84 protein-coding genes and 1 pseudogene (2 of these 85 running past the window's edge) are annotated in these 115,343 nt (G+C 69.3%); 40 read left to right on the plus strand and 45 right to left on the minus strand.

Annotation, left to right across the window (positions count from 1 at the left end):
* The 4 genes in view from MNO14_RS06755 to MNO14_RS06770 are tightly spaced (at most 4 nt apart) and all read right to left on the minus strand, a layout consistent with a single transcriptional unit that may run on beyond the window.
* On the minus strand, window positions 1-76 hold the beginning of the coding sequence (locus MNO14_RS06755; protein ID WP_183426417.1) for a Slp family lipoprotein. Its footprint begins 416 nt before the window's first position; 76 of the gene's 492 nt are visible here — the first part of the coding sequence; it begins with the start codon at window positions 74-76; the stop codon falls past the left edge of the window.
* Window positions 73-2,028: a DUF3488 and transglutaminase-like domain-containing protein gene (locus tag MNO14_RS06760; RefSeq protein ID WP_241945935.1), complete on the minus strand. Its 1,956-nt coding sequence runs from the start codon at window positions 2,026-2,028 to the stop codon at window positions 73-75. Before MNO14_RS06760 ends, MNO14_RS06755 begins: the two co-directional genes overlap by 4 nt.
* Entirely contained in the window at window positions 2,025-2,978 is a 954-nt protein-coding gene (locus MNO14_RS06765) for a DUF58 domain-containing protein (RefSeq protein ID WP_241945936.1), read from the minus strand. Before MNO14_RS06765 ends, MNO14_RS06760 begins: the two co-directional genes overlap by 4 nt.
* 4 nt (window positions 2,979-2,982) lie before the next feature.
* Entirely contained in the window at window positions 2,983-3,933 is a 951-nt protein-coding gene (locus MNO14_RS06770; RefSeq protein ID WP_241945937.1) for an AAA family ATPase, read from the minus strand.
* 51 nt (window positions 3,934-3,984) lie between these two features.
* Here MNO14_RS06770 and MNO14_RS06775 point away from each other — a divergent pair, with 51 nt between their 5' ends.
* Window positions 3,985-5,835 (plus strand): glycosyltransferase family 39 protein, encoded by a 1,851-nt coding sequence (locus MNO14_RS06775; RefSeq protein ID WP_241945938.1) that lies wholly within the window; start codon window positions 3,985-3,987, stop codon window positions 5,833-5,835.
* Window positions 5,836-5,929: 94 nt separating this feature from the next.
* Entirely contained in the window at window positions 5,930-6,733 is an 804-nt protein-coding gene (locus tag MNO14_RS06780; RefSeq protein ID WP_241945939.1) for an amidohydrolase, read from the plus strand.
* A gap of 300 nt (window positions 6,734-7,033) precedes the next feature.
* Here MNO14_RS06780 and MNO14_RS06785 read toward each other — a convergent pair whose 3' ends face one another.
* The 3 genes and pseudogenes from MNO14_RS06785 to MNO14_RS06795 all read right to left on the minus strand — a co-directional run bounded on the left by MNO14_RS06785 (window position 7,034) and on the right by MNO14_RS06795 (window position 10,397).
* Window positions 7,034-8,626 carry a pseudouridine synthase gene (locus MNO14_RS06785; protein WP_241945940.1) on the minus strand — a complete coding sequence of 531 codons (1,593 nt, stop codon included), beginning with the start codon at window positions 8,624-8,626 and terminating at the stop codon, window positions 7,034-7,036.
* A 293-nt stretch (window positions 8,627-8,919) separates the two neighbouring features.
* Window positions 8,920-9,465, minus strand: a pseudogene (scpB, locus tag MNO14_RS06790) (SMC-Scp complex subunit ScpB); the annotation flags it as partial.
* Between the two features lie 32 nt (window positions 9,466-9,497).
* Window positions 9,498-10,397 carry a ScpA family protein gene (locus MNO14_RS06795; RefSeq protein WP_241945941.1) on the minus strand — a complete coding sequence of 300 codons (900 nt, stop codon included), beginning with the start codon at window positions 10,395-10,397 and terminating at the stop codon, window positions 9,498-9,500.
* 529 nt (window positions 10,398-10,926) lie between these two features.
* Here MNO14_RS06795 and MNO14_RS06800 point away from each other — a divergent pair.
* From MNO14_RS06800 to MNO14_RS06840, 9 genes are all read left to right on the plus strand, one after another.
* Window positions 10,927-11,934: a LacI family DNA-binding transcriptional regulator gene (locus MNO14_RS06800; RefSeq protein WP_241945942.1), complete on the plus strand. Its 1,008-nt coding sequence runs from the start codon at window positions 10,927-10,929 to the stop codon at window positions 11,932-11,934.
* A 191-nt stretch (window positions 11,935-12,125) separates the two neighbouring features.
* A complete protein-coding gene (locus MNO14_RS06805; protein ID WP_241945943.1) occupies window positions 12,126-15,164 on the plus strand; it encodes a TonB-dependent receptor in 3,039 nt (1,012 codons plus the stop codon).
* An 86-nt stretch (window positions 15,165-15,250) separates the two neighbouring features.
* The gene (locus MNO14_RS06810) at window positions 15,251-16,912 is read left to right on the plus strand and encodes a glucoamylase family protein (RefSeq protein WP_241945944.1); all 1,662 of its coding nucleotides are present in this window, start codon (window positions 15,251-15,253) and stop codon (window positions 16,910-16,912) included.
* Window positions 16,913-16,955: 43 nt separating this feature from the next.
* A complete protein-coding gene (locus tag MNO14_RS06815) occupies window positions 16,956-18,272 on the plus strand; it encodes a sugar ABC transporter substrate-binding protein (protein ID WP_241945945.1) in 1,317 nt (438 codons plus the stop codon).
* On the plus strand, window positions 18,262-19,140 hold the full coding sequence (locus tag MNO14_RS06820) for a sugar ABC transporter permease (RefSeq protein ID WP_241945946.1): 879 nt from the start codon (window positions 18,262-18,264) through the stop codon (window positions 19,138-19,140). The genes MNO14_RS06815 and MNO14_RS06820 overlap by 11 nt, the downstream gene beginning before the upstream one ends.
* 5 nt (window positions 19,141-19,145) lie before the next feature.
* Entirely contained in the window at window positions 19,146-19,982 is an 837-nt protein-coding gene (locus MNO14_RS06825) for a carbohydrate ABC transporter permease (protein ID WP_241946282.1), read from the plus strand.
* 290 nt (window positions 19,983-20,272) lie between these two features.
* The gene (locus tag MNO14_RS06830) at window positions 20,273-23,548 is read left to right on the plus strand and encodes a discoidin domain-containing protein (RefSeq protein ID WP_241945947.1); all 3,276 of its coding nucleotides are present in this window, start codon (window positions 20,273-20,275) and stop codon (window positions 23,546-23,548) included.
* Between the two features lie 176 nt (window positions 23,549-23,724).
* Window positions 23,725-25,854, plus strand: a complete 2,130-nt coding sequence (locus tag MNO14_RS06835; RefSeq protein WP_241946283.1) for a glycoside hydrolase family 3 C-terminal domain-containing protein — start codon at window positions 23,725-23,727, stop codon at window positions 25,852-25,854.
* 290 nt (window positions 25,855-26,144) lie between these two features.
* Window positions 26,145-28,685, plus strand: a complete 2,541-nt coding sequence (locus tag MNO14_RS06840) for a hypothetical protein (protein WP_241945948.1) — start codon at window positions 26,145-26,147, stop codon at window positions 28,683-28,685.
* Between the two features lie 300 nt (window positions 28,686-28,985).
* On the opposite strand, the gene eda is transcribed toward MNO14_RS06840, so the two are convergent.
* The 5 genes from eda to zwf all read right to left on the minus strand — a co-directional run bounded on the left by eda (window position 28,986) and on the right by zwf (window position 34,814).
* Window positions 28,986-29,639 (minus strand): bifunctional 4-hydroxy-2-oxoglutarate aldolase/2-dehydro-3-deoxy-phosphogluconate aldolase, encoded by a 654-nt coding sequence (gene eda / locus MNO14_RS06845; protein WP_241946284.1) that lies wholly within the window; start codon window positions 29,637-29,639, stop codon window positions 28,986-28,988.
* 22 nt (window positions 29,640-29,661) lie between these two features.
* Window positions 29,662-31,578 (minus strand): phosphogluconate dehydratase, encoded by a 1,917-nt coding sequence (gene edd, locus MNO14_RS06850; RefSeq protein ID WP_241945949.1) that lies wholly within the window; start codon window positions 31,576-31,578, stop codon window positions 29,662-29,664.
* 73 nt (window positions 31,579-31,651) lie between these two features.
* Window positions 31,652-32,404: a 6-phosphogluconolactonase gene (gene pgl, locus MNO14_RS06855; protein ID WP_241945950.1), complete on the minus strand. Its 753-nt coding sequence runs from the start codon at window positions 32,402-32,404 to the stop codon at window positions 31,652-31,654.
* Window positions 32,401-33,402 (minus strand): glucokinase, encoded by a 1,002-nt coding sequence (gene glk / locus MNO14_RS06860; RefSeq protein WP_241945951.1) that lies wholly within the window; start codon window positions 33,400-33,402, stop codon window positions 32,401-32,403. The genes pgl and glk overlap by 4 nt, the downstream gene beginning before the upstream one ends.
* Window positions 33,399-34,814, minus strand: coding sequence for a glucose-6-phosphate dehydrogenase (zwf, locus tag MNO14_RS06865; RefSeq protein ID WP_241945952.1), 1,416 nt, complete (start codon window positions 34,812-34,814; stop codon window positions 33,399-33,401). Before zwf ends, glk begins: the two co-directional genes overlap by 4 nt.
* Window positions 34,815-35,082: 268 nt before the next feature.
* Between zwf and ugpC the strand changes: the two genes are divergently transcribed.
* The 9 genes from ugpC to pbpC all read left to right on the plus strand — a co-directional run bounded on the left by ugpC (window position 35,083) and on the right by pbpC (window position 56,617).
* Entirely contained in the window at window positions 35,083-36,171 is a 1,089-nt protein-coding gene (gene ugpC, locus MNO14_RS06870; protein ID WP_241945953.1) for a sn-glycerol-3-phosphate ABC transporter ATP-binding protein UgpC, read from the plus strand.
* A 205-nt stretch (window positions 36,172-36,376) separates the two neighbouring features.
* Window positions 36,377-39,889, plus strand: a complete 3,513-nt coding sequence (gene smc / locus MNO14_RS06875) for a chromosome segregation protein SMC (RefSeq protein ID WP_241945954.1) — start codon at window positions 36,377-36,379, stop codon at window positions 39,887-39,889.
* 13 nt (window positions 39,890-39,902) lie between these two features.
* The gene (zipA, locus tag MNO14_RS06880) at window positions 39,903-40,649 is read left to right on the plus strand and encodes a cell division protein ZipA (RefSeq protein ID WP_241945955.1); all 747 of its coding nucleotides are present in this window, start codon (window positions 39,903-39,905) and stop codon (window positions 40,647-40,649) included.
* A 150-nt stretch (window positions 40,650-40,799) separates the two neighbouring features.
* Complete coding sequence (gene ligA, locus MNO14_RS06885) at window positions 40,800-43,304, plus strand: NAD-dependent DNA ligase LigA (protein ID WP_241945956.1); 2,505 nt, start codon at window positions 40,800-40,802, stop codon at window positions 43,302-43,304.
* A 2-nt stretch (window positions 43,305-43,306) separates the two neighbouring features.
* Window positions 43,307-44,278, plus strand: coding sequence for an EF-P lysine aminoacylase EpmA (epmA, locus tag MNO14_RS06890; protein WP_241946285.1), 972 nt, complete (start codon window positions 43,307-43,309; stop codon window positions 44,276-44,278).
* Between the two features lie 696 nt (window positions 44,279-44,974).
* Window positions 44,975-46,033 (plus strand): S-methyl-5-thioribose-1-phosphate isomerase, encoded by a 1,059-nt coding sequence (gene mtnA, locus MNO14_RS06895; RefSeq protein ID WP_241945957.1) that lies wholly within the window; start codon window positions 44,975-44,977, stop codon window positions 46,031-46,033.
* A gap of 262 nt (window positions 46,034-46,295) precedes the next feature.
* On the plus strand, window positions 46,296-49,010 hold the full coding sequence (gene gyrA / locus MNO14_RS06900; RefSeq protein WP_241945958.1) for a DNA gyrase subunit A: 2,715 nt from the start codon (window positions 46,296-46,298) through the stop codon (window positions 49,008-49,010).
* A gap of 232 nt (window positions 49,011-49,242) precedes the next feature.
* Complete coding sequence (locus MNO14_RS06905; protein ID WP_241945959.1) at window positions 49,243-54,171, plus strand: alpha-2-macroglobulin; 4,929 nt, start codon at window positions 49,243-49,245, stop codon at window positions 54,169-54,171.
* Between the two features lie 61 nt (window positions 54,172-54,232).
* Window positions 54,233-56,617: a penicillin-binding protein 1C gene (pbpC, locus tag MNO14_RS06910; RefSeq protein ID WP_241945960.1), complete on the plus strand. Its 2,385-nt coding sequence runs from the start codon at window positions 54,233-54,235 to the stop codon at window positions 56,615-56,617.
* A 40-nt stretch (window positions 56,618-56,657) separates the two neighbouring features.
* Here the strand turns inward: pbpC and MNO14_RS06915 are convergent, their stop codons facing one another.
* Entirely contained in the window at window positions 56,658-57,137 is a 480-nt protein-coding gene (locus MNO14_RS06915) for a peroxiredoxin (protein ID WP_241945961.1), read from the minus strand.
* 214 nt (window positions 57,138-57,351) lie between these two features.
* Between MNO14_RS06915 and MNO14_RS06920 the strand changes: the two genes are divergently transcribed.
* The 5 genes from MNO14_RS06920 to MNO14_RS06940 all read left to right on the plus strand — a co-directional run bounded on the left by MNO14_RS06920 (window position 57,352) and on the right by MNO14_RS06940 (window position 66,617).
* On the plus strand, window positions 57,352-57,816 hold the full coding sequence (locus MNO14_RS06920) for an Hsp20/alpha crystallin family protein (protein ID WP_241946286.1): 465 nt from the start codon (window positions 57,352-57,354) through the stop codon (window positions 57,814-57,816).
* Window positions 57,817-57,969: 153 nt separating this feature from the next.
* The gene (locus MNO14_RS06925) at window positions 57,970-58,875 is read left to right on the plus strand and encodes a DnaJ C-terminal domain-containing protein (protein ID WP_241945962.1); all 906 of its coding nucleotides are present in this window, start codon (window positions 57,970-57,972) and stop codon (window positions 58,873-58,875) included.
* Between the two features lie 723 nt (window positions 58,876-59,598).
* The gene (locus tag MNO14_RS06930; protein ID WP_241945963.1) at window positions 59,599-62,217 is read left to right on the plus strand and encodes a TonB-dependent receptor; all 2,619 of its coding nucleotides are present in this window, start codon (window positions 59,599-59,601) and stop codon (window positions 62,215-62,217) included.
* A gap of 54 nt (window positions 62,218-62,271) precedes the next feature.
* Window positions 62,272-63,162, plus strand: coding sequence for an endonuclease/exonuclease/phosphatase family protein (locus MNO14_RS06935; RefSeq protein WP_241945964.1), 891 nt, complete (start codon window positions 62,272-62,274; stop codon window positions 63,160-63,162).
* 173 nt (window positions 63,163-63,335) lie between these two features.
* The gene (locus tag MNO14_RS06940) at window positions 63,336-66,617 is read left to right on the plus strand and encodes a GH92 family glycosyl hydrolase (protein WP_241946287.1); all 3,282 of its coding nucleotides are present in this window, start codon (window positions 63,336-63,338) and stop codon (window positions 66,615-66,617) included.
* Between the two features lie 303 nt (window positions 66,618-66,920).
* Here the strand turns inward: MNO14_RS06940 and MNO14_RS06945 are convergent, their stop codons facing one another.
* The 8 genes from MNO14_RS06945 to purB form a co-directional block, all read right to left on the minus strand.
* Entirely contained in the window at window positions 66,921-67,514 is a 594-nt protein-coding gene (locus MNO14_RS06945; protein ID WP_241946288.1) for a TIGR00730 family Rossman fold protein, read from the minus strand.
* Between the two features lie 109 nt (window positions 67,515-67,623).
* Window positions 67,624-69,066: a dihydrolipoyl dehydrogenase gene (gene lpdA, locus MNO14_RS06950; RefSeq protein ID WP_241945965.1), complete on the minus strand. Its 1,443-nt coding sequence runs from the start codon at window positions 69,064-69,066 to the stop codon at window positions 67,624-67,626.
* Between the two features lie 142 nt (window positions 69,067-69,208).
* On the minus strand, window positions 69,209-70,453 hold the full coding sequence (gene sucB / locus MNO14_RS06955) for a dihydrolipoyllysine-residue succinyltransferase (RefSeq protein WP_241945966.1): 1,245 nt from the start codon (window positions 70,451-70,453) through the stop codon (window positions 69,209-69,211).
* A gap of 45 nt (window positions 70,454-70,498) precedes the next feature.
* Window positions 70,499-73,339 (minus strand): 2-oxoglutarate dehydrogenase E1 component, encoded by a 2,841-nt coding sequence (locus MNO14_RS06960; RefSeq protein ID WP_241945967.1) that lies wholly within the window; start codon window positions 73,337-73,339, stop codon window positions 70,499-70,501.
* A gap of 204 nt (window positions 73,340-73,543) precedes the next feature.
* Entirely contained in the window at window positions 73,544-73,774 is a 231-nt protein-coding gene (locus tag MNO14_RS06965; RefSeq protein WP_241945968.1) for a hypothetical protein, read from the minus strand.
* Window positions 73,775-73,855: 81 nt separating this feature from the next.
* A complete protein-coding gene (locus MNO14_RS06970; RefSeq protein WP_241945969.1) occupies window positions 73,856-75,061 on the minus strand; it encodes a cupin domain-containing protein in 1,206 nt (401 codons plus the stop codon).
* A gap of 114 nt (window positions 75,062-75,175) precedes the next feature.
* A complete protein-coding gene (locus MNO14_RS06975) occupies window positions 75,176-75,688 on the minus strand; it encodes a DUF3060 domain-containing protein (protein WP_241945970.1) in 513 nt (170 codons plus the stop codon).
* 102 nt (window positions 75,689-75,790) lie between these two features.
* On the minus strand, window positions 75,791-77,173 hold the full coding sequence (gene purB / locus MNO14_RS06980) for an adenylosuccinate lyase (protein ID WP_241945971.1): 1,383 nt from the start codon (window positions 77,171-77,173) through the stop codon (window positions 75,791-75,793).
* Between the two features lie 127 nt (window positions 77,174-77,300).
* Between purB and MNO14_RS06985 the strand changes: the two genes are divergently transcribed.
* Window positions 77,301-78,716: a class II fumarate hydratase gene (locus MNO14_RS06985; protein WP_241945972.1), complete on the plus strand. Its 1,416-nt coding sequence runs from the start codon at window positions 77,301-77,303 to the stop codon at window positions 78,714-78,716.
* A 73-nt stretch (window positions 78,717-78,789) separates the two neighbouring features.
* On the opposite strand, the gene MNO14_RS06990 is transcribed toward MNO14_RS06985, so the two are convergent.
* The 8 genes from MNO14_RS06990 to MNO14_RS07025 all read right to left on the minus strand — a co-directional run bounded on the left by MNO14_RS06990 (window position 78,790) and on the right by MNO14_RS07025 (window position 84,490).
* A complete protein-coding gene (locus tag MNO14_RS06990) occupies window positions 78,790-79,464 on the minus strand; it encodes a hypothetical protein (RefSeq protein ID WP_241945973.1) in 675 nt (224 codons plus the stop codon).
* Between the two features lie 43 nt (window positions 79,465-79,507).
* A complete protein-coding gene (locus MNO14_RS06995) occupies window positions 79,508-80,227 on the minus strand; it encodes a YggN family protein (RefSeq protein WP_241945974.1) in 720 nt (239 codons plus the stop codon).
* A gap of 33 nt (window positions 80,228-80,260) precedes the next feature.
* Window positions 80,261-81,109, minus strand: a complete 849-nt coding sequence (locus MNO14_RS07000; protein ID WP_241945975.1) for a DUF2807 domain-containing protein — start codon at window positions 81,107-81,109, stop codon at window positions 80,261-80,263.
* 102 nt (window positions 81,110-81,211) lie between these two features.
* Window positions 81,212-81,874, minus strand: coding sequence for a YggN family protein (locus MNO14_RS07005; protein WP_241945976.1), 663 nt, complete (start codon window positions 81,872-81,874; stop codon window positions 81,212-81,214).
* Window positions 81,875-81,917: 43 nt separating this feature from the next.
* Window positions 81,918-82,967: a hypothetical protein gene (locus tag MNO14_RS07010; protein ID WP_241945977.1), complete on the minus strand. Its 1,050-nt coding sequence runs from the start codon at window positions 82,965-82,967 to the stop codon at window positions 81,918-81,920.
* Window positions 82,964-83,839 carry an ABC transporter ATP-binding protein gene (locus MNO14_RS07015; RefSeq protein WP_241945978.1) on the minus strand — a complete coding sequence of 292 codons (876 nt, stop codon included), beginning with the start codon at window positions 83,837-83,839 and terminating at the stop codon, window positions 82,964-82,966. Before MNO14_RS07015 ends, MNO14_RS07010 begins: the two co-directional genes overlap by 4 nt.
* Window positions 83,836-84,207, minus strand: a complete 372-nt coding sequence (locus tag MNO14_RS07020) for a GntR family transcriptional regulator (protein ID WP_241945979.1) — start codon at window positions 84,205-84,207, stop codon at window positions 83,836-83,838. The genes MNO14_RS07015 and MNO14_RS07020 overlap by 4 nt, the downstream gene beginning before the upstream one ends.
* A gap of 1 nt (window position 84,208) precedes the next feature.
* Window positions 84,209-84,490 (minus strand): hypothetical protein, encoded by a 282-nt coding sequence (locus MNO14_RS07025; RefSeq protein ID WP_241945980.1) that lies wholly within the window; start codon window positions 84,488-84,490, stop codon window positions 84,209-84,211.
* Between the two features lie 196 nt (window positions 84,491-84,686).
* Here MNO14_RS07025 and MNO14_RS07030 point away from each other — a divergent pair, with 196 nt between their 5' ends.
* The 6 genes from MNO14_RS07030 (at window position 84,687) to MNO14_RS07055 (ending at window position 88,875) form a co-directional block, all read left to right on the plus strand.
* Window positions 84,687-85,214: a glutathione peroxidase gene (locus tag MNO14_RS07030; protein ID WP_241946289.1), complete on the plus strand. Its 528-nt coding sequence runs from the start codon at window positions 84,687-84,689 to the stop codon at window positions 85,212-85,214.
* A gap of 96 nt (window positions 85,215-85,310) precedes the next feature.
* Entirely contained in the window at window positions 85,311-86,225 is a 915-nt protein-coding gene (locus MNO14_RS07035; RefSeq protein WP_241945981.1) for an FKBP-type peptidyl-prolyl cis-trans isomerase, read from the plus strand.
* Window positions 86,226-86,305: 80 nt separating this feature from the next.
* Window positions 86,306-87,076, plus strand: coding sequence for an FKBP-type peptidyl-prolyl cis-trans isomerase (locus MNO14_RS07040; protein ID WP_241945982.1), 771 nt, complete (start codon window positions 86,306-86,308; stop codon window positions 87,074-87,076).
* A gap of 55 nt (window positions 87,077-87,131) precedes the next feature.
* Window positions 87,132-87,374 carry a SlyX family protein gene (locus MNO14_RS07045; protein ID WP_241945983.1) on the plus strand — a complete coding sequence of 81 codons (243 nt, stop codon included), beginning with the start codon at window positions 87,132-87,134 and terminating at the stop codon, window positions 87,372-87,374.
* Window positions 87,375-87,490: 116 nt separating this feature from the next.
* Window positions 87,491-88,129: a DUF2058 family protein gene (locus MNO14_RS07050; RefSeq protein WP_241945984.1), complete on the plus strand. Its 639-nt coding sequence runs from the start codon at window positions 87,491-87,493 to the stop codon at window positions 88,127-88,129.
* A gap of 2 nt (window positions 88,130-88,131) precedes the next feature.
* Window positions 88,132-88,875 carry a transporter gene (locus MNO14_RS07055; RefSeq protein ID WP_241946290.1) on the plus strand — a complete coding sequence of 248 codons (744 nt, stop codon included), beginning with the start codon at window positions 88,132-88,134 and terminating at the stop codon, window positions 88,873-88,875.
* A 67-nt stretch (window positions 88,876-88,942) separates the two neighbouring features.
* Here MNO14_RS07055 and MNO14_RS07060 read toward each other — a convergent pair whose 3' ends face one another.
* The 4 genes from MNO14_RS07060 to MNO14_RS07075 form a co-directional block, all read right to left on the minus strand.
* Window positions 88,943-90,358 (minus strand): amidohydrolase family protein, encoded by a 1,416-nt coding sequence (locus tag MNO14_RS07060; RefSeq protein ID WP_241945985.1) that lies wholly within the window; start codon window positions 90,356-90,358, stop codon window positions 88,943-88,945.
* 72 nt (window positions 90,359-90,430) lie between these two features.
* The gene (metH, locus tag MNO14_RS07065) at window positions 90,431-93,139 is read right to left on the minus strand and encodes a methionine synthase (protein ID WP_241945986.1); all 2,709 of its coding nucleotides are present in this window, start codon (window positions 93,137-93,139) and stop codon (window positions 90,431-90,433) included.
* The gene (locus MNO14_RS07070; RefSeq protein WP_241945987.1) at window positions 93,136-94,230 is read right to left on the minus strand and encodes a homocysteine S-methyltransferase family protein; all 1,095 of its coding nucleotides are present in this window, start codon (window positions 94,228-94,230) and stop codon (window positions 93,136-93,138) included. The genes metH and MNO14_RS07070 overlap by 4 nt, the downstream gene beginning before the upstream one ends.
* A complete protein-coding gene (locus MNO14_RS07075; RefSeq protein ID WP_241945988.1) occupies window positions 94,227-95,156 on the minus strand; it encodes a metalloregulator ArsR/SmtB family transcription factor in 930 nt (309 codons plus the stop codon). Before MNO14_RS07075 ends, MNO14_RS07070 begins: the two co-directional genes overlap by 4 nt.
* 153 nt (window positions 95,157-95,309) lie before the next feature.
* Between MNO14_RS07075 and MNO14_RS07080 the strand changes: the two genes are divergently transcribed.
* Window positions 95,310-95,885 carry an NUDIX hydrolase gene (locus MNO14_RS07080; protein WP_241945989.1) on the plus strand — a complete coding sequence of 192 codons (576 nt, stop codon included), beginning with the start codon at window positions 95,310-95,312 and terminating at the stop codon, window positions 95,883-95,885.
* 43 nt (window positions 95,886-95,928) lie between these two features.
* Here the strand turns inward: MNO14_RS07080 and serA are convergent, their stop codons facing one another.
* Window positions 95,929-97,161 carry a phosphoglycerate dehydrogenase gene (gene serA, locus MNO14_RS07085; RefSeq protein ID WP_241945990.1) on the minus strand — a complete coding sequence of 411 codons (1,233 nt, stop codon included), beginning with the start codon at window positions 97,159-97,161 and terminating at the stop codon, window positions 95,929-95,931.
* A 190-nt stretch (window positions 97,162-97,351) separates the two neighbouring features.
* On the opposite strand from serA, the gene MNO14_RS07090 reads away from it, so the two are divergent.
* The 3 genes from MNO14_RS07090 to MNO14_RS07100 all read left to right on the plus strand — a co-directional run bounded on the left by MNO14_RS07090 (window position 97,352) and on the right by MNO14_RS07100 (window position 100,972).
* Window positions 97,352-98,740 (plus strand): FAD-binding oxidoreductase, encoded by a 1,389-nt coding sequence (locus tag MNO14_RS07090; RefSeq protein WP_241945991.1) that lies wholly within the window; start codon window positions 97,352-97,354, stop codon window positions 98,738-98,740.
* Between the two features lie 74 nt (window positions 98,741-98,814).
* A complete protein-coding gene (locus MNO14_RS07095) occupies window positions 98,815-99,114 on the plus strand; it encodes a DUF2388 domain-containing protein (protein ID WP_241945992.1) in 300 nt (99 codons plus the stop codon).
* 4 nt (window positions 99,115-99,118) lie between these two features.
* Window positions 99,119-100,972: a DUF4105 domain-containing protein gene (locus MNO14_RS07100; protein WP_241945993.1), complete on the plus strand. Its 1,854-nt coding sequence runs from the start codon at window positions 99,119-99,121 to the stop codon at window positions 100,970-100,972.
* Window positions 100,973-101,765: 793 nt separating this feature from the next.
* Here MNO14_RS07100 and yeiP read toward each other — a convergent pair.
* Genes yeiP through MNO14_RS07115 form a run of 3 tightly spaced genes read right to left on the minus strand, consistent with a single transcriptional unit; the run spans window position 101,766 to window position 103,693 of the window.
* Complete coding sequence (gene yeiP / locus MNO14_RS07105; RefSeq protein ID WP_241945994.1) at window positions 101,766-102,332, minus strand: elongation factor P-like protein YeiP; 567 nt, start codon at window positions 102,330-102,332, stop codon at window positions 101,766-101,768.
* Window positions 102,333-102,346: 14 nt separating this feature from the next.
* Window positions 102,347-102,919, minus strand: a complete 573-nt coding sequence (locus tag MNO14_RS07110) for a retropepsin-like aspartic protease (protein WP_241945995.1) — start codon at window positions 102,917-102,919, stop codon at window positions 102,347-102,349.
* A gap of 3 nt (window positions 102,920-102,922) precedes the next feature.
* A complete protein-coding gene (locus MNO14_RS07115) occupies window positions 102,923-103,693 on the minus strand; it encodes an SDR family oxidoreductase (RefSeq protein WP_241945996.1) in 771 nt (256 codons plus the stop codon).
* A gap of 247 nt (window positions 103,694-103,940) precedes the next feature.
* On the opposite strand from MNO14_RS07115, the gene MNO14_RS07120 reads away from it, so the two are divergent.
* The 3 genes from MNO14_RS07120 to MNO14_RS07130 are packed head-to-tail and all read left to right on the plus strand — an operon-like array spanning window position 103,941 to window position 106,269.
* On the plus strand, window positions 103,941-104,186 hold the full coding sequence (locus MNO14_RS07120) for a FeoA family protein (protein ID WP_241945997.1): 246 nt from the start codon (window positions 103,941-103,943) through the stop codon (window positions 104,184-104,186).
* Window positions 104,183-106,036 carry a ferrous iron transporter B gene (locus MNO14_RS07125; RefSeq protein WP_241945998.1) on the plus strand — a complete coding sequence of 618 codons (1,854 nt, stop codon included), beginning with the start codon at window positions 104,183-104,185 and terminating at the stop codon, window positions 106,034-106,036. Before MNO14_RS07120 ends, MNO14_RS07125 begins: the two co-directional genes overlap by 4 nt.
* 8 nt (window positions 106,037-106,044) lie before the next feature.
* Window positions 106,045-106,269 carry a DUF6587 family protein gene (locus tag MNO14_RS07130; RefSeq protein WP_241946291.1) on the plus strand — a complete coding sequence of 75 codons (225 nt, stop codon included), beginning with the start codon at window positions 106,045-106,047 and terminating at the stop codon, window positions 106,267-106,269.
* Between the two features lie 33 nt (window positions 106,270-106,302).
* On the opposite strand, the gene MNO14_RS07135 is transcribed toward MNO14_RS07130, so the two are convergent.
* The 6 genes from MNO14_RS07135 to MNO14_RS07160 all read right to left on the minus strand — a co-directional run bounded on the left by MNO14_RS07135 (window position 106,303) and on the right by MNO14_RS07160 (window position 110,320).
* Window positions 106,303-106,839 (minus strand): hypothetical protein, encoded by a 537-nt coding sequence (locus MNO14_RS07135; protein ID WP_241945999.1) that lies wholly within the window; start codon window positions 106,837-106,839, stop codon window positions 106,303-106,305.
* A gap of 25 nt (window positions 106,840-106,864) precedes the next feature.
* Window positions 106,865-107,242, minus strand: a complete 378-nt coding sequence (locus MNO14_RS07140; RefSeq protein ID WP_241946000.1) for a hypothetical protein — start codon at window positions 107,240-107,242, stop codon at window positions 106,865-106,867.
* 1 nt (window position 107,243) lies between these two features.
* A complete protein-coding gene (locus MNO14_RS07145; protein ID WP_241946001.1) occupies window positions 107,244-107,795 on the minus strand; it encodes a polymer-forming cytoskeletal protein in 552 nt (183 codons plus the stop codon).
* A gap of 368 nt (window positions 107,796-108,163) precedes the next feature.
* The gene (locus tag MNO14_RS07150) at window positions 108,164-108,523 is read right to left on the minus strand and encodes a hypothetical protein (RefSeq protein ID WP_241946002.1); all 360 of its coding nucleotides are present in this window, start codon (window positions 108,521-108,523) and stop codon (window positions 108,164-108,166) included.
* 160 nt (window positions 108,524-108,683) lie between these two features.
* Window positions 108,684-109,019 (minus strand): hypothetical protein, encoded by a 336-nt coding sequence (locus MNO14_RS07155; RefSeq protein WP_241946003.1) that lies wholly within the window; start codon window positions 109,017-109,019, stop codon window positions 108,684-108,686.
* 125 nt (window positions 109,020-109,144) lie between these two features.
* A complete protein-coding gene (locus MNO14_RS07160; RefSeq protein WP_241946004.1) occupies window positions 109,145-110,320 on the minus strand; it encodes an acetyl-CoA C-acyltransferase in 1,176 nt (391 codons plus the stop codon).
* A 187-nt stretch (window positions 110,321-110,507) separates the two neighbouring features.
* Between MNO14_RS07160 and MNO14_RS07165 the strand changes: the two genes are divergently transcribed.
* The gene (locus MNO14_RS07165; protein ID WP_241946005.1) at window positions 110,508-113,327 is read left to right on the plus strand and encodes an autotransporter serine protease; all 2,820 of its coding nucleotides are present in this window, start codon (window positions 110,508-110,510) and stop codon (window positions 113,325-113,327) included.
* A gap of 75 nt (window positions 113,328-113,402) precedes the next feature.
* Here MNO14_RS07165 and MNO14_RS07170 read toward each other — a convergent pair whose 3' ends face one another.
* Together MNO14_RS07170 and MNO14_RS07175 are read right to left on the minus strand one after the other, a co-directional pair.
* Window positions 113,403-114,503, minus strand: coding sequence for a Glu/Leu/Phe/Val dehydrogenase dimerization domain-containing protein (locus tag MNO14_RS07170; protein WP_241946006.1), 1,101 nt, complete (start codon window positions 114,501-114,503; stop codon window positions 113,403-113,405).
* 289 nt (window positions 114,504-114,792) lie between these two features.
* A protein-coding gene (locus MNO14_RS07175; RefSeq protein WP_241946007.1) for a phospholipase D family protein crosses the window boundary here: on the minus strand, window positions 114,793-115,343 show its 3' end. The gene runs 1,012 nt beyond the window's last position; only the last 551 of its 1,563 coding nucleotides appear in the window; the start codon falls outside the window, past its right edge — the gene reads right to left on this strand; it ends in the stop codon at window positions 114,793-114,795.

Raw genomic sequence — 115,343 nt, forward strand, 5'->3', positions numbered from 1 at the left:
GGGGCTTGGGCTGCGAGGCGCAGGCGCCGAGCAGCAGGGCCAGGGCGCTGATGGGCAACAGGCGGGCGGGGCTCATGGGGAGGTCTCCTTCGCAGCAGGCGTTGCGGTGGGGCGATGCGCGCGCAGGTCGTGCGCCAGCATGGGGTCGGCCGGGTCCGCAGCGTAGCGTGCGGCGACGAAACGGCGGGTGAGTGCGGTCAACTCGGCGGCGTCGCCGGTGGCCGGCGCAATGCGCGCCGCCCAGGCCGAGGCGGGCTCGTGCGGCAACCGGCCGAGGCCGCGACGGGCGTAGCGCCGGCCCATCCGGTGCCAGGCGCGGAGCAGGGGGTCGCGCTCGCGTTCGCTGCGCGCGATCAGCCACCCCATCGCGCCCAGCGCCAGCAGTGCGACGACCGTCAGCAGCGCGACCAGGCCGCTGGCGCCCAGCCCACCGAGTCCGAGCCGGTGCAGCATCGTCTGCTGGCGGTCGGCATCGAAGCCGAGTATGAAATCGTTCCAGCCGCGCCTGGCCCAGTCGCCGAGGTCGAAGATCGGCGCGAAGCGCGCGCCGCCCACGCGCCCGGCCGCGAGCCGGTCTTCGAGCGTGTCGTAGATGCGCTCGGGCGCGACTGCGGCGGTCGGGTCGACGCGAACCCAGCCGCGGCCCTCGAGCCAGACCTCGTTCCAGGCGTGCGCGTCCATGCGCCGCACCAGCCAGTAGTTGCCGTAGGCGTTGCGGCGGCCGCCGACGTAGCCGGTGACCACGCGCGCGGGAATCCCGGCCTCGCGCATCAGCACGGTGAAGGCCGAGCTGAAGTGCTCGCAGAAGCCGGCCTGCTGGTCGAACAGGAAGTCGTCGATCGCGTTGCGGCCGGGCAACGGCGTGTCCAGGGTGTAGGCGAAGTCGCGCTCGATCCAGGCCAGCGCGCGTGCGACCAGTGCGGCGTCGTCGCGAGTCTCCGCGCGCCATTGCCGGGCGAGCGCGCGGGTGCGCGGGTTCAGGCCGGCGGGCACGCGCAGGGCCTCGGCGCGGGCAAGCGCGGGCAGTTCGGCCTCGAACTGCCGCGGCGGCGCCGAGCGCAGGCGCCAGCGGCTGACGCTGTCGAGCCGGCGCGGGCTGCGCAACGTGTAGTCGCGCGTGCCGCGCACGCCGTCGGGCAACGCGGTCGGCAGGTCCAGCGCGACCAGCAGGTCGCGTCCGGTCGGTTCGATCACGACCTCGTAGTCCCAGGTCGGCGTGCCATGGGCGATCAGGTCCGGTCTGGCCGGTGGTTGCCGGCGCGAGCGTGTCCAGGTGCGGCCGTCGTAGTCGGTGAGCGTCGGCCCGCGCCAGTACATCTGCGAGACCGTCGGTTCTGGACCGGTGAACGCCGCGCGCAGCGCCGGCGAGTCGTCGGCCAGAAGATCCAGCCATTGGCCTGCGCCCATTTCGTCCGACAGCCCCGGCGTGGCCGAGGCGCGGTCCGGCACGCCCCACAGTGGCGTGGACAGCCGCGGGAACAACCAGAACACCGCCAGCGCCAGCGGCAGGCCGAGCGCGATCAGACGCAGCGCGGTCGCCCATCGGCGACGGTCGCTGTCCGGTGCCAGGCCCGATTCGGCATCCGACAGCGCGAGCAGGGCGACCACCACCAGCAACGTGCCGGCCAGGCCCAGCAGCAGCGACAGCGGGCCTTGGTCGAGCAGGAACGTGGCGAACGGCGCGAACAGCGCGAAGCCGAGCAGGCTGCGGGCATCGCGCAGTGTGCGCAGCTCGGACGGCTTGACCGCCAGCATCGCCGCGAGCAACGCGCATCCGGTCTCGCGTCCGACCGTGCCGCCGGCCTGGACGAGCACCCAGCCCAGCAGGGCGAGGGCGGCGGCGCCGCGCAGCCAGGCCGGCAGCTGGCGGCGGCCGGAGACGGACGTGACCAGCACCCCGACCGCGGCGACGACGATCGCCACCGGCAGCGCAAGCTGCAGCAGCAACGGCAGCAGACACACCGCCGCGGCCAGCAGCGTGCGGCGGCGTCCGCGTGCGTCCAGCGGCTGGCCGGCGGGGCGAGTCATGGGCCGTCGGGGAGCAGCGCGAGCGCGCGCAGGCAGGCCTGGCGGTGGTGCGCGCCGCGGTCGGGGCCGAGCGGTGCATGGCCGGGCACGCGCAGCAGCGAGCGCACGCCGTCGCGTTCGGCGATGTCGACCCAGCGCGCGAGCCGCCGGATGCGCGCCTCGTGACCGAGGCCGCCCAATGCCGCCCAGTCGAGCACGACGTCGGCCCCCTGCGGCCGCTCGAACTCGCGCACGACCAGGGCATCGCGCCGGGCCGAGGTTTTCCAGGCGATCGCGCGACGCGCGTCGCCCTGGCGCCATTCGCGCAAGTGGTGCAGGTCGTCGCCGGCCGGGTGCAGTCGCGCCTGCGCGTCCTCGCCGGCGCCCAGCGGCAGTGGCGGGCCGTGCGCTTCGGGCGCGGGATGCACCAGCAGCCGGAGATCGGGGCGCACCCAGGCCCAGGCGCGCGCCAGTCCCAACGGCCGGGTGCTGGAGATGCGGATGCGCGGCGCGGGCATCCAGCCGCGGCGCTGCGTCGGCAGCGCCAGCGTGGTCTCGCCGCCGGTCTCGTCCAGCGACAGCGGCGCGGCGACAGCGTCCTCGCAATCGACCCGCAGGCCGCGGCGCTCGCGCCCCGGCGGCGCGCCCACATGCACGTGCAGCGGCATCGACCGACCGGCGGGGACCGGCTCGCCGCGCACCGCGCGCACCTCCAAACCGCTGAGTTGCAGTTGCGTCCACAGCAGGCTGGCCAGCGTCGCGCCGCCCAGCAGCAGGCACAGCAGCAGTGCCGGATTGTTGTTGTAGTTCAGGGCGCCGGCCGCCATCGTCGCCAGCAGCGCGATGAGGAAACCGCCGAACGGCGTGGGCAGCACGTAGATACGTTGACGGTCGATGCGCACCGGCAGCGCCTCGGCGTGGCGCGGGCGCATCCAGCGTTCAAGGCGGCGGCGCAGGCCGGTGGCAGCCATTGCGTCAGTCGACCGGCACGGCCTGCAGGATCCCGGTGGCCAGCGCGTCGCCGTCGCCGGCATCGTCGGCGACCAGCCGGTGCGCGGCGATCAATGGAAACAGCCGCTGCACATCGTCGGGCAGCGCGTGCGCGCGGCCCTCGAGCAAGGCCAGTGCGCGTGCGGCGCGCAGCAGGGCCAGCCCCGCGCGTGGCGACAGGCCGACGCGGACGCCGGGGTGGTGGCGGCTGCGCGCGAGCAGCGCCTGCACATAGTCGATCAGCGCAGGGCTGGCGTGGACCGCGGTGGCCGCGGCGCGCATCTGCTGCAGATCGGCTTCGCCCAGTTGCGGCAACGTGCCGGCGATCAGGACGCGCCGGTCTTCGCCGGCAAGCAGCGCGCGCTCGGCGTCGCGGTCGGGATAGCCGAGGTTGAGCCGCATCAGGAAGCGGTCGAGTTGCGAGTCGGGCAGCGGATAGGTGCCCGACAGGTCCACCGGATTTTGCGTGGCGATGACGAAGAACGGGTCGGGCAGGGCGTGTGTGGTGCCGTCGACCGTGACCTGGTGCTCGGCCATCGCTTCGAGCAGTGCGCTTTGCGTGCGCGGAGGCGCGCGGTTGATCTCGTCGGCCAACAGCACGTTGGTGAACACCGGGCCGCCGTGGAATTCGAAGCGCCGCGCGGCGCCGTCGTAGACCGAGACGCCGACGACATCGGACGGCAACAGATCGGAGGTGAACTGCACGCGCTGAAAGCCGAGCCCGACAGTCGCGGCGATCGCGTGGGCGAGCGTGGTCTTGCCCAGGCCCGGCAGGTCCTCGATCAGCAGGTGGCCGTCGGCGAGCAGCGCGACGAAGGTCATGGTGACCGCGGTCTCCTTGCCGAGCACCAGGCGATTGACCTGTGCGCGCGCCGACGACAGGGCGTTGCGCTGCGCGTCGGTTAGCATGGCGCGGGTCGTGGACGGATCGGGCATGCGCGGTCTTTCCTGCGACGTTCTTTTCCGAGTGTAGCGAGGTCGGGTGCAATGCGGCGGATCGAAATGCGCACGGTGTTCATTGCGCTATGGGTGCTGGTCGTCGCGCTGAAACTGAGCATCGCGGTGCGCTTGCCGCTGTTTGTCGACGAGGCGTTCTATTGGCTCGAGGGGCAACGGTTGGCCTGGGCGTACTCGGATCTGCCGGGGCTGACCGCCTGGCTGATTCGGCTGGGCACCGAACTTTTCGGCGATGGACTGCTGGCGGTGCGCCTGCCGTTCGTCGCGATCTCGGCGCTGGTGCCGTGGCTGCTGGTGCGTCTGACCGCGCGCGAGTTCGACGCCGATGCGGCCTGGACCACCGGCTGCTTGGCGCTGTTGCTGCCGCTGTTGGGCTCACTCGGGGTGATGGCATTGCCCGATGCGGTGTTGGCGCTGGCGACGGTGCTGTGCCTGGACGCCGGCACGCGCTTGCTGCGCGGGGTGACCTACGGCGCGTCGCTGTTGCTCGCGCTGGGTCTGGCGCTGGGCGCGTTGAGCCATTACCGCTTCATCGCAGTGATCGCCGTGGGCATCGTCGCGCTGGCGTCGCTGCCCTCCGGTCGCCTGGCCTTGCGCGACCCGCGGGTGTGGATTGCGATCGCGTTCGGTGCGGCAGCCTGGGGGCCGCTGCTGGCGTGGAATCTCGCCAACGCCGAGGCCGGGCTGCGCTTCCAGATGGTCGACCGTCACCCGTGGGCGTTCCACCTCGACGGCTGGCAGTTCCTGGTGATCCAGGCGGGTTTGGTGACGCCGCTGGTGTTCGCGGTGCTCGCGCTCGCGGCCTGGCGCATGCGCCGCATGCCCGACGACGCCGCGCGGTTCCTCGCATTGTGCGGCGCGTTGATCGTCGTCGGGTTCTTCGCGCTGGGCTTCGTCGCCGATACCGAGCGCGTCAGCTTCCACTGGCCGCTGCCGGGCTATCTGGCACTGCTGCCATTAGCCGGCTTCGTGCTGGTCGGCTGGCCGCGCTGGTTGCAGGCGCTGACCTGGGCGTCGCTGGTTGCGGGCTTTTTGCTGGTCAACGGCTACTACGTCGCGGTGTCCTCGCCGCAGGTGCGCGAGCGCGCCACGGCGCTGAAGTGGTATCCCTCGAACTTCGCCGGCTGGGACCAGTTGGCCGATGCGGTGCGCGAGATGCGGGCCGACATGCCCGACGACACGGTGCTCGTCGCCGACAATTTCAAGATCGGTGCTGAACTGGGTTTCGCACTGGGTGATCCGGACATCCGCGTGCTCGATCACCCGATCAACCGCCATCACGGCCGCGCGCCGCAGCTCCAGCTCTGGGGGCTGCAGCTCGACGACCGTGCGGATCTCGCCGGCCGCCCGGCGTTGGTGGTGGTCGGCGCGACCGACGTGAAGTTCAGCGCGCTGCTCGAGCGCTATCAGCAGCTGTGCGCAACACTGGGCAGCCTGCCAGTGACGCGTGTGGTCAACGTCGATCGTGGTGGACAGCGCTTCCTGCTGTTGCGTCTGGATCGCGACGCCGCGCCGGATGCCGATTGCGTGACGCCGGTCTTGGCGCATGTCGATGCGCCGGCACCGAACGCGCGCGTGGCGGGGCAGGTCGAGGTCCGCGGTTGGGCGATCAAGGACGTGACCGGTGTCGAATCGGTCGTCGTGACGCTGGATGGCGCGCCCGTCGCCACCGCCCGCTATGGGCTGCCCAACGCGTTCGTGGGCGGCTTCCTGCAGGGACGCTCGCGCGATCCCGGGCAGCCGGATATCGCCTTCACCGCGACGCTCGATCTGCGCGACCGGCCGCCGGGCCTGTACTGGCTGGGGCTGGAGGTCGTCGGCCGCGACGGCTCGGTCGAGCGCTGGGCCGAGCAGCCGCTGCGCGTTGCCGCGCCTGAGTGATCGCATGCGTCGCCGGTGCCCGACTTGAGTCGGCAGGCGGCGCGGACGAGAATCGGGAGTCCGGCCGCGTCGCGGTCGTCGACCAGGCTGCAGCATGCACAACCTCCGCGTTTCCATCGTCCAGGGCGCCACGATCTGGCACGACCCGGAGGCCAATCGCGATTACTACGGCGGCCTGATCGCGCCGTTGCGCGGCCTCAGCGATCTGGTGGTGCTGCCCGAGACGTTCACCAGCGGCTTCAGCAACGACGCGATCGAACGCGCCGAGGACATGGACGGGCCCACCGTGACCTGGATTCGCGCGCAGGCGGCCGCGCTCGATGCGGCGGTGACCGGCAGCGTGCAACTGCGCGACGGCGACGGCGTCTACAACCGCATGCTCTGGGCCACGCCCGATGGCGCGCTGCAGTGGTACGACAAGCGGCACCTGTTCCGCTACGCCGGTGAGCACAAGCGTTACGCGCCGGGGCGGGCGCGGCTGACGGTCGAACTCAAGGGGTGGCGGATCAATCCGCAGGTCTGCTACGACCTGCGCTTTCCGGTGTTCTGCCGCAATCGCTTCGATGTCGAACGTCCGGGGCAGCTGGATTTCGACCTGCAGCTGTTCGTCGCCAACTGGCCGGCGGCGCGCGCTTACGCGTGGAAGACCCTGCTGCGCGCACGCGCGATCGAGAACCTGTGTTACGTGGTCGGCGTCAACCGCGTCGGTCGCGACGGCAACGGCCTCGACTACGTCGGCGACAGCGCCGTGCTCGATTTCCTCGGAACGCCGCTGAGCGAATGCACCGACGCCGAGGTCGTCTCGACCACGACGCTGCTGGCTTCGGAACTGGCGGGGCACCGCGAACGGTTCCCGGCGATGCTCGACGCCGACCGTTTCAAAATCCTCGACGCCTAGCGCGAACGCCCGATGCTCTTCGCCTCCCCCGTGTGCGGGGGAGGCCGGCGCGCAACGCGCGTCGGGTGGGGGCATGGGCTTTCCCGGGAAAGCGCCCCCACCCAACCCTCCACCCGTCAAGGGCGCAATGCCCCGCCAGGGGGGAGGGCAAGCACGGCCTCAGGCGGGTTGGTTGCGGGCGAAAACGATGGCGCTGTCAGCGCGACACCAGCTGGCTGTGTCGGCTCGTTCGAGGTGCGAAGTCCGGACACGACACGGGGCCCGAAGGCCCCGTGTTTGACGCACTCCTGGCAACTGTCCTCAGCGACCGCCACCGCGCGGACCGCGGTTGCCGCCGCCGGGCGGACGACCGCCGGGGCCACGGCCGCCCGGTCCACCCGGTCCGCGATTGCCTCCACCCGGACCTCGGGCGCCTGCCCCCTTCGGGCCGCGGTTGCCGCCAGGACGTGGTCCGCGCGGGCCGGCGTTGGGGTTGAAGCTGCCGGGGTTGGCGTGGTCGGACGGGAACGTCGGGGCGCTGTCGGGATGGCCATACGGGGCGCGCGGACGGCCTGCGCCGGCGCCGGCCGGCTTCGAGGACCAGGGGCCCTGGCCGCCGCCGCGCGGACCTTGTCCGCCCGGACCGCCGGGGCCGCGCTTCTTCGCTCCGGCGCCGCCGTAGGGCTTCTTGGGGCCGCGGCCGTCGGCGTTGCGATGGCCGCTGGGGCCGGTCTCCACGCCATCGGGCACGTACCAGGTGCGGAAGGCGGCCGGGTTGCCCTCGGGCAGCGCGCGCGCGCCCTTGTCGGCCCGCTGCTTGAACGGCTTGTGCGACTGCTTGGCGGCGGCGTCGCCGCTCACCGTCAGGCCGCCGTGCGGCTTGCGCGGACCGCCGCGGCCGCGACCGCGGTCCTCGCGCACGTGGTCGAAGCGGCGCAGCTCGCGCCCTTCGTCGGCGCCGCTGTTGTGCCCGTTGACATAGGCCTTGCCGGCGCCGCCCTTGCCCAGGTGCACGGTCGACTTGGCGGCCTTGCGCTGGCCGATCACCGGCTGCAGCGTCAGTGCCGGCGGTGGGCCTTCCTCGAGTTTGAGCTCCTTGCGCAGTGCCTCGACCTGTGCATCGGGCAGTTCCTGCGACTGGCCGCGCAGCAGCGGCTGCGGCAGCACCACCTGGCCGTAGCGCACGCGCTTGAGCCGGCTGACCTGGCAGCCCTGCGATTCCCACAGCCGGCGGACTTCGCGGTTGCGGCCTTCCTTGAGCAGCACCTGGAACCAGTCGTGCGATTCGGTGCCGCCGATGCGCTCGATCTCGTCGAACTTCGCCGGCCCGTCCTCGAGCGCGACGCCGCGCCGCAGCCGGTCGACGATCTTTTCCGAGACCGTGTCTTCGCCCTCGGGGGCGCGCACGCGGCACACGTACTCGCGTTCGACCTCGTAGGACGGGTGCATCATCGCGTTGGCGAGTTCGCCGTCGGTGGTGAGCAGCAGCAGGCCGGTGGTGTTGATGTCCAGGCGGCCGATTGCGATCCAGCGCGCGCCTTTGAGCGCAGGCAGGGCGTCGAAGATCGTCGGCCGGCCTTCGGGGTCTTCACGCGTGGTGACTTCGCCCTCGGGCTTGTTATAGATCAGCACGCGCGCCGGCTCGGTCAGCGCACTGGCGACGAAGACCTTGCCGTCGAGCTCGATGCGGTCGCCGCCTTTGATCGACATGCCGGTCTGCGCGACCTCGCCGTTGACCTTGACCAGGCCGTCGGCGATGCGCTGCTCGAGCGCGCGGCGCGAGCCCAGCCCGGCCTGCGCGAGCACCTTGTGCAGGCGTTCTTCCAGGCGCGGCGCGGCTTCGGCGGCAGGCGTTTCGCCGCGCTTGAGCGACAGGGTGCGTGCGGGTTTTTCGGTGTTGCGTTGCTGCGTCATGTGGGGCTCCGGTCGCTGTCGCCGTCGGCGGCGAGGGCGGGGTCTTCGTCGTGAATCGGGGAAGGTTCGGGGTCGGACGGTGCGTCCGGGGAAAGGTCTTGCGGTGTGGCCTGCGAGGAGGCCGGGGCCTCGTCCGATGGGCCGGGTGTGGCGTCCGATGCCTCGGACGGTGGGATGCCGTCGGCGTCGGCGTCGGCGTCTGCATCAGCGGTTGGATCGACATCGTCGTGTCCGGCGATGCCACCGATATCGCGCGTGCCTTCGTCGCTGCCGCCCTCGGCGCCGGCCAGGCGCAGTTGCGGGTCGAGCTCGGCGAAATCCTTGAGCTCGGACAGCGGCGGCAGCTCGTCGAGCCGCTTGAGGCCGAAGTAATCGAGGAATGCCTTGGTGGTGCCCAGCAGTTCCGGGCGGCCGGGCATGTCGCGGTGGCCGACGACGCGGATCCACTCGCGCTCTTCGAGTGCCTTGATGATGTTGCTGTTGGTCGCCACACCGCGGACCTGCTCGATCTCGCCGCGGGTGATTGGCTGGCGGTAGGCGATCAGCGCCAGTGTCTCGAGCGTGGCGCGGGTGTACTTGGTCTGCCGCTCGCTCCACAGCCGCGCCACCCAGCCGTGGACGTCGCTCTTGACCTGGTAGCGCCAGCCCGAGGCCAGCTCCACCAACTCGACGCCGCGTTCGGCGCAGCCCGCCTGCAGTTCGTTCAAGGCCTGCTTCAGGCGGTCGTCGGGCGGGGCCTCGTCGAGCGTGAACAGCGCACCGAGCTGGGCGACGGTCAGCGGCTGCGTGGAGGCGAGCAGGGCGGCCTCGACGATGCGGTTGATCAGGGGCTGGTCCATCGGGATGGTCGGAAGATTCGAAAAAGAAGGGGTCAGGACTGCGGCGCGTCGGGGACGTCGTCGTCGAACTCGCTGGAAAAACGCGTCGGCGGTGCCTCGCCGTCGGCGCTGGCCAGCGACTTGATGTAGATCGGCGCCAGCGGCGCTTCCTGCACGATGTCGAGCAGGCGTTCCTTGGTGAGCTCGAGGATCGACAGGAACGTCACCACGACGCCCAGCCGGCCTTCTTCGGGCTCGAACAGCGATTCGAAGCGGTGGAACGCGCCGCCGGCCAGCCGGGTCAGCACCTCGCCCATGCGCTGGCGCACGCTCAGCGCCTCGCGCCGGATCGCATGCCCAGTGAACAGCTCGGCGCGCTTGAGCACGTCGTGCAGGGCCAGCAGCATTTCGCGCAGTTCCACCTGCGGCGGCTCGCGATTGACCGGGCGCTCGGGCAGCGCGACCTGCGCCGGCGTGGTGTCGCGGTCCTGTCGGGGCAGGCGGTCAATGTCCTCGGCCGCCTGCTTGAAGCGTTCGTACTCCTGTAGCCGGCGCACCAGTTCGGCGCGCGGGTCGCCCTCGTCGCCTTCCTCGATCGCCGGCCGCGGCAACAGCATCCGCGATTTGATCTCCGCCAGGATCGCGGCCATGACCAGGTACTCGGCGGCCAGCTCGAAGCGCAGTTCCTGCATCACGCCGATGTAGTCGACGTATTGCTGGGTGATCTCGGCCACCGGGATGTCGAGGATGTCGAGATTCTGGCGGCGGATCAGGTACAGCAGCAGGTCGAGCGGGCCTTCGAAGGCCTCCAGGATCACTTCGAGTGCGTCCGGCGGGATGTACAGGTCCTGCGGGATCTGCAGCACCGGCTGGCCGTGCACGAGCGCCAGCGGCATTTCCTGCTGCTGGGGCGAGGGGCCTGCGGCCGCGGGCGCGGTCTCGGGCTGGCTCATTCGGGGCGCGGCCGCATCGGGTCGCTCGGAAGTGGGATCACTGGCGAGGCATCATTGGCAGGGCGTGGCGACAGGACGGCGGCCACTGCGGCGCGGGTCCGATCGGGTGCGCGGCATCTGCCGGCGCGATAAGGACTACGGTACTGCGAGGACGTCTTCGGACCGCACGCCAAGCGCGAAGCGCGTCTGCAGGCGACAGGCGCGGAGATCGGAAGGCGTCGGACCCGGACCGGAGCGACGACCGCGGGCGGGCTGGCGTCTGGAGTGACGCGCCGCCGCGGCGGAACGGGGCCGAGGTTGCTGGGCCACAGGGTACGCGCAGCGCCCCAGCCATGTCCAGCGTCGCGATATCTGATGGGGCGGGCACTGACCGCGACCCTTCGATGTGGAGGTCAAAGCATCGCGCGAACGGGGGAGAGCCGTCACGTCCTCATGCGTCCGCCGCTTGCTTGCATCTGTTGCGTTGCAGCATTACACGGGTGGATGAAAACGCTTACATTCCGCGGCAATCGCGCATAGCGGAGTGGGGATGAGCGTCACCATCAAGGACGTCGCGAAGGCCGCCAACGTGTCGGTGGCCACAGTGTCGCGCGCCCTCAACGGCCATCAGAATGTGGCCGATGCGGTGCGTCGGCGGGTGGCCGAGGCGGCGGCTCAATTGCGTTACAGCCCGCACCACGCGGCGCGGAGCCTCAGCAGCCGGCGCACGCAGACCGTCGGCGTCGTGCTGCCCGATCTGCACGGCGAGTTCTTCTCCGAGCTGATGCGCGGCGTCGACCAGGTCGCGCGCACGCGGGGGCTCCACCTGCTGGTCTCGAGCTATCACGGCAATCCGGAAGCGCAGGGTGCGGCGCTGCGGGCGATGCGCGGCCGTGTCGATGGGCTGCTGCTGATGTCGCCTTATGTCCACGACACGGATTTCCTGGAGCGCAATGTCGACATCAGCCTGCCGCTGGTGCTGATGAACGCGGCAGGTGAGGGGGCCTACCGCTCGATCGGCATCGACAACTACGGTGGCGCACGCGAGATGGTCCGCCACCTGGCAGACGTGGGGCACCGCCGCATCGCCTTCATCACCGGGCCCGACGACAACGACGATGCGCGCGAGCGGCTGCGCGGCTATCGCGACGGTCTGGCTGCGGCCGGCCTCGGCCACGATCCCTGGGAACTGAAGGGCCAGTTCGACGAGGATTCCGGCCACCGGGCCGGCGAGGCCTTGCTGGCGATGGCGGAGCGCCCCGATGCCGTGTTCGCGTCCAACGACATGATGGCGATCGGCTGCCTGTATGCGCTGGGACGGGGCGGGGTCCGCACACCGGACGAGGTGGCAATTGTTGGCTTCGACGATATCCCGCTTGCACGCTACGTTCACCCTGCGCTAACGACGATGCGCGTCGACATCGCTGAGCTCGGCGCGCGCGCGCTCAAGGCGCTCGTCGCCCTGGAAGCACATGTCGAGGGCGCGCCGTCCGGCGACGACGCGCTGCTGCGCCCCGTGCTGGTGGTCCGCGATTCGTGCGGCAGCCGGTCGCCGTAATGCCCGCCGCGCCGTGCAAGGCACCTTGGGAGGGGCGCCGATGACGATTCGTATGTCTCCACAAGACCTGCCCGGCCATTTTCTGTCCGGGTGACGGCCTTGCGCGCCCCGCACGTGACCAGCGCCCGGCCGCCGCCCGACCTTGTCGTCCTCGCTGTCCGAATCCACGATCCTTCTCTAGAGAATCCCAGATGAAACCCCTTCGCCAACGCTCGCGTCTGATCTCGCGTTCCCTCCTCAGCATCGCATTGACAGGCTGCCTGTCGATGGCCGCGCCGGCCGTGCTGGCGCAGTCCACGGCGGCGACCATCCGCGGCCAGGTGACCGTCGATTCGGCGCCGGCAGGCGACGCGCGCGTGACCGCGATCAACACCGCGACCGGCCTGACCCGCAGCGTCGCGGTCGGCGCCAACGGCAGCTACAACCTCGCCGGCTTGCCGCCGGGCACCTATCGGCTGCAGGTCGAGGCGAACGGGCAGAGCAGCTCACAGAACGTGACCGTCGCCGTCGGCCAGACTGCGACGCTGAACCTGGGCGTGGGCGGCGTGGCCGAGACGGCGACTGCGGGTGAGGCGACCAATCTGGATGCGGTCCGCGTGACTGCGCCTGTCAGCGTGGAGACCAAGACATCCGAGGTTGCGACCTATGTGAGCCAGCGTCAGATCCAAGCGCTGCCGCAAGCCTCGCGCAACTTCCTTGCATTCGCCGATACCGTGCCTGGCATGGTGTTCGAGACGCGCAGCAACAACACCTCTCAGCTGCGCAGCGGCGCGCAGAGTGCGAACGGCGTGAATGTCTTCATCGACGGCGTCGGTCAGAAGGGCTACACGCTCGCAGGCGGCATCAGTGGGCAGACGCAGAGCCAGGGCAATCCCTTCCCGCAGTCGGCGATCGGCGAGTACAAGGTCATCACGTCCAACTACAAGGCCGAGTACGACCAGATCAGCAGCGCGGCGGTGACCGCAGTCACCAAGTCGGGTACCAACGAGTTTCACGGCGACTTCTTCTGGGATCAGACCGGCACGCCGAGCTGGCGCGCCTCGACTCCGGTCGAGCAGAAGCAGGGGCGCAAGAACGATTCGGGCGAAACGCAGTATGGTGCCACATTCGGTGGTCCGATCATCAGCGACCGTCTGTTCTTCTTTGTGGCGTATGAAGCCAAGGAGTTCCAGCGCCCGCGCACCGTTCGTCCCGATTCCAACCTCAATCCGGCGGACTTGACGCCCGAATTGGCCAGCTATCTGACCACCGCGAGCGTTCCGTTCGACGAAGACCTGTGGTTCGGCAAATTGACCTGGCAGGCGGGCGATGCACATTTGGTCGAGCTCACGGCCAAGCTCCGCGAGGAATCCGAACTGACCGGCATCGGCAACGGACCCAACACGCCGGAATACGGCAAGACCAACAACAACGACAGCAGACGCTACGACCTGCGTTACCAGTTCAGCGGCACCAACTGGCTCAACGATGCGCACATCACCTACGAGGACGACACCTATAACCCGCGTGCGATCAGTATCGCCAACGGACAGTCGATTCTGGGCTGGACGCAAGGGCCGGATCCGACGCGACGCGGTGTGTTCCTCAACCTCGGTGGCGGTTCCGACTTCCAGAATAAGGGCCAGAAGGGCTGGGGCTTCCAGAACGACCTGACCTTTACGGGTTGGGAGGGGCACACGATCAAGATGGGCTTCAAGTACAAGGACGTCGAGCTCAATGCCTTCGAGCAACAGCCGTACAACCCGCTGTTCCGCTACGACTACTACGCCAATCTGGCCAACGGAAACACCCAGTTCGCCGACATGATCCCGTACGAGGTGCAGTTCGCGCCCGATTACGCGGGCAGCCGCAATATCACCTCGAGCAACAAACAGTACGGCATCTATATCCAGGACGATTGGGAGGTCACCGATCGGCTGATGCTCAACCTCGGCTTGCGTTATGACTATGAAACCTCGTCGAGCTTCGAGGATTACGTGACCCCGCAGGGCGTCGTGGATGCGCTGCGTGGTTGGTCGAACATTAATCAGCCGGGCGTCGACTACGACTACAACGATTACATCAGCACCGGTCGCAATCGCAAGCCGTTCAAGAATGCGTGGCAGCCGCGCCTCGGCTTTTCTTATGACTTGACGGGTGAGCAGCGCCACGTGATTTTCGGTGGTGCCGGTCGTGCCTACGATCGCAATGTGTTCGATTATCTGGCGCTCGAGCAGTCCAAGGGCGCGTTCCCCAGCTTTACCTACCAGTTCAATACGCCCAATCATCCCTGTACGGTCGGTACCAATAACTGTCTCGCATTCGACCCGGCACTTTACAATCGCGATAATCTCTACGCGCTGATTGCCGGGCCGACCCGCGCCGGTGCCGAGGTCGACCTGGTGCGTAACGACCTGAAGGTGCCGTACTCCGATCAGGTGAGCCTGGGTATCCGCAATGTATTTGAGATGGGCGGAAACGATTGGAACACGTCCGCAGCGGTCGCCTACATCGAGAGCCACGACGGCATCCTGTTCACGCTGGGTAACCGTCGTGCCGATGGCTCTTACCATGCGCCGGGCGCCACGTTCGGTGGTGCGCCGTTCGATTCCGAGTTCCAGTTGCCCGGCTACGGCAGCGTCATCCTGGGCAGCAACGGTGTGGAAACCCGTCTCTCACAGTTGCTGCTGTCGCTCGAGAAGCCGTTCCGGGCCGATTCGCCGTGGGGCATTACGATGGCCTACACCTACAGCGACGCGAAGGAAAACCGTGGGAATGCGGCCAATTCCGACGAGCATTACTCGTTCGACTATCCCAATCTGGATGACGTCGCATTCGTGCGGTCTGTGGGCATCTCCAAGCATCGGCTAGTGACCACCGGTATCGCTGAGTACTGGGGCGTCCAGTTCTCCGCGAAGCTGACGCTGGCGACGCCGCCCGGCAAGGAAGGACTCAACTGCTTCACCCCGACCGGGTGTGCAAACGGTTACTTCGAGACCTACTACTTCAGCCCATCGCGGGTGCGGCAGCTCGATCTGGCTGTGCAGAAGGAATGGGATACCGGAACCGACCTGCGGCTGCGCATCCGCGGCGACGTGCTCAACGTCACCAACGACCACAGCTTCACCAACTATGTGACCGATCGCGGCGACCAGAACGGCCCCAATCCGAACTTCGGTCAGCGCTCCAACGACGAGATCCTCGGCAACCTGCCACGGACGTTCAAGCTGTCCTTCGGTATCAGCTGGTAAGTCACCCCCGCTGCCGGTCCCCCTCGGGAGACCGGCAGTTTTATACTCCACCCTGAAAACGATTTCACCGCGAGGTTTCCTTCACGATGCGATCCCGTCTCCGTGCGTTCCAACTCCTGATGCTCGTCGCAATCGCGGCCTTGTTCCTGGCCGCCTGCGGCAAACAGGAGCCTGCCGAACCGGCGGTGCCGCCGCCCAAGCCGGGGCCCATCGCGCAGGTGCCCGAACCCGAACCCGAGCCTGAAGAAAAGGGACCGCCCGAACTGCCGCCCTTGTTCGCCGATATCGAGCGCCGGACGTTCCAGTACTTCTGGGACACCACCAACGAGGTCAACGGCCTGACGCCTGACCGCTTCCCGTCGCGCCCGTTCTCCAGCGTCGCGGCCGTGGGCTATGCGCTGACCGCGTATCCGATCGGCATCGAGCGCGGCTGGGTGAGCCGCACGCAGGCGGTCGATCGCACGCTGACCACGCTGCGGTTCTTCCGCGACGTGAAGATGGGGCCGCAGGCCACCGGCACCGGTGGTCACCAGGGCTTCTTCTATCACTTCATTGACATGGACAAGGGCCACCGCGTCGAACCGTGGGTGGAACTGTCGAGCGTCGACACCGGCCTGATGATGATGGGCGTGCTGTTCGCACAGTCGTACTACGACCGTGAAGATCCGCGCGAGGCTGAGATCCGCAAGCTTGCCGATCAGCTGTACCGCAATGTGCGCTGGCCGTTCCTGCAGCAGCGCAAGCCGCTGATCTCGATGGGCTGGTATCCCGAGAGCGGCTTCATCGAGCATGACTGGACGGGCTACGACGAGGCGATGCTGGTCTACATCCTCGCGCTCGGCTCGCCGACGCATCCGGTCGGGCCCGAGGCGTGGGAAGTGTGGACACGCACCTACGATCGGCTGTGGGGCGTGTTCCGCGGCCAGGAGTACCTGAGCTTCGCGCCGCACTTCGGCCATCAGTACACCCATGTCTGGGTGGATTTTCGCGGCATCCGCGACGACTACATGCGCCGCCGTGGCATCGACTACTTCGAGAACAGCCGCCGTGCGACCTATGCACAGCGCCAGTACGCGATCGACAACCCGATGGGCTGGAAGGACTACGGCGAGAACGTCTGGGGCCTGACCGCCAGTGACGGCCCGCAGCGCACCGACCAGGACTACAACGGCGAGCAGCGCGAGTTCCGCCACTACAGCGCACGCGGCGCGGGCCTGGACGTCGCGTTCGATGACGGCACGATCGCGCCGACCGCAGCGGTCGCGTCGATCGCGTTCGCACCGGAGATCGTGATCCCGGCGACCGAGGAGATGCACCGTCGCTACGGCGACTACCTGTACTCGAGCTACGGCTTCCTGGACGCGTTCAACCCGAGCTTCACCTACGAGGACGTGCCGCTGAAGACCGGCCGCATCGTGCCGGGCAAGGGCTGGGTGGCCAGCGATTACATCGCCATCGACCAGGGGCCGATCCTGGCGATGATCGCCAACTACCGCAACGACTTCGTCTGGAACGTGATGAAGAAGAACCCCTACATCCGCGCCGGTCTGGAGCGGGCGGGGTTCACCGGTGGCTGGCTCGCCGGCGAGGACGAGCCCAAGGATTCGGGCCCGCCGGACGCCGATGCAGCGACCGCGCGTGCGGTCGGCATCGCCGAGTCGCGCGGTGCCAACCAGACGCCGCCGCGTGATGCGCCGGCGCCGGCGCCCGCACCTGCGCGCGCGTCCGATCCGGTGCCGGTCGAGTGAGTCGCGTCGGACGCCGCGCGTGGCGTGCAGGGGCAGGGCGGGCATGACGTCCGTGATCCGCCGTGCCTGGCTGTTGTGCGCACTGGTGCTGGTCGTGGCCGGTTGCGCGCGGCGGTCCGACGAAACCGTGATCCGGTTCTGGGCGATGGGCCGCGAGGCCGAGGTCGTCGCCGAACTGGTGCGCGAGTTCGAGGATCAGCATCCGGGCATCCGGGTGCAGATCCAGCAGATCCCGTGGACCTCGGCGCACGAGAAGCTGCTCACCGCCTATGCCGCCGACGCGCTGCCCGACCTGTGCCAGCTCGGCAACACCTGGGTGCCGGAGTTCGCGGTGCTCGGCGCGCTGGAGCCGGTGCAGTCGCGGGTCGATGCCTCGACGATCATCGACCAGGCGGACTACTTCCCGGGCATCTGGGACACCAATGTCGTCGACGGCACGCTGCTCGGCGTGCCCTGGTACGTCGATACCCGCCTGGTGTTCTATCGCCGCGATCTGCTCGAGGCGGCCGGCGTGACGCGCTTCCCGCAGACCTGGGCCCAATGGGAAGACGCGATGGCGGCGGTCAAGCGCCATGTCGGGCCGTCGCGCTACGCGGTGATGCTGCCGCTCAACGAGTTCGAGCAGTTGCTGTCGTTCGGCCTGCAGCAGGACGACCCGTTGCTGCGCGACGACGACGGCCGCGGCAACTTCCAGAGTCCGGGCTTTCGCCGGGCGCTGGGCTTCTACACCAACATGTTCGAACAAGGCTGGGCGCCGCGGATGTCGGAGACGCAGATCTCCAATGTCTGGGACGAGTTCGGCCGGGGCTTCTTTACCTTCTACGTCTCGGGCCCCTGGAATATCCGCGAGTTCCGCACGCGCCTGCCGGCCGAACTGCAGGACAAGTGGGCGACCGCGCCGCTGCCAGGGCCCGATGGTCCGGGCGTGGGCATCGCCGGCGGCACGTCGCTGGTGATGTTCCGCGATTCGCCCAACAAGGAGGCGACCTGGCAACTGGTCGAGTTCCTGTCGCGGCCCGATATCCAGGCGCGGTTCTACCAGCTGATCGGCAATCTGCCGCCGCGGCGCAGCACCTGGGCTTCGGGCGAAATGCAGTACGGAGAGGAGGCGCTGGCGTTCCGGGAGCAGCTCGAACACGTGCGGCCCACGCCGAAGGTCCTCGAATGGGAGCGGATCGTGCAGGAGATGCGGTTGGCCAGTGAGCGCGTGGTGCGCGGCGGCATGCCGCAGGATCAGGCACTGCAGGGGCTGGACGCGCGCGTGGACACGCTGCTCGAGAAGCGGCGTTGGGTTCGCGCGCAGGCGGCGGCAGCGGAAGGCGCGACCCATCCCAGCGGGGAGGCCGCCCATGCGCGCTAGTACCGCAGGCTGGGTGTTCGCCGGGCCGGCGCTGATCCTGCTCGGGGTGTTCTTCGGTATCCCGGTGGCCTCGGCGCTGCTGCTGAGCCTGACCGACTTCGATCTCTATGCGTTGTCGGATACCGCGAACCTGCGCTTCGTCGCGCTGGGCAATTATCTGGATCTGCTGCAGACGCCGCTGTTCTGGAAGTCGCTGGGCAATACCGCGTACTTCGTCGTCATCGGCGTGCCGTTGTCGATCGCGGTGTCGCTGGGTGCGGCGTTGCTGCTCAATGCCAAGGTGGCGCGGTTCAAGGGACTGTTCCGCACCGCGCTGTTCGCGCCGGTGGTGACCACGCTGGTCGCGGTCGCGGTGATCTGGCGCTATCTGTTCCACACCAGCTACGGCCTGGTGAACTGGGCGCTGGGCCATATCGGCATCGCGCCGATCGACTGGCTGGGCGATCCGACCTGGGCGATGCCGACGATCATCTTGTTCGCGGTGTGGAAGAACTTCGGTTACAACATGGTGATCTTCGTCGCCGGGCTGGCGGCGATCCCCGAGGACCTGTACGAAGCGGCGCGCATCGACGGCGCGTCGCGCTGGAAGCAGTTCGTCCATGTGACGCTGCCGATGTTGGGGCCTGTGCTGCTGGTGGTGGCGGTGATCACGGTCTCGGGTTATTTCCAGCTGTTCGCAGAGCCCTACGTGATGACCCGCGGCGACCCGCTGCAGAGCACGGTCAGCGTGCTGTACTTCATGTACGAAGAAGGCTTCATGTGGTGGAACCTGGGCCGCGCCTCGGCGGTGGCCTTCATGCTGTTCCTGATCATCCTGGGCGTGACCACGCTGCTGCTGCGCGCCGGCCGGCGCAAGGAGATGGTATGAGCGCGGTGCAACGCGAAGTCGGCGCGTCGCGCTGGTCGGGCTGGCTGGTCAACGGGGGCCTGGTCGTACTGGCGTTCATTGCGCTGGCGCCGCTGCTGTGGATGTTGTCGGTCTCGTTCATGCCCACCGGCGAGGCCAGCAGCTTTCCGCCGCCGTTGCTGCCGTCGTCGTTCACCACCGCGAACTACGCGCAGTTGTTGCTGCGCGGGGGCATGGTCGGCTACTTCACCAACAGCCTGCTGGTCTCGGGCGCGATCACGCTCGGCGCGCTGCTGATCAACACCATGGCCGGATACGCATTCGCCAAGTTGCGCTTCGCCGGTCGCGAGCGGCTGTTCCAGTTGCTGCTGGCCGCGTTGGTGATCCCGGCGCAGGTCGCGATGCTGCCGCTGTTTCTGATGATGAAGGGCATGGGGCTGGTCAACAGCTTCGGTGCGGTGATCATCCCGGGCCTGGCGACGGTGTTCGGCATCTTCCTGGTGCGCCAGTACGCGCGCTCGATTCCCGACGAACTGCTCGAGGCGGCGCGCATCGACGGGGCAGGCGAGCTGCGGATCTTCTTCCAGATCGTGTTGCCGATGCTCAAGCCGGTACTGGTGACGCTGACGATCTTCACCTTCATGGCCGCCTGGAACGACTTCATGTGGCCGCTAATCGTGTTGACCGACCAGAGCAACTACACCCTGCCGGTGGCGCTGGCGGCGCTGTCGCGCGAGCACATCCAGGACGTGGAGATGATGATGGCCGGCGCCGTTGTCACCGTGATCCCGGTGCTCGTACTGTTCATCGCGCTGCAGCGCTACTACATTCAGGGCCTGCTGCTCGGAAGCGTGAAGGGGTGAGGGCGCATGCTTGCGAAGCACTGCTTCGCATGCGCCCGAACGCCGCGCCAGGGATGGTGTGGCCGGGCTCTCCGGCGCCGACCCTGCCGCGCCATGGATGGCAGGGGAGCAATCCGGGGTGTGTGAATGCCTGCTCGGCACGGCCGCGCGCTCGCCCCCATCTGCACGTCCTCGAGCCGTCATGAGGGCTGCGTCGTGCGCATCTGCAACCCGAGTGCCGTGGCGATACGCGCATCCGCGCGCCTGAATCCGATCACCGCAACACCCGAACCACGGAGTCACCGTCCCGCATGAAGATTCTCGACACCCGCGCTGACCGCGCGCCTGCCGACACCGACATGATGCCCGCCGGCGACGTCCTCGCAGTCGATGGCCGTGCCCGCGCCGCCCTGGCGATCCGAGCGGCCGGTATTGCCGCGATAGCGGCCGCGTTGGCGGCCTGTTCCGTCGTACCGTCGCCGGGCGGCGAGACCGGCGCAACGGGCGATGCGGATGTCCGGGTGCTGGACGATTTCGAGGACCCGTCGGCCTGGACCGTCGTGACCTCCAACCAGGTCACCGGCACGTTGCGCAGGATCGACGGCGATGACGGTGGCGCGCTGTGCCTGGACTACGACTACAACGGCGTGTCCGGCCATGTCGGCATCCAGCGCGAGCTGCCGCTCGATTATCCGGACAACTACCGCTTCGGCTTCCGGCTGCGCGGTGAGTCGCCGGCCAACGACCTGCAGTTCAAGCTGATCGATGCCAGCGGCGACAACGTGTGGTGGGTCAACCGGCCCAAGTACGATGTTCCGACCGAGTGGACACAGGTCCAGTACCGCAAGCGCCACATCGACAAGGCCTGGGGCCCGGACCCGGACAAAACCCTGCGCGCGAGCCGCAAGGTCGAGTTCACGATCTACAACAACGCCGGCGGCAAGGGCAGCGTGTGCTTCGATACGCTGACGTTCGAGCCGCTGCCGCCCGACGACGACTCGCCGCTGACTGCCAGCGCTACCTCGACGAGCACGCCCGATGGCGCCGACAAGGCGGTCGACGGCAATGCCGCCACCGCGTGGGAGGCCGGCGACGCCCCGCAGAAGCTGGTGCTGGACCTGGGTAAGCTGCGTGAGTTCGGAGCGCTGCGTCTGCAGTGGCTCGACGGGCGGCATGCGGCCGATTACACGGTGTCGTTGTCGACCGACGGCGAGCAGTGGACGCAGGTGCGCGAGGTCGCCGGTGGCAATGGCGGCGTCGACTGGTTGTCGTTGCCCGAGTCGGAGGCCCGCTATGTCGGCCTCGACCTGCGGGCCGGTCCGGGTCAGGGCTTCGCGCTCGCCGAGGCGGCATTGCAGCCGGTCGCGGTCTCGACCCATCCCAACGACTTCCTTAAGGCGGTCGCTGCCGAGCGGCCGAAGGGTCAGTTCCCGCGTGGCTTCAGCGGTGAACAGCCGTACTGGACGATCCTGGGTCTGGACGGCGGCACCGAGCAGGGCCTGATCGGCGAGGACGGTGCGATCGAGGTCGCGGCCGGTGGTTTCTCGATCGAGCCCTTCATCCGCGCCGGCGATGGCCTGGTGACCTGGGCCGATGCCCGGATCACCCAGTCGCTGCAGGACGGTTACCTGCCGATTCCGAGCGTGGACTGGGTCCACGACGCGGTGTCGCTGCGCGTGACCGGCTTCGCCCGCGGCACGCCCGAGGCATCGCAGCTGGTCGCCCGCTATCGGTTGACCAACTCGGGCCGCCAGCCGCGCGACTTCGAGTTCGCGCTGGCGGTGCGGCCGATGCAGGTCAACCCGCCGACGCAGTTTCTCAACATCAAGGGCGGTGTGAGCCCGCTGCACAGGCTGGCGCTCGCGCCAGACCGGGTCAGTGTCGACGGCGTGCCGCGTGTGTTCGCGCGCGAGCCGGCGCAGCAGGTATTCGCGACGACCTTCGACAGCGGCATGGAGATCGAGCACCTGGCTGCCGGTGCGCTGCCGGCGACGACCGAGGTCGAGGACGCGCAGGGGCTGGCCTCCGGCGCGCTGGTCTACACGGTGCGGCTCGAACCGGGCCAGTCGCGCGAGTTCGACCTGCTGATCCCGATGACCGGCGCGGCGCCGTCGCTCGCGCCCGGCCAGTGGCAGCCGCAGGCCTGGCAGGACGAGATGGCGCGTGTGTGGCACGGCAAGCTCGGCGAGGTCGGTATCGAGGTGCCCGAGGCCGGACGCGACCTGGCCAACACGCTGCGCACCTCGCTGGCGCACATGCTGATCTCGCGCATCGGCCCGCGCCTGCAGCCGGGGACGCGCTCGTATGCGCGCAGCTGGATCCGAGACGGCGCGATGATTTCCGAAGGTCTGCTGCGGATGGGGCGGCCGGAAGTCGTCAAGGACTACGTCGAGTGGTACGCCCCGTACCAGTTCGACAACGGCATGGTGCCGTGCTGCGTGGACGACCGCGGCAGCGATCCGGTGCCCGAGAACGACAGCCATGGCGAGCTGATCTTCAACATCGCCGAGTACTGGCGTTACACCCACGACGACGCCTTTCTGGCGCGCATGTGGCCGCACGTGCTCGGCGCGTTCGACTACATGGAAACGCTGCGCGCCAGCGAGCGCACCGAGGAGAACCGCAAGGTCAACGCGGCCTTCTACGGCATGATGCCGGTCTCGATCAGCCACGAGGGCTACTCGGCCAAGCCGATGCACTCGTACTGGGACAACTTCTGGGCGCTGCGCGGCTATAAGGATGCAGTCGAGATCGCACAGGCGCTGGGCAAGACCGAAGACGTGGCGCGGATGACCGCCGCACGCGACGAGTTCCGCACCGATCTCGACGCCTCGCTGCGTGCCGCGGCCAGGCTGCACGGGATCGACTATCTCCCCGGCGCGGCCGAGCTCGGCGATTTCGATCCCACCTCGACGACGATCGCACTGGCGCCAGGCGGCGAGCAAGGGCGGCTGCCCGAAGACCTGCTGGTCAACACCTTCGAGCGCTACTGGACGCTGTTCGCCGATCGCCGCGACGGCCGCAAGCCGTGGAAGGACTACACGCCCTACGAGTGGCGCAACGTCGCCGCGTTCGTGCGGCTGGGCTGGCGCGAGCGCGCCAACGACGTGCGCGAGTGGTTCTTCGGCCACCGCGCGCCGCTGGCGTGGAACCAGTGGGGCGAGGTCGTCACGCCGACGCCGCGTAAGCCATTCTTCCTCGGCGACCTGCCGCATGCCTGGGTGGGTTCGGACTTCGTGCGCTCGGCGCTGGACATGTTCGCCTACGTACGCGAGGTCGACGACAGCATCGTGCTGGCCGCGGGCGTGCCGGCTGACTGGTTCGACGGGATCGGCGTACGGCTGCACGGCATGCGCACCCCGCAGGGCAAGCTTGGCTACCGGTTGCGGCGCGAGCACGACGTGCTGGCGCTCGACGTCGATGCCGATGCCGGCCTGCCGCCCGGTGGCCTGGTGCTGCAGTGGCCGTATCCGAACGTGCCCGGTGCGACGACCATCGATGGTCAGGCGGCGCAATGGCAGGGCAACGAACTGCGCATCGCGCGTGCCGGTGCGCAGGTGCGCGTGCAGATCCCCGTCTCGCCCTGAGTCACACCACACCCATGCACCGTCCCCGCGTTGCGCGACGCCTCGCGGGGACCGCTGACACCAGACAAGGAGACATCGGCGGGATGACCACCACCAGACTCGGCCGCGCGTTGCTGTGCGCGCTGGCCATTGCCGTCCCCGGCCCGGCGCTGACGGCGCAAGATTCAACGGCCGCCATGCCGTGGATGGATCCGGATAAGTCGCCGGATGCGCGCGCCGCGCTGCTGGTCGCGGCGATGACCCAGGACGAGAAGTTCCAGTTGCTGCGCAGCCGCTTCGCGATCGGCGAGAACAAGCCGGCCGAGGCGCTGACCGCGGCCGGCTATGTGGCGCCGATCTCGCGCCTGGGCATTCCGGCGCAAGGCCTCCTCGATGCGGGCCTGGGCGTCACCAACCCCGGTGGCGCGCGCGAAGGCGACCACGCCACCGCAATGCCGTCGGGACCGGCGACCGCATCGACCTGGAGCCGCGAGGTGGCATTCCTGGGCGGCCAGACGATGGGCCGCGAAGCGTGGCGGCAGGGCTTCAATGTGCTTCTGGCCGGCAGCGTCAACCTGCAGCGCGATCCGCGCAACGGGCGCAATTTCGAGTACGCCGGCGAGGATCCGCTGCTGGCCGGCACGCTGGTCGGCGAGTCGATCCGCGGCGTGCAGTCGCAGCACGTGCTCTCGACGATGAAGCACTACGCGCTCAACGACATGGAGACGCATCGCAATTTCCACAGCGCGCAGATCGGCGACCGTGCGATGCACGAATCCGACCTGCTCGCGTTCCGCATCGCGCTGGAAATCGGCGCGCCCGGCTCGGTGATGTGCAGTTACAACCGCATCAACGGCGTCTATGGCTGCGAGCACGACGAACTGCTCAACAACGTGCTCAAGCGCGACTGGAAGTACCCCGGCTATGTGATGTCCGACTGGGGTGGGGTGCACAGCGCGTCGAAAGCGGCGCTCGCCGGGCTGGACCAGCAGTCGGCAGGCGAGGTGTTTGACAAGGCGGTGTACTTCGACCGTCCGCTGCGCATGGCGGTCGATGCGGGCGTCGTGCCGCAGGCGCGGGTCGACGACATGGCCCATCGCATCCTGCGCAGCCTGATCGCGGTCGGCGCGTTCGACCATCCGCCGCAACGCCAGCCGCCCGACGCCGAACTCGACGCGGCGGGCTTTGCGGTCGCGCAGCGCACCGCCGAAGAGGGTGCCGTCCTGCTGCGCAATGCGGACGACCTGCTGCCGCTCGGCACCGATGTGCGCCGGATCGCGGTGATCGGCGGCCATGCCGACCGCGGCGTGATCGCTGGCGGCGGCTCGTCGATGGTCGGCTGGACCTCGCGTGGGCCCAACGCAGTGCCGGGCGTGAAGCCGACCACCTGGCCCGGGCCGGTGATGTTCCAGCCGTCCTCGCCGTTGCTGGCCTTGCGCGAGGCGGCACCGCAGGCACGCGTCGACTACGCCGACGGCCGCGACCGCGCCGCTGCGGCGCGACTCGCGCGCGAGGCTGACGTGGCGATCGTGTTCGCGACCCAATGGTCGGCCGAGTCGGTGGACCTGCCGGACATGCACCTGCCCGATGGCCAAGACGCGCTGGTCGAGGCCGTTGTCGCGGCCAATCCGCGCACGGTGGTGGTGCTGCAGACCAATGGCCCGGTCACGTTGCCCTGGGCCGATCGCGTGCCGGCGATCCTGCAGGCGTGGTACCCGGGTATCCGCGGCGGCGAGGCGATCGCACGCCTGCTCACCGGCGCGGCCAATCCGTCCGGGCGCCTGCCGGTCACCTGGCCGGTGGATGTCGCGCAACTACCGCGGCCGCACGTGCCGGGCTTGGGCTTCGACCCGCCGCAGAAGCCCGACGACACGATCGATTACGACATCGAAGGCGCGAACGTCGGCTACCGATGGTTCGCGGCCAAGGATCTGACGCCGCGCTACGCGTTCGGCCACGGCCTGTCGTATGCCCAGTTCGCGTTGTCGGATCTGACCGTGCAGGCCGACGGCGACCGTCTGACCGCGCGCTTCGCCGTCCGCAATACCGGCGCGCGTGCCGGTGCGGCGGTGCCGCAGCTCTACGTGCACCTGCCCGAGGGCCACACCACGCCGCTGCGACTGGTCGGCTGGGACAAGCTCGATCTGCAACCGGGCGAAGCGCGCCAGGTCGAAGTGGCGCTGGCCCCGCGCCTGTTCGCCGACTACGACCCAGCCACCCGCAGCTGGCGCATTCCCGCCGGCCGCTACCGCGTGGCGCTCGGGCAGTCGGCCGCCGACATCGCGGAGACGGCGACGCTGCAGCTGACCGAACGCATCCTCGACTGAGCACCACGCGCCCCAAAACCGGGGTCAGAGTGGGATTTCGCGTTCAATGAGACTCGAAATTGCACTGTGACCCAGTTTTGAGGGGGCAATCGGGCGAAAAAACGGGGTCAGGCTGCCATTTCGAGCGCAGCTTTGAATTGCACTCTGACCCCGTTTTAGCTGGAGGGGCGGCTTGCTCGGTGCGCGCTAGGGTCGCCCCCAGTGGAGGGAGAGGACTTGTCGTTGCTAACCTCGGTGCTCCAGGCCCGGCCTGTGTTCCAGATCCGGGCTTCGTCCTTGCGGAGTTCGCGATGAATGCCCAGGTCTCAGCCCAACGTCCGTTCGATCCACCGCCGCCGCCCGTCGTGGACACGCTGCAGGGCGCGTCCCGCGACACCGCCAATGCCACCATCGCGGGCATGGACGCCGCCGCGATCGACACGCTGCGCAGCGACGTACAGGCGCTGCCGGCCAGCGAACGGCAGGGGCTGCTGAACGAGTTGGCGACCCGGCTCGACGCCGGCAACCTGACACGCCTGCACGACGTCTTCGGGCAGGACGCGGTGGCGTCGGCCGTCGACATGCGCGCGCCGGCCGATGTTCGAGAGGCGTATCAGGCGACGTCGGGCGGGACTACGCCTGCGGCGCTCGACCCGGGCCCTGCGCTGCCGCCGATGGACATCGCCCGGATCGAGGCGCAGCAGCGCCAGCGAGCGCAGGACGATTTCTCGGCAGGGGGCCTCGATACCGGCGCGATCAGCGGGCCCTACCAACTGTCCGAGCTGGCGCGTGAGCACGCGACAGAGCCTGCGTATCTCGCCGAACTGGTCCGGCTTGCGGACGATGCCGATCTGCTCGCATCGGTTGTCGCACCCCTCCATGGGCTCTACAGCCGCGACTCTGGAGGCGGCTACGCATTCGGCGGTGCCGACGGCGATGCCGCGCGCGAGGCCATGACGCATGCGCTCGGCGTCGCGGTCGAACGTGGTGTGCTCAGCGAGGGCGGCATCCGGCACGCCGCGGCCGACAGCGCGGGCTGGGCCGATGTTGCTGGCAGGCTGGGCATCGACAACGTGGGGCGGACACAGGCGAGCAGCGACGCGGCGACGAAGCTCGAGTCGCTGGGCAAGGACTACGACGACGCCAAGAAGGCGGTCGACAAGCTCGATGAGGAGCTCGCCACGCACCTGCTGCGCGCCGGTCCGCTGGACCGCGAACAACGGGCGGCGTTCATTGACAAGTTCCGCGAAGCCGAGGGCCATGCAGAGGTCTATGCGGCCGAAGCAGAGGCGGGCCAGGCACTCGTCAACTATGTCCAGGCCAACCGCGAGACTCTGATGGCAGCGGCGGTACGCGATCCTCAGGTCGCCGAGCAGCTCGTCGATAGCCTGGGCCGTCTGGCCGATTCGGGTCACGGCAAGTTCGCGCTTGAACTGCTCGGCGAGATCCAGGGCACGCCCGGTTCGGCCCTGGCCGAGGCGTTCGAGGCGCATACCGATACCCTGCAGGGTGAGCTCTTCGAACGGATCGCCAGCGCGGCGACCGTCGAGATCGTCACCCGGCATGATGGCAATCTGCAGGCAGCACTCGCCGATCTGAAGGACGCCTTTGCGCCACTGAAGGATGCCAAGGGGCTATTTGACGGCGTCAAAGGCGGCATCAGCAGCTTCAAGGACGGCATGGCAATGATGGACGCGGTTGCCGCTGGTAACTTCGATCCACTGAAGAAACTCGGCGACGGCTTCGGCGACGCATCGCCATTTGCGCGCGCGATGTCGGGTGTCGGCGTCGTAATGGGGGCGATCAAAGCTGCGGAGAGTGGGCAGGAAGGCGCGTATCTTGAGGCGGTGCAGGGTTTCGCGTCGGCGGGCGAAAGTGGCCTTAACTTGCTGGCGGGCGCGTCCAAGCATTTCGCCGACGCGGGACGCTTGGCGCAGTATGGCGATGATGCTGCGCGTTTCGGCGCGTTCGCTGCAAAGATCGCACCCGGGCTCGGCGTGATCGCGAGCGCAACGTCGATGGCAATCAATCTGCAGAAGACCTCCGACGGCGGCAACGTAGGCTATGCAGTTGCCGCAATGGGCGATGTCTTCGGCATGCTCGGCAGCGCCGTGGCCGTGGTGCCCGGGCCGGGTACGGCTGCCGGCGCGATCGTCAGCGGTATCGGGGCGGTGATTTCGGCGATCGGCGGCGGCATCGGCGACGCGATCGACAAGCATCAGACGCGCGAGGAACTGCGTGGCTATCTCGAAGCCACGGGCATGGATGCTGACATGATCGAGTCGATGCTCGGCAGTGGCGAGGCGATGAACAACGTTGCGGCTGGACTCGGTATCTCAGGAGAGCAGTGGCAGGCAATGTTGGCATCCGATCCTGCGCTTGCCTACGCGCCATATGTGTTCAAGTCGGTTGCCGACGGTTACGGGTTGCAGGGAGATCAGGCCGTCGAGTTGTTCAAGCGGATGCATGCCGAAGATCCGCAGGCAATGCTTGCGCTCATGCGCGAGTTCGGCGAGAAACCGCAGGCAGGCGTCGACGTTGGACTGTTGGCCCGTCAGTTCCTCGAACAGAACTTCCCGGACGCGCACGCCTATGCGCGCAGTCAGGAAACGTCGGCGACGCGGCCCGACGGCTCTTCTAAGACACCGGCCGAGATTGCTGAGGGCGATTACGCGGGCATTCGCAGCGGCAAGAACTCCGAGATTTACGGCAAGGCCGAGGACCTGCTCCGGGCCAACGACAATCACGATTATCGCGTCCGGGTGCTGGAATTGCTGTATGCGGACAACCGGTCCGACGCCGTCTTGGAACTGGGAATCCAGTACGGCGTGATGCCCGACGAACTGCGCTGATACGGACGCGGCCTACGTCGCGAAACGGGCCGGGGGGGCCAGTCTTAGCGGCTGAGGGAGCGGTGTCCGACGCATCTGGGCATCGGATCCGGAGGGCGCGTTGTTGCCCCCACCGCTCAGTACGTGTACTGCACCTGCACCCACAGCGTGTCGATGGCGGCGGTGCGCGTCGCGTCATCGCTGCGATGGCGCGCAAGCTTGAGCAGGCCGTCGAGGTCGTTCACGCCCCGAATTGCGTGCGCATAGGACAGGTCGATCTCGGTGCCGTCATCGCTGCCACCACGTCAGGGCGAATGATCGTCAGGCGGCGCGCGCCTCGCGCACGATGGCCGCGGCCTGCGCCGAGGCCTCGCGCACGCGCGCGTAGTCGCCGGCCGCCAGCCACGCCTTGTCGAGCATCCACGAGCCGCCCACGCACAGCACGTTCGGCTGCGCCAGGAACTCGGCAGCGTTGGCGGCGGAAATGCCGCCGGTCGGGCAGAAGCGCATGTCCTGCACCGGGCCGGCCAAGCCCTTGAGCATCGCCAGGCCGCCGACCGCGTTGGCCGGGAACAGCTTGCAGTTGCGGAAGCCCAGGTCGCGCAGGGCGAGGAATTCGGTCGGCGTTGCGGCGCCGGGCACCGCCGGCACCGCGGCCTGCGCCAAGGCCTCGGCCAGACGCGGGGTCGTGCCCGGCGTGACGAGGAAATCAGCGCCGGCGTCGATCGAGGCGCGGATATTGTCGGCACTGAGCACGGTGCCGGCGCCGATGACGATCTCTGGGCGCTCGCGTTTGAGCATGGCCAGGGCGTCGATCGCGATCGGCGTGCGCAGGGTCAGTTCCAGTGTGGTTAGGCCGCCTTCGAGCAGGGCGTCGGCGAGCGCGCGCGCCTGGTCGAGCGTGTCGACGGTGATCACCGGCAGCACGCCGGCAGCCCGCAGCAGGTCGGCGGCGCGCTGCTGGCGGTCGGACATCGGGGAAACGTGTGGCATGAGCTCAGTTGTCCTTTTCGGCATGCGGCGCATCGGCGGCGGCACCGCCCGCGCCCAGATCGTACTCGGCGTCGTAGTCCAATACCGCGCCATGGAACGTGGGCGGTCCGCAGGAGATCGACAGCGCGCCCTGGTCGGCCGGGGAGACGTTGGCGCGGTTGAAGGCGAACAGGTTGCGCCCGAAGTCGGTCGGCGCCGGCGCGGTGTCGGGCGCGGCCTCGCGGCGCTGCCACTCGTCGGCATCGACCAGCGCTTCGAGAATGCCGGCCTCGCCGTCCAGGCGCACGATGTCGCCCTCGCGCAGGTAGGCCAGTGGGCCGCCCCGCGCGGCTTCGGGAGTGACGTGGATCGCCGCGGGGATCTTGCCCGACGCACCCGACAGGCGGCCGTCGGTGACCAGCGCCACCCGCCGGCCCTGGTTCTGCAGCATGCCGAGCAGCGGCGCGAGCGAATGCAGTTCGGGCATGCCGTTGGCCTTCGGGCCCTGGTAGCGCACGACCGCAACGAAATCGCGCGGTAGCGCGCCGGCCGCATGCAGGCGGTTGAGCGCCTGCGGGGCATCGACGACGACGGCCGGGGCCTCGATCATGCGGAACTCCGGCTTGACCGCCGAGAGCTTGATCAGCGCGCGCCCGAGATTGCCGCGCAGCAGGCGCAGGCCGCCATGGGCCTCGAACGGCGCCGAGACCGGACGCAGCACCGCGTCGTCGGCGCTGGAGTCGATGCCCGGCGTGTACACCAGGCGGTCGCCGTCGACCTTGGGGTCGTCGCAGTAGGCGCGCATGCCGCCGGCGACGACGGTCGGGATGTCGTCGTGCATCAGCCCGGCGTCGAGCAGTTCGCGGAACACGAAGGCGTTGCCGCCGGCGGCGTGGTAGCGGTTTACGTCCGCCTCGCCGTTGGGATAGACCCGTGCCAGCAGCGGCACGATCTGCGACAGCGCGTCCATGTCGTCCCAGGTCAACACGATGCCGGCCGCGCGCGCGACCGCGATCCAGTGGATCGTGTGGTTGGTCGAGCCGCCGGTGGCCATCAGCATCGCGATCGCGTTGACGATGGCGCGCTCGTCGATCAGTTCGCCCAGCGGTCGGTAGTCCTCGCCCAGCGCGGTGATCGCCAGCGCGCGCGCGACCGCTTCGCGGGTGAACGCATCGCGCAGCGGGGTGCCCGGGTTGATGAACGCCGCGCTGGGCAACTGCACGCCCATCGCCTCGAGCAGGGTCTGGTTGGAGTTCGCGGTGCCGTAGAAGGTGCAGGTGCCGGGCGAGTGGTAGGACTGCGCCTCGACCTCGAGCAGTTCGGCGCGCGTGGCCTCGCCGGCGGCGTAGCGCTCGCGCACCTCGGCCTTGGTCTTGTTCGGCACGCCGGAGGTCATCGGTCCGCCCGGCACGAACACTGCGGGCAGATGGCCGTAGGCGAGGGCGCCGATGAGCAGGCCCGGCACGATCTTGTCGCAGATGCCTAAGTACAGGCTGGCGTCGAACATGTCGTGCGACAGGCCGATTGCGGTCGCCTGGGCGATGACGTCGCGCGAGAATAGCGACAGTTCCATGCCGGCACGGCCCTGAGTCACGCCGTCGCACATCGCCGGCACGCCGCCGGCGACCTGCGCGGTCGCGCCGAGCGCGCGCGCGGTCTGGCGGATGAATTCCGGATACGGCTCGTAGGGCTGGTGCGCCGAGAGCATGTCGTTGTAGGCGGTGATGATGCCCAGGTTCGGCGTCGGCTCGTTGCGCAGGCGCAGCTTGTCGGTCGGCCCGCACCCGGCAAAGCCGTGGGCGAGGTTCGCGCAGCTCAGGCGACCGCGCAGCGGACCGTCGTCGCGCATGCGCGCGATGCCGTCCAGATACGCGCGGCGCGACGCGGCGCTGCGTTTGCGGATGCGCTCGGTGACGGAATGCAGAACGGGATGCAGGCTCATTGGCGGCGGCGATGAGATGGAAAGGAGGGAAGGGGCGCCCGGGTGCGCGGACGCGGCGCACGGGTGTCGTCGATCACGGGCACCAGTGCACGTGCAAGTCTGCGCCCGGCACGGTCAAGGCGATGCGCGCCGGATACTCGTGGACGTCGTCACTGCGCAACAGTTGCTCGAGCAGCGCGCGCTTACGCTCGCCGCGGATCAACAGGATCCGCGTGTGCGCCGGCGCCAGGCCGGCCGGCGTGAGGCTGATGCGGCGGGCCCAGCGCTGGGCGCCCGGGCAACCGGTCGCATCGACGCCGACGTAGGGTGTGGTCGCCGATAACGCGGCATCGAGGTCCTGCATGCCGGGGAACAGCGACGCGGTGTGGCCGTCGTCGCCCATGCCCAGCACCACGACGCCGGCCGGCTGGCGCGCATGCAGGTTGGCGGTCGACAGCGCTTCGTCGAACGGGCGGCCGGCCCGCGTGATCGTCTCCAGCCGCGCCTGCTGCGCCTTGTTCTGGATCAGCGTTTCGCGCACCAGGCGCGCATTGCTGTCCGGGTCTTCGGGCAGCAGCCAGCGCTCGTCGACCAGCGCGACGTCGACGTTTTCCCACGGCAACGGCGACTTCGACAGCGCGGCATAGACCGGGCCGGGCGTCTTGCCGCCCGACAGCAGCAGACGGGCACGCGGCCGCTCGCGCAGGTCGCGCGCGATCGCCGAGGAAATCGCGATCGCGGCGCCCCAGGTCCACTGGGTGGCCGAGTCGTAGGCGTGCAGGTGCATGCGCCCATCGTGACCGATTCGGGCCACGTTGCCAAAGCCGTCGGCGTGCTCGCCGGTCACGGTGCGGCTCTGCGCACGGCGATCGCCGCCGCGCCGAGCAGGCCGGCGTGCGGGTGCAGCACCGCCAGGCTCGGAACGCGGCCCATATTCGGCGAAAAGCGGCCCTTGTGTTCGAAGCGCTGGCGGAACCCCGAGTGGCGGATCGAGTCGAGCATCTTGGGCACCAGACCGCCGGTCAGGAACACGCCGTCCCAGGCGCCGAGCGTCAGCACCAGATCGCCGGCGATCGCGCCGAACACGGCGCAGAAGATATCGACGGCGCGTGCGCACAGCGGGTCGCCGGCCTGCGCGCGGGTGGTCACGTCGGAGGGCTGCAGCGGGCCCGGGTCGACCCCGGCGATCTCGCAGAGCGCGTGGTGGATGTTGACCAGCCCCGGCCCGCAGATCAGCCGCTCGTTGGACACGCGCCCGAACTGCGCGCTGAGCCGTTCGAGGATGCGGGTTTCTTCCGGCGTGCCCGGCGGGAAGCTGACGTGGCCGCCTTCGGTCTCGAGCGGATAGTAGCGGCCGTCGCGGACCACCAGTCCACCCACGCCCAGCCCGGTGCCCGGGCCGATGACCGCGTAGGTGCACGGCGTGTCGGCGCGCTCGGGCACCGCCCACTGCACGCCGCCGATCGCGGTGTAGTCGCCGGGCTGCAGCAGCGGGATCGCCATCGCCTGCGCGGCGAAGTCGTTGACCAGTTCGACATCGTCCAGCCCCAGGCGCTCGCGGGTGCGCCGGCGCGAGATCACCCAGGGGTGATTGGTGATGCGCGCCTCGTCGCCGTCCACGCGTCCGGCCACGGCGAAGACGCCGCAGCGGATGCGCGCATCGCCGACGTGGCCGATCGCCTGCAGGTAGTGCTGGGCGGCGTCGGCCAGCGAGGGAAAATCAGCGACCGCGAAGCCCTGCACGGTGTCGAGTTGCAGCGGCGTGGCGCTGGCGGTGTCGGCCAGCGCGAAGCGCGCGTTGGTGCCGCCGATGTCGGCGAGCAGGGCGAGTGAAGCGTCGGTCACGACTTGCGTCCGTTGTGCGTGGTCAGGGTGCGCGGGAGGAACGGCACGGCCTCGGCCGGTCCCCACGACCCGGCCGGATAGTCATGGACCGGCGTGCCGGCCTGGCGCCAGGCGTCGCTGACGCTGTCGATCCAGCGCCACTGGGCCTCGACCTCGTCGTCGCGCACGAACAGCGTCTGGTCGCCCTTGAGCGCGTCGATCATCAACCGCTCGTAGGCGATGCGGCGCTTGGGCGGCAGCATCGCCAGGTCCAGCGACATCGGCTGCAGCTCGTTGGCGCTCCATTCCGAAGCCGCCAGGCTGCCCATCAGGCCGAGTTCGATGGTCTCTTCGGGCTGCAGCCGCACCCGCAACTGGTTGGCGCGGGCGCGTTTGCGCTCGTCGGCGCCGAACAGCCAGTGGGTGACCGGCTTGAAGGTCACCACGACCTCGGTGGTGCGCGAGGGCATGCGCTTGCCGGTCACCAGCCGGAACGGAACGCCGGCCCAGCGCCAGTTGTCGATCCAGGCACGCAGGCCGACGAAGGTCTCGACATCATCACGGTGATTGAAGCCCTTGACCGCGCGGCCGTCGACCACGCCGTCGCGGTAGCGGCCGCGGATGCTGTCGGCGTCGGCGGCCGACGGGGTCATGGGGCGCAGCGCGCGCAGCACCTTGCGCTTCTCGTCGCGGATCGAATCGGGGTCCATCGCCGCCGGCGGCTCCATCGCGATCAGCGCGAGCAGCTGCAGCATGTGGTTCTGCACCATGTCGCGCAGCGCGCCGTAGTCGGCGTAGTAGCCCTCGCGGCCGTCCACACCGGCGGTCTCGGCGACGATGATGTCGACCGACTCGATCCAGCGCCGTTCCCAGACCGCCTCGAACAGCGTGTTGCCCAGCCGCAGCGCCAGCAGGTTCTGCACCGGCGCCTTGCCCAGGTAATGGTCGATGCGGAAGATCCGCGACTCGTCGAGCGCGGCCTTGAGGGTGGCGTCGATCTCGCGGGCGCTGGCCAGGTCGTGACCGATCGGCTTTTCGAGCACCAGGCGCGACGGCGGCTCGAGCAGGCCGGCGGCCTTCAGGCCGCGGCAGGCGGAGGCAAAGAGGTTGGGCGGCGTGGAAAGGTAGCTGACGGCCGGGCGGTCGGCGAACGGCGAGAGCGCCTGCGCCATGGCCGCGGGGTCGGACAGGTCGGCGGGCACGTAGCGCACCCGGCGCAGCAGTTCGTCCAGCGTGGCGGCCTCGTAGTCGTCGCCCAGGCGCTCGCGCAACCAGCCGCGGAAGCTCTCGTCGTCGTGCTCGCTGCGCGCGATCGCCACGACCCGGAAGTCGGCCGGCAGCAGCCGGTCGCGCAGCAGGTGCAGCAGGGACGGGAACAGGTAACGTTGCGCCAGATCGCCGGTGGCGCCAAACAGCAGCAGAGTGTCGTGCATGGACGCCTGGTTCGCCTCGTGTTCACGGAAGGGGAATCGTGAAGTGTGTCGTGCAATCGCCCGGAACCGCAATGCCCGTCGTCGCGCGTGCCCGCGCGGCGACGGACCGGCCGGCGCGCGCGGCGGCGATCGCGGTTGCTGAGGCGATCGCCGACTGGCGTGTAAACGATTACATGCCAGAATAGCGTATTGCGTCCTCGATGCACGGCCCGGCCGCGGCATCGTTCACACGCCTCCAATCACGATCCATCCGACAGCGGGAGACGCCATGGCGAAGGTGCGGTTCGACGCGGTACGCAAGGTCTATCCCAATGGGTACGTGGGCGTGGCGGGCGCCAGTTTCGAAGTCGCCGACGGCGAACTACTGGTGCTGGTCGGGCCGTCGGGTTGCGGCAAGTCCACGCTGCTGCGGATGGTCGCCGGCCTGGAGGCGATCAGCAGCGGCACGCTGACCATCGGCGATCGGGTGGTCAACGACGTCGCGCCCAAGGACCGCGACATCGCGATGGTGTTCCAGAGCTACGCGCTGTACCCGCACATGAGCGTGGCCGAGAACCTCGCCTTCGGGCTGAAGCTGCGCGGCCAGGACAAGGCCGACATCGCCGCGCGCGTGGCCGAGGCCGCCCGCGTGCTGGAGCTCGACAAGGTGCTCGACCGCAAGCCGGGGCAGCTGTCGGGTGGCCAGCGCCAGCGCGTCGCGCTGGGCCGGGCGCTGGTGCGCCAGCCGCAGGTGTTCCTGCTCGACGAGCCGTTGTCCAATCTCGACGCCAAGCTGCGTGCCGGCATGCGCGTGGAGATCGCGCGGCTGCACCGCGCGCTGGGCACCACCATGATCTACGTCACCCACGACCAGATCGAGGCGATGACGCTGGGCCAGCGCATCGTGGTACTCAAGGATGGGCAGATCCAGCAGATCGACACCCCGATGGCGCTTTACGAAAAGCCCGCCAACCTGTTCGTGGCGACCTTCCTCGGCAGTCCGGCGATGAACGTGCTGCGCGGCCGTCTGCAGCACGGCGAGGCCGGCTGGGGGCTGGCGCTGGCCGATGGCACGGTGCTGGCGCTGGGCGCGGCCGGGCTGCCGACGGCCTGGGCCGGCCGCGAGGTCGATCTGGGCATCCGTCCCGAGCATCTGGTGCCGGCCGAGGCCGCCGAAGCCGGCCTGGCGCCGGTGGTGGAGGTGGTCGAGGCGGTGGGCAGCGAAGTCTTCGTGAATCTGCGCCTGGGCGATCGCGCGCTGATCGCCCGGCTGCCGCCCGACCGGGTGCCGGTGCCGGGCGAGACCCTGCCGCTGTCGGTCCCAGCCGGGCGCGTGCACGCCTTTGACATCGAGACCGGGGCCCGCCTGGTGCCCTAATCGCGGCGTCCCGCGACCCAACGGGCCCAAGCGCGGCGCCGGGCCGGCGGCGCGATCCCGGGTCGCTGGCTATACTGGCCGCTTGCGCGCGCGCGGCGCGCGGCCCGTCGTGCGTCAGCATCGCCGGGCCCGGAGGCCGCGTGCGTCCCCGCCGTTCCACGATCCGGCGCCGGCCCGCCGGCGCCACGAGGCCCCCGACGCCCGCATGCGCCTGTCCACGATCAAGCTCGCCGGTTTCAAGTCCTTCGTCGACCCGACCACGTTGCACCTGCCGACGAACATGACCGGCGTGGTCGGGCCGAACGGTTGCGGCAAGTCCAACATCATCGACGCGGTGCGCTGGGTCATGGGCGAGTCCTCGGCCAGCCGCCTGCGCGGCGATTCGCTGACCGACGTGATCTTCGCCGGGTCGACCGCGCGCAAGCCGGTGTCCCAGGCGATGGTCGAGCTGATCTTCGACAACAGCGACCACACCATCAGCGGCGAGTTTGCCGCGTTCAACGAGATCTCGGTCAAGCGCACCGTCAGCCGCGATGGCCAGAGCGGCTACTACCTCAACGGCACCAAGTGCCGCCGCCGCGACATCACCGACCTGTTCCTGGGCACGGGCCTGGGCCCGCGCAGCTACTCGATCATCGAGCAGGGCATGATCAGCCAGGTCATCGACGCCAAGCCCGAAGACCTGCGCATCTACCTCGAGGAAGCGGCCGGCATCTCCAAGTACAAGGAGCGCCGCAAGGAGACCGAGACCCGGATCCGGCATACCCGCGAGAACCTCGAGCGGCTGGGCGACCTGCGCGAGGAGGTCGGCAAGCAGTTGCAGCACCTGGCCCGCCAGGCCCGTCAGGCCGAGCAATACACCGCGATCCAGGCTGAGCGCAGGATCCGCGACGCCGAGTGGAAGGCGCTGGAATGGCGCACGCTCGATTCGCGCCTGCGCGCGCTGCGCGAGGGCCTGGCGCAGGAGGAAACCCGGCTCGAGCAGCTGATCGCCGAGCAGCGCGAAGCCGAGCGCGAGCTCGAGACCGGACGCGAGCGTCGCCACGAGGCCGCCGAGGCGCTCAACCGCGCCCAGGCCGAGAGCTACGAAGTCAGCGGTGCGCTCGCGCGGATCGAGCAGCAGATCCAGCACCAGCGCGAACTGTCGGCGCGGCTGCTCAAGGCGCGTGACGAGGCCCAGGCGCAGCTGGCCGAGATCGGTGCGCATATCGACCAGGACCAGGTGCGGCTCGACACCCTGCACGAGCACATCGCCGAGGCCGAACCGCAACTGGCGCAGCTGCAGGACGAGGACGCGATCCGCCAGGACGCACTGCGCGATGCCGAGACCGCGCTCGCCGACTGGCAGGCCCGCTGGGAGGCGCACAACCGCGAGCAGGGCGAGGCCGCGCGTGCCGGTGATGTGGAGCGTACGCGTGTCGACTATCTCGACCGCCAGGCGCTGGAAGCCGGGCGCCGCCGCGAACAATTGCAGGCCGAGCGCGATGGCCTCGACCTCGATGCGCTGAACGAGGCGTTCGAGGACATCCAGCTCCGCCACGAAGATCAGAAGGCCGCCCTCGACACGCTCGGCGAGTCGCTGGAGGCGCGCAAGGAGGCGGCCGTCGAACTGCAGGACGCCCAGCGCGTCGCGCAGGAGGAACTGTCGGGCGTACGCAAGCGCGCGCAGGAGGCCCGCGGCCGGCTGGCGTCGCTGGAGACGCTGCAGCACGCGGCGCTCGGGCAGGAGCAGGGCGCGGCGGTCGAATGGCTGCGCCAGCGCGGGCTCGATTCGGCCGCGCGCGTGGGCGAGCGGCTGCGCGTGGAGGCCGGCTGGGAGTTCGCGGTCGAGAGCGCGCTGGGCCAGCTGATCGAGGGCGTGCTGGTCGACGGCGACGGGGTGCCCGCCGATCTGGTCGACGCGCTCGGCGAGCTGGGCGAGAGCCGCCTGGCGCTGGTCGCCGCCGACGAGGCGTCGGCGCAGTTCGCGCCGACCTCGCTCGCGGCCCGGGTGCAGGGTCCGCTGGCGATCCGGCGGCTGCTCGCGCGTCTGCATGTCGCCGACACCCTGGACCAGGCGCGCGCGCTGCAGGCCGGGCTGGGCGAACACGATTCGGTCATCACCCGCAGCGGCGAGCGCTTGGGCGCGGGCTGGGTGCGGGTGTCGCGCTCGGGCGCGGCCAAGCAGGGCGCACTGCTGCGCGAGCGCGAGATCCAGGCGCTGCGCGAGGAGATCGCCGCGCTGCAGGACCAGGAACACGAACTGGAGCGCGGCCTCGCCAGCGGCCGCGACCGCTTGCTCGCCGCCGAACAGCAGCGCGAAGAGGCGCAGCGCGCGCTGTACCTGGCGCACCGCGGTGTGTCCGAACTCGCCGGCCAGGTGCAGAGCCAGCAGGGCCGGGTCGAGGCCGCGCGCACCCGGATCGCGCGCATCGATGCCGAGCTCGCGCAACTCGACGAGACCCTGGCCCAGGCCGCGCAGCAGGCACGCGAAGCGCGCGCCCGGCTCGAGGACGCGGTCGGCAGCATGGGCGACCTGGAGACCGCGCGTGCTGCGCTCGAAGCCGAGCGCCGCAGCCTGACCGAGGCCCGGGACGCCGCCCGCGCGGCCGCGCGCGAATCCCGCGATACCGCGCATGCGCTCGCGTTGACGCTCGAGTCGCAGCGCGCGCAGGTCGCCTCGCTGACCCAGGCGTTGGCGCGCATGGGCGGCCAGCGCGGCCAGCTCGACAACCGCCTGGGCGAACTGTCGGCGCAGCTGGCCGGCGGCGACTCGCCGGTCGAGGCGCTCGAGGACCAGCGCCAGGTCGCACTGGAGGAACGCGTGCGCACCGAGCAGGCATTGGCGCAGGCGCGCTCGGCGGTTGAAGGTATCGACAACGAACTGCGCACCTACGAGCAGGTCCGCCAGCAGCGCGACGCGCAGGCGCTGACCCAGCGCGAGGCGATCGGGCAGCGCCGGCTCGACCAGCAGGCACTGGTCATCGCTGCCGACCAGCTCGCCGCCCAGGTCGTGGAGGCCGGTTTCGTCGTCGACGACGTGCTGGGCGGCCTCGACGACGCGGCCAATGCCAAGGACTGGGAGAAGATGGTCGCCGACTTCGATGCGCGCCTGCGGCGCCTGGAGCCGGTGAATCTAGCGGCGATCGCGGAGCATGCCGAGGCCGCGCAGCGCAAGGAATACCTCGACGCCCAGGACGCCGATCTGACCGGCGCACTGGACACGCTGGAAGAGGCGATCCGCAAGATCGACCGCGAGACCCGCGGCCGGTTCAAGGACACCTTCGACCGGGTCAACGCCGGCGTGCAGGCGCTGTATCCGCGCCTGTTCGGCGGCGGCCACGCTTACCTGGAGCTGACCGGCGACGACCTGCTCGACACCGGCGTGGCGATCATGGCCCGTCCGCCCGGCAAGCGCGTGTCCAACATCTCGCTGCTGTCGGGCGGCGAGAAGGCGATGACCGCCGTGGCCCTGGTGTTCTCCATCTTCCAGCTCAATCCGGCGCCGTTCTGCCTGCTCGACGAGGTCGACGCGCCGCTCGACGAGGCCAATGTCGGCCGCTTCACCGCGATGGTCCGCGAGATGAGCGAGCAGGTGCAGTTCCTGTTCGTCAGCCACAACAAGGCGACGATGGAAGCCGCATCCCAACTCAGTGGCGTTACCATGCGCGAGCCGGGCGTCAGCCGCCTGGTGTCTGTCGATCTTGCCGAAGCCACGCGACTGGCCGGCGCCGCCTAGGAGAACACCGCCAATGACCGATGAGTGGATGCTGCGTATCGGAATCATCGTCGCCGGCGCGCTGCTGATGGCGGCGATCTGGTACTTCGGGACGCGCCCGCGCGGCGGACAGGGACGGCGCATCGCGCCTGCCGAGGACGCACGACGCGAGCCGACGCTCGGCGCGCAGCTCGAGCGCGAACTGGGCGAGGGCGACCCGGCGCAGGCGCCGGGCGACGGCGACGTGGTGCAGGCGGAGATGGATCTGCTCGACCGCACCGTTGGTACCGTCTCGCCCAACAGCGAACTGGGCAAGCGCAACACCGACGACTTCGACAAGATCGTCACGCTCTACATCGCCGCGCGTGCGGGCAATGTGCTGCGCGGGCCGGACATCGTGGTCGCGGCCGAGAAGACCGGCCTGACCTACGGGCACATGAACGTATTCCACCGCCTCGTCGACGGCCATCCCGAGCGCGGACCGATCTTCAGCGTCGCCAACATCCGCAGCCCCGGCAGTTTCGAGATGGCCGAGATCCAGACCATGGAAACGCCGGCGATCGCGTTCTTCCTGACCCTGCCGGCGCCGGTCCGTGCGCTCGATGCCTGGGACACGATGCTGCCGACCGCCGAGCGCATGGCCGAACTGCTCGACGGCGTGTTGCTCGACGAACAGCGCAACGCCCTGGGCCGCCAGCGCGTCGCCGGCCTGCGCGACGAACTGCGCGCCTGGGACCGCGAACGCGACGCGCCGCCGGTGACCCGCAGCCCGCGCTGGTGACCGTGCGCGGATGTCGATCCGGGGGATTGAACCGCTGATCGCCTACGACCGGGGCCGCGCGGCCTGGACCAGGTCATTGCATGGGCGGTGCCGCCCTTAACGGCGCCTTCGTCACTGCGTCGGGTTGCGCTGGACGCCTACAATCTGCGCATGTCCAGACCTTCCCCCGCCGAGCGCGTCGCCGAACTGCGTGCACGCATCGAAGATGCCAACCATCGCTATTACGTGCTCGACGATCCATCGATCCCGGACGCCGATTACGACGCGTTGATGCGCGAGCTCGAGGCGTTGGAAGCGGCGCATCCTGAGCTCGCCAGCGAGGATTCGCCCACGCGCACGGTCGGCGCGCGCCCCGACGGTGGCTTTCCGGAAGTCCAGCACGCCATCCCGATGCTGTCGTTGGCCAATGCGTTCGAGACCGCGGGCGTGCCCGACGATGCCGACGACCGCACGCGGTTTTCCGAGGTCGCCGACTTCGAGCGGCGGATCGAGCAGAAGCTCGACATCGCCGCACCGGTGTTTTCGGTCGAGCCCAAGCTCGACGGCCTCGCGATCAGCCTGCGCTACGAGGACGGCGTGTTCGTGCAGGGCGCGACGCGCGGCGACGGGGCCACGGGCGAGAACGTCACCGCGAACCTGCGCCAGGTGCGTGCGGTGCCGCTCCGGCTCCGTCTCGACGGCGCGCCCGCGCCTGCGGTCCTGGAGGTGCGCGGCGAGATCTACATGCCGCGCAAGGCGTTCGCCGACTGGAACGCGAAGGCGCTCGAGCGCAACGAGAAGCTGCTGGCCAACCCGCGCAATGGTGCGGCCGGCTCGCTGCGCCAGCTTGATCCGGCGGTCACGCGTCGCCGGCCGCTGGCGTTTTTCGCCTATTCGGTTGGCGAGGTCCGCGGCCTGGAACTGCCCGAGACCCATTCGCAGACGCTGGCGCTGCTGCGCGGGTTCGGATTTCCGGTCGCGCCCGAGGTCGAGACTGCGACCGGCTTCGAAGGCCTGATCGCCTATTTCCGCCGCATCGGTGCACAGCGCGACGCGCTGCCGTACGACATCGACGGGGTGGTCTACAAACTCGACGACTACGACCAGCAACGTGCGATGGGGTTCGTGTCGCGCTCGCCGCGCTGGGCGCTGGCGCATAAATTCCCGGCGCAGGAGCAGTCGACGCTGCTGCGCGCGATTGAGGTGCAGATCGGCCGGACCGGTGCGGTCACGCCGGTCGCGCGGCTTGAGCCAGTCCAGGTCGCCGGGGTCACGGTGACCAACGCGACGCTGCACAACGCCGACCAGATCGCGCGGCTCGACGTGCGCGAGGGCGACACGGTGATCGTGCGCCGCGCTGGCGACGTGATCCCCGAGATCGTGCGCGTGATCGAGGAGCAGCGCCCCGCCGATGCGGTGCCCTGGTCGATGCCGGCCGCGTGTCCGGTCTGCGGCTCCGAGTTGGTACGCGAAGAGGGCGCGATCGCCTGGCGCTGCAGCGGCGGACTCACGTGTCCGGCGCAGCGCAAGGAGGCCGTGCGGCACTTCGCCTCGCGTCGCGCGCTCGACATCGAGGGCCTGGGCGACAAGCAGGCCGAGGCCCTGGTCGAATTCGGGTTCGTGCATTCGCCGGCCGATCTCTACGCGCTGACGGTCGCGGATCTCGTGCGGATGAAGACCGCGCTCGACGCCGCGACCGCCGCCGACTTCCAGCAGGCGATCGCCGACAGCAAAGGCGGGCTGGTGCTTGATGCTGAAGGGGTGGCCGTCCTGGCCGACGAGGCGCCGGTCTGGAAAGACGCCGCGTTCCTGCGCGCGCATCTGGCCGTCGAGGCCGGCGGCAAGCTCGCGACCAAGTGGGCTGAAAACCTTGTCGCCGGCATCGACGCCAGCCGCCACACCACGCTGGCGCGCTTCCTGTTCGCGCTCGGCATCCCGCACCTGGGCGAAACGACAGCGAAGTCGCTGGCGCAGTGGCTGGGCACGCTCGACTTCATCCGCAGCACGCCCGCGGTGTTGCTGCAGGCGCTGCCCGACATCGGCGGCGAGGTCGCGCGCTCGATCGCGACGTTCTTCGAGCAGCCAGGCAACGTCGCGGTGGTCGATGCGCTGATCGTGGCGGGGGTGCGCTTCTCCGATGAGACAGCGCCGTCCGCCGAACTGCGCGATCGGCTGGACCTGACGCACCTGCTGGCGACGTTGCCGGTCGACAAACTCGGCGGCAAGAGCGCCGAGCGCCTGGCGCAGACCTACGGCACGCTCGCGGCGCTGTTGCGCGCGAATGAAAGCGGCTGGGCCGGCGCGGGCGCGTCCACTGCGGGCGCTGCGAATCTTGCGGCGTATCTGGCCGACGACCGGGCGCGCCAAGCGCTCATCGACGCTGACGTGGCGATGCAACGCTTGCTCGCCGCCGCCCCGGCGCGGGCGGTGCGCAGCAGTGGCCCGCTCGACGGCAAGAGCGTGGTGCTGACCGGCACGCTGGCGTCGATGACCCGCGACGAGGCCGGCGAGAAGCTCGAAGCGCTGGGCGCGAAGATCGTCGGCAGCGTATCGAAGAAGACATCGCTGGTGGTTGCCGGCGACGCGGCCGGCTCCAAGCTCGACAAGGCCCAGGCGCTGGGCGTCGAGATCTGGGACGAGGCCGCGCTGCTGGCGTTCCTCGAGGCGCAGGCGTGACGGTGCCGAGCGGGCCGAGCGCGTCCTTCGAGGCGCTGCGTCTGCGCGCGCGCCTCAATGCCGTGTTGCGCGGCTTCTTCGCCGAGCGCGATGTGGTCGAGGTCGAGACGCCGGTGCTGTCGCGCGCCGGCAATACCGATCCCAACGTCGCCAGCTTCGCCACGCGCTTCGGCGGCCACGTCGATGCCGGGCCGCCGCTGCGCTGGATGCGCACATCGCCCGAGTTCCCGCTCAAGCGGCTGCTCGCGGCGGGGTTCGGCGACTGTTACGAACTGGGCCGGGTGTTCCGCGACGGCGAGGCGGGGGGGCGCCACAACCCCGAGTTCACGATGCTCGAGTGGTACCGCGTCGGCTGGGACCATCGCCGCCTCGCCGCCGAGACCGTCGCCCTGGTGCAGGCCGCGCTGGCCTTGGTCGGACGCCGCGCCGACGTCGTGGAGACCGACTACCGCACGCTCTATCGCGAGCAGTTGGGTCTCGACCCGATGACGGCGCCGGAGGCGGCGCTGCGGGCCGCGCTGGGCGATGTGCGGATCGATCCGGAGGGCCTGAGTCGCGACGACTGGCTGGATCTGCTGATGACCCATCGCCTGCAGCCCGCCAACCCCGCCGACCGCATCCTGGTCGTGCACGACTACCCGGCCTCGCAGTGCATGCTGGCGCGGATCGCCGCGCGCGACGGCGTGCCGGTCGCCGAGCGCTTCGAGCTGTACCTGGGCGCGCTGGAGTTGGCCAATGGCTATCACGAACTGGCCGATGGCGCCGAGCAGCGGGCACGCTTCGAGCGCGACCACACGGTACGCGCCGCGCGCGACGCGGCACTGCCGGCGATCGACGAGGCGTTGCTCGATGCACTCGACGCCGGCTTCCCCGACTGCGCCGGGGTCGCGCTGGGCGTGGACCGGTTGATGATGGCGATGCTGGAGACGCCACGGATCGCGGACGTGATCGCGTTCGATTTCGCAAGGGCGTAGCCCTTCGCTTTGCCGTTGCTGTTGCTCTGCTGTTGCCTTTGCTGTGGCTTTTCCATCGAGCCGTAAAGCGAGCCGAGCACCGGAGCCTGGCGCGGCCGGAGAGCAGCCCTTGTCTGAGCGTAGCGAGTTTGGGCTGCGTGCCGCGCCAGGCGAGGCGCGAAGGGGACCGCCGCGGCTTCGTGCGGCGGATCGCGTCCGGCGACGGCGGTTTTGCTTACTTTTACCAAGACAAAAGTAAGCCGCGCGCGTCGCGCGCGGAAGCTGTGGACTTGATCCTGTTTTCCGCGTTCTCAGAACAGCCCAAGCAAACAGCCAATGCCAAGGCCGGTGCACGGCTTTCGCCCGCTGTGCGGGCGAGTTTCTTTTGGAGGGACCCAAAAGAAACCAAAAGGTCCTTTCGCCGGACGCGATCCGCCGCGATACCGCCGCGGCGGTCCCCTGCGCTTCTCGGACGACGGGGCACGCAGCCCAAACTCGCTGCGCTCAGACAAGGGCTGCTCTTCGACCCCGTCGTCCTGCGATGCTCGGCTCGCTTTACGGCTCGATACATCAAAAGCGCGAAGCCAAAGCCAAAGCCAGAGCCGAACCAGAGCCGAACCAGAGCGCTGACGTTTGGCGAGGCGGGCAGGGCCAAGCGCGAACGGCTCCCCGAGCCTGCCCAACGGCAATCCAACGCCCTCGAACTACAATGACGCCATGAATGCATCCCCCCTCGATTTCGACCGTTACGACCACATCCGCCCGATCCTGTGGACTGGCGACACTCTCGAACTGCTCGACCAGCGCAAACTGCCGTTCGTGGTCGAGCACGCGACCTGCACGACCAGCGACGAGGTCGCCCAGGCGATCCACGCGCTGACCGTGCGCGGCGCGCCGGCGATCGGTATCGCGGCCGCCTGGGGCGCGGTGCTGGGCGCGCGCGAGATCGAGGCCGACGACGGCGCGGCCGCGCTGGCCAAGCTCGAGCCGGCACTGCAGCGGTTGAACGCCGCGCGTCCGACCGCGGTGAACCTGGCCTGGGCCTTGGCGCGCATGCGTCGGGTGCTGACGGCCGCGGGCCGCGACTGGCGCGAGGTGCTGGCGCGCGAGGCGCAGGCGATCGCCGACGAGGACCTCGCCGCGAACCGGCACATGGGCGCGCTCGGCGCGGCGCTGATCGCACCGGGCAGCGGCGTGCTGACCCACTGCAACACCGGCTCGCTGGCGACCGCCGGCTTCGGCACCGCGCTGGGCGTCATTCGCGCCGGCATGGCGCAGGGCCGCATTGCCAAGGTCTTCGCCGGGGAAACGCGGCCTTGGCTGCAGGGCGCACGGCTGACGGTGTGGGAGCTGCAACAGGACGGCATCGACGCGACGCTGATCGCCGACTCGGCCGCCTCGCACCTGATGAAGGGCGGCTTCGTGCAGTGGGTGGTCGTCGGTGCCGACCGCATCTGCGCCAACGGCGACACCGCCAACAAGATCGGCACCTACCAATTGGCGATCGCCGCCCGCCACCACGGTGTGAAGTTCATGGTTGTCGCGCCGTCCTCGACCGTCGACATGGACACGCCGTCGGGGGAGATGATCGAGATCGAGCAGCGCGACCCGGGTGAACTGTTCGGCGTGGGTGGCAGCCGCACGGTCGCCGACGGCATCCAGGCCTGGAACCCGGTGTTCGACGTGACCCCGGGCGCGCTGATCGACGCGATCGTGACCGAGCGCGGGGTGGTCGAACGCCCCACGACCGAGGCGATGCGCGCCCTGTTCGGCTGAGGTCGGCCCGCCTGCGCGATCGGAGGCGATGGCGCCCGATTGTGCGGCCGGCTGGCCGGAAAGCGGGGCAAGGCCCGGAAATACCGCACCGTATCGCGCCAAGTGCTTGTTTTTGCGTCGGAAACCCTGGGGCGGGCATGGCGTTTGTGCTATGATTTACTGTCGTTTTGATCGCGTCGCCGGCGGCCGGTACGCGCAGTGTCGTCGCCTTGCGCCGATGCCGAAAAAACCGGGCCGCGCAGACAGGATGCAAGCCCTCTAGATGGTCGATTCCGCGAAAGAAATCATTCCGGTCAATCTCGAAGACGAGATGCGCCGCAGTTACCTCGATTACGCGATGAGTGTGATCGTGGGCCGCGCGCTCCCCGACGTCCGCGACGGCCTCAAGCCGGTTCACCGCCGCGTGCTGTTCGCCATGAACGAGCTCGGCGCGCACAGCAACAAGCCGTATTACAAGTCGGCGCGTATCGTCGGCGACGTCATCGGTAAGTACCACCCGCACGGCGACCAGTCGGTCTACGACACGCTGGTGCGCATGGCCCAGCCGTTCTCGCTGCGCTACCTGCTGGTCGACGGGCAGGGCAACTTCGGTTCGGTCGACGGCGACTCGGCGGCGGCGATGCGTTACACCGAGGCGCGCATGTCGCGCCTGACGCATGAGCTGATGGCCGACATCGACAAGGAAACGGTCGATTTCCAGCCCAACTACGACGAAAAGGAGCTCGAGCCGTCGGTGATGCCGACGCGCTTTCCGAACCTGCTGGTCAACGGCTCGGCCGGTATTGCAGTCGGCATGGCGACCAACATCCCGCCGCACAACCTGGGTGAGGTCGTCGACGCGCTGATCGCGTTGATCGACAACCCCGAGATCGACATCGACGGGTTGATGGAATACATCCCCGGTCCGGATTTCCCGACCGCGGGCATCATCAACGGCGTGGGCGGTATCCACCTGGCCTACCGCACCGGTCGCGGTCGCGTGCGCATGCGCGCCAAGGCCGAGGTCGAAGTGGCCGACAACGGCCGCGAGTCGATCATCGTCACCGAGATTCCCTACCAGGTGAACAAGGCGCGGCTGATCGAGAAGATCGCCGAGCTGGTCAAGGAAAAGAAGCTCGAGGGCATCAGCGAACTGCGCGACGAGTCCGACAAGGACGGCATGCGCATCTACATCGAGGTCAAGCGCGGCGAGTCGGCCGAGGTCGTGCTCAACAACCTCTACTCGCAGACGCAGATGGAGTCGGTGTTCGGCATCAACATGGTGGCGCTGGTCGACGGCCGTCCGCAGTTGCTGAACCTGCGTCAGATCCTCGAGGCGTTCGTCCGCCACCGCCGCGAGGTGGTCACCCGCCGGACGATCTTCGAGCTGCGTCGCGCCCGCAACCGCGCGCACATCCTCGAAGGCCTGACGGTCGCGCTGGCCAACATCGACGAGATGATCGAGCTGATCAAGACCTCGGAGAATCCCAATGTCGCCCGCGAGCGGATGCTCGGCAGGCGCTGGGACGCCGGGCTGGTCGGCGCGCTGCTCGCCGCCAGCGGCGCCGAAGCCTCGCGCCCCGAGGACCTGCCCGATGGCGTGGGCCTGATCGACGGCAGCTACCAGCTGACCGAGGCCCAGGCGCAGCAGATCCTGGAGATGCGCCTGCACCGCCTGACCGGGCTGGAGCAGGACCGCCTGACCGACGAGTACAAGCAACTGCTGGAGACCATCCGCGGCCTGATCGAGATCCTCGAAGATCCCGACGTGCTGCTGGAGGTGATCCGCACCGAGCTGCGCAACGTGAAGGCGGAATTCGGCGACGAGCGCCGCAGCGAGATCCGCGCCAGCGAAGAGGATCTGGACATCCTCGACCTGATCGCACCCGAGGACGTGGTGGTCACGCTGTCGCATGCCGGCTACGCCAAGCGCCAGCCGGTCAGCGCCTATCGCGCGCAGAAGCGCGGTGGCCGCGGCCGCAACGCGGCGTCGACTAAGGACGAGGATTTCATCGAACAGCTGTGGCTGGTCAACACCCACGACACGCTGCTGACATTCACCAGTGCCGGTCGCGTGTTTTGGCTGCCGGTGCACCAGTTGCCCGACGCCGGCCCGAATGCGCGCGGCCGGCCGATCATCAACTGGATCCCGCTCGAGGCCGACGAGAAGGTGCAGGCCGTGGTGCCGGTGCGCGAGTACGTCGAGGGCCAGTACGTGTTCTTCGCCACCCGCAGCGGCACGGTCAAGAAGACCCCGCTGACCGAGTTCGCCTACCGGCTGGCGCGCGGCAAGATCGCGATCCGTCTCGACGACGGCGATGCGCTGATCGGCGTCGCGCTGACCGACGGCGACCGCGATGTGCTGCTGTTCGCCTCCAATGGCAAAACGGTGCGCTTCAGCGAGAACCGTGTGCGTTCGATGGGCCGCACCGCAGGCGGCGTGCGCGGTATCCGGCTCGACGCCGGCGAGCACGTCGTGAGCCTGATCGTCGCCGAGAGCGCGGGCGGGATCGAGGACGAGACCTTCGAGGAGACGGTCGAGGACGCGGCGCCCGAGGCGAGCGGTGAGTCCGTGGTGGTCGAAACCGGCGCCGGCGAGGACATCGGCTACATCCTCACCGCGACCGAGAACGGCTACGGCAAGCGCACGCCGCTGTCGGAGTATCCGTGCAAGGGCCGCGGCACGCGCGGCGTGATCGGCATCCAGACCACCGAGCGCAATGGTCGCCTGGTCGGCGCGGTGCTGCTGCGCAATGCCGATGAGGTGCTGCTGATCTCCAACGGCGGCACCCTGGTGCGCACGCGCGCCTCGGAAATCGCCCGGGTCGGCCGCAACACCCAGGGCGTGACCCTGATGCGCCTGTCCAAGGACGAGCGCCTGCAGGGCATCGAGCGCGTCGACGGCGCGATCGAGGACGAGATCGTCGATCCCATCGCACCGTCGCCGGCCGGCGACGCCCCGGCCAGCGCCGTGGACGTCCCGAGCCCCGACGCCTGACGCCGCTTAAAAAGCCGGCGTCCAAACCGGGGTCAGAGTGCCTTTCCAAGGAAAGGACACTCTGACCCCTTCGCTTTTTGGGCTCCTTGCCCTCGGGCCCGTTGCGTGTGCTCGGCCCTTTCGCGTTCGCCCCTTCGCGTTGGGGAAATGCACTCTGACCCCGGTTTTGGAAAGTGCGCTTTAGGGGGGCTGGCATTCCTATACTGCGCCCGTCGCCAGGCGGGGAATCGGAATGTGGATCGGAGTGTGGGGGCGCGTCGGCGCCCGGGGTGTCGCGGTGCTGGCGCTCGTGTTGGCGCTCGCGTTCCTTGTCGGCTGCCGGCGCGATCCCGGGGGCCAGGTGCCCGCCGCGGGGGGCGAGGCGATCCGCACCGAGCGCGTGCAGGTCGAGGGGTTCGGCCTGGTGCGGGCCTTTCCCTACCAGCACGATGGCGCGCTGTCGCTGGTGCTCGAGTTCTCGCAGCCGCTGGTCGGCACGCAGGATTTCGATGCGCTGGTGACCCTTGCCGACAATGCCGGCCGCGACGGCAGCTGGACGCTCGATGACGACGGCAAGGTGTTGCGTTTCCCGCACGTCGAGGCCAACCGCGACTACACGGTGCGCATCTCCGGCCAGCTGACCGCGGCCGACGGCAGCACGTTGAGCCAGGATCTCGAGCGCAAGGTGTTCACCGGCGAGCTCGATCCGGTCGTCGGCTTCGCGTCGCAGGGCAGCGTGCTGCCGGCGAAGGAATCGCGCGGTCTGCCGATCGTCTCGATCAATGTCGAGGAGGTCGATGTCGAATTCCTCCGCGTCGACGACGCCTCGTTGCCCGCGTTCTTCACCCAGTACCAGCGCGGCGGCCGGCGCGGCAGCTGGGACCTCGACGACCGCTACGGCTACAGCGGCCGCACACCGCTGTCGAAGCTGGCCCAGCCGGTCTACGTCAACCGGTTTGCGATCGACGGCGCGCGCAACGAGCGCGTGCTGACCTACCTGCCGCTACAGGGCATCGAGGAACTGCAGCAGCCTGGGCTGTACTTTGCGGTGATGAAGCGCGCGGGCGCGTTCGCTGACCAGTTCGAGACCGCGTTCTTCACCGTCAGCGACATCGGCCTGCACGCGCGCGCCTATCGCGAGCGGATGTTCGTGCATACCGCGTCGCTGCAGGACGGCGCGCCGATCGGCAACGCCGAGCTCAAGGTCCTCGACGGCAAGGGCGAGACGGTCTTCCGCGCCAAGACCGACGCGCGCGGCAATGCGATGCTCGACTACCGGCTCGACGCGGCGCATGTGCTGGTCGCCACGCGGGGCGGCGATGTGTCGATGCTGCCGTTCAACCAACCGGCGCTGGACTTGTCGGAGTTCGCGGTCGGCGGCCGCGAGCAGGCCTGGTTCGATGTGTTCGCCTGGTCGGGGCGTGATCTCTACCGACCCGGGGAGACAGTCCGGGTCTCGGCGCTGCTGCGCGACCAGGACGGACGCCCGGTGCAGGCGAAGGACGGCCGTGCGCAGACGTTATTCGCCCGCTTGCGCCAGCCCGACGGCAAGACTTTCCTCGAACGCCGCATCGAGCCGGGCGAGGGCGGCTACGTCCGGTTCGAGCAGGAGATTCCGGTGGATGCGCCGACCGGCAGCTGGCGCGTGGAGTTCCGCACCGATCCGGCGAGCCGCGAGGCGGTGCAGGGCATGACCTTGCGGATCGAGGAGTTCCTGCCCGAGCGAATGAAGCTCGACCTCGACGCCGCGCAGGCGACGCTGCGTCCGGGCCAGCCATTGCGACTGCAGGCGACCGGCGCCTATCTCTACGGTGCGCCGGCGGCGGGCAATCGCTTTACCGCGCGGCTGGCGGTGGCCGTCGAGCGCACGCCGGTCGAGGGCCTGCCGGGCTTTGTCTTCGGCGACCCGACCGTGGACCTGCCACGCGAGGCCAAGGACGTCGTCGACGCGGCGCTCGATGCGCAGGGCCGCCTGCAGGCCGAGATCGCGCTGCCCGACGAGGCCCGACCGGTCACGCCGATCGCCGCGATCGTTTCCGGCAGCCTGTTCGAAACCGGCGGGCGCAGCGTCAATCGCACACTCAAGCGGGTGCTGTGGCCGGCCGAAGCGCTGGTCGGGGTGCGCCCGCTGTTCGATCCCGACGACGGCGCCGATGCCAATGGCACGGCACGCTTCGAGTTGGTGCGCGTGGGGCAGGACGGCAAGCCGCGGCCGCTGTCGGGCCTGAAGGTGTCGCTGGTGCGCGAGCACCGCGACTACCACTGGCGCAACGACGACGATGGCTGGCGCTACGAGTACACACAGCGCTTCGAGACCGTGGACACGCGCAGCGTCGATGCCGGCACCGCGGCCGTGCGCTTCGACGTGCCGGTGGAGTGGGGCGAGTACCGCATCGATGTCGAGGACCCGCAGACCAAGCTGGTCTCGCGCTATCCCTTCCGGGCCGGTTGGGGCTGGGACGACGACAACCGCGGGCTCGACGCGCGGCCCGACAAGGTCAAGGTCGCGCTGGACAAAACCGGCTACCGCGCCGGCGACACGATGCGCGTCACAGTCACGCCGCCGCATCCGGGCAAGGGCCTGTTGATGGTCGAAAGCGACCACATGCTCTATCTGCACGAGATCGATGCCAAGCCCGGCAGCACCTTCGAGATCCCGGTCACCGAGGACTGGGAGCGTCACGACGTCTACGTGACCGCGCTGGTGTTCCGCGGCGGCAGTGCCGCGAGCGCGGTCACGCCGGCCCGTGCGGTCGGCATCGCGCATGTGCCGATGCAGCGGCGCGAACGCCGGGTCGCGGTCGGGCTGCGGGCGCCGGCGCAGGTGCGCCCCGAAGGCCCGATGCAGGTGACCGTGAGCGCCCCGGAACTGGCCGGCCAGTCGGCCTGGGTCACGGTCTCGGCGGTCGATGTCGGCATCCTCAACATCACCCGCTTCCCGGTGCCCGATGCCTGGCGGCATTTCTTCGCGCAGCGCCGCTTCGGCGTCGATGCCTACGACCTCTACGGGCGGATCATCGAAAGCTATGAGGGCGGCACGGCGAAGCTGCGCTTCGGCGGCGACGCGCCACTGGCCTCGCTGCCGCAGGCACGTCGCCCGACCGCGCGCGTGCAGACCGTCGACCTGTTCGCAGGTCCGGTGAAGCTCGACGCCCGCGGCAATGCGCGTGTGCCGCTGCAACTGCCCGACTTCAACGGCACGCTGCGGGTCTCGGCGCTGGTGTTCTCGGCCGACCGCTACGGCAGTCGCGACGTCGAGACCCTGGTGCGGGCGCCGGTCGTCGCCGAGGCCAGCATGCCGCGCGTGCTCGCGCCCGGGGACCGCAGCACGGTGACCCTGGACCTGACCAACTTCAGCGGGCGGGCGGGCGAATTCGATGTGCGCGTCGACGGCGTCGGGCCGCTGGCGATCGGTGAGGGCAGTCGTCGCGTGTCGCTGGCCGCGGGCGGTAAGACGACGCTGCGCTTTCCGCTGGCGACCCAGTCCGGCTACACCGTCGCCAAGGTCCGCGTGCGCGTCGACGGCAACGGCCACCGGGTCGATCGCAGCTACGACCTGCCGGTGCGGCCGGCATGGCCGGCGGTGTTGCGCTCGAGCTCGCGGGTGCTCGATGGCGCCACGCCACTGACCCTCGACGCCGCCACGATGTCCGGACTGATGCCCAGTTCGGTCACGGCGCGGGTCTCGGTCAGCGCCCTGCCGCCGATTCCGTTCGCGGCGGCGATCGACGGTGCGTTGCACTATCCCTACGGCTGCGCCGAGCAGACCACCAGTCGCGGTTACGCGGCGCTGCAACTCGACGATGCCACCGTCTCGATGCTCGGCATCCGCGACATCGACGCGGGCAAGCGGCGCCGGGTGGTCGAGGCCGCCTTCGGCCGGTTGGCGGCGATGCAGGTCGGCACCGGGCACTTCTCGATGTGGGGCAACGACGGCGACGTCAATCCGATGCTCACGCCGTACATCGTCGAGTTCCTGCTCGATGCCCGCGACGCCGGTTTCGCGCTACCGGAAGGCGTGCTGCAGAAGGCGCTCGAACGCTTGTCCGAGGATCTGCTGTCGGGCGGCGACGGCTTCTACGGCCAGAACGAGCGCGACCATCTGCGCTTCGCCTACCAGGCCTACGCCGGTTATGTGCTCGCGCGGGTCAATCGTGCGCCGCTGGGCACGCTGCGCGGGCTCTACGACAACGAGCGCGCGAAGACACGCACCGGCCTGCCACTGGTGCATCTGGGCCTGGCGCTGTCGCTGCAGGGCGACAAGGCCCGCGGCGAGCGGGCGATCGAGGCCGGGTTCGCGTTCAAGGGCGATCGTCCGGGCTATCTGTGGGACTACGGTTCGCCGTTGCGCGACGCCTCGCTGATGATCGCGCTGACCCACGAGCGCGACATGGCCAAGCCCACCTACGACGCCCGTGCGGTCGACATCGGCCGCGAGATCGATGCCCGTCGACAGCGCAGCTGGATGTACCTGAGCACCCAGGAGCAGATCGCGATCGCGCGGCTGGGCCGGGCCCTGACGGCCGATCAGAGCCGCCGGGTGTCGGGCACGCTGCAAGAAGGCGAGGTCGAGGAGGCGATCGCCCCGGCGGCGATCGTCGGGCGTGCCTTCGACGAGGCCGGGCTGCGCCGCGGGGTGCGCTTCGTGCCCAAGGGCGAACCGCCGATGTACGCCAGCATCGATGTCGCCGGCGTGCCGCTGCAGGCGCCGGCCGCTGATGCCAGTGCGCTCAAGGTCGAGCGCCGGCTCTACGGCACCGACGGCCAGCCGTGGACACCCGGGCCGCTGGCCGAGGGCGACGCACTGATCGTCGCAGTGTCGGTGGTGGCCGACCGCGACATGCCGGACGCGCTGCTGACCGACCTGTTGCCGGCGGGCCTGGAGGTGGAGAACTTCAATCTCGGCGACGGCAAGCAGTGGGCCGATGTCGTGGTCGACGGCATCCGGATCACCGAACGCGGCAGCCAGGCGACGGTGCAGCACGAGGAGTACCGCGACGACCGCTTCGTCGCCGCGCTCAAGCTCGACAGCGGCCGCACCGCGCGGGTGTTCTACCTGGTCCGCGCGGTCAGCCCCGGCACCTACACCGTGCCGCCGCCGCTGGTCGAGGACATATACCGGCCGCAGCTGCGCGGCGTCGGCGCTGCGACGCCCGCGACGATTACGGTGGTCGAGCCCTGAGCGCGCAGGCGAAGCAACGGTCTACGGGGCGCGCTGCGCGATGGCCGGCGCGATGGCTGGCGTGAATCAGCCTGCGCGTGGGACGGCAGCGCGCCAGTTCTGGCGCCGCGCGCTGCCCGCCCTGCGCTGGGGGACAGTCGCACTGCTGCTGTCGCTGCTCGCGCTCGATCTTGCGTTCCCGCCGCAGTTGCCCACGCGCGACGACACCAGCGTGCTGGTGGTCGCGCGCGACGGCACGCCGCTGCGCGCGTTCGCCGATGCCGATGGCGTCTGGCGCCACCCGGCTACGCCGGAGAGCGTGTCGCCGTACTACCTGCAGGCGCTGCTCGGCTACGAGGATCGCTGGTTCCGGCGCCATCCGGGCATCAATCCGCCGGCGATGGCGCGTGCCGCCTGGCAGTGGGCGCGGGGCGGGCGGATCGTGTCGGGCGGCTCGACGCTGACGATGCAGGTCGCGCGCATTCTCGACCCGCAGCCTGCGCGTGGGCGCACGCTGGGCGGCAAGCTGGTGCAGCTGCTGCGGGCGCTGCAGCTCGAGGCGCATCTGTCCAAGGACGAGATCCTGACCCTGTACCTTACGCGCGCGCCGTTCGGCGGCACGATCGAGGGGGTCGAGGCGGCGAGTTGGGCATACCTGGGCAAGCCGGCGGCCCGGCTGTCGCGGGCCGAGGCGGCATTGCTGGCGGTGTTGCCGCAGGCGCCGAGCCGGCTGCGCCCCGACCGTGCGCCCGAGGCGTCGCGCGCGGCGCGCGACAAAGTGCTCGAGCGCATGGTCGCGCTGGACGTATGGACGCGCGCGGAGGTCGACGATGCGAAGATCGAGCCGGTCGTGGCGCGCAGTCTGCGGCCGCCGCTGCATGCCGCGTTACTCGCGCAGCGCCTGCGTGCGGCCAACCAGAGGCAGGCGCGGATCGTCTCGACGATCGACATCGGCCTGCAGCGCATGCTCGAGCAGCGGGTCGCCAGCTACTTCTCGCAGTTGCCCGAGCGCACCTCGGCGGCGCTGCTGGTGGTCGACAATCGCAACCTGGAGGCGTTGGCCTATGTCGGTTCGGTGGCGTTCGGCGACCGGGCGCGGCTGGGCCATGTCGACATGGTGCGTGCCTGGCGCTCGCCCGGCTCGACGCTCAAACCGTTCCTCTATGGCATGGCGCTCGACGATGGGCTGATCCATTCGGCCAGCCTGCTGGTCGATGCTCCGCAGTCTTTCGGCGGCTATCGCCCGGGCAACTTCGATGCGGCGTTCAATGGGCCGGTCGCGGCCGCCGACGCGCTGCGCCTGTCGTTGAACGTGCCGGCGGTGGATCTGCTCGACCGGGTCGGTCCGGCGCGCTTCGCCGCGCGGCTCGACAATGCCGGGGTCACGCTGCGGTTCCCGCGTGGCGCGGTGCCAAACCTGTCGTTGATCCTGGGCGGCACCGGCGCGACACTCGAGCAACTGGTCGGCACCCATGCCGCGTTGCATCGCGACGGGATTGCCGGGCGCGTGCGCTACACCCCAGGCGGGGCGTTGCGCGATCGTCGACTGCTGTCGCCGGGGGCGGCTTGGATCGTGCGCGAGATTCTCGAAGCAGCCGATCGGCCAGGCGAGCGCGCCGACACCTTCGACACCGGCGACCGGCCGCGGGTGTCGTGGAAGACCGGGACCAGCTACGGCTATCGCGATGCTTGGGCGATCGGCGGCACCCACCGCTACACGGTCGGGGTGTGGGTCGGCCGTCCCGATGGCACGCCGCTGCCGGGGCAGTACGGCGCAATTACCGCGCTGCCGCTGCTGCTCGAGACGGTCGACAGCCTGCCACGCGCACGGGGCGACGCGCTGCGCGCACCGCCGCCGCGCAACGTGCGGGAGGTCGATATCTGCTGGCCGCTGGGCATCGCGGCCGATGCCCAGGCCGCGCCGCTGTGCCAGCGCCGGCTGACCGCCTGGACCCTCGATGGCAATGTGCCGCCGACCTTCGCCGAGCGCGACGCGGGGCGTTGGAGCGCGGGCCGGGTGCGCTTCGAGATCGACCCGCGCAGCGGGCAGCGGCTATCGGCCGATTGCGACGCCCCGCATCCGCGCGCATCGCGCGAGATCGCGCGCTGGCCGGCGCTGGTCTCGCCGTGGTTGCCCGCGGCCACGCGGCGCGCGGCGCAATTGCCCGCGCTGGCGCCGGACTGCCGGCCTGACGGCCGCGAGACGGCTGCCGCCCTGCATATCGAGGGCTTGGAGCCGGGCGTGACCCTGGTCCGGCCGCCGGGCAGCACACACGGCGTGCGGCTGCAGTTGCGCGCGCTGGGCACCGAGTCGCGCGTGCAGTGGCTGCTCGACGGGCGCTGGATCGGCGAAACCCAGGGCGCGCGCTGGCTGCGCACCGAATTCGAGACGCCCGGCCGCCGTGAGCTGACCGCGCTGGCCGACGACGGCGCCTGGCGCAGTGTCGCCTTCCACGTGGCGCCGTAGCGCCGGTCGACGACCCTGGCGGCGCTTGGCGCCGGAGGCGTCAGTCCAGCTGCGCGAGCACGTGCTCGGCCGAGGACACCTTGAACTCGCCCGGGGCCTCGACGAACAGCTGACGCACCACGCCGTCGTCGGCGTACAGCGCGAAGCGCTTGGCGCGCGTGCCCATGCCGTAGGCGGTCGCGTCCATCTCCAGGCCGAGCGCGCGCACGAAGTCGGCATTGCCGTCCGACAGCATCTGCAGCCCGTCCGGCACGCCGACGCTGTCGCCCCAGGCCTGCATGACGAAGGGGTCGTTGACGGCGATGCAGACCACGTCGATGCCACGGTTGCGGAAGGCTTCGAAGTGCTCGACGAAGCCGGGCAGGTGGCGTTCGGAGCAGGTCGGCGTGAATGCGCCCGGCACCGCGAACAGCACCACGCGCTTGCCGGAGAACACGGTCGGGGTGTCGATGACGCGCACGCCGTCGTGGATGTGCTTGAGGGTGACTTCGGGGATGGCGTCGCCGATCTGGATGGTCATGGGGGACTCGCAAGCAACTGGGTGAACGCAGTCTATCCGCTCGCGCGTGGCGTCGATGCGAGCGCTCTTGAAACCCACGCGCCCGTTCCCAAATTCCCGGCATCGCGGCCGACGGGGCCGCTTTTCAACACGGAGCCACTCCATGCGACATGAAGCCTATCGTGCTGTCGCCCGCCAGCCGGCCCTTGCCGGGCGTGCGACGTTCCAGGATGAAATGCGGCGGTTCTTCGACCAGTTCGTGCAGGGCGGCGACGCCCAGGACGAATCGTCGGTGGTCACCAGCCAATGGGTCCCGCGCGTGGACATCCACGAAGAGCGCGAGCGGTTCGTGATCCTGGCCGACCTGCCGGGCATCGATCCGCAGAATGTCGAGATCTGGATGGACAAGGGCATTCTGAGCCTGAAGGGCGAGCGCCGGCCCCATGCCAGCAGCGAGCCGACCGAGGACGGCGAAGGCGGTCGGAGCGAGCTGCGGTTCTCGCGCATCGAGCGGGCGACCGGACAGTTCCACCGCCGCTTCTCGCTGCCCGACAGCGCCGATGCCAATGCGATCACCGCGAGCGGACACAACGGCGTGCTGGAGATCAGCATCCCCAAGCGTCCCGAGACGACGCCGCGACGGATCCAGGTCGGCGCGGCCCAGGACACCGGAACCCAGGCCGTGACGACGCAGGCCTGAGCGGGCGCTGGGACCGCACCGCGCGCAGGCGTGGTGCGATGAAGACGGAGACGGCGGCCTGCAGGTATTCTGCGGGCCGCTGTCGCATCCAGCCTTTGGATTCGACGACTTCCATTGCCGCGGCGCCTGGCGCGTCGCATCGGACCTCCCCACATGCAGTTCAAGGACTACTACGAGATTCTCGGCGTCGAGCCCAATGCCGGCGATGCGGAGATCAAGACCGCCTATCGCCGCAAGGCGCGCAAGTACCACCCGGACGTCAGCAAGGAGGCCGGCGCCGAGGAGACGTTCAAGGCGATCAACGAGGCCTATGAGGCGCTGCGCGACCCGGAGAAGCGCAAGGCCTACGATCAGCTGCGCGCGCGGGGCTATCGTCCCGGGGACGAGGTTCGACCGCCCCCCGGCGGCTTCGGCGGTGCAGGCGCGGGCGGCGTCGATTTCGACGAGATCTTCGCCGGCGGCGGCGCCGGTGGTGGCTTCAGCGACTTCTTCGAGGAACTGTTCGGCCGGCGTGCCGGCGGTGTCGGCGGCCATGCCGGCCCTGGCGCCCGCGGGCCCGCGCCGCGCGGCGATACGCGCGCGCGGCTGGCGGTGCCGTTGGAGACCATCTACCGCGGCGACAGCGTCCGCGTGCCGGTGCTGGGCAAGACCTTTGACGTGCGCATCCCCAAGGGCATCCGCCCCGGTCAGGTCGTGCGCCTGCCCAGGCAAGGCCAGCAAGGCGGCGATCTGCTGCTGGAGATCGAGTACGCGGCCCATCCAGACTTCGAGGTTGATGGCCGCAACATCATCCATTCGCTGCCGATCGCCCCGTGGGACGCCGCACTCGGCGCCACACTGAGCGTGGCGACGCTCGGCGGCCGGGTCGAGCTGAAGATCCCGCCAGGGTCGGAGGCCGGCCGCAAGCTGCGGCTGCGCGGCCGCGGCCTGCCGGGGGCGGGCGGCGCGCCTGCGGGCGACCAGCTCGTCGAGCTCGAGATCCAGGCGCCGCCGCCGCGCACCGCGGCGCAGACGGCCGCCTACGAGGCGCTGCGCGACGCCTTCGCCGGCGAGGCCTGAACCGGCGACAGTGGCCGGCCGTCCTGGCCGGCTGAGGTAGCACCTCGCCCGGCGCGCAGTGCGTGTGCCGATCCGCCGCCGCCCGACGCTTGGCGGCGTCGTTGGCGTGGAGGCCGGGCCGCGTGTCGTCCGCGCTGCAGCGCACAATCGGTGTCCCATCGGCACCGAAATCGAAGCATCCGCAATGGCCCGTGCGACCCGGCTGCAGGCGCGGGCGCCCACGTGGACGTCGTGCACGAATCTGCGTTACGACGGGCCGTCGGGGTCGGCGCGTTCAAGCGCGTGCACCGGGCCGCAGCCCCGCTGACCGAGCGCGGCAGGCCCTAGAAGCCGATGAAGACAGGGATCTCGGGCCGCTGGTCGTCCACGGCACCGGCGCGGGCCCGAGCGCAAAAAGGTGATGCAGGACACTGACGCGTGTCTGTCATATCGCCAAGCTAATGTGCGCGCCTTAAATCGATTCAATCTACTGGCGCGCAGACGCTTGCGATACGTGCGCGTATCCACGTGGGGCGATTCGTCGCAAGGCGACGAATCGCGCCCGCAGCGCCATCTCGTGGCTGGATCGATTCAAGCCTTTCTCGTCGAACCGAACAGCAGGAAATCGTCATGCAGCACAGGTGGGAAACGCAGAGCGCGCCGCAGCCACACCGCAACGGGCGCAATGGGGTGAACGGCGCGGGCGAGGCCATCGGACGATCGGGATGCGCGCTGCGAGCCCGCGTGTTGCCCCGCTCGATGCTCGCGGTGGCGCTGTCGGTGGCGGTCGCTCAGGTGGCGGCAGACGACGCGGCGCCGACGACCGCCCGCACGCTCGACGCCGTGCAGGTCACCGCGGCGGTCGTCACCGATAACGCGGTGCGCAGCAAGCGCAATGCCGGCGTCACGGTCGATTCGCTCGACGAGAACAGCATCCAGGTGACCAGCCAGGAGGACTCGATCGCGCAGAAGCTGCTGGTCGCGCCGGGCGTGAGTCTGATGCGCGACGAGGACCAGCCGCGCTACGTCTCGGTGCGCGGGATCTCGCCCAACATCAACAGCACCACGATCGACGGCATCACGATGGCCTCGGTGGGCGACGAAGGCGGCGGCGAGCGCAAGATCAATCTGCAGATGATCCCCAACGACATCGCCGACCGCATCGACATCTACAAGACGTTCTCCGCCGAGCAGGCCGCCGATGGGGTGGGCGCCAGCATCGACCTGATCAGCGGCAGTGCATTCGACCACGGTCGGCATGCGCTGCAAGTCGAGGGCAGCGCCAACTACCACGACCTCGGCAACGACGACGGCGCCAACTCGATGCCGCGCACCACGTCGCGCTGGGGTGGCGGGCTCAAGGGGCGCTATTCCACCGTCTTCGGTAATGACGATCAGTTCGGAATCACCGTGTCGCTGCGCCAGCAGCAGTTCCAGACCTCGCAAAACAAGCTCTTCCAGACCTCGCAACACTTCTTCGACACCGACGGCGCGCCGATCAGTGGCCCGCTGCCGGCCCAGGGCTGGAATGGCATGGTGGCGCCCAACGCGATCGCCTATTACGCCGACAACCGCTGGATGAACAGTTACGGCGGCTCGGCCAAGCTCGAATGGATGCCCCGCGACAGCCCGCTGCGTGCGTCCGTGCTGGTGTTCGGCTACGGGCTCGAGGAGCGGCGGACGGAGAACGGATTCCAGTTCCTCACCCGGCAGGCGGTGGAAGCGCAGACGCCGACCTCTGGCACGAAGGAGATCCAGGCCATGGAGGTGATCTTCGAGGACCGTGTGCTGTCCCGGAACAACCGCGGCATCCTCACCGGCCTGGAATGGTCGGAAGGCGACCAATGGCTGGGCCTGCGTGCCGGCTACACCCGCGACCGGTCCCACGGCACCAGCAACAGCGTCCGTCTGCGCGCAGAGCCCGGTCCGGGTGAGCGCCTGCATTACGCATCGTCCGGCCCGGGCGAGATCTTCAACGTGGTCGGTCTGGATGATCCGAGCATCATCGGCGACACGCCGTATCTGCTCAGCGGCGCAGGCGCCAACCGCACGTATGCGACCGCCGGCCTGGGCAATGTGCGTCTGGACTTCACCCGCAATATCGGCGCCGATGCGCGTGGTTTCGGGGTCGCCGCGGGGCTGGAGCACAAGCGCCTGGATGTGAACACCGATCACACCCGACGGGTGTACCAGGTGGGCGGCGACGACAGCGATCTTCTTTACGACCCGGGCTGGCGGTATCCGCATGCGATGTACGCGTTGCCGTTCTTCGACACGCCGCGCTTCGTCGAAGGAGGCGGCTGGGCGGGGTTGGGGCTCAACGATGTCGCGACCGCCTACCAAAGCCAGGCCTCGGATTTCCGCTACGTGGAGAAGGTCCGCGACGCCTATCTGTCGCTGCACTACACCACCGACCTGATCCAGGCGATCGTCGGCGTGCGTTACGACGACACCGCGTTCAAGGCCTACACGCCGACGATCACCGGCGGAGTGGTCTCGGGCACGACGACCAACGCGGGCGGCTACGACAACCTGTTGCCGTCGTTCAACCTGGTCGCGCGCCTGCGCGAGGACGTCAACCTGCGCCTGAGCGCCAGCAGGACTATCGGCCGTCCGATCCCGTCCAACATCGCCCAGGCCGAGGTGCTCAACTGCAACGCCGACACCGGCGACTGCACGCTCTCGCGCGGCAATCCCGATCTCGAGCCGCTGCGCTCGCGCAATCTCGATATCTCGGTGGAGAAGTACTTCAACGGCAACAGCGGCTACGTCTCGCTGGCGCTGTTCCACAAGGCGATCGAGAACAACATCGTCGGCATCAGCGAAGAACGTATCGACGCCGACGGCTTGCTGACGACGATCACCACGCCGCGCAACCTCGACGATTCCAGCGTGCGCGGCGTGGAACTGTCGCTGGTCAGTCGCGACATGCCGCTGTGGGGCCAGCGCTTCGACGTGATGTTCAACGCCACCCGCATGGACGGCGAGATGACCTACACCTGGTCGGAAGGCTCGCGCCGGATCGACCAGTTGGCGACCCAGCCCGACAAGCTCGCCAATCTCGGCGTGACCTGGCACGTGCCCTGGCGCGACAGCCGTCTGACGGTGTCGCGCAACTACACCGGCCGGCACATCTTCACCATCGGCGCCAACGAGTGGGGCAACCGCGGGTTCCGCTCGCGCTCGGTGACCGACATCGCCTGGGTGACCCGGATCGACCCGCGCTGGACGGTGGGGCTGAGCGCTGCGAACGTCTTCAACGAAGACCAGTACCAGACGGTCGGCGATGACTACCAGACGATGCGCAACCTCAACAACTACGGGGCGACCTATGCGTTGACGTTGCGCTACGAGCTGGAATGAAGTCCGCCGGGCCGCGTCCGAGGGACGCGGCCATCCCGTGAACGAGGAGATGCCATGACCGTTTCGATCCGCCGCGCACTGCGCTGGCCGCTGACCTGGTTCCTGTCGGCGATGGCCGCGCTGTCCGTGCCCGCCGTCGCCGCCGACGCGCCGTCCCCCGATCTGCGCGTGATGGGATTCAATGTCCGCTATGCGGCGCCCGGCGACGGCGTCAACGTCTGGGAAGCAAGGCGCGACCTGCTGGTCGAGACGATCGTGCGCCGGCGTCCGCATCTGGTCGGCACGCAGGAACTGCTGCGCCGACAGGCCGAGTATCTCGATGCGCATCTGCCGGGCTATGCCTGGTTCGGGACCGGTCGCAATGGCGACGACACCGACGGCAATGGCAACGAACACATGGGCGTGTTCTACGACACGAAACGACTGGAGCTGCGCGAGCAAGGCCATTTCTGGCTGTCGGACACGCCCGATGTGCCGGGCAGCGACAACTTCGGTCAGGCGATGCCGCGCATGGCGACCTGGGGCCGGTTCCGCGACCGCGCCAGCGGACGCGAGTTCTACCTGTTCAACACCCACTTCCCGCACATGGACGACGCCGAACCGTTGCGCGAGCGATGCGCCGACCTGCTGCTGGCGCGCATAGCCCGGTTGCCGGCAGACGTCCCGGTCGTGGTGACCGGCGACTTCAACGCCGTCCCGAACTCACCGACGCATCGCCGTCTGGTCGGCCCGCTGCGCGATGCTTGGGAAGTCAGCACAGCGCGCAGCGGCCCCGCGGCGACCGTGCACGCGTTCACTGGCCAGCCGACCGATCGCATCGACTGGATCCTGTTTCGGGGCCTGGAGGCGCAGCGTGTCGAGACCGTGACCGACCAGGCCGACGGGCGCTTTCCGTCTGACCATTTCCCGGTGGTCGCCGATTTCGCCTGGCCGCCGCGACACTGAATCCGGCTGCGCAGCGCGGCCGACGCCGCCTGCGGATCACGCGACGGGTTGGCCGGGCAGGGCAGACATCTCCCCACCCGCAGACGCGTCCATCACGACACGAGACGAGCGGTTCGATGACAGATGCACATGCGACACGGGCGTTGCGCCTGGCGGTGGCCCTCCTGCTGACGATGCCCGGCGCAGCCGCGGCGCAGGCGGACTTTGCCACGTCATTCGAACGCGGCCAGCCCCAGCCGTTGCCGGCGGACGATCGGGACGTGCGCCTGGAAATCGGTGCGGGACCTGCTGATCCCTATGCCGCGAAGCCTTCGGTCGGCTACACCGGCTTGCGCGCGCTGCAGTATCGCGGCGGCGACGGGCGGATCCGGCTGTTCGACGTCGACGTGCGGGTCGGCGCCGACACGACGTTGTCGTGGCTGGTGCTGCCGGAGATCGTCGGCGACGACCTCGTCGCGTCCACCTACGTGTCGCTGGACGCGGTTCTCGACGATGGCAGCCGGGTGTCGGCCAGCGACGCACACGACCAGCACGGGATAGCCGCCGGCGCGCATGCGCAGGGCGCCTCGCAATCGCTCTACCCGCAGCAGTGGGCACGCAAAGCGGTGCGCCTGGGCGACGTGCCCGCGCTGCGCGGCCGCCGTGTCGTTGCATTGGAGCTCGAATTGCAGCCGGGCGACGGGCGCATCGCGCAGGGCTGGCTGGACGACATCGCGCTGGGGGATGCGCCGGTGGCGCGCCGCGACTCGCCCAGCGACTGGGTCGTGACCACGCGCGGGACCCAGTCCAATGGCCGGTTCTCGCGCGGCAACAATGTGCCCGCGACCGCGGTGCCGCATGGGTTCAACTTCTGGACGCCGGTCACCGACGCCGGCACGCTCGCATGGCTCTACCGCTGGCACGAGCACAACGACGCCGACAACCGGCCGCGGCTGCAGGCGTTCTCGCTCAGTCACCAGCCCAGCCCGTGGATGGGCGATCGCCAGACCTTCCAGGTGATGCCGTCCACCGATCCGGGCGTGCCGCGGGCGGACCGTGCGGCGCGCGCGTTGTCGTTCGCGCGCGAGCACGAACTGGCGCGCCCGCATACCTACCAAGTCCGTTTCGACAACGGTATCGCGGTGGCGCTGGCGCCGACCGACCATGCGGCGCTGTTCGAATTCGCGTTTCCCGCGGGCGCCGCCGCCAACCTCTTGTTCGACAATGTCGACGACCGCGGCGGACTGACGCTCGACCCCGACACTCAGACCCTGTCGGGGTACACCGACGTGCGCAGCGGGCTGTCGACGGGCGCGACGCGCATGTTCGTCCACGCGAGCTTCGACCGGCCGTGGCAGCGCAGCGGCGCGATCGAGACGGGCCGTCCCACCGGCTATATCAAGTTCGCGCCGGGCACTCGCCGCGTCAGCATGCGCATCGCGACCTCGCTGATCTCGCTCGAGCAGGCCCGGCACAATCTCGCCCTGGAGCTGACGTCGGACGACACCGTCGACCGCGTCGCCATGCGTGCCCGCGCGCAATGGGATGCGCTGCTGGGCCGCGTCGACGTCAACGGCGCGACCGAGGACCAGCGCGTGACGCTGTACGCCAACCTCTATCGGCTGTTCCTGTATCCCAATTCCGGAGCTGAGAACGTCGGGTCCGAGGCCGCGCCCGACTGGCGTTACGCCAGCCAGAACAGCGCCTCGGACGACAATGCCGACGGCAACGCCGAGCGCAGCTTCGCGCCGGTGCGCGACGGCCGAGTGCAGGTCAACAACGGCTTCTGGGACACCTTCCGCACGACCTGGCCGGCGTACGCGCTGCTGGCACCCGAGCGCACCGGCGGTCTGATCGACGGCTTTCTCGAGCAGTACCGGGCCGGCGGTTGGGTGGCGCGCTGGTCGTCGCCGGGCTACGCCGATCTGATGGTGGGCACCAGTTCGGATGTCGCGTTCGCTGATGCCTGGGCACGTGGAATCGAAGGCTTCGATGCCGGGCTCGCCTATGAGGCCGCACTCAAGAACGCCACGGTGTTGCCGCCGAGTCGCCACGTCGGTCGCAAGGGACTGGCGCGTGGCACCTTCCGCGGCTATGTCGACACCGAGACCGACGGCGGCATGTCGTGGACGATGGAGGGCGTGCTCAACGACTTCGGCATCGCGGACATGGCGGCGCGGCTGTCCGGGCGTGCAACCGACCCGCGCCTGCAGCGGCGCTACGCGGAAGAAGCGGAATACTTCCGTTACCGCGCGGCCGGCTATGCCCACGTGTTCGACCACGGCGTGGGCTTCTTCCAGGGCCGCGGGCCCGACGGGCGCTGGCGTGTGCCGGCCGCGCAGTACGACCCGCGCGTGTGGGGCAACGACTACACCGAGTCCAATGGCTGGACGTTCGCGTTCACCGTGCCGCATGACGGCAACGGACTGGCGGCGCTTCACGGCGGCCGCGAGGCGCTGGCGGCCAAGCTCGATGCCTTCTTCGCCACGCCTGAGCAGGCGAAGGTCGAGTTCTCCGGGCCGCGCGGCTACCTGATCCACGAAATGACCGAGGCGCGCGACGTGCGCATGGGCATGTACGCCCACAGCAATCAGCCCGCGCATCACATCCCGTGGATGTATCTCTATGCCGGACAGCCCTGGAAGACCCAGCGCATCGTGCGCGAAGTGCTGGCGCGGCTGTACCTGGGCAGCGAGATCGGCCAGGGCTATCCGGGGGACGAGGACAACGGCGAGATGTCGGCCTGGTACGTGTTGGCGGCGGCCGGCCTGTATCCCTTGCGCATGGGCTCGCCGGACTGGGTGATCGGCTCGCCGCTGTTCGAGCGGATGACGCTCGCGCTGCCCGGTGGCCGGACGCTGACGATCAACGCGCCGGGCAACTCGCCCGAGAACGTCTACGTGCAGTCGTTGCGGGTCGACGGCCGGCCGTGGACGTCGACTTCGATCCCGCACAGCGTGCTGGCGGCCGGGGCAACGCTGGACTTCGTCATGGGGCCGACTCCGTCGGCCTGGGGCAGCCGGCCCGAGGATGCGCCGCCGTCACTGACGCCGGCCGGGCAGGCGCCGACGACGCTGGTCGACACCATCGGCCCCGGCGCGCGGGTCACGGTGTCGGGCGATGGCGTCGGCGCACGCCTGGTCGACGATGATGCGGGTACGGCGGTGGCATTGCGCGGCGACCCGGTCGAGATCGAGATCGCGCTGGACACGCGTGCCACGCCGACCTTCTACACCCTGACCAGCGGCGATCGTCCGATCCCGAATGCGGCCTGGACGCTGGAAGCGCGCCGCGGCGACGGGGCGTGGCAGGTGCTGGATACGCGCGATGGGGAGGTGTTCCGCTGGCCGGGCCAGACCCGTCCCTTCCGAATCGCCACGCCCGGCGCGTTCGACCGGTATCGGATTCGCTTCGCGTCACCGGGCCGGTTGCAACTGGCCGAGATCGAACTGCTCACTCCGCGCCGCGCCAGGTGAAATCTATGGCGCCTGTCGGCTTGGCGCGTCGCCACGCGCCATGACATCACCGCGCCAGGCGACGCTTTACGTCTACTTCAACGCACTCCGCCGCTTCTCATCAATCCGCGCCAGGCGAATCTCAGGGCGCCAGTATGTCGAACGCGTCGCCACGCGTCATGACCTCGCCGCATCAAGCGACGCTCTTACTTCAACGCACTCCGCCGCTTCTCATCGATCCGCGCCAGGCGAATCTCAGGGCGCCAATATGTCGAACGCGTCGCCACGCGCCATGACGCCACCGCATCACGCGACGCTTTACTTCTACTTCAAAACACTCCGCCGCTTCTCATCAATCCACTTCTCCGCCCGCGCCGGCGTATACCCCCGCATCCACGCCAGCATCGCGTCGATGTCATCGCCGTACCACAGGTCGGCGCGCTGGTCTGGATGCAGGAACCGCTCTTCGACCATCCGGTCGATCATGCCGATCAGCGGCGCGTAAAAGCCGTCGATATCGAGGAAGGCGCAGGGCTTGTTGCCGATGCCCAGCTGGCGCCAGGTCAACATCTCGAAGATCTCCTCCATCGTGCCAAAGCCGCCGGGCAGGGCGACGAAGGCGTCAGACAGCTCGAACATGCGCATCTTGCGCGCATGCATCGAGTCGACGATCTCCAGTTGCGTGAGGCCGCGGTGCGCGACTTCCCAGTCGGCGAGCTGTTTGGGAATGACGCCGGTGACCGAGCCGCCGGCCTCGAGCACCGCATTGGCGACGGTGCCCATCAGGCCGACGTTGCCGCCGCCGTACACCAGCTGCAGCCCATCGCGGGCGATGCGGTCGCCCAGCGCCATCGCGCGCTCGGCGTAGACGGGTTTGCTGCCGGAATTGGAGCCGCAATAGACGCAGATCGATTTCATGCAGAGTGTCCTTTGGCAGGTGGTCGCCCGGTCCGCATGCGCGGTGGGCCGGGCCGGAAAGCAGAAGGCTCCGCCAAAGCGGAGCCTTCTCAAGTCGAGGCGAGGGTGCTCAGTTCGCCTTGTGGATCGCCCGCTTGTCGACGGCCATCGCGGCGTCGTGGACGACCTCCGACAGCGACGGGTGCGCATGGCAGATCCGCGCCAGGTCGTCGGCCGAGCCCTTGAACTCCATCGTCAGCACGCCTTCGTGCACGAGTTCGGAGACATTGGCGCCGACCAGGTGCATGCCCAGTACGCGATCGGTCTCGGCGTGCGCGAGCACCTTGACGAAGCCGGCCGGCTCGACCATCGCGACCGCACGGCCGTTGGCGGCGAACGGGAAGCTGCCGGCCTTGTACGGGATGCCCTCGGCCTTGAGCTGCTGCTCGGTCTTGCCAACCCAGGCCAGCTCGGGCTCGGTGTAGATGACCCACGGGATCGTGTCGAAGTTGACGTGGCCGGGCAGGCCGGCGATCAGTTCGGCGACAGCGATGCCTTCCTCGAAGCCCTTGTGCGCCAGCATCGGGCCGCGCACGCAGTCGCCGATCGCCCAGACGCCGTCGACACCGGTATGGCAATGGTCGTCGACCTCGATCTGGCCGCGGTCGGTCAGCTTCACGCCGGTGCCTTCGGCCAGCAGGCCCTGGCTGGCGGCCTTGCGACCGACGGCAACCAGCAGCTTGTCGACGGTGATCGACTGTTCGCCGTCCTTGTCGGCGTAGCTGACGACGACTTCCTTCTTCTTGCCCTTGCCGGTCACTTCGGTCTTGGAGACCTTTGCGCCGAGCTTGATGTCCAGGCCCTGCTTCTTGAATTCCTTGAGCGCGGCCTTGCCGACTTCGGCATCGGCGGCGGCGAGGAAGTCGGGCAGTGCTTCGAGGATCGTGACCTCGCTGCCCAGGCGCTTCCACACGCTGCCGAGTTCCAGGCCGATGACGCCGGCCCCGATCACCGCCAGGCGCTTGGGCACCTCGGTGAAGTCGAGTGCGCCGACGTTGTCGACGATGGTGTCGCCGTCGAACTTCGCGAACGGCAGCTCGATCGAATCCGAGCCCGCGGCGATGATGACGTTGGTGCCGGTCAGTTCGATCTCCGCGCCGTCGTGCTGCTTGACCTTCACCACGCGCTCAGGGTGCAGCGTCGCAAAGCCGTAGAACGGGGTGACCTTGTTGGCCTTGAATAGCATCGCGATGCCGCCGGTGAACTGCTTGACGATCTTGTCCTTGCGGCCGACCATCGCGCCGACGTCGATCTTGGCATCCTTGAAGCTGATGCCGTGGTCGCCGAAGACGTGGCCCATGTTCCAGAACTGGCGCGAGGAATCGAGCAGCGCCTTCGACGGGATGCAGCCCACGCGCAGGCACGTGCCGCCGAGGGCCGGCTTGCCGTCCTTGCCGAGCGCGGCGTCGATGCACGCGACCTTCATGCCCAGCTGCGCGGCGCGGATGGCGGCGTGGTAGCCGGCCGGGCCGGCGCCGATGACGACGACATCGAATTTCTGCTGTTCGCTCATTTCATTCGCTCACGTGATGGGGGATTCGCGATTGGAAAGGGCACAGGCCCGATGCGTGCAGTGATCCCGACGCCGGCCGTTACCGGCGGCAGGCGGGCATCAGCGCGCACGCATCGCCAATCGCGGCATCGCATGCGCGGGCTCAGAGCCCGAGCAGCATGCGATGCGGATTTTCCAGCTGGTTCTTGATGTCGACCAGGAACAGCACCGCGTCCTTGCCGTCGATGATGCGGTGGTCGTAGGAGATCGCGATGTACATCATCGGAGCGGCGACGACCTGGCCGTTCTCGACGATCGCGCGCTCCTTGATCGCGTGCATGCCCAGGATCGCCGACTGCGGCGGGTTGACGATCGGCGTGGACATCAGCGAGCCGAAGGTGCCGCCATTGGTGATCGTGAACGTGCCGCCCTGCAGGTCGTCCAGGCCCAGCTTGCCGTCGCGCGCCTTCTTGGCGTACTCGGCGATGCCCTGTTCGATCTCGGCAAAGCCCATGCGCTCGACGTTGCGCAGCACCGGCGTGACCAGACCCTTGTCGGTCGAGACCGCGATCGAGATATCGGCATAGCCGTGATAGATGATGTCGTCGCCATCGACCGAGGCGTTGACGATCGGGTAGCGCTGCAGCGCGTTGGCCACGGCCTTGGCGAAGAAGCTCATGAAGCCGAGCTTGATGCCGTGTTCCTTCTGGAACTGCTCGCCCAGTTCCTTGCGCAACGCCATCACCTTGCCCAGGTTGACCTCGTTGAACGAGGTCAGCATCGCGATCGACTCCTTGGACTGCATCAGGCGCTCGGCGATGCGCTTGCGGATGCGGGTCATCGGCACGCGCTCTTCGGGACGTGCGCCGCCCGACACGCCAGGGGTCTTGCCGGCGGCGTAGTTGAGCAGGTCTTCCTTGGTCACTGCGCCACGACGGCCGGTGCCTTCGACCTGCGACGGGTCGATGCCCTTGCTTTCGGCGGTGAAGCGCGCGCCCGGGGGCAGGTCGGCAGTCTTGCCGCCAGCCACCGACTGCGGCTTGGTCGAGGACGGCGCCTTGTCGTCGGCCTGCTTGGCCTGCGGCTTGGACTGCACTTCCTCGGCACCGGCAGCCGGGGCTTCCTTGTCCTGGTTGCCCGACTCGGCGGCTGGCGGCGCGGCTGCGGCGGCGCCTTCCTCGATGATCGCGATGACCTGCTGGCTGTTGACCGTCGCGCCTTCCTCGAACTTGATCTCCTTGATCACGCCATCGACGGTCGAGGGCACTTCGAGCACGACCTTGTCGGTCTCCAGATCGACGATGTTCTCGTCGCGGCTGACCGCATCGCCGGCTTTCTTGTGCCAGGTGGCGATGGTGGCGTCGGACACGGATTCGGGCAGAACCGGGACTTTGATTTCAGTGGCCATGTGGCTTCCTGGGAAAAGCGTGGAATGTGGGGATGCGAGCGGAAACTATTCGGACAGGACCTTGCCGGCCAGGTCGTTGACCAGCGCGTCGGCGATGAGCTGCTGCTGTTCGGCCACGTGGTCGTTGAAATGACCGACGGCCGGGGAGGGCGAGCGTGCGCGGCCGGCGTAGTGCAGCGACTGGTTGGGCCCCGAGCAGAACTCGAGGTGGTGCTTGATCTGGTACCACGCGCCCTGGTTCTGCGGCTCTTCCTGGCACCAGACCACTTCGGTGGCCTTGGAGAAGCGTTCGAGCTCGGCGGTCAGCAGCGCGCGCGGGAACGGGTAGAGCTGCTCGACGCGGACCAGTGCGACGTTGTCGAGCGACTGCTTGCGGGCTTCCTCCAGCAGGTCGTAATAGACCTTGCCCGAGCACACGACCACGCGCTTGACCTTGGCCGGATCGGCGTCGTTGTCCGGGATCAGGTGCTGGAATTCGCCGTTGGCAAGCTCGTCGAGCGTCGACACCGCCAGCTTGTGGCGCAGCAGCGACTTCGGCGTCATGACCACCAGCGGCTTGCGGGTGGTCATGCACAGCTGCCGGCGGATCATGTGGAACGCCTGCGCCGGGGTGGTCGGCACACAGACCATCATGTTGTCGAGCGCGCACAGCTGCAGGAAGCGCTCCAGGCGGGCCGAGCTGTGCTCGGGGCCCTGGCCTTCGTAGCCGTGGGGCAGGAACAGCGCCAGGCCGCACAGGCGCTGCCACTTGGCCTCGCCCGAGGACAGGAACTGGTCGATGACCACCTGGGCGCCGTTGGCGAAGTCGCCGAACTGGCCTTCCCAGATGCACAGCGTGCCCGGCTCGGACGATGCGTAGCCATATTCGAATGCCATGACCGCCTCCTCGCTGAGCAGCGAGTCGATGATCGTGGCGTCCTCGGGGTTCTTCACCAGCTGGCGCAGCGGGATGTAGTCATCGCCGTCCTGCTGGTCGTGCAGCACGGCGTGGCGGTGGAAGAACGTGCCGCGGCCGCTGTCCTGGCCGACCAGCCGCAGCCGGTTGCCGGCATCGAGCAGGGTCGCGTAGGCCAGGTTCTCGGCAAAGCCCCAGTCGCCCGGGAGTTCGCCGGCCGCCATCTTGCGGCGGTCTTCGTAGATCTTGGCCACGCGCGGGTGCAGGTGCACCGAGTCGGGCAGGGTGGTGATCGTCTTGGCCAGCGACTTGAGCTTGTCGACCGACACCGTGGTGTCGAGCGTGTCGCTCAGTCGGCCGGCGAGATAGGGATCCCAGTCGATCGTCAGTTGGTAGTCGGACGGCTTGACGTCGGCCAGCTCCACGGTCACCTCGCCCGCGTCGAGCTTGTCGCGGTAGCGGTCGACGATCGCCTTGGCGTCGGCCTCGGCGAGCACGCCCTCGGCGGTCAGCCGCGCGGCGTAGAGTTCGCGCGGCGTCTTGTGCTTGCGGATCACCTGGTACATCAGCGGCTGGGTCGCCGCCGGCTCGTCGGCCTCGTTGTGGCCGTGGCGGCGGTAGCACACCAGGTCGATGACCACGTCCTTGCCGAAGGTCTGGCGGAAGTCGTAGGCCAGCTCGGCGCAGAACACCACGGCTTCGGGATCGTCCGCGTTCACGTGCAGCACCGGGGCGCCGACCATCTTGGCGACATCGGTGCAGTACAGCGTGGAGCGCGCGTCCTGGCGGTCGCTGGTGGTGAAGCCGACCTGGTTGTTGATGACCACGTGCACCGTGCCACCGACCGCGAAACCGCGGGCCTGCGACATCTGGAACAGTTCCATGTTCACGCCCTGGCCGGCGAACGCCGCGTCGCCGTGCAGCAGCACCGGCAACACGACCTTGCGCTCGGTGTCGCGGCGGCGGTGCTGGCGCGAACGGACGCTGCCGGCAACCACCGGGTTGACGATTTCCAGGTGCGAGGGGTTGAACGCGAGTGCCAGGTGGACGGCACCGCCAGGCGTGGCCAGGTCGGCCGAGAAGCCCATGTGGTACTTCACGTCGCCGGTGTGGGCGCGATCGTCGTCCTGGTGTTCGAACTTGCCCTCGAACTCGTCAAACAGCCGGCGCGGATTCTTGCCGAGCGTGTTGACCAGCACGTTGAGACGGCCGCGGTGGGCCATGCCGACGACGATGTCCTTGACGCCGTCCTTGCCGGCGCGCTGGATCACGTTGTCGAGCAGCGGGATCAGCGCGTCGCCGCCTTCGAGCGAGAAGCGCTTCTGGCCGACGTACTTGGTATGCAGGTAGCGTTCCAGGCCTTCGGCCGCGGTCAGCCGCTCGAGGATGCGCTTCTTCTCCTCGGGGCTGCGCGCGAACCGGCCGCCGGCGTTCTCGAGCCGGGTGTAGAGCCAGTTGCGCTGCTCGAAGTCCGGGATGTGCATGAACTCGGCGCCGATCGGACCGGCGTACGTCGCCTTGAGCAGCGCCAGCAAGTCGCGCAGCTTCATCCGCGGCTGGCCGCCCACGCCACCGGTGCTGAACTCGTCGTCGAGGTCGGCTTCGGTGAGCTGGTGGAACGGCAGCCCCAGGTCCGGCGGGTTGACCGGCGGGGTCATGTCCAGCGGGTCGAGCCGGGCGCCCAGGTGGCCGCGCGAGCGGTAGGCGGTGATCAGCCGGCCGACGTGGCGTTCGCGTTCATCGCCCGCGCCCGAGGCCTGCGCCTGGACCACGCCGCGCGCAGCCTGCCGGCCGGCGTCGGCGACCGCCGACAGCACCGCCGAGTGCGGCACGTCACCGGCCTCGCGGCCCTTGAACGTGTCGAACCACTGTTTCCAGTCCGTCCCGACGCTGTCGGGGTCCACGAGATACTGCTCGTACAGGTCTTCGATATAGGCGGCATTGGCGCCGAACTGCGACGACTGCGCAAACTGCTTCAGGAGACTGTCCACGTCTGGCGATTCGGACTCTTTGGGGAGGGGGGCGGCGTGCCGGAATGCCGGAAAAAGCCGGAATCTGGCGGCCAGGGAGGTCACGACAGTATACGCGTGTCCTCCGGTGCGATGCACCCCGCGCGGCCGCATGGGCCGGGCGCCGACACGCGATCGCGCCATGTGGAAGCGGCATGCGCCGCGCACCTGTGCGGTGGGTCGCAGTTAAAGGCCGAGCGTGCGCAGCTCGGTCGCCGGACGTGAACGCTCCCACACCGTGTCGAACGCCTGCACCAGCCGACGTGCGCGGCCAGGCAGCGTGGTCGCCGCTTCATCCCGGATCCGGTGCGCGAGCGGGCGGACGACGAAGCCGCCGGCGTCGTTGACGAGCCAGGCACCGACGAAGTCGCGGTCGGGCGCGGTGTCGACCTCGCGGATTGCGAACGCGCTCGGCATTCGTTGCGCCAGCGCGGCCAGGGGCGGCGGCCCGGTCGGCGTCGTTCGCGATCGGGAAGACCCGGAGCGACGCCGGCGCGCTCACGCGTCCTCGGGACGGGCCAGGGTGTAGTGGCCCTGTTCGAGCAGGGCGTAGACCGCGGCGCGTCCCGCCGGCGACAGCGCGGCGTGGTCGGCGGCGTCGATGCGGGCGGCGGCGGCCAGGCGCTGGGCGTCGCGGATCGACAGCGCGAACTCGCCGCCCGAGACGAACAGCCGTGCGCCGCGCGCAGCACGGCGCCAGGCGGCGCGCGAGAACGGATTGCGCAGCAGCACCGCCCGGCCGTCGGCGAGCAGCGCATCGACCTCGTCGGACGGCGGCGGGGGGGCGCCCGCGACCACCTGGTGGGCGTTGCGGTAGCCGGTCATGAAACGGCCGAACCAGTCGCCCAACTGGTCGGGATCACGCATGCGGATGGTGTTGAGCGCCTCGACCACGCGGACCATCGTCGCCGCGTCGATTTCGTTGGGGTCCTTGGGCAGCGTCAGTGTCTCGTCGTGGTAGCGCACCGCATCGTCGGCCTCGGCGGCCAGCGTGTCGATGTAGTCGCCCATCAGTTCGGCGGCCGACGGCGCCCGCATGCCCACCGACAGTGTCAGGCAGGCGTCCTCGGCCACGCCGTGATGCGGCACCATCGGCGGCAGGTAGAGCATGTCGCCGGGACCGAGCACCCAGTCGTGGGTCGGCGTGAACTCGCGCAGCAGCTTCAGCTCGACGTCGTCGCGGAAATCCTGCGGCGGCAGACCACGGCCGAGTGCATGCGAGGCGTCGATCATCCAGCGACGATGGCCCAGGCCCTGCAGCAGGAACACGTCGTAGTGGTCGACGTGCGCGCCGACCGAACCGCCGGTCGCGGCGAAGCTGACCATGATGTCGTCGATGCGCCAGCGCGGCAGGAACGAGAAGTGCGGCAGCAGCGCTGCGACGTCGGCGTCCCACTTGTCCACGTCCTGGACCAGCAGCGTCCAGTCGCGGTCGCCCAGGCCCGGGAAAATGGCCTCGTCGAACGGGCCGGTCTCGACCTGCCAGCCGTCGTTGGCGCGGTCGTGGCGGATCAAGCGCGACAGCGCCAGTTCCTCGCAGGCCAGGCCGGCCAGGTCCTCGGGTTGCAGCGGGGATTCGAAGCCTGGGAATGCGTTGCGGATCAGCAACGGGCGCTTGTGCCAGTAGTCGCGCAGGAAGCGGGCAGGGGGCATGCCGAGCGGGCCGTGGCGGCCGGCATCGATTTCGAAGGGGAGGGCTTTCATGCGCGCAAGCGTACGTGATCACTCGGGGCCGCGCATTGCGTGCGCGCATGGACGCGGCGGGCGCTTTCGGGCAGGCGGCGGCCTGCCGGAGATGGCCCGCACTGCGCGTAGCGGCTACAGCACGCGGTTGTCCTGGCCGTCGTCGTGCACGTCGGGTGTGTTGCTCGGGTTGACCGTATTGCTGACGCCCTCGAACTCGACCGACGCGACATTGCGGGCGAGCACGGTGTTGCGATCACCGCCGATCTTCACGTTGCCGGCCTCGGTGAGATTGAGCGCGTTGTCGCTGCCGGTCACCACGACATCGCCGACGCGGCGATTGAGGACAGTGACATGGTCGCCCTCGACCCGGAGCGAGGTGGCATGGTCGACGTTGATCGCGCCCCGGGACGCAGTCACCACGACGTCGCCGCAGGTCCCGTCGAGCACGATGTGGAAGTCGTCACGGCTTACCTGCACATCCTGGCCGGCGCACATGGCGCCACTGGCAGGATCGCGCAACGTGCCGGACGCGGCCGGCGGCGCGTCCTCGACCGACCTCGATGTCGCCTCGTCGGCAGGCCCGCCACAGGCGACGAGGGCCGCAGCGACGATAGGGAGCGAGAGGACGGCGGCCGGGCGGGACACGGAGCGGCGCATGGGAAGCCTGACAGGGGGCTGGATGACCGCAGCCTGCGCTGCGGTGCGTGCAGGCGGCGTCGCGCCGACAGGCGCGCGCCGTGCGGAAGATCAGATCGCGCGGGCCAACGGCTCGGCCAGGCCGGTGTAGGCCCCCGGCGTGAGCGCACGCAGCCGCGCCTTGTCGGCCTCCGGCAGTTCGAGGCCGTCGACGAACGCGCGCATGGATTCGGCGGTGATGCCCTGGCCGCGAGTCAGCGCCTTGAGCTGCTCATAGGGATTGGGCAGGCCGTGGCGGCGCATGACCGTCTGCACAGCCTCGGCCAGCACTTCCCAGGCCGCGTCCAGGTCCTGCGCCAGGCGCTCGGGATTGGCGCTGAGCTTGCCCAGCCCGCGCAGCAGCGCATCGAGCGCGATCTGGGTGTGGCCGAACGCGGTGCCCAAGGCGCGCAGTACCGTCGAGTCGGTGAGGTCGCGCTGCCAGCGGCTGATCGGCAACTTGGCGGCGAAATGCTCGAACAGCGCATTGGCGATGCCGAAGTTGCCCTCGGCGTTCTCGAAGTCGATCGGGTTGACCTTGTGCGGCATCGTCGAGCTGCCGATCTCGCCGTCCTTGAGCGCCTGCTTGAAATAGCCCAGCGAGATGTAGCCCCACACGTCGCGGCACAGGTCGATACCGATCGTGCCCATACGGCGGGTCGCATCGGCAATCTCGGCGATGCAGTCGTGCGGCTCGATCTGGGTGGTGTAGGGGTTGAACTCGATACCCAAGGACTCGACGAAGCGGCGCGAGAACGCCGGCCAGTCGATGTCCGGATAGGCGGCGACGTGGGCGTTGTAGTTGCCGACTGCGCCGTTGATCTTGCCGGTCAGCGGCACGGCTGCGAGCTGTTCGCCCTGGCGCTGCAGTCGCGCGACGACGTTCGCCAGTTCCTTGCCGACGGTGCTCGGCGAGGCGGTCTGACCGTGGGTGCGCGAGAGCAGCGGCAGCGCCGCGTGCGCATGCGCCATGTCGCGCAGCGTCGCGATCAGCCGGTCGAGCGTGGGCAGCAGCACGTGCTGGCGCGCCTTGCTGAGCATCAGCGCGTAGGCGAGGTTGTTGATGTCCTCGCTGGTGCAGGCGAAATGCACGAACTCCAGCGCCGGCGCCAGCGCCGCATTGTCCTTGAGCCGTTCCTTGATGAAGTACTCCACCGCCTTGACGTCGTGGTTGGTGGTGCGCTCGATCTCCTTCACGCGCGCGGCATCGGCCACCGAGAAGTCCTCGGCCAATGCGTGCAGCGTCGCGCGCGCCGCGGCGTCGAACGCTGGCAGCTCGGCGATGCCCGGCTCATCGCCCAGCGCGATCAGCCACTCGATCTCGACCCGCACACGCGCCCGGATCAGGCCGTACTCAGAGAAGATCGGCCGCAACGCATCGACCTTGCCGGCATAGCGGCCATCGAGCGGGGACAGGGCGAGCAGGGCGGCATCGGCGGTGCGGGAGTCGGTCATTGGACGGGGGCGCGGCGGGACAAGCCGTCATTTTAGCCTGCATGGCGCTCGCGTATCCTGCGCAGGACCGTCCCATCCGCCAGCGACCACGCCAGCCGGACCCTTTCCCTCACGAGGAGCCGAACGAATGAGCACGTCAGCGAACGCCCCGGCGTTCCGGATCGAACACGACAGCATGGGCGACCTGCAGGTCCCCGCCGACGCCCTGTGGGGCGCCCAGACCCAGCGCGCGGTGCAGAACTTCCCGGTCTCGGGCCGGCCGATGCCGCGCGGCTTCATTCGCGCACTGGGGTTGATCAAGGCCGCCGCCGCCGACGTCAACACCGGCCTGGACCTGTTGCCGGGCCGGCTGGGCAAGGCGATCCGCGCCGCCGCGCTCGAGGTCGCGGACGGGGCGCACGACGCGCATTTCCCGATCGATATCTACCAGACCGGTTCGGGCACCTCGTCGAACATGAATGCCAACGAGGTCATCGCGACGCTGGCCTCGCAGGCCGGCCGCCCGGTGCATCCCAACGACCACGTCAACCTCGGCCAGAGTTCCAATGATGTGGTGCCGACCGCGATCCGGGTCTCGGCGCAACTGGCGGTGGTCGAAGACCTGCAGCCGGCGCTCAAACACCTGCGGCGCACGATCGAGCGGCGCGCCAAGTCGTTGCGGAAAATCGTCAAGACCGGGCGCACGCACCTGATGGACGCGATGCCGCTGACGTTCGGCCAGGAGTTCGGCGCCTGGGCGTCGCAACTGGCCTCCGCCCAGGCGCGGTTGGACGACACCCTCAAGCGGTTGCGCCGGCTGCCGATCGGCGGCACCGCGATCGGTACCGGCATCAACGCGCACCCGCAGTTCGGTCGCAAGGTCGCGCGCGCGCTGTCGACCCTGACCCGGACCCGGTTCGAATCGGCCGATGACAAGTTCGAGGGCATCGCGGCCCAGGACGATGCGGTGGAACTGTCGGGCCAGCTCAATGCGCTGGCCGTCGCGCTGATCAAGATCGCCAACGACCTGCGCTGGATGAACTCCGGCCCCCTCGGCGGCCTGGGCGAGATCGAGCTGCCGGCGCTGCAGCCGGGCAGTTCGATCATGCCGGGCAAGGTGAATCCGGTGATTCCCGAGGCGACGGTCATGGCCGCCGCCCAGGTCATCGGCCACCACACCGCGATCACGGTGGCCGGGCAGACCGGCAATTTCCAGCTCAACGTCGCGCTGCCGCTGATCGCGGCCAACCTGCTCGACTCGATCCAGTTGCTGGCCAACGTGTCGCGGCTGCTGGCCGACCAGGCGATCGCCGGCCTCAAGGTCCGTCGCGGCAATGTCGACGCCGCATTGGCGCGCAACCCGATCCTGGTCACCGCGCTCAATCCGATCATCGGCTACGAGAAGGCGGCGGCGATCGCCAAGCGCGCCTACAAGGAAGAGCGGCCGGTGCTCGATGTCGCGCTGGAGGACAGCGGGCTGTCGGCCGCCGACCTGCGGGCCTTGCTCGATCCGGCCGCGTTGACCCGGGGCGGCATCCACGAGGGCGCGGGCGGGGGCGGGTAGTCCGGCACGGGCGATCGCCCGCCGAACCGGCGGCCGGCGGGGGGGCGCGGCGGCGCCCGCCCAGTGGGGGCCGCTACTGCGCGGTGTCATCGCTTCCCAGGCAGGCGCTGCAGGCAGCCTCGCTGAAGCGGCTGGTGCAGATGCCGCGCACCTGCGCCGGCGGCAGACCGCCGGGCACTTCATCGGCGAGGCCGCCGCGGAACAGCGTGCAGGTCGATGCCGACAACGCGGCCACCTCCGGCAGCTGCAATTGCACGCGGCCGTCGACCGACTGGCTCAGACGCGCGCCGTCGGCGTCCGCGCGCAGGTCCAGCATCCGGCCGCCGTGCCAGATCTGCAGCGCGGCCGTGCCGTCAGGTCCGGCGACGAACAGCGCACTCTGGCGTTCGCGGCCGTCGAGGGTCAGGCCGATGTTGTCGCCTTCGTCCCAGGTCACGTAGCCGCCCCGTTCCTGGCCGCTGCGGTCGTAGAGCATGACGCCTGCCGCCGCGCTGCCGCGATCGACGCGCTTGCCGTCGATCACGGCGTCGGGCAGGTCGCCGGAGATGCGCACGCGCTCGATGCCTGCCGGGTCGACGACGACCAGTTCACGCAGCCGCACGTGGTCCGGCAATTCGGTTGCCGGGGGCCGCAGCCAGAGCGCGATGCAGGCGCCCGCCAACAGCAGGCAGACGGCGCCCAGCCCGAACACCGCGAGACGATGGCGGCGCTCGATCGCATCGAGACGGTGCGGGATGTCGGCATGCATGGGACGCGCCTTCCTTGGGGCGGCTCGGTGGCCCGAACCGGAACTACGGGGTCGTCTCGCCGGCCGCGGCCTCCACCGCCGCGCCGCCGTGCTCTGCGGCGTCCTTGCGGCAGTCATCGATGTCGGTGGCGGTCATCGTGGCGTAGGGCTGGAACGCCGGCAGGGCGCTCGCCAGCGACTGCTGGGACTGGAGCAGTGGCGGCAGCAGGTCGCACAGCTTGCGCGCCTCGGCCTCGATTCGCGCGCCTTCCGCCTTCATGCGCGCCTCGAAGGCATCGGACTCGCCCGACAGCGCGCTGGCGATGGCGCCCTTCGCGGCGTCCGCGCCGAGCCGCGCGCCCTGCACGCCGATCGCGATGCCGGCATCGGCGATCGCCAGGATATGCGCGCGGTGGGCGAGCAGCAGTTCGCGCTGGGCCGCGTCGATGGTCGCAGGCTTGCCTGCGATCAACAGGTCGCCCGCCGGGCTGATCTCGGCCTTGGGCAGATGTGCGGTCCGCCCGTCCTTGTCGCCGACGCGCACCCCGTTGATCTCGACCCCTCCGCTGCCCTTACCGCCGATGTCGACGTTGCTCTCGGCCATTTCGGTCCGGGCCGCGTCGAGTGCGCGGCGCGCGGTGCGGGCGACGAAGCCGTCGTCGGCCGCGGCCGTCGTGGCCTCGTCGGTCGCAGGGCCGGGATCGCGGCCGCAGCCCGGAAGTGCGGCGGCACAGGCGAGCAGCAGCGCCACGGAAAGTGCGTTCGAGCGAAGAAGGCGGATCATGGTGCGGCTCCTGAAATGGGCAAGGGCAGAAGGTCAGCGCTTGGGTGGGAGATCGACGGTGCCGCGCACCTCGCGTACCACGATGTCGCCGCTGCCCTTCGACGAGACGGTCAGGTCGCCGTCGACGCGTTGCGCGTCCAGGTCGCCCGACCCGATCGAGCCGACGCGCACGCTGCCGGCCGCGTCCCGGATCTCGACGTCACCCGAGCCGATGCTGCCGATGCGAATGTCGCCGCCGATACGGTGCAACTCGACATCCCCCGAACCGATGCTGCCGACTTCGACACTGTCGCGGATGCCGCGCGCGACGACGTCGCCCGAGCCCACCGACAACAGTTTCAACTCGCCCGCGTCCTCGACCAGAATGTCGCCCGAGCCGGTCTTGACCGTCGCGCGTCCGGCGATCCGTCGCAGCTCGGCATCGCCGGAACCGACGTCGGCGCTGGCTGCCGCGACACCGGTCACCCACGCATCGCCCGAACCGACGACCACCTGGACGAGCGCGTCGGCCGGCACCTGGCCCGCGACATCCAGATAGGCATAGCGGCTGCCGAACAGGCCGCCGGTGGTGGTGCGTCCGAGCGTCACCGTCAGTACCTCGCCCGCGCGTTTGGCGTCGATCGTCAGTGACGCCAGCGCCGACGCGCTCGAGGCGCAGACGCGCCCGCGCAGTGTGGCATCGGGGCGGCTGGCGCCGTCGATGCGCAGCCTGCTGTTGCCGGTCTCGAAGCGGACCACACGAACGCCGTCGAAGTCCATCGCGAGCTCGCGCGGCTCGGTGTGGCGGCACTGCGGAGCATCGTCGGCGTGGGCCGCGAGCGGCGCGGCGAGCAGAGCAACCAGGAAGGCGAGAGCGGACGCGCGGGAAGAAGAGGTATGCATCGAAAATCTCCTGTGACGTAAGCCGGGCAGTCGTCGAGTGCCGGTGCAGGCGCGTGGGTGGGCGGGGCAGCCCGGCGCGACGCGACAGGCGCCACGGACCGATCAGCGCGATGCGAAGCTGCGCCGTACCTCGTCGCGGCAGGCATCGGCCTCACGGGCCTCGCGCTGTGCATAGGGACGGAATGCCGGCAGGTCGGCCGCCAGTTGCTGCTCGGCCGCGTGCAGCGCCGGCATGCGCGCACAGATCTGCAACGCGCCCGGTTCCACGGTCTGGCGCACGGTCCGCTCGATGCGGCGCTCCAGGCTGCCGGTCATCGCGCTGACCATGAGCCCGAACACGCCCCGGTCCACGGCGTCGACGGCCGCCAGGGCTGCGACCTCGCCCATATCGATACCGGCGCGTGCGATCTCGAGGACCAGGCCGCGGTAGGCCAGCAGCTGTTGGCGTTGGTGGGCGTCGATGGCCACCGGGCGGCCATCGATGAGGAAGTCGCCGCGCGGCGTGATCGCGGCGTGCGGCAGCTTGGTGTCGCCGTCACGCTTGCGGCGTCCGTCGCGACCGAACTGGAGGCTGTCGCCGACGTCGATGTTCTCGGTCTCCAGTTCGGCGCGGGCGTTGGCGAGCTCGGTGCGGATCTCCTGCCGAGCGTCGGCGAGTTCGCGGCGCACTTCGTCGCGCACCCCTTCCTGCGGTGGTGCGGACCAGGCGGCAGACGACAGGCCCAGAGTGAGCGTGGCGATGGCGAAGCAGGCGGCGGACTTCATGACGGAGGCTCCTTGCGGTCGTGATGGCAGATTCGAAGCGGGGTCAGCCTTCCTCGCGCCAGCGGCGCAATCGGATCGCCAACGCGATCATCACGGCGCCGGCCACGATGCCAATCCACATCGAGGGCGTAGCGAAGTTCGCGTAGATCCCGGTCACGCTCAGCAGGTTGGTAATCCGGTCGCCGCCGGCCGCGGCGTGCTGCAGGTACGACAGGTCTGTACCGGTCAGCGGCACGGTGCCCAGCAGCAGCCGCGCGATCACGTTGCCCCACAGCCAGTGGCGGTCCAGACCGATCAATTGCAGCAGCCCGGTCATCGACGCGGCGGCGCCGACCGCCAGCGGCAACAGCACGGCCCACAGGAACGGCTTGCTGCGCGCCCAGGCCGAGCACAGCAGCAGCCAGCCGATGGTCGGCAGTGCCCACGCGGCATACACCGGGATCGCGGCGACCAACTGCGCGGCGAGCAAGAAGGCCATGCCATTGCCCCACAACAGCGGCAGCGGGTTGGCGCCGTGCGCCGCGGCGGCCACGCTCAGCGCCGTCAGGAACAGCAACATGACGACAATGGCGATCGCGGTCGAAATCGCCGGGATCACGAACGCGGCGGTGACGACCTTCGACAGCACGGTCGCGGTGTCCGATACCGGCAGCGACTTCCAGAACAGCACGCTGCGGTCGCGGCGGTCGTCGTAGAGCGCGCCCAGGCAATAGAAGAACGCGACGAAGATCATCACCAGGTACGGCCAGGCGGCCGACATCAGCAGGGTGGCGTAGAGGCCGTCGGCGAGTTCGCGCAGGTCGTCGCCGCTGAGCTGGTTGGCCAACGCGCCCAGGTCCAGCCCGTTGATGGTGACGCCTTCGTACTCGATCCGCGAGCCGTTGGCGATCTGGCGGCGCGTGACGAAGATCATCGTGATCAGCAGGCCCACCGACAGCAACAGCGACAGGCCACCCGCAATCAGCGGTGCCCACAGCATGCCGCCGCGGTGCTCCCAGTACTCGCGGCGCAGCAGTAGCCGGAACCGGTGGGTGGCGTGCGGCGGCGTGCGCGCAGGTGCGGGCGCAACGACGGTGTCGACGGTGGCATTCATGCGTAGGCTCCCTTCATCGTGGCCACGAACAGATCCGCCAGACCGGGCGTGCGGGTCTCGCCATAGGCCGCCAGCGCGGCAGCCGGCACGTTGTCGAACAGCATCACGGTCTTGCCGAACGGCAGGGCCCGCTCGTCGATCGGGCGATGGGCGCGGGCGGCCTCGAGCTGGTCGGCCTCGACCAGCACCTCGACAAAGCGCTCGGCGACATCGTCCATCGGTGCGTCGAGCACGATCCGGCCGTCACGGATGAACAGCACGTCGGTGAGGATGTGTTCGATCTCTTCGACCTGGTGGGTGGTGACGATGATGGTTTTCTGCTCATCGAAGTAGTCCTCCAGCAGGCGCTGGTAGAACTGTTTGCGGTAGAGGATGTCCAGGCCGAGCGTGGGCTCGTCGAGTACCAGCAGCCGAGCGTCGATCGCCATCACCAACGCCAAGTGCAGCTGCACGATCATGCCCTTGGACATCTCGCGCACGCGCTGCTTGGGACGGAGCTTGGTGTTGGCCAGAAAACGCTCGCAGCGTGCCCGGTCGAAACGCGGGTGCACGCCCTCGACGAAATCGATCGCATCGCGGACCCGCATCCAGCGAGGCAGCACTGCGACGTCGGCGATGAAGCACACATCGTTCATCAGCGCATCGCGCTCTCGGCGCGGGTCACGGCCCAGCACCGACAGGTCGCCATCGCAGCGGATCAGACCGAGAATCGCCTTGAGCGCGGTGGTCTTGCCGGCGCCGTTGGGGCCGATCAGCCCGACGATGCGGCCGGCGGGAATCTGGAAACTGGCGCCGGCCAGGGCGCGGGTGCCCTTGTAGGTCTTGTCGAGATTGCGCGCGGAGATGACGGGGGCGTCGAGCACGGCGTTCATGCATTGGCTCCATTGCCGATGGATTGCAGCAGATCCCGGGCCGACAGCCCCAGGCGTTCGATCCGTTCCAAGACCAGCGGCCATTCCTCGTGCAGGAACCGTTCGCGCTCGCTGGTGCGCAGCTTGCGGGACGCTTCCTCGGTCACGAACATGCCCAGGCCGCGGCGCTTCTCGACCAGCGCCTCGTCGGCGAGCTCCTGGTAGGCGCGCGAAACGGTGATCGGGTTGAGCTGGTACTCGGCGGCGACCTGGCGCACCGAGGGCAGCGCGTCGCCGGGCTTGAGCACGCCGTCGAGCATCATCGCGATCACCCTCTCCTTGAGCTGCCGATAGATCGGGGCGCCGTCGCTCCATTCGATGTTGGCCATGTCAGCCTCTCCCACCGGTGCCCCGGGCGAATGAGAAGTAGGGCATCGCGATCGCGCTGCGGCCACGCCGGCTGCGGCTGCGCGGCGCAGCATCCTGCGGTTCGGCATCGCCGATGGCGACGTCGCGCGCGACGGCCGTGGTCGCGACGTCGAGTCCGCCTGCGGCAGACGCGGCGGCGTCGTGGCCGGCCGACAGCGAAGGGGCGGCGGCCAGCAGCACGGCGCACAGGGCCGCAGCGGAAACGCCACATGCGATGATCGGGGTCTGGAGCCTGCGGGTCATGGGACCGTCCTGCTCTGGTGGGTAGGTGTTGTAGGCAACTATAACACCACGGCAGGGGGTGTCAATGCCTCGGGGCGCGGACGTCCACCCAACTGATGGCATACGAAGGCCGGCGCCTTCACAGGAGTGCGCGATGCGGAAGATCCACCTGTCCCTGATCCTGGCGACCTGTGCGGCGGGCCTGCTGGCCGCTTCAATGGCGATCGCGCAATCGGCGCCGACCGCCCCCGACCTGCTCGGCCACCAGTTCCGACCACTGGCCGGACGCGAGCCGGTCGATCTGCGGCGGACCTATGGCGGCGACGTGCTGCTGATCGTCAACACCGCCAGCAAATGCGGCTTCACGCCGCAGTTCGAGGCGCTCGAAGCCCTGCACGCGCGCTATCGCGCGCAGGGCTTTGCGGTGCTGGGATTTCCGTCGGGCGATTTCAAGGAACAGGAGTTCGAGGACGAGCAGGCGATCCAGGACTTCTGCACGCTGACCTACGGGGTGAAGTTCCCGATGTTCCAGAAGGTGCACGTGGTCGGGCCGGACGCGGTGCCGCTGTACCGCCAACTGGCGGAGGCGACCGGGCAGGCGCCGCAGTGGAATTTCCACAAGTATCTGATCGGGCGCGATGGCCGGGTGCTGGCGCAATGGGGCAGCCGGACCAAGCCTGACGACCCGCAGATCGTCGCCGCCATCGAGCGGGCGCTGCAGGCGCCGCGCCCGGCCGCGCGCTGAAGCGCATCTGAGTCGCCGCCGGTCGCGATTGCTCCGCGCCGCGCTGGCCGCGACAATAATTGGCTGTATCGCCCGACCGGGCAGGAGAACCAACGGATGTCCAATTTGATGCGCGCCGGCGTTGTGGCGCTGCTGATCGCCGTCGGTGCCCAGGCCGGCGCCGCTGAGCCGGCCGCCGATCGTGCGCAGACCAGTTATGTGGTCGGCCTGGATGTCGGCCGCTCGCTGGGCCAAGTGGGCGCGGACCTGGACATACGCGTGTTCGAGCAGGCGCTTGCGAACGCGCTCGACGGCAAGCCGCCGTCGCTGTCGCCCGAGGAGACCCGCCAGCTCGGCGTGGCGCTGGGTCAGCGCATCGCCGCGCGCAGCGGTCGCCCGGTGCCGGGCCTGCCGCCGGGCAGTGAGCCGCCCGCGGTCGACACGACCAAGGTCAGCCAGATGGTGGCGGTGGATATCGCCCGATCGCTCGCGCCGCTCAAGGGCGAGATCGAGGTTGCGCCGCTGGCGCGTGCGGTCGCCGACACCATCGCAGGCCGGCCGCCGACGCTCGATGAGGCGCGTATCGCACAGATCCGCGAGGCGATGGCGGGCCGGACCCAGGCCCGCGCCGCCAACGCCGCCGAGGCCAATCGCCGCGCCGGTGCAGAGTTCATGGCCGGCAACCGTGGCAAGCCGGGTGTGTTTGCGACCGCATCGGGGATCCAGTACAGCGTCGAGCGGCAAGGGCAGGGACCGCGCCCGCGGGCGGGCGATCGCGTCCGCGTGCATTACCGTGGCACGCTGCTCGACGGCACCGAGTTCGACAGTTCCTATGGACGCGGCGCCCCTGCGGTATTCGGCCTGGACCAGGTCATCGCCGGCTGGACCGAGGGCCTGCAGCTGATGCCGATCGGCGGCAAGTACCGGTTCTGGATCCCGGGCGACCTGGCCTACGGGCCCAAGGGCAGCCCGCCCAATATTCCCGCCAACGCCACGCTGGTGTTCGACGTCGAACTGATCGACATTCTCTGATCGCGTTTCCATTCCTGCGGCGTGTTGTTGCCGCGTTCGTACACTCAATTCCCGCAATTTTCCCCGGAGTCCTTACCAAGATGAAGACCACATCGCGTATCGCCCTCGTCGGCCTGGTGGCCGTGCTGCCGCTGGCGATGATCGCCTGCAAGCCGATCGACAAGGAGACCGGCAAGCCAGTCCAAGGTGCTGCCGATGCCGGCGAGCAAGCCGCCAGCGGCACCGAGATCGCCGGCCTCAAGACCGAGCGTGAGCAGGTGAGCTACATCATCGGCAACCAGATGGGCGAGTCGCTCAAGCAGGTCAAGGACGAGATCGATCTCAAGACCCTGCAGCGCGCGATCGCCGAGACGCTGGACGACAAGGCGATCGAGATCAGCGACGAGCAGGCGATGAAGGTGATGCAGTCCTTCGGTGAGCGCATGCAGGCCAAGCAACAGGCCGAAATGCAGGAGAAGGCCAAGGCCAACGCCGCCGAGGCCGAGAAGTTCTTCGCCGAGAACGGCAAGCGCGAAGGCGTGCAGACCACCGCGTCGGGCCTGCAGTACCGCGTCGTCACCCAGGGCACCGGCGCCAAGCCCGGCCCCGAAGACACCGTGCGCGTGCACTACAAGGGCACGCTGCTCAACGGCGAGACCTTCGACAGCTCCTACGACCGCGGCGAGCCGGCGCAGTTCGCGCTCAATCAGGTGGTCCCGGGCTGGCAGGAAGGCCTGCAGCTGATGCCGGTCGGCAGCAAGTACGAGCTGTGGATCCCGGCCAAGCTGGGCTACGGCGAGATGGGCACCGGCCCGATCGGCCCGAACCAGGCGCTGGTCTTCGAGGTCGAGCTGCAGGACATCGTCAAGTGATCCACGCACCGTCGCGGCGTGCATCGCCGCGTCGCGACGGTGGAGATGCCGCGCGATGACCGGTGCCCTCATCGACGCCCAGGCCCATGCGGCGCTGGAGCAGCGGGTGACCGAGCTGGAGACGCGGCTGGCCTTCCAGGAGCACACGATCTCCGAGCTCAACGACGCGCTCGCCGCTGCGCGGCTCGAGCTCGTGGCCCAGACCGGTCTGCTGCGCCGGGTCATGGACGACCTGCGCCAGGCGCGTACGGTGCAGTTTCCGGACCCGGGGCAGGAGCCGCCCCCGCCGCATTACTGACGTGCCAACATGATCGAAAACCCAGTGTCGGGCCTGCCTGTCCGGTCGGCGTCTGTCGCCGCTGTTGCGTTGTTCACCGTGTTTCCTGTTCCTGTTCCCGGCGAGGTCCTTCCTCCATGAGCGATACCCTGCGTGACCAGTTGCTCGGTCTGGGTTTCAAGGCGCCTGCCAAACCGGCCAAGCCGCCACCGAGGCGCGACGAGCGTCGGGGACGTCCGGACGAGCGCCGCGGTGGCGGTAAGCGTGCCGAGAGCGTGCGCCAGGACGGAGCGGCACGGCCGCCGGGGCGACGCGATGCGCAGGGCCCGCGCAAGCCGCGCCCACCGCGTGAGGACATCGACCTGGCCAAGGCCTATGCGATCCGCGCTCAGCGCGAGAAGGACGAGCGCATCGAGGCCGAACGTCAGCGGCAGGAAGAGGCCCGACTGCGCCGCGAGGCGCGCGCCAGGCTCGAGGCGTTCGTCAAGGACAAGGCGCTCAACCGCGCCGATGCCGAAATCGCTCGGCATTTCGAGTATGGCGGCAAGATCAAGCGGATCCATGTCGATGCCGAGCAATTGCGCGCGCTCAACGCCGGCGAGCTTGGTGTGGTGCAGGTCAACGGCCGATACCTGCTGGTGACCGCGGCGGTACTGGCCGAGGCGGAGACGATCTTCGCGCAGGCGGTCGCGCTGAAGGTGGACCCGTCCGCGCCAGCGGGCGACGACCCCTACAGCGATCCCCAGTACCAGGTGCCCGACGACCTCGTATGGTGAGCATGCGCGCTGTCGGGTTGTATCTCATGCTGCTGCCGGTCGGCGGCGCCTGCGCGCAGGACATCGCGTTCGACCGGCCGGGCATCGGGTTCTCGGCGTCGGTGCTCGCGCCGGGCCAAGTGGCCTGGGAGCAGGGCTTGCCGGATCTTGAGCGTAATCGCGACGACGGCGTGCGCACCACCGAAGTGACCGCGGGCAGTGCGTTGCGCGTGGGCCTGGGGGCATCGCTGGAACTGCAACTGTCGGCGACGCCGTGGCAACGCATGTCGATGCGCGATGGCGGCGGCGCACGGCAGGTGTCCGAGGGGGCGGGTGACAGCAGTGTCGGCTTGAAGTGGGCATTGCCCAGCACGGGCGCGCTCGATTGGGCGCTACTGGCGCGCTACGGTCTGGCGACCGGATCGCGCGGGCTGCGTCCCGACACCCACCTGCGCAGTCTGGGTGCGTCGGTCGAGGGCGAGACCGAGGGCGGGCGCGGCTACGCGCTGTTCGCCGGCTACCAACATGACGACGACGGCAGCGGCTGGCAGGTCGCGCCGAGCCTGGACCTGTTCGAGGCCGGCACGCTCGCCGGCTATGTCGAGGCGGGCGTCGGCGGCGGGACGCAGGCCGGGACAGTCGTCGGCAGCGGTCTGACCTGGCGTCCGCGACCGCAGCTGCAGTTCGACCTGTCGGTATTACGCGGTGTCGGTGGGGATGCGCCCGATTGGCAGGGCGGCTTCGGCGTGGCGGTCGGGTTCCGCTGAAAGGCGCCGAATCGGCGTCATTGACCGCGCGGCGCGCCGCAAGCGACGCCTGACTCGGCGCGCGGGCTCAAGGCGCGCGGTAGTCGGCAACCGGTCCTGCGACCTTGCGCCCGGCCTGCCAGACCGCTTCGATCGTGCGCAGATTGCGGATATCGGCCAGCGGATCGGCCGCGACCACGATGAAGTCCGCGCGTCGGCCCGGCTGCAGCAGGCCGCGGTCGTCCAGACGCAGCAGGTGCGCCGAATCGCGGGTCGCCACGGTCAGCGCCTGCTGTGGGCTGAAGCCGGCCTGCATCATCAGTTCGAGTTCGCGATGTTCGGCAAAGCCCGGCACGCGACGCGGTAGCGCGCCAGCATCGGTGCCGAAGCCGATCCGGACGCCGGCCTCGCGCAGCGTCGACAGATTGCGCAGGTTGGTGGCGAGCGCGGCGCGGGCCTTCGTGGTCTGCGGATCGCGCAGTGTGTCGGCGCGCCACTGCGGGTCGGACCACTGCGCGCGCACCGCCTCGGGCAGCGCGTTGCGCAGGAAGGGCGTCTGCAGCCACTCGGGATGCTCGGCGTAGATGTAGTTCGCCTCGTCGATCTGCAGCGTCGCGATGTAGCCGGTATCCGAGCTGCGCAGCGCAGTGACGAACGCCGGGTCGACGGGCCGGTCGCGCACGCCGTGGGCGACGATGTCCAGGCCCGCGGCGACGAGGTCGGCGGCCGGTGCGAGGTCGTGGATATGCGCGGCGGCGAGCAGCTTCTGGCGATGGGCCTCGTCGATCGTGGCGCGATAGATCTCGGGCGCCATCGGTGTCACCTGGCCGCCGAGGGCATCGACCCACAGCTTGACGATGTCGACGCCGCCTTCGGCCTGCGCGCGGACCGCGGCACGGGCCTCGGCAGCGCTCGCCGGGCGCGCGACCGGATCGTGCACCAAGCCCATGTTCGCGGCCGGCGGCGCGCCGTCGGGCACGCCGATGCCGCCGCCCGCGCCCAGCAGTTGCGCGCCCAGCGACGGGTCGGCCGCGACGGCGTCGCGGATGTCGCCGAAGGCTGCGCCGTTCATGCCCAGCGACATCACCGTGGTGACCCCGTAGGCCTGGAACTGGCGCAGGTCGCGCACGACGTGCGCGCGGGTGTAGAAGCGGTCGCCGTGGGCGGTGCCTTCGGTATTGCCGACGTGTGCATGGGCATTGACCAGGCCCGGCACGATGAACCGGCCGCGGTAGTCGATGCGCTCGGCATCGGCGGGCAGGTCGTCGGCATCGGGCTGCGCGACGCGTGCGATGAGGCCATCGCGGATCACCAGCGTGACCTCACCCAGGTCACGCTCGCCGTCGAATACGCGCGCATGCTCGATCACGATCACGATCGGCGGCGGCGAGGGCGGCGCATCGGCCTGCGTGGTCGCGGATGGACCGGTGACGGGACTGCAGGCGGCGGCCAGGCCGGCGATCGCGGCCAGCGCCAGGGCGCCGGCGGTACGGCGTCGAAGCATGATGGGATCCTCAGCGCGAATCAGGTGCACAAGATAGCGAGACGGTCGTGACGGGCATGCGCAGCTGGACGCTCAATCCGGGTCGTAGTCCAGATTCGAGGCCAGCCAGCGTTCGGCCTGCGCCAGCGGCACGCCCTTGCGCCTGGCGTAGTCGTTCACCTGTTCCTTGGAGACGCGGCCGACGACGAAGTACTGGCTGCGCGGATGGCTGAAGTAGTAGCCCGACACCGCCGCGGTGGGCAGCATCGCAAAGCTCTCGGTCAGCGTCATGCCGGTGTTGGCCTCGGCACCGAGCAAGTCGAACAGCGTGCGCTTTTCGCTGTGCTCGGGGCAGGCCGGGTAGCCGGGGGCAGGGCGGATGCCACGGTACTGCTCGCCGATCAGCGCGTCGTTGTCGAGCGCCTCGTCGGCCGCGTAGCCCCAGTAGTCGGTGCGCACACGCTGGTGCAGGCGTTCGGCCAGCGCTTCGGCCAGACGGTCGGCCAGCGCCTTGAGTAGGATCGCGTTGTAGTCGTCGTGCGCGGCCTCGAAACGCGCGACATGCGGCTCGATCCCGATGCCGGCGGTGACCGCGAACGCCCCGATCCAGTCCTGCACGCCGCGGTCGGCGGGCGCGATGAAGTCGGCCAGGCAGAAGTCCGGCCGCTCGACCGGCTTGTCGACCTGCTGGCGCAGGAAGTGCAGGCGGACGCGCCCGCGCTCGGGAACGATGACGTCGACATCGTCGCCGACGCGGGTCGCCGGCCATAGCCCGAACACCGCTTTTGCGGTGAGCCATTTTTCCTTGACGATCCGGCGCAGCATCGCCTGTGCATCGGCAAACAGCTCGCTGGCCTGCGTACCGACGACCTCGTCGCTCAAGATCGCCGGGTACTTGCCGAACAGTTCCCAGGCATTGAAGAACGGGGTCCAGTCGATGACCGGCAGCAGGTCGTCGAGCGGATAGTCGTCGAACACGTGCAGGCCGGGCCGGCGCGGCGCCGGCGGCACATAGGTGTCCCAGCCGCCGTCGAAAGCCTGGGCACGCGCCTTGTCCAGTGCGACCAGCCGCTTGGCGTCGCCGCGGTTGGCGTGGCGCGCGCGGATCTCGGCGTAGTCGGCATCGTTGGCGGCGACGAAGGCGGGCCGCAGCTCGGGGCTGATCAGCGACTGCACCACGCCGACGGCGCGCGAGGCGTCCTTGACCCAGACAGTCGGTGCGCCATAGTGCGGCGCGATCTTCAGCGCGGTGTGCGCCCGCGAGGTGGTCGCCCCGCCGATCAGCAACGGCAGCGCGAAGCCCTGGCGCTTCATTTCGCGTGCGACGTGGCTCATTTCTTCCAGCGACGGGGTGATCAGCCCCGACAGGCCAATGACATCGGCCTGCACCTCGCGCGCCTTGTCGAGGATCGTCTGCGCCGGAACCATCACGCCCAGGTCGACGACCTCGAAGTTGTTGCAGGCCAGCACCACGCCGACGATGTTCTTGCCGATGTCGTGCACATCGCCTTTGACCGTCGCGATCACGATGCGGCCGTTGGACTTGCCGGCATCGCCGGTGCGCGCCTTTTCGGCTTCGATGTGCGGCAGCAGCCAGGCGACCGCCTTCTTCATCACCCGCGCCGACTTGACCACTTGCGGCAGGAACATCTTGCCGGCGCCGAACAGATCGCCAACGACGTTCATGCCGGCCATCAGCGGCCCTTCGATGACCTCCAGCGGTCGGGCGAACTGCAACCGCGCCTCCTCGGTGTCGACATCGACGTACTGGTCGATGCCGTGCACCAGCGCATGGGTCAGGCGTTGCTGGACCGGCGCTTCGCGCCAGGCCAGCGTCTCGGTCTTGGCCGCGCCCTTGCGGCCCTTGTAACGCTCGGCCAGTTCGAGCAGCCGCTCGGTCGCATCCGCGCGGCGATTGAGCACGACGTCCTCGACGCACGCGCGCAGTTCGGGATCGAGCTCGTCGACGATCGGCATCGCGCCGGCGTTGACGATGCCCATGTCCATGCCGGCCGCGATCGCGTGGTACAGGAATACCGCATGGATCGCTTGGCGAACGACCTCGTTGCCGCGGAACGAGAACGAGACATTCGACACGCCACCCGAGACGTGGCAATGCGGCAGCGTGGCGCGGATCTCGCGCGTGGCCTCGATGAAGTCGACTGCGTAGTTGTCGTGCTCGGGGATGCCGGTGGCGATCGCGAAGATGTTCGGATCGAACACGATGTCCTCGGGCGGAAAGCCCACGACCTCGGTCAACAGGCGATAGGCGCGGGTGCAGATCTCGACCTTGCGCGCACGGGTATCGGCCTGGCCGGCCTCGTCGAAGGCCATGACCACGACCGCCGCGCCATAGCGCAGCACCTTGCGCGCCTGCGCGAGGAACGTCGCCTCGCCCTCCTTGAGCGAGATCGAATTGACCACGCCTTTGCCCTGCAGGCAGCGCAGGCCGGCCTCGATCACGCTCCACTTCGACGAGTCGACCATCACCGGGATGCGCGCGATGTCGGGTTCGGCGGCGATGAGGTTCAGGAACGTGGTCATCGCCCGCTCCGAATCGAGCATGCCCTCGTCCATGTTGACGTCGAGGATCTGCGCGCCGCCCTCGACTTGCTGGCGCGCGACCTCCACCGCCTCGGCGTAGCGGTCCTCGCGGATCAGCTTGCGGAACGCGGCCGAGCCGGTGACGTTGGTGCGCTCGCCGACATTGACGAACAGCAACTCCGGGGTGATCACCAGCGGCTCGAGGCCCGACAGGCGGGTGAAGCGCGGTGTGGACGACTGGCCTGCGGGCACGCTCATGCGGCGTCGGCCCGGTGGGCGACCGGCGTGCGCGGCGCGACGTCGCGCACCGCGTCGGCGATCGCGCGGATGTGCGCGGGCGTGGTGCCGCAGCAGCCGCCGACGATGTTCAGCAGCCCGGCGGTCGCGAACTCGCGCAGTGTCGTGGCCATGTCCTCTGGCGTTTCGTCGTAACCGCCGAAGGCGTTGGGCAGGCCGGCGTTGGGATGACAGGACACATGGACTTCGGCGATCTGCGCCAGGGTGTCGACGTGGGGGCGCAGGTCCTTGGCGCCGAGCGCGCAATTGAGCCCGATCGACAGCGGCCGCGCATGGCGCAGCGAGTACCAGAACGCTTCGGCGGTCTGTCCGGACAGCGTACGTCCCGAAGCATCGGTGATCGTGCCCGAGATCATCACCGGCACCCGGCCGCCGAGATCGTCGAATACCGTCTCCACCGCGAACAGCGCGGCCTTGGCATTGAGCGTGTCGAATACCGTTTCGACCATCAGCACGTCGGCGCCGCCTTCGATCAGGCCGTGGGCGGCATCGCGGTAGATGCGTACCAGGTCCTCGAAGGTCACCGCCCGGAAGCCCGGATCGTTGACGTCGGGGCTGATCGACGCGGTGCGGCTGGTCGGGCCGAGGATGCCGGCAACGAAACGCGGCTGCGCCGGTGTACGCGCCTGCGCGGCATCGCAGGCCGCGCGCGCGAGCGCGGCGCCCTCGCGATTGAGTTCGTGCGCCAGGTGCTGCAGTCGGTAATCGGCCAGCGACACCGCGGTCGAGTTGAAGGTATTGGTCTCGACGATGTCGGCGCCGGCCTCGAGATAGGCGGCGTGAATGTCGCCAATGATGTCAGGACGGGTCAGCGTGAGCAGGTCGTTGTTGCCGCGCTGGTCGGCGGGCTCGCAGCCGCAGCCGGCGCCGTGGGCATGGCCGTCGGCGGCGTGCAGGGCATCGAAGCCGTCGGCGAAGCGCGTGCCGCGGTAATCGGCCTCGGTCAGCCCGTGCTGCTGGATCATCGTGCCCATGCCGCCATCGAGCACCAGGATGCGCTGCGCGAGCGCGGCCTCGAGCGCGGCGACGCGGTCGGGATGCAGCCAGGTCACGGCTTTCTCGCGATGATCGAGATCACCTGGAAGTGCGGTGGTCGCTTCTCGCGCGTCACCGTCTCGGCGCTGTGGATCTCCAGTCCCGCCTTGGTGACGAAACGGCGCAGCTCCTTGTCCGGGAAGCCCAGGTTGGCGTGGCCGTAGGCCTGCACGACCGCCTCGTGGCCATGTCTGTCCAGGCTGGACAGCAGCAGCCGCCCGCCAGGGCGCAACACCCGCGCGGCCTCGGTGACCGCCTGCGCCGGGCGCGTGGCATAGGTCAGCGCGTGCATCAGCACGACAAGGTCGAAGCTGGCGTCGTCGAACGGCAGCGCGTGCATATCGCCTTCGCGGACTTCGACGTTGCGGAAGCGTTTAAGGCGTTCGGCCGACGCGGCGACCACCCGCGAACTCGCATCGAGGCAGACGTAGCGATGAGCGTGCGGCGCCAGCAGCTCGGCGAGTACGCCATCGCCGGAGGCGATGTCGAGCACGTCACCTGTCTCGAGCAACGGCAGTGCCGAGCGCGCCAATGCCTCCCAAGTCCGTCCGGGCGAGTAGTGGCGCTCCATGTCGCCGGCCACGCTGTCGGCCCAGTTCTGGTCGGCGGCGCGCATTGCCAGCACCGACGGGATACGCTCGGCGTCCTGGCGCAGCAGCGGATCGTCGCTGCCGGTGCTCAGCGCCTGCCACAATGCGCGCTGCGCCGGGTCGAGCGCGGCGTCGTCGAAGCGGTAGTAGGCCGACACGCCGGCGCGGCGATCGCGGACCAGGCCGGCTTCCTTGAGGCGTGCCAGGTGCGTGGACACGCGCGGCTGCGCGAGGCGGGTGATCGACGACAGCTCGGCCACCGTCAGTTCCTCGACCTCGAGCAGCGCCAGCAGCCGGACGCGGGTCGGATCGGCGAGGGTCTTGAGCCGCGCCGACCAGGCTTCCAGGTCCATGAATATCTCCATATCGCGATACAGAGATAATTTTCGGCGCGGGGCGGGGTGCGGTCAAGCCGAGCGCATCCCGCGTTGGGGTGCCGGCCACCTTGCGGCCGCGCGGCCGAGCGCCGATGCTGCGCGTCCCCAGCTGCTCCAGGTCCGCACCGCATGTCCGCCTCCCGCCCTTCGCGCGCGCCCGCGCTGGCCGCCGCCTTCGCCGACTACGCGGTCCTGTATCCCGACGAGCACGCCACCGTCGCCGAGTTCGCCGCGCTGCTCGACGATCCGCTCGATCCGTTCGTGCGCGAACGCCTCGCCGGCCATTTCACCGCCTCGGCGCTGGTGGTCTCGGCCGACGGCCAGCGCACCTTGCTCACCCACCATCGCAAGCTGAACCTGTGGCTGCAGCCCGGCGGCCATGCCGATGGCGACATCGATCTGGCACGCGTGGCGCGGCGCGAGACCGAGGAGGAGACCGGTCTGCAGGGCGTGGCGGTGCTGCCGGCGATCTTCGACCTCGACCGGCATTGGATCCCCGAACACAGAGGCGTGCCGGCGCACTGGCACTACGACGTGCGCTATCTCGTGCGCGCCGGCGCCGACGAACGCTTCGTCGTCAGCGCCGAATCCCACGCGCTCGCGTGGCGGGCGCTCGCCGATGTGGCCGCAGGCAGCGAGTACGACGCGTCCCTGCGCCGCATGGCGCACAAGTGCCTGGACGGGTGGGGGAGCTCGGTCGGCTGAGCCTCGCGACGGTCCGCCAACCCAACGCCCTGATCCCGATGGCCTAGTACAGCACCCGCGTCCGCAGCGTGCCGTCGATCTTCGACAGTTCGCTGCGCAGGCGCTCGGCCTGCTCGCGCGTCGCGCCGACGTCGATGACCACGTAGCCGACATTGGCGGTGGTGCGCAGGTACTGGCCATCGATGTTGATCGCTTCGCGCGAGAACACCTCGTTGATCTTCACCAGCACGCCGGGCACGTTGCGGTGCAGGTGCAGGATGCGGTGGCTGCCGACGTGCTCGGGCAGCGTGACCTCGGGGAAGTTGACCGCCGACAGGGTGCTGCCGTTGTCGCTGTAGCGCACGAGCTTGGCGGCGACCTCGATGCCGATGTTGTCCTGCGCCTCGAGCGTGCTGCCGCCCACATGCGGAGTCAGCAGCACGTTGTCGTGCGCGGCCAGCGGGGAGTCGAAAAGGTCGTCGTTGCCCTTGGGTTCGACCGGGAACACATCGATCGCCGCGCCGCCGACATGCCCGGTGCGCAGCGCGGCGTCGAGCGCGTCGATGTCCACGACAGTGCCGCGCGAGGCGTTGATCAGGTGCGCGCCGGGCTTCATCGCGGCGAGCTCGGCGGCACCGAACATCAGCTTGGTCGCCGGGGTTTCGGGCACATGCAGGGTCACCACGTCGCTGCGCGCGAGCAGGTCGTCCAGCCCGGTCGCGCTGCGTGCGTTGCCGAGCGAAAGCTTGGTCTCGATGTCATGGAACAGCACCTGCATGCCCAGCGATTCGGCGAGCACGCCGACCTGGGTGCCGATATGGCCGTAGCCGACGATGCCCAGGGTCTTGCCGCGCGCCTCGTGGCTGCCCAGCGCGGACTTGCTCCAGCCGCCGCGATGGCATTGCGCGTTCTTCTGCGGGATGCCGCGCAGCAGCATGATCGCCTCGGCGACCACCAGTTCGGCGACGCTGCGGGTGTTGGAGTAGGGCGCGTTGAACACCGGAATGCCGGCCAGTTCGGCCGCTTCCAGGTCGACCTGGTTGGTGCCGATGCAGAAGCAGCCGACCGCGAGTAGCCGGCGCGCGTGGCCGATGACTTCGGCGCTGAGCTGGGTGCGCGAGCGGATGCCGACGATGTGGGCATCGGCGATCTTGGCCAGCAACTGGTCATCGGGCAACGACTTGGGGTGCACCTCGATCTGCGTGTAGCCGGCGGCCTTGAAGGTGTCGACGGCGCTCTGGCTGACGCCTTCGAGCAGCAGGACGCGGATATCCGCGCGAGGAAACGAGGTCTTCATCGAGGCTGCGGCCGCCGGTCGGGAGGAGCGCATCATGGTGCCAGAAGGCCGCCGCTGTTGCAGCGCAGCAGATGGTCTCGCCTCCGGGATGTGCACGCGCTCGGTTCGGCCCTGCACCGAAGCCGCGCGGACGCTGGACGCCTGCGGGCGCGGCTGGCAGGCTGGCCCGCCGTGCCGCGATGTCTTCACCATGTCCGATGCCCGCATCGCCCGGCTGCAAGCCGCCGTCCCGACCCTGCAGGTGCGGACCGATCCGGCCGATCTGGCCTACTTCGGCGTCGACTGGACGCGGCGCTGGACCCCGGCGCCGCTGGCGGTCGCGCTGCCGGCCGATATCGCCGAGGTCCAGGCCACGGTGCGCTGGGCGCGCGAAGAAGGGGTTTCGATCGTGCCCTCGGGCGGCCGGACCGGGTTGTCGGGCGGGGCGGTCGCCGCCCATGGCGAACTGGTGCTGAGCCTGCAACGGATGAACCGCGTGCTGGACTTCGATCCGGTCGACTGGATCTTGACCGTGCAGCCGGGCATCGCGCTCGAAGCGGTGCAGGAGGCGGCGCGCAGCCACGGGCTGGCCTATCCGGTTGACTTCGCCGCGCGCGGCTCGTGCACGATCGGCGGCAACATCGCCACCAACGCGGGCGGCATCCGGGTGCTGCGCTACGGCAATACCCGGGAGTGGGTCGCCGGCCTGAAGCTGGTGACCGGCACCGGCGCGTTGCTCGATCTCGGCCGCGGCTTGGTCAAGAACTCCAGCGGCTACGACCTGCGGCATCTGGCCATCGCCTCGGAAGGCACACTGGGCATCATCGTCGAAGCCAGCCTGAAGCTGACCGCGCCGCCACCGGGCACGCGCACGCTGCTGCTGGCGCTGCCGTCCTTCGAGGGCCTGATGCAGGTGTTCCAGGCGCTGCGCGCGCGGCTGGCCCTGGAAGCCTTTGAGTTCTTCACCGATCGCGCCCTCCATCATGTAGTCGCGCATGGCGCGCAGGCACCGTTCGAGACCTCGCATCCGTTCTATGTTGTCGCCGAGTTCGCCTGCGAGGGCGACGCGGGCGAGGTCGCGATGCTGTCGGCGTTCGAGTATTGCGTCGAGCAGGGTTGGGTCGAGGATGGCGTGATCGGTCAGAGCGAGGCGCAGGCCGCGCAGTTGTGGCGGCTGCGCGAGGGCATCACCGAAAGCCTGGCGCCGCACGTGCCTTACAAGAACGACGTCTCGGTGCGGATTTCGGCGATGCCGGCGTTCCTCGAGGCGGCGCAGGCATTGCTGGCGCGCGAGTACCCGCAGTTCGACGTGGTGTGGTTCGGCCATATTGGCGACGGCAATCTGCACATCAACGTGCTCAAGCCGGCCGACCTCGCCAACGACGCCTTCGTTGCGCAATGCGAGCGCGTGACCAAACTGCTGGCCGACACCCTGCGCGCGCACGGCGGCAGCATCTCGGCCGAGCACGGCATCGGGCTGGTCAAGAAGCCCTATCTCGAATCGACCCGCAGCGCGGCCGAGATCGCGGTGATGCGCGGCATTCGCCGTGCGCTTGACCCCGACGGCCTGCTCAATCCCGGCAAGCTGTTCGATCCCTGACTGCCACTTGGCATCGGCATGAAGGTGGCGTGAGGGCAGGGTAGAGTGTGGCCTCCCCGATGGAGATGCCCCTGATGTTTCGAGCCTTGCTGGCCTGTGCGTTGCTCGTTCTGACCACGTCGGCGTTCGCCGGCAGTTTCGCCGGGACGACCGGCGGTGCGACGTCAGCTGGCAGCTCGGCCTCGTCGGGCAGCAGTTCGGGCAAGGACAAGATCGTGCTGCAGGCGCGCGAAGATGCCGCCGGGTTCGTCGCCAGCGATGGCCGGATCCGCGGCGTCCGCCTCGAAGCCGCCCTGCGTCACCTGCGGCAGACGCGGCCCGATGCGCAGGCGGCGAGCGATCTGCAACTGGCGCAGGCGATTCTCGCGCTCTAACGCCATGCGGTCCCGCCGTCGCCTGCGGGCCGCGGGCATTGTGTTGCTGCTCGTCGCCGGTGCTGCACAGTCGCAGGCGCAAGCCTGGCGGATCGACACAGGGATTGGCGCGCCGCCGCTGGATGCCAACGCGCAGGCCGCGTCGGCCCGGCTGGTCGACGCGGTGCTCGCGCGTCTGCCGCCGGCCTGGCGCGCCGCCGAGGGGCTCGACGTGCAATTGGCGTGGCGCGACGACCTGCCGCCGCAGGTGCATGGACATGCGGTCGGCGATCGCATCGTGCTGCGTCGGTCGCTGCTCGATGCCGTGGCCGCAGACGGCCGGGATGCGCAGGCGACCCAGGCTGCGTCCGCCGCGCTGGTGCACGAGCTCGCGCATCGCTATGACCGCAGCCCGCATGGTGGCCTGTCGCGCGATCCGCGCTTGCGCGATCTCGCCGGCTGGCCGCGCCCGCCGCTGCGGCTGGGTCTGCGGGCGCGCCACAACGCGATGACCGACCGCCGGCCCGATGCCTACGAAACCGCGTCTCCGGCGGAGTTCGTCGCGGTGAACCTCGAGCATTTCCTGCTCGATCCCGAGTACGCCTGCCGACGGCCTGCATTGCATGGGTACTTCGCCGCGCACTTCGCCTGGGCGCCGCCCGCCGCGGACTGTGCCGGGGACCTGCCGTTCGTCGAGGCCGAGCCACAGGCGCAGGCGGACGGCCAGGCGCTGCTGGAACTCGACCCGGCGCGGGTCTGGGCGGTCGAGTACCTGTTCGCCGAAGGCAACGCGCAGCCGATGAGTCGCTGGGGCCACAGCATGCTGCGGCTGGTGATCTGTGCGCCCGGCCGTCTGCCTGGGCCGGACTGCCGCTACGACCTGGCGCACCACCGCGTGTTGTCGTTCCGCGCGTTCGTCGACGATGTGCAGATCTCCAGCTTGCGCGGGCTGACCGGGCGCTATCCGGCGCGGCTGTTCGTGTTGCCGCTCGACCAGGTGATCGACGAGTACACCCGGATCGAACTGCGCGGCCTGCAGTCGATTCCGCTGCGCTTGTCGCCGGGCGAGATCGCGACATTGCTCGAGCGCGCGGCCAGCGTGCACTGGAGCTACGACGGCCGCTACCGGTTCGTCGGCAACAACTGCGCGGTGGAGACCTGGAAGCTGCTCGATGCCGGTGTGCCGCGGCTCGACGGCGCGCGCCTGCGCAGCATCACGCCCAACGGTCTGCTGCGCCGCCTGGTGCGCGCGGGCATCGCCGATGCCGCGGTGCTCGATGCGCCCGATCGCGCCATTCGCGACGGCTATTACTTCCCGTCCGCGGACCGCGAGTACGCGGCGCTGCTGGCGGTCGCACACGCTGCCCAGCCGCTGCCTACTGGCGATGCCGCCACCTGGCTCGATCTCGATCCCGATCTGCGCGCGCCGTGGCTGGCGCAGGCGGGGCAGCGCGATGGCGCCGCGCTGCTGGTGCTCGAGCACGCCGCGCAGCGGCGGCTGGAGGCCCGGCTGCGCGACGTGCTCAAGCGCCAGTGGCATCTCGCGGACGCAGACCAGGACGCTGCGGCCGGCACGCTGCATGCCTTGCTCGCCGCCGGCGACGGCCTCAGTCGTCCGGCGCAACTGCTCGACAGCGGCTACGGCCTGCCGCAGCAGGCCGAGCGCGCGGTGCTGCGGGGGCAGGTCGATGCGCTCGGCCACCGTCTGCAGGCGCTGCGCGACGCGCTGGACATCCAAGGGCGCGCGGCGTTGCCGATGGATGCGCAACGACGGTTGGCGCGCACCGAGCGCAACCTCGCCACGCTCGGCGCCCGCTTGCGCGAGCTGCACCGTGAGTCGGGTGGGCTGCAGTTGGATCGCGTGCAGCTGAGCGATTAAGGCGGATATCCCGACTCAGGCGCCATGCGACGCAGATCGGTATATCGGTTCTATGGTGATGTGTAAATCGGCTGTCGATTTTAATAGGAGGTGTGGCGCATTTGCTGCCCTTCGATCCTCATTAGCCGTGATGTGTAATCTTCGTGCTCTTGGCGAGCGGGGCGCGTCAGCAGATCGGTCGCGATCTCTTTCAGGCTGAGCAGTCAGGGCGCTTGCTGCGTTGCAGAAATGCGATTCGTTGGCCGTTGATATAGTGCGGGCGCGGTGGATGCCGCACCTTCGAAAATCAATGGCAAAGGAGAATGCAAGAATGCGACACGTACTTTTCGCTGTGATGGGCGCTGCGGCGCTGGCATTGATGCCGAAAATCGTCAGTGCGCAGTCGGTGACGATTTCATGCGAACCCAGCAATTGGTGTATGTCGGAGGCTGCCGGCATTTCCTACGATACGATCAGTTGGTCAGCATCTCACCCGGGCGTCGGGGCGATTTTCCCGGCGAACTGCACCAACCAGAACTTCTGCCGGTTCTACTGTCCCTCTCGCCCTGGGTTCGTCACGATGACCGTGAACTATCAGTTAAGTGGGCAGTTGGTGGGGTCCGCAACAGCAACGACTCGGTGTACGGCCCAAGACATCTGATCGTGGGTGCTTGATGCTGAGAGCCCGCCTGAAGGCGGGCTCTTGGTCATCCTTCATGCCGTTGGTCGAGGTGATCTGAAGCGGCAGTGGTGTCGCGCTGGTTTTATCGGTGACCAATTGCACGTCACGCCTCGATCGCTGGTCTGACGAACCTCAGTCCGCGCGGCCGCCGAACTCGCCGGTCGTGGTGTTGACCCAGACGCGCTCGCCGTTGCCGATGTACTCGGGCACCTGGATCTCGATGCCGGTGCTGAGCTTGGCGGGCTTGGGCCGCTTGGTCGCAGTGCCGCCCTTGAGTTCGGGCGGGGTGTCGACGACTTCGAGCACCACGCTCTGCGGCAGTTGCAGGCCGACCGGCGCATCGTCGATCACCTGGACATAGCAGCCGCCCAGGCCCTCGGTGATGTAGCCCGCACCGTCGCCGACGACATCGGCGTCGAGCGTGTAGGGCGTGAAGTCCTCGTCGTCCATGAACACGAAGGCGTCGCCATCCTTATACGAGAAGCTGGCCTGGCGCCGGGCCAGGTCGACCTCGCGCAGGTCGTCGTCGCCATCGAAACTCGCATCGAGCTTGTTGCCGCCCGGGACGCTGTACATCGTGAAGCGGAAGCGCACGTTGCCGCCGCGGCCTTGCGGCGAGCTGCGCTCGATGTCGCGGATCTGGTAGATACCGCCGTTGTGTTCGACCACGTTTCCTTTCTTGACGTCGTAGGCTTTCATCGGTGTTTGCGTTTTCAGTGGGAGACGGACGCCGCGGACGCGGCAGGATTGCGCAGGTGCAGCCGCAGGTTCGGATAATCGATCACCGCCTGGCCGCGCTCGAGGACATCGGCGCCAAGCACGCCGTCGATTGTGGGCAGCCCGCGTTGCGAGAAGGCGGCGGTGACGTGGTCGAGCGCGAGGAAATGCGCGGTGAAATCGTCGTCCCGGTAATCGCCGATCGCCAGGCGGCTGCCCGGCAGGGTCTCGATGGCGAGATTGCCGGCACCGGCGCCGGTCGCCTGCAGCCCGCCCGACGCATCGGCCTGGCGCCCATCGGCAAAGCGCGCCTGGCGCGCACGATCGATGACCGTGCGCCCGGCGCCGGTATCGATCAGGAAGGTGCCGGCGACGCCGTTGATGCGGACCTCGACCGCGAGATGCGCCGCGCCGTAGCGGCGCATCGGGACCGTGTCGTAGCCGCGCGCGGCGAGCAGGCCGGTAAGCGCGCCCGTATCGGTCGGTGCCGTGTCGTCGGCATGGACCGGCACGAGCGATAGCAGCGCGAGCAGCAGGCCCGTGACCAGGCCGGACGAGGGGATCGACATTGCTTACTTCGGCGCCAGCCGGACCGCGCCGTCGAGGCGGATGGTCTCGCCGTTGAGGTAGCGGCTGGCCAGCAGGTGGGCGACGAGGTCGGCGAATTCTTCCGGTCGGCCCAGGCGCGAGGGGAACGGGATCGAGGCCGACAGCGACTGCTGCACCGCCTCGGGCATGCCGTCGACCATCGGTGTCCAGAAGATGCCCGGCGCGATGGTGTTGACGCGGATACCGAAGCGCGCCAGTTCGCGCGCCATCGGCAGCGTCATGCCGACCACGCCGCCCTTGGACGCCGCGTACGCGGCCTGGCCGATCTGGCCCTCGTAGGCGGCGACGCTGGCGGTGTTGACGATCGCGCCGCGCTCACCGTCCTCGCCGGGCACGTTGTGCTGCATGAGCGCGGCCGCGGCCTTGGCGACATTGAAACTGCCGACCAGATTGACCATCACCGTGCGGCTGAAGGTCTCCAGCGGCATCGGCGCCTCGCGCCCCAGCACGCGGCCGGCGCCGAGGATGCCGGCGCAGTTGACCGCGGCATTGAGGCCGCCCAGGAAGGCGCGCGCGGCTTCGAGGTGGGCCGCGACGCCGGCCTCGTCGGTGACGTCGGTGCGCAGGTAGCACGCGCGATCGGCACCCAGCGCCTCGACCGCCTCGGCGCCCTTGTCGTCGTTGACGTCCAGCAGCGCGACGCGGCCGCCATCGGCGACGACGCGGTGGGCGACGGCCAGGCCGAGGCCGGAGACCCCGCCGGTGACGACGGCGCGGACGGAATCGGGAAGCATGCGCGATCCTCTGGAGACGAAAGCTCGCAGTTTAACCGCTGCGCCTAGGCGCGAAGGCGCGCGGACACAGTGCGACGCGGGGGGGGGCGCGATCTATCGGTGCGCGTTCGACGCCGTGGGGCGGACTGGGCCGGGCGGTGTTGCGCTGGCGAAACAGACCGAGGCATGACGGCGGGCGGTCGGGCGTCTGTGCCAAGGTCGAGCGGGAGTAGAATCGCGACCCATTCCCATTCGCACCGGATCTGTCTTGAATCTCTGTCAGCTGCCGCCGCGCACCCAGGGTCTCGTCGATGCCGTCGAGGCGGTGGGCAGCCACGATCCGATCGCGCGCCGCCTAGGCGAGTTGGGCTTCGTGCCCGGCGAGTCGGTCGAGGTGGTCGCACTGGCGCCGTTCGGCGGCGACCCGCTGCTGGTCCGCGTTGGCTTCACCCGCTTTGCGCTACGGCGCAGCGAGGCGGCGCGCGTCCAGGTCTGCGCCGGAGACGCGGCGTGACCACGGCCGCCATGCCGCGGCTCGCCCTGGTCGGCAGTCCGAATGCCGGCAAGACGGCGCTGTTCAACCTGCTGACCGGCAGCCGGCAGAAGGTCGCCAACTATGCCGGCGTCACCGTCGAGCGCAAGGAAGGGCGGATGCGCGGCCCGGATGGCGCGCACTGGGCGCTGCTCGATCTCCCCGGCGCCTACAGCCTGCAGCCGGCGAGTCTGGACGAACAGATCACCCGAGATCTGTGCCGCGGCTTCTATCCGGGCGAGCCGGCGCCCGATGTGCTGGTCTGCGTGGTCGATGCGACCAATCTGCGGCTGCACCTGCGCTTCGTGCTCGAGTTGCGGACGCTCGGCCGGCCGATGGTGGTGGCGCTGAACATGGCCGATGCCGCAGCGCGGCGCGGCATCGTCATCGACCTGGCCGCGCTCGAAGCCGCGCTCGGCGTGCCCGTGGTCGAGACCGTCGCGATCCATCGCGACGGTGCGCAGGCGCTGCGCCAGCGGTTGGCCGACACGGTCGCAAGACCGCGGTCGCCTCCGAACGACGATGCCGACGGCGACCTGCACGCCCAGGTACGTGCGCTGCTGGCGGCGACGGTGACCATGCCGCGCCGGACGGCGCGGATCGACGACGCCCTCGATCGCTGGCTGCTGCATCCGGTGCTCGGCCTGCTGGCGCTGGCACTGGTGATGTTCCTGATCTTCCAGGCCGTCTACGCCTGGGCGACGCCGCTGATGGACCTGATCGATGCCGGTACCTCCGCGCTCGGGGCCTGGGTGTCGGCGACCTTGCCGCCCGGTCCGCTGACCAGCCTGCTCGCCGACGGCATCATCGCCGGCCTCGGCGGTGTGATCGTGTTCCTGCCGCAGATCCTGATCCTGTTCTTCTTCATCCTGGCGCTGGAGGAGTCGGGCTACCTGCCGCGTGCGGCGTTTCTGCTCGATCGGCTGATGAAGGGCGCCGGGTTGTCGGGGCGGTCATTCATCCCGTTGTTGTCGAGTTTTGCCTGTGCGATTCCCGGCATCATGGCGACGCGTTCGATCCAGGACCCGCGCGACCGGCTGGCGACGATCATGGTCGCGCCGCTGATGACGTGCTCGGCGCGGCTGCCAGTCTATGCGCTGCTGATCGGTGCGTTCATTCCGCAACGGCAGGTCTGGGGCGCGCTCAATCTGCAGGGGCTGGTGCTGTTCGCGCTGTACATGGCCGGCATCCTCAGTGCGCTGGCGGTATCGTTCTTGATGAAGCGCTGGCGCCGGGACCGCAGCGAGCATCCGTTGCTGCTGGAGTTGCCGTCCTACCGGCTGCCGCATCCGCGCGATCTGGCGATCGGTCTGAAGGAGCGCGCGATGATCTTCCTGCGCCGCGTCGGCGGGATCATCCTCGCGCTGACCGTCCTGCTGTGGGTGCTGCTCTCGTTCCCGGCACCGCCCGACGGCGCGACCGGGGCGGCGATCGAATACAGCCTCGGCGGTCGCCTCGGCCATGCGCTGGCGCTGGTGTTCGCGCCGCTCGGCTTCAACTGGCAGATCTGCATCGCACTGATCCCCGGCCTGGCCGCGCGCGAAGTCGCTGTCGCATCACTGGCGACCGTCTATGCGTTGTCGGCCACCGACGATGCCGCCGCAGCCCAGGCGCTGACCCCGATCATCACCGACGGTTGGTCGCTGGCGACCGGGCTGTCGTTGCTGGTGTGGTTCATCTATGCGCCGCAGTGCATTTCGACCTGGGCGACGATCCGGCGCGAGACCGGCTCCTGGCGGCTGATGACGATCAACGCCGGCTACCTGTTCGCGCTGGCCTACCTCGCCTCATTGCTGACCTACCAGGTGGCGCGCGCGCTGGGGGGCGGGTGAGCACGGACCTGCAACTGGCGCTGCAGTACGCCGCGGTCACGCTGCTGGTCGCGGTCAGCGGTTGGATCGTGCTGAAGAAGCAGGCGCCGGCAACCGCGCGTCGCCTGCGCATCGCGCTGGCGGTGCCGCTGGTGCGTCCGGGCCGGCCGGCCTGGATGCGGGCGCTGGGGCGCCGCATCGCGCCTGAGCCGCGCGTCGGTGCGGGCTGCGGCGGCTGCGACGGCTGCGGTTGAATCCGGCATCCCTACGCGCGGGCTACGCGGTGCTCAGGCACCCTGCTCGAACGCCGCCAGGGCGTGTTCGAGAAAGTCGATGGCCTCGGCATGATGCGCCGGGGGCACCGTGGTCCCGAGATGGCTGCGACCATCGCGCAGGGCCACGTACGCGCCGAGTTGCTCGCCGCCCCACAGGAAGTCCAGAACCACGATGAAGTCGTCGGCCTCGGCGCGATGCCATGCGGCCGCGCCGCGCAGCGGCGTGAGCATGCGCAGCAGCGCTTCAACATTCTCCGACGCGCTCAGCATCGCGATCCGGCAGACGCCGGTCGTAGCGTCGTAGTCGATCGGCGGCATGCCCAGGGCAGGGTCCCGCTGCCAGGCTTCCACGATGTCCGCGACTCGACCGGCCTCGACATCGGCGAGCAGGCCTGCCGGCACGCGTCCGTCGCCGGCCAGTCGATGCTGATCGAACCAGGCCTGCCAGTCGTCGAAGGCGGACGGCTGGGCAGGCGCGGCCGCCAGGAACGCATCGAATGCGCCCGGGGCGAAAGTGAGGCGGGCATACAGCGAATACGGTTCGGACATCCGGCGCTCGGCTCGAATCGCGTGATCAGTGCCGGCCGCGGCGATTGGGCCCGCGCCGCATGTCGTTGGTCGGCACGATCTCCACAGCGAGGCTGAAGTGGCGCTCGTCGCCGCCCAACAGCGCGCCCACGCCGACGACCTGGCGGTTGAGTTCCTTGCCGGCTTCGTCGCGGATCACCAGCACCACCGAGTACTCCCAGGCGCCGCCTTCGGACGGATGCCGGATCGTGCCCTCTACCTGCAGCGCGGTGGTCGCGTCCTGCGTGCCGATGCTGGTGGACGCATCGGCATCGAAACGCAGGTAGTGCCGGCACGCCGGGCAGCGCGCCGAGCTCTCGAGGATCGTGGTCTTGCAGTGCGGGCAGACCCGGGTCGCGCCCGCCGCACCGGTGCGGGGATCCATATCAGTCGCGATCGGACGCTGCCGCATCCTTGCTGCGGGAGGCCGGGCGCTCGTCGCCCTTGCCCTCGCCCCAACCGCACTCGACGTGCCCGCGGATCTTCGAACCCGCGGCCACCGTCAGCGAGCCGGCCTTGAGGTCGCCGGTCATCACCGCCGAGGCGCGCAGTTCGACCAGCGAAGCCGAATCGATATTGCCGTCAAGTTCGCCCGACACCAGGACCTGGTTGGCGCGGACACCGCCGTTGAGCTTGGCGCCCTGTTCGATCGTCAGGCTGCCCTGGACGTTGACGTCGCCCTTGAAGCGACCGGCGATGCGGACATCGCCCGAACCCTCGATCTTGCCCTCGATCGTGATGTCGGCCGCGATGATCGACTCCTTCGCCACCGGCGCCGGCGCGCTGCGCGGCGGCGGCATCGGGGTCGGCGTCGCGAAGTCGGCGACGGCAGGCGTCGGCGGCATCACGTCGCGGACCGGCGTCGGGGGACGTGAGGCGTCATTGCCGGGAGCGGGCGAATCCTTCTTGGCGGAACCGGAACCTGGAAAAATAGCCATGTCGCGCGTTACCTCGGAGATGGACGGGGCCGCCCAATGCACCCAGCGGGCCGGTCCGCGCCGCCGGGGGCGACGCGGAAGGCCGAGACTAGCACGCACTTTGGGGTCGGCAACGGGGGCGCCCAGGCCTTGCGTTCAGCCGGAAAACCACCGTGTCGATCGGCCGTTATGGGGCGTTTCCCGCGCCGCAGCAGGCCCGGCGCCATCGACGACGTCGGTGGCGCCGGGCATCCGCACCCATTCATCCAGAGTCGGACAATCCACGTCGAACGCCGTTCATGGGCTGGGCCGGGTCGCGCACGCGCGTTGCGCATCGGCCAGTAGAAAGCCCGCCTTGCGGCAGGCTCGGGAACAGCATCGAACGGGGCTCAGCGGTCGGCGCGTTCTTCCATGCGCTCGCCCGTGTTCTCGATCGCCTCACCGGCGCGCTGGGTCGCGCGGCCGGTGGCCGCAGCTGCTTCGCGGGCCGCGGCTTCGGAACGGGCGGCTGCTTCGTCGGCGGCGACTTGGGCGCGGCGCATCGCGTCCGACGATGCGGCGGCGGCCGCATCGGCGCCTTCGCGCGCGGCCTCGCCAGTCGCCGATGCGGCGTCGGAGATCGCACGGCCGGCATTGTCGGCGGCGGCCGAGGCCTCGGCACGCTCGCGCTCAGCGTCGGCGCTGTGGTTGTTACAGGCGGCCAGTGTCAGGGCGGCGATCGTCGTGGCGGTCAACAGAGTGAAACGCATGGCAGGTCTCCTGTGGACAGGTGTGGGAGACGCAGCGTGAATGCGTGCGCGTGAGCGCGATGGCAAGGCCGGGCAGGGGACCGTCCATAAAAAAAGGCCGCCGGGATACCCGGCGGCCTTCTGCAATTCGACACAGTGGCGCGACGGCCACCGGGCGGAATTACGGAGCGACTTCCTGCGCTGCGTCCTTGGCCTCTTCAGCCTTGGTCTCAGCGTGGTCAGCAGCGTCGGCAGCGTGCTCGGCAGCAGCGTCGGTGCCAGCAGCGGCGGCGTCGGCAGCGGCTTCGGCAGCGGCGTCGGCAGCAGCGGCGGCGTCGTCAGCGGCGGTCTGCGCGGTGCCAGCGACGGCCGGATCGGTCGTCTCGTTGGCAGCGGCCTGCGCGTCGGCAGCGGCGTCAGCAGCGCCTTCGGCCGAGCTGTTGGCCTGATCAGCGTTGCTGCAGGCAGCCAGCGCAAAACCCATAGCCAGGGCAAGCAGAGCCTTGTTGATCGTCATTGTGTCTTCCTCGTCTGAAAGTGTGGGCAACGCGCTAAATGCGCGCCGGCAACATCATGACAAGCCGCGAACGGCTGTCAAGCGGGAGTTCGTGGTTTTTTCGTAAAAATCACGTTAACAGAAGTTCACGCCATTTCGACGGCAATTGCGGTCGCTTCGCCGCCACCGATACAAAGTGAAGCGACTCCGCGACTTAGGCCGCGCGCCTTGAGCGCGTGGACCAGCGTCACGATCAACCGCGCCCCGCTTGCACCGATCGGATGGCCGAGCGCCAGTGCGCCCCCATTCACATTGAGGCGGTCGTGGGGGATGCCCAGATCCTTCATCGGCGCCATCGCGACGTTGGCGAACGCCTCGTTGACCTCGAACAGGTCGACATCTTCGACCTTCCAGCCCGCCTTGTCGAGGACGTTGCGGATCGCGGTCACCGGCGCGGTGGTGAACCATTCGGGCGCCTGTGAATGCCGGCCGTGGGCGACGATGCGCGCCAGCGGGGTCAGGCCACGCGCGGCGGCCTCATCGGCCGAGGTCAGCACCAGCGCGGCGGCGCCATCGGAGATGCTCGACGAGCTCGCCGCGGTGAGCCGGCCGTCCTTGCCGAAGGCCGCACGCAGGTTCGGGATCTTGTCGACCTGGATGCGTCCGGGCTGCTCGTCGGTGTCGAAGCTCGCCTCGCCCTTGCGGGTGGTGACCACGACCGGGACGATCTCCTCCTTGAAGGCACCCGACGCGATCGCGTGCTTGGCGCGGGTCGCGCTTTCCACCGCATAGGCGTCGAGGTCCTCGCGGCTGAAGCCGTACTTCTCGCTGGCGATGTCGCCGAACACGCCCATCGCCTTGCCGTCGTACGGGTTGGTCAGGCCGTCCCAGGCCATATGGTCGAGGAACTCGGCGCTGCCGTAGCGGATGCCGGCGCGAGCGCCCGGCAGCAGGTGCGGTGCGTTGGTCATCGATTCCATGCCGCCGGCGACCACCACCTTCGCGGTGCCTGCCTTGATCATGTCGTGGCCGTACATCACCGCCTGCATGCCCGAGCCGCAGACCTTGTTGATGGTCACGCATCCTGCGCTGTCGGGAATGCCGGCCGCGCGCGACGCCTGACGCGCGGGCGCCTGGCCCAGACCGGCCGGCAGCACGCAGCCGACGACGGTCTCGTCGACCTGGTCGGGCGCGACGCCCGCATGCTCGAGTGCGGCGCGAATCGCCGTGGCGCCGAGCGTCGGCGTCGGCACACCGGCGAACTGGCCGAGCATGGACCCGATGGCAGTGCGCTTGGCACCGACGATGACGATGTCAGTCATGGGGGAGAACTCCGTAGTGAGCGGCGTGCGATCAATCGATTATCGCATTCGCCCGATGCCTGTGCCGCCCGGCTGTGAGTGGCGTCGGCGCGATGGCGCACATCGCCGATTGCGGGTATAGAAGAGCGCGCAGGGGACGCCGGCCGCGCGACGGGGGGCGGGCACCGCCAATGGAAGAGGGGACACGATGTTCGATTCGATCAACCCGAGACGGGCGCCTCCGTCGCGCTCGCTGCTTGCCTGTGCATTGGCGAGCGTTCTGGCCGCGTGCGGCGGTGGCGGCGGCTCGGGCGGCGGGCTGCTGCTGCCCAATCCGCCCCCGATCATCTCGCCCAATCCGCCGCCGACGGTCGTCTCACCGCCCGAGCCGGCCTACAGCCGCCATCTTGCCGACACTGGTGCCTGGGCAGCGCACGATGCCGGCTATACCGGTCGAGGCGTGCGCATCGGCTTGCTCGACAGCGGCGTCAATCGCACGCATCCGGCGCTACGCGATCACGTGGTGGCGAACCTGACCTACGTCGGGCGGGACAACAATTTGACGGTCGACGATGTCGCCGGCCACGGCACCGCCGTCGCGCAGGCGGCGGCCGGGCGGCCCTTCGGTGCGTGGCCGGGCGGCGTGGCGCCCAATGCGGAGATCGTCTCGGCGCGCATCATCAACGACAAGCCGCCCGTCGACGACGGGTCGGGCAACGGCAACCCGGTGACCGGCAGGATCGGGGTCGAGGCGATCCATGCCGATCTGATCCGCCGCGATGTGCGGGTCATGAACAACTCCTGGGGCGGGCTGTACATGAGCGGCGACAACGCGGCGCGCGAGATCGCGAGCGAATACCGTTCGTTCGTGATCGGCCACGGCGGGCTGGTGGTCTTCGCCTCGGGCAACTCGAAGCGCGCCGATCCTTCGGATCTTGCCGCACTGCCGAGCCAGCGCGGCGCCAACGGCAGCACGCCCGGCGCCGATCTCGAGCGCGGCTGGCTGACGGTGTCGGCGCTCGCCGAGAACAGCACCACGCAGTTGGCCGATTACTCCAACGCCTGCGGCATCGCGATGCGCTACTGCCTGGTCGCGCCCGGTACCGTCGTGGTCACCGGCACCGACGATGCGCCCAACCGACCCGAGTACTGGAAGTACAGCGGCACCTCGCTGGCCGCGCCGCTGGTCTCGGGGGCCGCGGCGCTGGTCTGGGAGGCCTTCCCGTACTTCGACAACGACCTCGTTCGGCAGACGCTCCTCGGTACCGCCACCGACATCGGCGCACCCGGTGTCGATCCGGTGTTCGGCTACGGCGCATTGAATGTCGCCAAGGCCGTGGGCGGCCCCGCGAAGTTCGACTGGGGCGATGTGACCGTGAACTTCACCGGCACCTCGACCTGGCGCAACGCCATCACCGGTACCGGCGGCCTGGTCAAGCGCGGCAGCGGCACGCTGCAACTGGACGGGGTCGCCGATTACCGCGGTGCGACACGCGCCGAGGGCGGCACGCTGTCGTTCGCCGGCTGGGTGCCGGGGGCAGCAACCGTGTCCCCCGGCGCGACGCTGCGTTTTGGCGGCGCGCACGTGGGCGGCACGCTGGTCAACAACGGCACGGTCGCGGTCGCTGGCAATGCCGCCGGCCGCATGATCGTCGGCGACTTCCAGCAGGGCGCGGGTGGGCGGCTGGCGTGGCAGATCGGTGCGCCCCTGCAGGTGACCGGCCGCGCCTCGCTGGCCGGCGAATTGCAGGTGACCGGCATCGTCGGCGGTTACGTGCACTCGGCGCGCGAGACCGTGGTCCAGGCGATCGACGGCGTGACCGGCACCTTCGGCAGCCTGACCCGCGGCCCGGGTGTGTTCCTCGACGCCACGCTCGGCTACGACGCCAACCAGGCCTGGCTCGACATCGCGCGGCTCGATGTCGGCGCGACAGCGATGTCGATGGCCGGTATCACTGCACAGGGGCAGGGCGCGGCCGTCCGCGTCGAGGGCGCGTTCTCGCGCATCGATGCGCAGGACGCCACCGGCGCGCCGGTCGCCGACGGCTTTGTGCGCGCGGCCGGCGCGTTGCAACGTCTGCCCGACGAGGCGAGCGCGCTGGCCGCGCTCGACAGTCTGTCCGGCGCGCAGCATGTCGCGGCGCTAGCGGCGACGTTCGACAATGTCGACATGACGCGCCGTCTGGTCGCCGGGCGCGTCGGCGCGCTGGCGGCGGATGCGGCCAGCATCGGGGTGTGGAAGGACACCCTGGGGCAGGGCGGCCGCGGCGGATTCGCCCGGGACGGCTTCACCGTCGATGGCTGGAGTCTGGGGCGCGATCACGTGATCGGTGACGGTCTGGTGGCGGGGTTCGCATTCGGCGAACTGCGCGGCGACGGCATCGCGCGCAGCCGCGGCGATCGCAGTCGCGATCGCCAGACGCAGGCCCAGGCCTACGTCGCACGGACCCTCGGCGCCGGTTACGCGATGCTGCAACTGGGCAGCGGCCGCTTCGATCGCGATCTGCAGCGCACGCTGTACACCGGCGCGATGCCACAGGGCGTCTCGACCCGCTACGCGGGCCAGTACACCCAGGCGGCGATCGAGGCCGGACGGCACTGGCGGATCGGCGCCGCCGAGGTCGGGCCGTATGCCGGCGCCGAGCATGTGCGCCTGCGCAGCGACGGGTTCGACGAACTCGGCGGCGACGGCTTCGGCCTGCGCAGCGCCGGCTGGTCGGCCACGCGCACCCAGGCGATCGCCGGCGTGCGCGCACGCTGGGAGGGACCCGGATTCTCGCTGCACGGCTACGGCGAATGGCAGCAGACGCTGTCGGCCAGCGGTTTCGACCTGCAGGCGAGCTTCACCGGCATCGAGGCCTGGGCGCCGATCGCAGGGCTGGACCCGGCACGTTCGGGCGGCCTGTTCGGCATCGGAATCGACAGCCGGCCGACGCGCCGCTCGCTGCTGGGCCTGGGCCTGGACCAGCGCTTCGGCCCGCGCGGTGCCGACCGCATGCTGTCGCTGCGCTACGCCTACGGGTTCTGACCGCCCCGATGTTTTCAGATCGCCGGATACGACGATGGGGCCGAAGCCCCATCGTCCTATTCGACGTCGATCGCCTCAGGCGCCGCGGACGCGCCCCTGGAAACGCGGCGCGGCGCGTCCGAGCGGCAGCTTGAGCTTGCCGATGATCTCGATGCGCTCCTCGGCCAGGCGGTCGGCGGCCCGATAGGTCGGAATGCCGTCGCGCTCGGAGATCTCGAAGATGCGCGTGAGGTTGTGGTAGATCGTGCGCATCATGCGCATCGCACGCTCGCGGTTGTAGCCATCGATCTCCAGTGACACATTCATCACACCGCCCGCGTTGACCGCGTAGTCAGGCGCGTAGAGGATGCCGCGCTGCTCGACCTCGTCACCGATCGCATTGTTGGCCAACTGGTTGTTGGCCGCGCCGCAGATGATCTTCGCCTTCAGACGGGGCAGGGTCTTCTCGTTGACCGTGCCGCCGAGCGCGCACGGCGAATAGACATCGGCATCGACATCGTAGATCTCGTCCAGGCCCACGGCCTCGGCGCCGTACTCAGTGACCGCGCGCTCGACCCGCTCCTTGTTGATGTCGGTGACGAAAATCTTCGCACCGCGCTCCTTGAGCAGCTTCACGAACTCCAGCCCGACATGGCCCAGGCCCTGGACCGCGTAGCTGTAGTTGCCGACTTCCTCGTTGCCGAACTTGCGGTTCAACGACGCCAGCAGGCCCTGCAGCGTGCCGTAGGCGGTGAACGGCGACGGGTCGCCGGAACCGCCATGGACCTGGTGCACGCCGGTGACGTACTGGGTCTCGCGGTAGACGAACTCCATGTCGTTGACATCGATGCCGACGTCCTCGGCGGTGATGTAGCGGCCGCCCAGCGACTCGACGAACTGGCCGAACGCGCGGAACAGCCCCTCGGACTTGTCGGTCGCCGGGTCGCCGATGATCACCGCCTTGCCGCCGCCGATGTTCAGGCCGGCGACCGCGTTCTTGTAGGTCATGCCGCGCGACAGGCGCAGCACGTCGTTGAGCGCATCCTGCTCGGATTCGTACGGCCACATACGCGTGCCGCCCAGCGCCGGGCCCAGCACCGTATTGTGGATCGCGATGATCGCCTTCAGACCGACGTCCTTGTTGTGGCAGAACACGATCTGCTCGTGACCGGTGGTGTCGAGGTGCTCGAAAATCATTCAATGCTCCGTCGCGGGCAATTGCCCGACGCATGGTTGGCTGGAGGCGGCATGGGGCCAGTTGTTGGGCCCGTGCGTCCATATACGGACGTCCGGCGGACGCCGTCTGTCCGGGAACGCGGCATTTTACGCACCTCCTCCCCCGAAAGGGTCGCGCCCCTCCTGGTGAGGTGGAAAACACCGCGACATCAATCGTTTGCGTCTGTACGATCGGCCTGTCGCGGGTGTTGCGGCGCACCACATTCCAGCGCCGCTGCGCAGCGTTGCTGTGCAGGCCGGCGGTGCACGGTCACAGCTGCGATTCGATCGGCAGCCAGCGCACCACCGCCGCGATCGCACGCTGTCGCCGAGTGGCATCGGGTTCGCTGGTCAGCGCGGCCGGCGGATCGCGCGTGCGGTCGAGCCAGCGCAGCCGGCCCTTGCTGTCGAGATAGACCCAGTAGCTCATGCCCGGGTCGGCCAGGTGCAGGTATTCGTCGCGCAGCGCCGCGCCCAGGTCCGGGTCGTCGAACAGCACGCCCATCTCGGTGTTGAGATTGGCCGAGCGCGGATCGAGGTTGAACGAGCCCACGAAGCCACGGTGGCCATCGATCAGCACCGCCTTGGTGTGCAGGCTCGCGCCGCTGCTGCCGAACAGGCTGCTGGCGGCCTTGGCCTCGGCCTGGCTGCGAGTCTCGAACAGATGGACGCCACCTTCGAGCAACGGCTTGCGATAGCGCGCATAGCCGCCGTGCACGGCGATGACGTCATTGGCGGCCAGCGAGTTGGTGACCACCGACACGTGCACACCGCGGCCGGCCAGCGCGATCAGGCCCTCGGTGCCGTCGCCGCCGGGAACGA

The organism is Luteimonas sp. S4-F44 (genome assembly GCF_022637415.1).
Taxonomy (GTDB): Bacteria; Pseudomonadota; Gammaproteobacteria; order Xanthomonadales; family Xanthomonadaceae; genus Luteimonas.

Bases quoted from the DNA above. Each gene is read 5' to 3' on its own strand.
- MNO14_RS06990 (WP_241945973.1), bottom strand. From the start codon at position 79,464: ATGCATGCCGACATCCCGCACCGTCTCGATGCGATCGAGCGCCGCCAT.
- ligA (WP_241945956.1), top strand. From the start codon at position 40,800: ATGTCCAGACCTTCCCCCGCCGAGCGCGTCGCCGAACTGCGTGCACGC.
- MNO14_RS07020 (WP_241945979.1), bottom strand. From the start codon at position 84,207: ATGGCCAACATCGAATGGAGCGACGGCGCCCCGATCTATCGGCAGCTC.
- MNO14_RS06835 (WP_241946283.1), top strand. From the start codon at position 23,725: ATGCCGTGGATGGATCCGGATAAGTCGCCGGATGCGCGCGCCGCGCTG.
- MNO14_RS06775 (WP_241945938.1), top strand. From the start codon at position 3,985: ATGCGGCGGATCGAAATGCGCACGGTGTTCATTGCGCTATGGGTGCTG.
- MNO14_RS07060 (WP_241945985.1), bottom strand. From the start codon at position 90,358: ATGCTTCGACGCCGTACCGCCGGCGCCCTGGCGCTGGCCGCGATCGCC.
- MNO14_RS07045 (WP_241945983.1), top strand. From the start codon at position 87,132: ATGACCGGTGCCCTCATCGACGCCCAGGCCCATGCGGCGCTGGAGCAG.
- MNO14_RS07055 (WP_241946290.1), top strand. From the start codon at position 88,132: ATGCGCGCTGTCGGGTTGTATCTCATGCTGCTGCCGGTCGGCGGCGCC.
- MNO14_RS06800 (WP_241945942.1), top strand. From the start codon at position 10,927: ATGAGCGTCACCATCAAGGACGTCGCGAAGGCCGCCAACGTGTCGGTG.
- MNO14_RS06940 (WP_241946287.1), top strand. From the start codon at position 63,336: ATGCCCGGCGCAGCCGCGGCGCAGGCGGACTTTGCCACGTCATTCGAA.
- MNO14_RS07110 (WP_241945995.1), bottom strand. From the start codon at position 102,919: ATGTCGATCCCCTCGTCCGGCCTGGTCACGGGCCTGCTGCTCGCGCTG.
- MNO14_RS06965 (WP_241945968.1), bottom strand. From the start codon at position 73,774: ATGCCGAGCGCGTTCGCAATCCGCGAGGTCGACACCGCGCCCGACCGC.
- MNO14_RS07145 (WP_241946001.1), bottom strand. From the start codon at position 107,795: ATGGCTATTTTTCCAGGTTCCGGTTCCGCCAAGAAGGATTCGCCCGCT.
- MNO14_RS07090 (WP_241945991.1), top strand. From the start codon at position 97,352: ATGTCCGATGCCCGCATCGCCCGGCTGCAAGCCGCCGTCCCGACCCTG.
- MNO14_RS06970 (WP_241945969.1), bottom strand. From the start codon at position 75,061: ATGAAAGCCCTCCCCTTCGAAATCGATGCCGGCCGCCACGGCCCGCTC.
- MNO14_RS06830 (WP_241945947.1), top strand. From the start codon at position 20,273: ATGAAGATTCTCGACACCCGCGCTGACCGCGCGCCTGCCGACACCGAC.
- MNO14_RS07115 (WP_241945996.1), bottom strand. From the start codon at position 103,693: ATGCTTCCCGATTCCGTCCGCGCCGTCGTCACCGGCGGGGTCTCCGGC.
- smc (WP_241945954.1), top strand. From the start codon at position 36,377: ATGCGCCTGTCCACGATCAAGCTCGCCGGTTTCAAGTCCTTCGTCGAC.
- MNO14_RS06810 (WP_241945944.1), top strand. From the start codon at position 15,251: ATGCGATCCCGTCTCCGTGCGTTCCAACTCCTGATGCTCGTCGCAATC.
- MNO14_RS07080 (WP_241945989.1), top strand. From the start codon at position 95,310: ATGTCCGCCTCCCGCCCTTCGCGCGCGCCCGCGCTGGCCGCCGCCTTC.
- gyrA (WP_241945958.1), top strand. From the start codon at position 46,296: ATGGTCGATTCCGCGAAAGAAATCATTCCGGTCAATCTCGAAGACGAG.
- MNO14_RS07150 (WP_241946002.1), bottom strand. From the start codon at position 108,523: ATGCGTTTCACTCTGTTGACCGCCACGACGATCGCCGCCCTGACACTG.
- MNO14_RS07095 (WP_241945992.1), top strand. From the start codon at position 98,815: ATGTTTCGAGCCTTGCTGGCCTGTGCGTTGCTCGTTCTGACCACGTCG.
- MNO14_RS06995 (WP_241945974.1), bottom strand. From the start codon at position 80,227: ATGATCCGCCTTCTTCGCTCGAACGCACTTTCCGTGGCGCTGCTGCTC.
- MNO14_RS07165 (WP_241946005.1), top strand. From the start codon at position 110,508: ATGTTCGATTCGATCAACCCGAGACGGGCGCCTCCGTCGCGCTCGCTG.
- MNO14_RS06915 (WP_241945961.1), bottom strand. From the start codon at position 57,137: ATGACCATCCAGATCGGCGACGCCATCCCCGAAGTCACCCTCAAGCAC.
- MNO14_RS07000 (WP_241945975.1), bottom strand. From the start codon at position 81,109: ATGCATACCTCTTCTTCCCGCGCGTCCGCTCTCGCCTTCCTGGTTGCT.
- MNO14_RS06840 (WP_241945948.1), top strand. From the start codon at position 26,145: ATGAATGCCCAGGTCTCAGCCCAACGTCCGTTCGATCCACCGCCGCCG.
- MNO14_RS06905 (WP_241945959.1), top strand. From the start codon at position 49,243: ATGTGGATCGGAGTGTGGGGGCGCGTCGGCGCCCGGGGTGTCGCGGTG.
- MNO14_RS06815 (WP_241945945.1), top strand. From the start codon at position 16,956: ATGACGTCCGTGATCCGCCGTGCCTGGCTGTTGTGCGCACTGGTGCTG.
- MNO14_RS07100 (WP_241945993.1), top strand. From the start codon at position 99,119: ATGCGGTCCCGCCGTCGCCTGCGGGCCGCGGGCATTGTGTTGCTGCTC.
- zipA (WP_241945955.1), top strand. From the start codon at position 39,903: ATGACCGATGAGTGGATGCTGCGTATCGGAATCATCGTCGCCGGCGCG.
- edd (WP_241945949.1), bottom strand. From the start codon at position 31,578: ATGAGCCTGCATCCCGTTCTGCATTCCGTCACCGAGCGCATCCGCAAA.
- MNO14_RS07015 (WP_241945978.1), bottom strand. From the start codon at position 83,839: ATGAACGCCGTGCTCGACGCCCCCGTCATCTCCGCGCGCAATCTCGAC.
- lpdA (WP_241945965.1), bottom strand. From the start codon at position 69,066: ATGAGCGAACAGCAGAAATTCGATGTCGTCGTCATCGGCGCCGGCCCG.
- MNO14_RS06925 (WP_241945962.1), top strand. From the start codon at position 57,970: ATGCAGTTCAAGGACTACTACGAGATTCTCGGCGTCGAGCCCAATGCC.
- MNO14_RS06780 (WP_241945939.1), top strand. From the start codon at position 5,930: ATGCACAACCTCCGCGTTTCCATCGTCCAGGGCGCCACGATCTGGCAC.
- MNO14_RS06785 (WP_241945940.1), bottom strand. From the start codon at position 8,626: ATGACGCAGCAACGCAACACCGAAAAACCCGCACGCACCCTGTCGCTC.
- MNO14_RS06820 (WP_241945946.1), top strand. From the start codon at position 18,262: ATGCGCGCTAGTACCGCAGGCTGGGTGTTCGCCGGGCCGGCGCTGATC.
- serA (WP_241945990.1), bottom strand. From the start codon at position 97,161: ATGAAGACCTCGTTTCCTCGCGCGGATATCCGCGTCCTGCTGCTCGAA.
- MNO14_RS07155 (WP_241946003.1), bottom strand. From the start codon at position 109,019: ATGACGATCAACAAGGCTCTGCTTGCCCTGGCTATGGGTTTTGCGCTG.
- MNO14_RS07010 (WP_241945977.1), bottom strand. From the start codon at position 82,967: ATGAATGCCACCGTCGACACCGTCGTTGCGCCCGCACCTGCGCGCACG.
- MNO14_RS06765 (WP_241945936.1), bottom strand. From the start codon at position 2,978: ATGGCTGCCACCGGCCTGCGCCGCCGCCTTGAACGCTGGATGCGCCCG.
- MNO14_RS06920 (WP_241946286.1), top strand. From the start codon at position 57,352: ATGCGGCGGTTCTTCGACCAGTTCGTGCAGGGCGGCGACGCCCAGGAC.
- MNO14_RS07040 (WP_241945982.1), top strand. From the start codon at position 86,306: ATGAAGACCACATCGCGTATCGCCCTCGTCGGCCTGGTGGCCGTGCTG.
- eda (WP_241946284.1), bottom strand. From the start codon at position 29,639: ATGTCCGACCGCCAGCAGCGCGCCGCCGACCTGCTGCGGGCTGCCGGC.
- MNO14_RS07035 (WP_241945981.1), top strand. From the start codon at position 85,311: ATGTCCAATTTGATGCGCGCCGGCGTTGTGGCGCTGCTGATCGCCGTC.
- MNO14_RS07135 (WP_241945999.1), bottom strand. From the start codon at position 106,839: ATGTCCGAACCGTATTCGCTGTATGCCCGCCTCACTTTCGCCCCGGGC.
- MNO14_RS07140 (WP_241946000.1), bottom strand. From the start codon at position 107,242: ATGGATCCCCGCACCGGTGCGGCGGGCGCGACCCGGGTCTGCCCGCAC.
- MNO14_RS07170 (WP_241946006.1), bottom strand. From the start codon at position 114,503: ATGATTTTCGAGCACCTCGACACCACCGGTCACGAGCAGATCGTGTTC.
- MNO14_RS06760 (WP_241945935.1), bottom strand. From the start codon at position 2,028: ATGACTCGCCCCGCCGGCCAGCCGCTGGACGCACGCGGACGCCGCCGC.
- MNO14_RS07030 (WP_241946289.1), top strand. From the start codon at position 84,687: ATGGCGATCGCGCAATCGGCGCCGACCGCCCCCGACCTGCTCGGCCAC.
- MNO14_RS06770 (WP_241945937.1), bottom strand. From the start codon at position 3,933: ATGCCCGATCCGTCCACGACCCGCGCCATGCTAACCGACGCGCAGCGC.
- metH (WP_241945986.1), bottom strand. From the start codon at position 93,139: ATGAGCGTGCCCGCAGGCCAGTCGTCCACACCGCGCTTCACCCGCCTG.
- MNO14_RS06795 (WP_241945941.1), bottom strand. From the start codon at position 10,397: ATGAGCCAGCCCGAGACCGCGCCCGCGGCCGCAGGCCCCTCGCCCCAG.
- MNO14_RS06945 (WP_241946288.1), bottom strand. From the start codon at position 67,514: ATGAAATCGATCTGCGTCTATTGCGGCTCCAATTCCGGCAGCAAACCC.
- MNO14_RS07160 (WP_241946004.1), bottom strand. From the start codon at position 110,320: ATGACTGACATCGTCATCGTCGGTGCCAAGCGCACTGCCATCGGGTCC.
- MNO14_RS07075 (WP_241945988.1), bottom strand. From the start codon at position 95,156: ATGGACCTGGAAGCCTGGTCGGCGCGGCTCAAGACCCTCGCCGATCCG.
- MNO14_RS06805 (WP_241945943.1), top strand. From the start codon at position 12,126: ATGAAACCCCTTCGCCAACGCTCGCGTCTGATCTCGCGTTCCCTCCTC.
- MNO14_RS07050 (WP_241945984.1), top strand. From the start codon at position 87,491: ATGAGCGATACCCTGCGTGACCAGTTGCTCGGTCTGGGTTTCAAGGCG.
- yeiP (WP_241945994.1), bottom strand. From the start codon at position 102,332: ATGAAAGCCTACGACGTCAAGAAAGGAAACGTGGTCGAACACAACGGC.
- MNO14_RS06985 (WP_241945972.1), top strand. From the start codon at position 77,301: ATGAGCACGTCAGCGAACGCCCCGGCGTTCCGGATCGAACACGACAGC.
- MNO14_RS06935 (WP_241945964.1), top strand. From the start codon at position 62,272: ATGACCGTTTCGATCCGCCGCGCACTGCGCTGGCCGCTGACCTGGTTC.
- sucB (WP_241945966.1), bottom strand. From the start codon at position 70,453: ATGGCCACTGAAATCAAAGTCCCGGTTCTGCCCGAATCCGTGTCCGAC.
- MNO14_RS07025 (WP_241945980.1), bottom strand. From the start codon at position 84,490: ATGACCCGCAGGCTCCAGACCCCGATCATCGCATGTGGCGTTTCCGCT.
- MNO14_RS07005 (WP_241945976.1), bottom strand. From the start codon at position 81,874: ATGAAGTCCGCCGCCTGCTTCGCCATCGCCACGCTCACTCTGGGCCTG.
- ugpC (WP_241945953.1), top strand. From the start codon at position 35,083: ATGGCGAAGGTGCGGTTCGACGCGGTACGCAAGGTCTATCCCAATGGG.
- purB (WP_241945971.1), bottom strand. From the start codon at position 77,173: ATGACCGACTCCCGCACCGCCGATGCCGCCCTGCTCGCCCTGTCCCCG.
- mtnA (WP_241945957.1), top strand. From the start codon at position 44,975: ATGAATGCATCCCCCCTCGATTTCGACCGTTACGACCACATCCGCCCG.
- zwf (WP_241945952.1), bottom strand. From the start codon at position 34,814: ATGCACGACACTCTGCTGCTGTTTGGCGCCACCGGCGATCTGGCGCAA.